Origin of the sequence: Bradyrhizobium sp. LTSP857, from assembly GCF_000938285.1 — a bacterium.
Taxonomy (GTDB): domain Bacteria; phylum Pseudomonadota; class Alphaproteobacteria; order Rhizobiales; family Xanthobacteraceae; genus Bradyrhizobium.
In genome coordinates this window covers 1-115,343 of sequence record NZ_JYMS01000050.1, presented here as the reverse complement: position 1 = coordinate 115,343, position 115,343 = coordinate 1, and the positions used below count along the sequence as shown (strand labels likewise).

Annotated in this window: 91 protein-coding genes, 2 tRNA genes and 8 pseudogenes (1 of these 101 running past the window's edge); 40 read left to right on the top strand and 61 right to left on the bottom strand. The window is 62.8% G+C overall.

What is annotated here, in order from left to right:
• The 5 genes in view from UP06_RS38605 to UP06_RS38585 are tightly spaced (at most 46 nt apart) and all read right to left on the bottom strand, a layout consistent with a single transcriptional unit that may run on beyond the window.
• Window positions 1-79 carry the beginning of a bifunctional cytochrome P450/NADPH--P450 reductase gene (locus UP06_RS38605; protein WP_045008956.1) on the bottom strand. 3,158 nt of this gene lie to the left of the window's left edge, so the window shows 79 of its 3,237 coding nt (coding positions 1-79); the start codon lies at window positions 77-79; the stop codon falls past the left edge of the window.
• 34 nt (window positions 80-113) lie between these two features.
• Window positions 114-1,109 carry an alpha/beta fold hydrolase gene (locus UP06_RS38600; protein ID WP_045009076.1) on the bottom strand — a complete coding sequence of 332 codons (996 nt, stop codon included), beginning with the start codon at window positions 1,107-1,109 and terminating at the stop codon, window positions 114-116.
• A gap of 10 nt (window positions 1,110-1,119) precedes the next feature.
• Window positions 1,120-2,670: a wax ester/triacylglycerol synthase family O-acyltransferase gene (locus UP06_RS38595; RefSeq protein ID WP_045008955.1), complete on the bottom strand. Its 1,551-nt coding sequence runs from the start codon at window positions 2,668-2,670 to the stop codon at window positions 1,120-1,122.
• 46 nt (window positions 2,671-2,716) lie between these two features.
• Window positions 2,717-3,517, bottom strand: coding sequence for a lipase family protein (locus tag UP06_RS38590; RefSeq protein ID WP_045008954.1), 801 nt, complete (start codon window positions 3,515-3,517; stop codon window positions 2,717-2,719).
• Window positions 3,517-3,774 carry a DUF6489 family protein gene (locus UP06_RS38585; RefSeq protein ID WP_045008953.1) on the bottom strand — a complete coding sequence of 86 codons (258 nt, stop codon included), beginning with the start codon at window positions 3,772-3,774 and terminating at the stop codon, window positions 3,517-3,519. Before UP06_RS38585 ends, UP06_RS38590 begins: the two co-directional genes overlap by 1 nt.
• Window positions 3,775-4,159: 385 nt before the next feature.
• Between UP06_RS38585 and UP06_RS38580 the strand changes: the two genes are divergently transcribed.
• The 12 genes from UP06_RS38580 to UP06_RS38525 all read left to right on the top strand — a co-directional run bounded on the left by UP06_RS38580 (window position 4,160) and on the right by UP06_RS38525 (window position 17,926).
• Window positions 4,160-5,761, top strand: a complete 1,602-nt coding sequence (locus tag UP06_RS38580; RefSeq protein WP_045008952.1) for an ABC transporter substrate-binding protein — start codon at window positions 4,160-4,162, stop codon at window positions 5,759-5,761.
• 116 nt (window positions 5,762-5,877) lie between these two features.
• Window positions 5,878-6,858, top strand: coding sequence for an ABC transporter permease (locus tag UP06_RS38575; protein WP_045008951.1), 981 nt, complete (start codon window positions 5,878-5,880; stop codon window positions 6,856-6,858).
• 1 nt (window position 6,859) lies between these two features.
• Complete coding sequence (locus tag UP06_RS38570) at window positions 6,860-7,828, top strand: ABC transporter permease (RefSeq protein ID WP_045008950.1); 969 nt, start codon at window positions 6,860-6,862, stop codon at window positions 7,826-7,828.
• A 13-nt stretch (window positions 7,829-7,841) separates the two neighbouring features.
• Complete coding sequence (locus tag UP06_RS38565; RefSeq protein WP_045008949.1) at window positions 7,842-8,828, top strand: ABC transporter ATP-binding protein; 987 nt, start codon at window positions 7,842-7,844, stop codon at window positions 8,826-8,828.
• Window positions 8,825-9,814 carry an ABC transporter ATP-binding protein gene (locus UP06_RS38560; protein ID WP_045008948.1) on the top strand — a complete coding sequence of 330 codons (990 nt, stop codon included), beginning with the start codon at window positions 8,825-8,827 and terminating at the stop codon, window positions 9,812-9,814. The genes UP06_RS38565 and UP06_RS38560 overlap by 4 nt, the downstream gene beginning before the upstream one ends.
• A gap of 87 nt (window positions 9,815-9,901) precedes the next feature.
• A complete protein-coding gene (locus UP06_RS38555) occupies window positions 9,902-11,707 on the top strand; it encodes a gamma-glutamyltransferase family protein (RefSeq protein ID WP_045008947.1) in 1,806 nt (601 codons plus the stop codon).
• 10 nt (window positions 11,708-11,717) lie between these two features.
• Complete coding sequence (locus UP06_RS38550) at window positions 11,718-12,428, top strand: DUF1028 domain-containing protein (RefSeq protein ID WP_045008946.1); 711 nt, start codon at window positions 11,718-11,720, stop codon at window positions 12,426-12,428.
• On the top strand, window positions 12,425-13,414 hold the full coding sequence (locus UP06_RS38545; RefSeq protein ID WP_045008945.1) for an ABC transporter ATP-binding protein: 990 nt from the start codon (window positions 12,425-12,427) through the stop codon (window positions 13,412-13,414). Before UP06_RS38550 ends, UP06_RS38545 begins: the two co-directional genes overlap by 4 nt.
• Complete coding sequence (locus tag UP06_RS38540; RefSeq protein WP_045008944.1) at window positions 13,414-14,514, top strand: ABC transporter ATP-binding protein; 1,101 nt, start codon at window positions 13,414-13,416, stop codon at window positions 14,512-14,514. Before UP06_RS38545 ends, UP06_RS38540 begins: the two co-directional genes overlap by 1 nt.
• A gap of 23 nt (window positions 14,515-14,537) precedes the next feature.
• Window positions 14,538-16,061, top strand: coding sequence for an ABC transporter substrate-binding protein (locus UP06_RS38535; RefSeq protein ID WP_045008943.1), 1,524 nt, complete (start codon window positions 14,538-14,540; stop codon window positions 16,059-16,061).
• Between the two features lie 31 nt (window positions 16,062-16,092).
• On the top strand, window positions 16,093-17,034 hold the full coding sequence (locus UP06_RS38530) for an ABC transporter permease (protein WP_045008942.1): 942 nt from the start codon (window positions 16,093-16,095) through the stop codon (window positions 17,032-17,034).
• A 4-nt stretch (window positions 17,035-17,038) separates the two neighbouring features.
• The gene (locus UP06_RS38525; protein ID WP_045008941.1) at window positions 17,039-17,926 is read left to right on the top strand and encodes an ABC transporter permease; all 888 of its coding nucleotides are present in this window, start codon (window positions 17,039-17,041) and stop codon (window positions 17,924-17,926) included.
• 80 nt (window positions 17,927-18,006) lie between these two features.
• Here UP06_RS38525 and cnbZ read toward each other — a convergent pair whose 3' ends face one another.
• The 10 genes from cnbZ to UP06_RS38475 form a co-directional block, all read right to left on the bottom strand.
• Window positions 18,007-18,753: a 2-amino-5-chloromuconate deaminase CnbZ gene (gene cnbZ / locus UP06_RS38520; RefSeq protein WP_045008940.1), complete on the bottom strand. Its 747-nt coding sequence runs from the start codon at window positions 18,751-18,753 to the stop codon at window positions 18,007-18,009.
• Between the two features lie 9 nt (window positions 18,754-18,762).
• A complete protein-coding gene (locus UP06_RS38515) occupies window positions 18,763-20,016 on the bottom strand; it encodes an adenylate/guanylate cyclase domain-containing protein (RefSeq protein WP_045008939.1) in 1,254 nt (417 codons plus the stop codon).
• The gene (locus UP06_RS38510; RefSeq protein WP_045008938.1) at window positions 20,013-20,402 is read right to left on the bottom strand and encodes a response regulator; all 390 of its coding nucleotides are present in this window, start codon (window positions 20,400-20,402) and stop codon (window positions 20,013-20,015) included. The genes UP06_RS38515 and UP06_RS38510 overlap by 4 nt, the downstream gene beginning before the upstream one ends.
• Window positions 20,399-22,993 carry an ATP-binding protein gene (locus UP06_RS38505; protein ID WP_045008937.1) on the bottom strand — a complete coding sequence of 865 codons (2,595 nt, stop codon included), beginning with the start codon at window positions 22,991-22,993 and terminating at the stop codon, window positions 20,399-20,401. Before UP06_RS38505 ends, UP06_RS38510 begins: the two co-directional genes overlap by 4 nt.
• A 54-nt stretch (window positions 22,994-23,047) precedes the next feature.
• On the bottom strand, window positions 23,048-24,031 hold the full coding sequence (locus UP06_RS38500; protein ID WP_045008936.1) for an ABC transporter substrate-binding protein: 984 nt from the start codon (window positions 24,029-24,031) through the stop codon (window positions 23,048-23,050).
• Between the two features lie 125 nt (window positions 24,032-24,156).
• Window positions 24,157-27,252 (bottom strand): MexW/MexI family multidrug efflux RND transporter permease subunit, encoded by a 3,096-nt coding sequence (locus tag UP06_RS38495; protein ID WP_045008935.1) that lies wholly within the window; start codon window positions 27,250-27,252, stop codon window positions 24,157-24,159.
• A gap of 79 nt (window positions 27,253-27,331) precedes the next feature.
• Window positions 27,332-28,525 (bottom strand): efflux RND transporter periplasmic adaptor subunit, encoded by a 1,194-nt coding sequence (locus tag UP06_RS38490; RefSeq protein WP_045008934.1) that lies wholly within the window; start codon window positions 28,523-28,525, stop codon window positions 27,332-27,334.
• A 1-nt stretch (window position 28,526) separates the two neighbouring features.
• A complete protein-coding gene (locus UP06_RS38485) occupies window positions 28,527-29,228 on the bottom strand; it encodes a TetR/AcrR family transcriptional regulator (RefSeq protein ID WP_082081902.1) in 702 nt (233 codons plus the stop codon).
• Between the two features lie 99 nt (window positions 29,229-29,327).
• Complete coding sequence (locus UP06_RS38480; protein WP_045008932.1) at window positions 29,328-29,918, bottom strand: thiamine pyrophosphate-dependent enzyme; 591 nt, start codon at window positions 29,916-29,918, stop codon at window positions 29,328-29,330.
• Window positions 29,915-30,457, bottom strand: a complete 543-nt coding sequence (locus tag UP06_RS38475; protein WP_045008931.1) for a phosphonopyruvate decarboxylase — start codon at window positions 30,455-30,457, stop codon at window positions 29,915-29,917. The genes UP06_RS38480 and UP06_RS38475 overlap by 4 nt, the downstream gene beginning before the upstream one ends.
• A 108-nt stretch (window positions 30,458-30,565) precedes the next feature.
• Here UP06_RS38475 and UP06_RS38470 point away from each other — a divergent pair, with 108 nt between their 5' ends.
• The 3 genes from UP06_RS38470 to rocD are packed head-to-tail and all read left to right on the top strand — an operon-like array spanning window position 30,566 to window position 33,836.
• On the top strand, window positions 30,566-31,789 hold the full coding sequence (locus UP06_RS38470) for a cytochrome P450 (protein WP_045009075.1): 1,224 nt from the start codon (window positions 30,566-30,568) through the stop codon (window positions 31,787-31,789).
• Window positions 31,790-31,796: 7 nt separating this feature from the next.
• Complete coding sequence (locus tag UP06_RS38465) at window positions 31,797-32,615, top strand: potassium channel family protein (RefSeq protein WP_082081900.1); 819 nt, start codon at window positions 31,797-31,799, stop codon at window positions 32,613-32,615.
• 6 nt (window positions 32,616-32,621) lie between these two features.
• Window positions 32,622-33,836: an ornithine--oxo-acid transaminase gene (gene rocD, locus UP06_RS38460; RefSeq protein ID WP_045008930.1), complete on the top strand. Its 1,215-nt coding sequence runs from the start codon at window positions 32,622-32,624 to the stop codon at window positions 33,834-33,836.
• A 152-nt stretch (window positions 33,837-33,988) separates the two neighbouring features.
• Here rocD and UP06_RS40495 read toward each other — a convergent pair whose 3' ends face one another.
• Genes UP06_RS40495 through UP06_RS38445 form a run of 3 tightly spaced genes read right to left on the bottom strand, consistent with a single transcriptional unit; the run spans window position 33,989 to window position 38,408 of the window.
• Window positions 33,989-35,641 (bottom strand): patatin-like phospholipase family protein, encoded by a 1,653-nt coding sequence (locus UP06_RS40495; protein WP_050032660.1) that lies wholly within the window; start codon window positions 35,639-35,641, stop codon window positions 33,989-33,991.
• The gene (locus UP06_RS38450) at window positions 35,642-37,231 is read right to left on the bottom strand and encodes an ATP-binding protein (protein ID WP_045008929.1); all 1,590 of its coding nucleotides are present in this window, start codon (window positions 37,229-37,231) and stop codon (window positions 35,642-35,644) included.
• Complete coding sequence (locus UP06_RS38445) at window positions 37,224-38,408, bottom strand: lipase family protein (RefSeq protein WP_156163496.1); 1,185 nt, start codon at window positions 38,406-38,408, stop codon at window positions 37,224-37,226. Before UP06_RS38445 ends, UP06_RS38450 begins: the two co-directional genes overlap by 8 nt.
• 66 nt (window positions 38,409-38,474) lie before the next feature.
• Here UP06_RS38445 and UP06_RS38440 point away from each other — a divergent pair.
• Window positions 38,475-38,657: pseudogene (locus UP06_RS38440) on the top strand (aminotransferase class III-fold pyridoxal phosphate-dependent enzyme); the annotation flags it as partial.
• 237 nt (window positions 38,658-38,894) lie between these two features.
• Here UP06_RS38440 and UP06_RS40490 read toward each other — a convergent pair.
• Entirely contained in the window at window positions 38,895-39,890 is a 996-nt protein-coding gene (locus UP06_RS40490) for a formylglycine-generating enzyme family protein (protein WP_245305657.1), read from the bottom strand.
• A 353-nt stretch (window positions 39,891-40,243) separates the two neighbouring features.
• Here UP06_RS40490 and UP06_RS38435 point away from each other — a divergent pair, with 353 nt between their 5' ends.
• A complete protein-coding gene (locus UP06_RS38435) occupies window positions 40,244-40,999 on the top strand; it encodes a hypothetical protein (RefSeq protein ID WP_045009072.1) in 756 nt (251 codons plus the stop codon).
• Window positions 41,000-41,272: 273 nt separating this feature from the next.
• Here the strand turns inward: UP06_RS38435 and UP06_RS38430 are convergent, their stop codons facing one another.
• Both UP06_RS38430 and UP06_RS41310 read right to left on the bottom strand, forming a co-directional pair.
• On the bottom strand, window positions 41,273-42,430 hold the full coding sequence (locus UP06_RS38430; protein WP_045008926.1) for a diphosphate--fructose-6-phosphate 1-phosphotransferase: 1,158 nt from the start codon (window positions 42,428-42,430) through the stop codon (window positions 41,273-41,275).
• A 305-nt stretch (window positions 42,431-42,735) separates the two neighbouring features.
• Window positions 42,736-42,870, bottom strand: a pseudogene (locus UP06_RS41310) (sugar phosphate isomerase/epimerase); the annotation flags it as partial.
• 174 nt (window positions 42,871-43,044) lie between these two features.
• Here UP06_RS41310 and UP06_RS38425 point away from each other — a divergent pair.
• Window positions 43,045-44,628, top strand: a complete 1,584-nt coding sequence (locus UP06_RS38425; RefSeq protein ID WP_082081896.1) for an MAC/perforin domain-containing protein — start codon at window positions 43,045-43,047, stop codon at window positions 44,626-44,628.
• A 26-nt stretch (window positions 44,629-44,654) separates the two neighbouring features.
• On the top strand, window positions 44,655-44,942 hold the full coding sequence (locus UP06_RS41305; RefSeq protein ID WP_156163495.1) for a hypothetical protein: 288 nt from the start codon (window positions 44,655-44,657) through the stop codon (window positions 44,940-44,942).
• A 212-nt stretch (window positions 44,943-45,154) separates the two neighbouring features.
• On the opposite strand, the gene UP06_RS38420 is transcribed toward UP06_RS41305, so the two are convergent.
• The 9 genes from UP06_RS38420 to UP06_RS38380 all read right to left on the bottom strand — a co-directional run bounded on the left by UP06_RS38420 (window position 45,155) and on the right by UP06_RS38380 (window position 54,552).
• Window positions 45,155-46,018: a sugar phosphate isomerase/epimerase family protein gene (locus UP06_RS38420; RefSeq protein ID WP_045008924.1), complete on the bottom strand. Its 864-nt coding sequence runs from the start codon at window positions 46,016-46,018 to the stop codon at window positions 45,155-45,157.
• Window positions 46,018-47,208 carry a dihydrodipicolinate synthase family protein gene (locus UP06_RS38415; protein WP_045008923.1) on the bottom strand — a complete coding sequence of 397 codons (1,191 nt, stop codon included), beginning with the start codon at window positions 47,206-47,208 and terminating at the stop codon, window positions 46,018-46,020. Before UP06_RS38415 ends, UP06_RS38420 begins: the two co-directional genes overlap by 1 nt.
• Before the next feature lie 10 nt (window positions 47,209-47,218).
• Window positions 47,219-48,370 (bottom strand): Gfo/Idh/MocA family protein, encoded by a 1,152-nt coding sequence (locus tag UP06_RS38410; protein WP_045008922.1) that lies wholly within the window; start codon window positions 48,368-48,370, stop codon window positions 47,219-47,221.
• On the bottom strand, window positions 48,367-49,764 hold the full coding sequence (locus UP06_RS38405; RefSeq protein ID WP_045008921.1) for an enolase-like domain-containing protein: 1,398 nt from the start codon (window positions 49,762-49,764) through the stop codon (window positions 48,367-48,369). The genes UP06_RS38410 and UP06_RS38405 overlap by 4 nt, the downstream gene beginning before the upstream one ends.
• Window positions 49,765-49,769: 5 nt before the next feature.
• The gene (locus tag UP06_RS38400) at window positions 49,770-50,618 is read right to left on the bottom strand and encodes an ABC transporter ATP-binding protein (protein ID WP_045008920.1); all 849 of its coding nucleotides are present in this window, start codon (window positions 50,616-50,618) and stop codon (window positions 49,770-49,772) included.
• Window positions 50,615-51,607, bottom strand: a complete 993-nt coding sequence (locus UP06_RS38395) for an ABC transporter substrate-binding protein (RefSeq protein ID WP_045008919.1) — start codon at window positions 51,605-51,607, stop codon at window positions 50,615-50,617. The genes UP06_RS38400 and UP06_RS38395 overlap by 4 nt, the downstream gene beginning before the upstream one ends.
• A gap of 51 nt (window positions 51,608-51,658) precedes the next feature.
• The gene (locus UP06_RS38390; RefSeq protein WP_045008918.1) at window positions 51,659-52,468 is read right to left on the bottom strand and encodes an ABC transporter permease; all 810 of its coding nucleotides are present in this window, start codon (window positions 52,466-52,468) and stop codon (window positions 51,659-51,661) included.
• Between the two features lie 318 nt (window positions 52,469-52,786).
• Window positions 52,787-53,494, bottom strand: coding sequence for a TetR/AcrR family transcriptional regulator (locus tag UP06_RS38385; protein ID WP_197087477.1), 708 nt, complete (start codon window positions 53,492-53,494; stop codon window positions 52,787-52,789).
• Between the two features lie 209 nt (window positions 53,495-53,703).
• Complete coding sequence (locus UP06_RS38380) at window positions 53,704-54,552, bottom strand: VOC family protein (RefSeq protein ID WP_045008916.1); 849 nt, start codon at window positions 54,550-54,552, stop codon at window positions 53,704-53,706.
• A gap of 211 nt (window positions 54,553-54,763) precedes the next feature.
• Between UP06_RS38380 and UP06_RS38375 the strand changes: the two genes are divergently transcribed.
• A complete protein-coding gene (locus UP06_RS38375; protein WP_045008915.1) occupies window positions 54,764-55,657 on the top strand; it encodes a sugar kinase in 894 nt (297 codons plus the stop codon).
• An 18-nt stretch (window positions 55,658-55,675) separates the two neighbouring features.
• The gene (gene rbsK, locus UP06_RS38370; RefSeq protein ID WP_045008914.1) at window positions 55,676-56,593 is read left to right on the top strand and encodes a ribokinase; all 918 of its coding nucleotides are present in this window, start codon (window positions 55,676-55,678) and stop codon (window positions 56,591-56,593) included.
• A gap of 148 nt (window positions 56,594-56,741) precedes the next feature.
• Here rbsK and UP06_RS38365 read toward each other — a convergent pair whose 3' ends face one another.
• Complete coding sequence (locus UP06_RS38365) at window positions 56,742-57,962, bottom strand: NAD(P)/FAD-dependent oxidoreductase (protein WP_045008913.1); 1,221 nt, start codon at window positions 57,960-57,962, stop codon at window positions 56,742-56,744.
• A 262-nt stretch (window positions 57,963-58,224) separates the two neighbouring features.
• Here UP06_RS38365 and UP06_RS38360 point away from each other — a divergent pair, with 262 nt between their 5' ends.
• Window positions 58,225-59,019 (top strand): enoyl-CoA hydratase/isomerase family protein, encoded by a 795-nt coding sequence (locus UP06_RS38360; protein ID WP_045008912.1) that lies wholly within the window; start codon window positions 58,225-58,227, stop codon window positions 59,017-59,019.
• A complete protein-coding gene (locus UP06_RS38355; protein WP_045008911.1) occupies window positions 59,016-59,597 on the top strand; it encodes a histidine phosphatase family protein in 582 nt (193 codons plus the stop codon). Before UP06_RS38360 ends, UP06_RS38355 begins: the two co-directional genes overlap by 4 nt.
• Here UP06_RS38355 and UP06_RS38350 read toward each other — a convergent pair.
• From UP06_RS38350 to UP06_RS38335, 5 genes and pseudogenes are all read right to left on the bottom strand, one after another.
• Window positions 59,590-60,930 carry a TRAP transporter large permease gene (locus UP06_RS38350; protein ID WP_045008910.1) on the bottom strand — a complete coding sequence of 447 codons (1,341 nt, stop codon included), beginning with the start codon at window positions 60,928-60,930 and terminating at the stop codon, window positions 59,590-59,592. The two genes, UP06_RS38355 and UP06_RS38350, sit on opposite strands and share 8 nt — an antisense overlap.
• A pseudogene (locus UP06_RS38345) lies at window positions 60,927-61,435 on the bottom strand (TRAP transporter small permease); the annotation flags it as partial. The pseudogene UP06_RS38345 and the gene UP06_RS38350, both read right to left, overlap by 4 nt.
• A 1-nt stretch (window position 61,436) precedes the next feature.
• A pseudogene (locus UP06_RS42365) lies at window positions 61,437-61,505 on the bottom strand (TRAP transporter small permease); the annotation flags it as partial.
• Window positions 61,506-61,651: 146 nt separating this feature from the next.
• Window positions 61,652-62,647, bottom strand: a complete 996-nt coding sequence (locus UP06_RS38340; RefSeq protein ID WP_045008908.1) for a TRAP transporter substrate-binding protein — start codon at window positions 62,645-62,647, stop codon at window positions 61,652-61,654.
• 60 nt (window positions 62,648-62,707) lie between these two features.
• Window positions 62,708-64,426 (bottom strand): IlvD/Edd family dehydratase, encoded by a 1,719-nt coding sequence (locus UP06_RS38335; RefSeq protein ID WP_045009071.1) that lies wholly within the window; start codon window positions 64,424-64,426, stop codon window positions 62,708-62,710.
• Window positions 64,427-64,600: 174 nt separating this feature from the next.
• Between UP06_RS38335 and UP06_RS38330 the strand changes: the two genes are divergently transcribed.
• Window positions 64,601-65,302 carry a GntR family transcriptional regulator gene (locus UP06_RS38330; protein ID WP_045008907.1) on the top strand — a complete coding sequence of 234 codons (702 nt, stop codon included), beginning with the start codon at window positions 64,601-64,603 and terminating at the stop codon, window positions 65,300-65,302.
• 48 nt (window positions 65,303-65,350) lie between these two features.
• Here UP06_RS38330 and UP06_RS38325 read toward each other — a convergent pair.
• The 3 genes from UP06_RS38325 to UP06_RS38315 all read right to left on the bottom strand — a co-directional run bounded on the left by UP06_RS38325 (window position 65,351) and on the right by UP06_RS38315 (window position 66,687).
• A tRNA-Phe gene (locus UP06_RS38325) sits at window positions 65,351-65,426 on the bottom strand.
• Between the two features lie 16 nt (window positions 65,427-65,442).
• A tRNA-Tyr gene (locus UP06_RS38320) sits at window positions 65,443-65,528 on the bottom strand.
• Window positions 65,529-65,862: 334 nt separating this feature from the next.
• Window positions 65,863-66,687, bottom strand: coding sequence for an NAD-dependent epimerase/dehydratase family protein (locus tag UP06_RS38315; protein ID WP_045008906.1), 825 nt, complete (start codon window positions 66,685-66,687; stop codon window positions 65,863-65,865).
• Window positions 66,688-66,778: 91 nt separating this feature from the next.
• Here UP06_RS38315 and UP06_RS38310 point away from each other — a divergent pair, with 91 nt between their 5' ends.
• Window positions 66,779-67,747 (top strand): SMP-30/gluconolactonase/LRE family protein, encoded by a 969-nt coding sequence (locus UP06_RS38310; protein ID WP_045008905.1) that lies wholly within the window; start codon window positions 66,779-66,781, stop codon window positions 67,745-67,747.
• Window positions 67,748-67,934: 187 nt separating this feature from the next.
• Here the strand turns inward: UP06_RS38310 and UP06_RS38305 are convergent, their stop codons facing one another.
• Together UP06_RS38305 and UP06_RS38300 are read right to left on the bottom strand one after the other, a co-directional pair.
• Complete coding sequence (locus tag UP06_RS38305; protein ID WP_045008904.1) at window positions 67,935-69,365, bottom strand: aldehyde dehydrogenase family protein; 1,431 nt, start codon at window positions 69,363-69,365, stop codon at window positions 67,935-67,937.
• A 283-nt stretch (window positions 69,366-69,648) separates the two neighbouring features.
• Window positions 69,649-72,012 carry a thiamine pyrophosphate-binding protein gene (locus UP06_RS38300; RefSeq protein WP_045009070.1) on the bottom strand — a complete coding sequence of 788 codons (2,364 nt, stop codon included), beginning with the start codon at window positions 72,010-72,012 and terminating at the stop codon, window positions 69,649-69,651.
• A 131-nt stretch (window positions 72,013-72,143) separates the two neighbouring features.
• Here UP06_RS38300 and UP06_RS38295 point away from each other — a divergent pair, with 131 nt between their 5' ends.
• The 3 genes from UP06_RS38295 (at window position 72,144) to UP06_RS38285 (ending at window position 75,113) form a co-directional block, all read left to right on the top strand.
• Complete coding sequence (locus UP06_RS38295) at window positions 72,144-72,605, top strand: Lrp/AsnC family transcriptional regulator (protein WP_045008903.1); 462 nt, start codon at window positions 72,144-72,146, stop codon at window positions 72,603-72,605.
• A gap of 108 nt (window positions 72,606-72,713) precedes the next feature.
• The gene (gene ppk2 / locus UP06_RS38290) at window positions 72,714-73,634 is read left to right on the top strand and encodes a polyphosphate kinase 2 (protein ID WP_045008902.1); all 921 of its coding nucleotides are present in this window, start codon (window positions 72,714-72,716) and stop codon (window positions 73,632-73,634) included.
• 51 nt (window positions 73,635-73,685) lie between these two features.
• On the top strand, window positions 73,686-75,113 hold the full coding sequence (locus tag UP06_RS38285) for a TAXI family TRAP transporter solute-binding subunit (protein WP_045008901.1): 1,428 nt from the start codon (window positions 73,686-73,688) through the stop codon (window positions 75,111-75,113).
• Here UP06_RS38285 and UP06_RS38280 read toward each other — a convergent pair.
• The 11 genes from UP06_RS38280 to UP06_RS38230 form a co-directional block, all read right to left on the bottom strand.
• Window positions 75,091-76,170 carry a zinc-binding dehydrogenase gene (locus UP06_RS38280; RefSeq protein ID WP_045008900.1) on the bottom strand — a complete coding sequence of 360 codons (1,080 nt, stop codon included), beginning with the start codon at window positions 76,168-76,170 and terminating at the stop codon, window positions 75,091-75,093. The genes UP06_RS38285 and UP06_RS38280 overlap by 23 nt on opposite strands.
• 59 nt (window positions 76,171-76,229) lie before the next feature.
• Window positions 76,230-77,171, bottom strand: a complete 942-nt coding sequence (locus UP06_RS38275; protein ID WP_197087479.1) for a DMT family transporter — start codon at window positions 77,169-77,171, stop codon at window positions 76,230-76,232.
• 196 nt (window positions 77,172-77,367) lie between these two features.
• On the bottom strand, window positions 77,368-78,207 hold the full coding sequence (locus UP06_RS38270; RefSeq protein ID WP_045008899.1) for an aldo/keto reductase: 840 nt from the start codon (window positions 78,205-78,207) through the stop codon (window positions 77,368-77,370).
• Between the two features lie 235 nt (window positions 78,208-78,442).
• Window positions 78,443-81,148 (bottom strand): nitrate reductase, encoded by a 2,706-nt coding sequence (locus UP06_RS38265; RefSeq protein WP_045008898.1) that lies wholly within the window; start codon window positions 81,146-81,148, stop codon window positions 78,443-78,445.
• Between the two features lies 1 nt (window position 81,149).
• Window positions 81,150-82,367 (bottom strand): NAD(P)/FAD-dependent oxidoreductase, encoded by a 1,218-nt coding sequence (locus UP06_RS38260; RefSeq protein WP_050032655.1) that lies wholly within the window; start codon window positions 82,365-82,367, stop codon window positions 81,150-81,152.
• A gap of 10 nt (window positions 82,368-82,377) precedes the next feature.
• Window positions 82,378-82,806: a globin family protein gene (locus tag UP06_RS38255; RefSeq protein WP_045009067.1), complete on the bottom strand. Its 429-nt coding sequence runs from the start codon at window positions 82,804-82,806 to the stop codon at window positions 82,378-82,380.
• Between the two features lie 123 nt (window positions 82,807-82,929).
• On the bottom strand, window positions 82,930-84,309 hold the full coding sequence (locus UP06_RS38250; RefSeq protein WP_045008897.1) for an MFS transporter: 1,380 nt from the start codon (window positions 84,307-84,309) through the stop codon (window positions 82,930-82,932).
• 335 nt (window positions 84,310-84,644) lie between these two features.
• The gene (locus UP06_RS38245; protein ID WP_045008896.1) at window positions 84,645-85,439 is read right to left on the bottom strand and encodes an ABC transporter ATP-binding protein; all 795 of its coding nucleotides are present in this window, start codon (window positions 85,437-85,439) and stop codon (window positions 84,645-84,647) included.
• A gap of 11 nt (window positions 85,440-85,450) precedes the next feature.
• On the bottom strand, window positions 85,451-86,347 hold the full coding sequence (gene ntrB, locus UP06_RS38240) for a nitrate ABC transporter permease (protein WP_045008895.1): 897 nt from the start codon (window positions 86,345-86,347) through the stop codon (window positions 85,451-85,453).
• A 59-nt stretch (window positions 86,348-86,406) separates the two neighbouring features.
• Window positions 86,407-87,717, bottom strand: a complete 1,311-nt coding sequence (locus UP06_RS38235; protein WP_045008894.1) for a CmpA/NrtA family ABC transporter substrate-binding protein — start codon at window positions 87,715-87,717, stop codon at window positions 86,407-86,409.
• A 347-nt stretch (window positions 87,718-88,064) separates the two neighbouring features.
• Window positions 88,065-88,982 carry an intradiol ring-cleavage dioxygenase gene (locus UP06_RS38230; RefSeq protein WP_045008893.1) on the bottom strand — a complete coding sequence of 306 codons (918 nt, stop codon included), beginning with the start codon at window positions 88,980-88,982 and terminating at the stop codon, window positions 88,065-88,067.
• A 185-nt stretch (window positions 88,983-89,167) separates the two neighbouring features.
• Between UP06_RS38230 and UP06_RS38225 the strand changes: the two genes are divergently transcribed.
• The 3 genes and pseudogenes from UP06_RS38225 to UP06_RS38215 all read left to right on the top strand — a co-directional run bounded on the left by UP06_RS38225 (window position 89,168) and on the right by UP06_RS38215 (window position 93,448).
• On the top strand, window positions 89,168-90,442 hold the full coding sequence (locus tag UP06_RS38225) for a serine hydrolase domain-containing protein (protein ID WP_045008892.1): 1,275 nt from the start codon (window positions 89,168-89,170) through the stop codon (window positions 90,440-90,442).
• A 137-nt stretch (window positions 90,443-90,579) separates the two neighbouring features.
• A pseudogene (locus UP06_RS38220) lies at window positions 90,580-91,938 on the top strand (sensor histidine kinase); the annotation flags it as partial.
• A 415-nt stretch (window positions 91,939-92,353) separates the two neighbouring features.
• Window positions 92,354-93,448 (top strand): amidohydrolase family protein, encoded by a 1,095-nt coding sequence (locus tag UP06_RS38215; protein WP_045008891.1) that lies wholly within the window; start codon window positions 92,354-92,356, stop codon window positions 93,446-93,448.
• An 11-nt stretch (window positions 93,449-93,459) separates the two neighbouring features.
• On the opposite strand, the gene UP06_RS38210 is transcribed toward UP06_RS38215, so the two are convergent.
• Together UP06_RS38210 and UP06_RS38205 are read right to left on the bottom strand one after the other, a co-directional pair.
• Window positions 93,460-94,191 (bottom strand): cytochrome c biogenesis CcdA family protein, encoded by a 732-nt coding sequence (locus tag UP06_RS38210; RefSeq protein WP_082078406.1) that lies wholly within the window; start codon window positions 94,189-94,191, stop codon window positions 93,460-93,462.
• A gap of 209 nt (window positions 94,192-94,400) precedes the next feature.
• Window positions 94,401-94,667, bottom strand: a complete 267-nt coding sequence (locus tag UP06_RS38205; RefSeq protein WP_045009065.1) for a hypothetical protein — start codon at window positions 94,665-94,667, stop codon at window positions 94,401-94,403.
• A 495-nt stretch (window positions 94,668-95,162) separates the two neighbouring features.
• Between UP06_RS38205 and UP06_RS38200 the strand changes: the two genes are divergently transcribed.
• The 4 genes and pseudogenes from UP06_RS38200 to UP06_RS38185 all read left to right on the top strand — a co-directional run bounded on the left by UP06_RS38200 (window position 95,163) and on the right by UP06_RS38185 (window position 99,226).
• Complete coding sequence (locus UP06_RS38200) at window positions 95,163-96,212, top strand: LysR family transcriptional regulator (protein ID WP_045008889.1); 1,050 nt, start codon at window positions 95,163-95,165, stop codon at window positions 96,210-96,212.
• Window positions 96,213-96,241: 29 nt separating this feature from the next.
• On the top strand, window positions 96,242-96,613 hold the full coding sequence (locus tag UP06_RS38195) for a helix-turn-helix domain-containing protein (protein ID WP_045008888.1): 372 nt from the start codon (window positions 96,242-96,244) through the stop codon (window positions 96,611-96,613).
• 360 nt (window positions 96,614-96,973) lie between these two features.
• Window positions 96,974-98,302: a L,D-transpeptidase family protein gene (locus UP06_RS38190; protein ID WP_245305656.1), complete on the top strand. Its 1,329-nt coding sequence runs from the start codon at window positions 96,974-96,976 to the stop codon at window positions 98,300-98,302.
• A 119-nt stretch (window positions 98,303-98,421) separates the two neighbouring features.
• Window positions 98,422-99,226 (top strand): annotated as a pseudogene (locus UP06_RS38185) (enoyl-CoA hydratase).
• Window positions 99,227-99,469: 243 nt separating this feature from the next.
• On the opposite strand, the gene UP06_RS38180 reads toward UP06_RS38185, so the two are convergent.
• The gene (locus UP06_RS38180; protein ID WP_197087476.1) at window positions 99,470-101,113 is read right to left on the bottom strand and encodes a cytochrome P450 family protein; all 1,644 of its coding nucleotides are present in this window, start codon (window positions 101,111-101,113) and stop codon (window positions 99,470-99,472) included.
• Between the two features lie 219 nt (window positions 101,114-101,332).
• Window positions 101,333-102,211, bottom strand: coding sequence for a LysR family transcriptional regulator (locus tag UP06_RS38175; RefSeq protein ID WP_045009063.1), 879 nt, complete (start codon window positions 102,209-102,211; stop codon window positions 101,333-101,335).
• A gap of 155 nt (window positions 102,212-102,366) precedes the next feature.
• On the opposite strand from UP06_RS38175, the gene UP06_RS38170 reads away from it, so the two are divergent.
• A complete protein-coding gene (locus tag UP06_RS38170; RefSeq protein ID WP_045008886.1) occupies window positions 102,367-102,684 on the top strand; it encodes an antibiotic biosynthesis monooxygenase family protein in 318 nt (105 codons plus the stop codon).
• 232 nt (window positions 102,685-102,916) lie between these two features.
• Window positions 102,917-104,692 carry a B12-binding domain-containing radical SAM protein gene (locus UP06_RS38165; RefSeq protein ID WP_045008885.1) on the top strand — a complete coding sequence of 592 codons (1,776 nt, stop codon included), beginning with the start codon at window positions 102,917-102,919 and terminating at the stop codon, window positions 104,690-104,692.
• A 44-nt stretch (window positions 104,693-104,736) separates the two neighbouring features.
• Here the strand turns inward: UP06_RS38165 and UP06_RS40485 are convergent.
• A pseudogene (locus UP06_RS40485) lies at window positions 104,737-105,182 on the bottom strand (isocitrate/isopropylmalate family dehydrogenase); the annotation flags it as partial.
• On the opposite strand from UP06_RS40485, the pseudogene fusA reads away from it, so the two are divergent.
• Both fusA and UP06_RS38150 read left to right on the top strand, forming a co-directional pair.
• Window positions 105,152-105,490, top strand: a pseudogene (fusA, locus tag UP06_RS38155) (elongation factor G); the annotation flags it as partial. The pseudogenes UP06_RS40485 and fusA sit on opposite strands and share 31 nt — an antisense overlap.
• A gap of 101 nt (window positions 105,491-105,591) precedes the next feature.
• Complete coding sequence (locus UP06_RS38150; protein ID WP_082078405.1) at window positions 105,592-108,465, top strand: glycoside hydrolase family 25 protein; 2,874 nt, start codon at window positions 105,592-105,594, stop codon at window positions 108,463-108,465.
• Between the two features lie 33 nt (window positions 108,466-108,498).
• On the opposite strand, the gene UP06_RS38145 is transcribed toward UP06_RS38150, so the two are convergent.
• From UP06_RS38145 to UP06_RS38135, 3 genes are all read right to left on the bottom strand, one after another.
• On the bottom strand, window positions 108,499-109,629 hold the full coding sequence (locus UP06_RS38145) for an isocitrate/isopropylmalate dehydrogenase family protein (RefSeq protein ID WP_045008882.1): 1,131 nt from the start codon (window positions 109,627-109,629) through the stop codon (window positions 108,499-108,501).
• 133 nt (window positions 109,630-109,762) lie between these two features.
• Window positions 109,763-110,830 (bottom strand): alcohol dehydrogenase, encoded by a 1,068-nt coding sequence (locus UP06_RS38140; protein WP_045009062.1) that lies wholly within the window; start codon window positions 110,828-110,830, stop codon window positions 109,763-109,765.
• 142 nt (window positions 110,831-110,972) lie between these two features.
• Window positions 110,973-112,169, bottom strand: a complete 1,197-nt coding sequence (locus UP06_RS38135) for a CaiB/BaiF CoA transferase family protein (protein ID WP_045008881.1) — start codon at window positions 112,167-112,169, stop codon at window positions 110,973-110,975.
• A 204-nt stretch (window positions 112,170-112,373) separates the two neighbouring features.
• Here UP06_RS38135 and glgA point away from each other — a divergent pair, with 204 nt between their 5' ends.
• Entirely contained in the window at window positions 112,374-113,789 is a 1,416-nt protein-coding gene (gene glgA / locus UP06_RS38130; protein ID WP_045008880.1) for a glycogen synthase GlgA, read from the top strand.
• Between the two features lie 126 nt (window positions 113,790-113,915).
• Here glgA and UP06_RS38125 read toward each other — a convergent pair whose 3' ends face one another.
• Complete coding sequence (locus tag UP06_RS38125) at window positions 113,916-115,244, bottom strand: IS1182-like element ISBrsp9 family transposase (RefSeq protein ID WP_044999801.1); 1,329 nt, start codon at window positions 115,242-115,244, stop codon at window positions 113,916-113,918.
• Between the last annotated feature and the right edge of the window lie 99 nt (window positions 115,245-115,343).

The window sequence follows — 115,343 nt, the reverse complement described above, 5'->3', positions numbered from 1 at the left end:
AATCCAGCGACAGCATATTGCCGACCACCGGCTTGGTCGGCGGCTGCGGAATCGGGTCCAGTCGGTTCTTGGATGACATTTAAAAGCGCTTCCCCCTGCCTTGGTCGTCAACGCTAGCCAAACCGCCTTCTACGCCATTCGATCAGCCTGGCGCTGACGTCTTCCGGCTTCTCCTGCTGCGTCCAATGGCCGCTGTCCTTCACCAGGTACTTCTCCAGATCGGCTATGAGCTTCTCCATGCCGTCGGCCGCCGACGGCGGCAGCACCGCGTCGTTCTCGGCCATGATCATCAGCGACGGCACGTGGATGTGGTGGTCCAGCCCCTCCGACCGTTCCCAGTTGCGGGTGAAGTTGCGATACCAGTTGATGCCGCCGGTGAAGCCGGTTGTCGTAAAGGCATCGACAAAGACCTTCTTCTCGTCGGCCGACAGGATCGGTGTGCGCGGATCGTGTCTTGCATCATAGGCGGCGACCATCTGTGGAAAAGCCAGGTTCGTCTTCGACGACGCGCCGACGCCAGCAACCGGCGGCTCAGTGGGCTTCGCCTCCGGTCGGGCGAGCGGCTTGCGCATGAACGCATCGAAGGTCTGCTCGACGCGGCTTCCAAAAATTCTGTCGGGTTCGCGCGCGGGATCCTGAAACTGGACGATGTACATCTGGTCGCCGAAGCGCTGGCGGAACAGCGCGATCGGATCCATCGGCGCGCGGTCCCAATGCGGTGTGTTGACCCCGACCACGCCGGCAACGCGCGTGGGATGGCGCAGCGGCATCTGCCAGACGACGAATCCGCCCCAGTCGTGGCCGACGAAGATCGCCTTGTCGATCCCGAGATGATCGAGCAGACCGACGAGATCGCCGGTCAAATGTTCCATGTCATAGGCCTCGACCGGCTCGGGCCGGTCGGTCGCGCCATAGCCGCGCTGGTCCGGCGCGATCACGCGGATGCCGGCTTCGCTCAGAGCCTTGATCTGGTAGCGCCAGGAGAAGGCCAGTTCGGGCCAGCCGTGACACAGCACGATCGGCGGCTTGTCGGTGACCGGGCCCGCCTCGTAATAGCCCATGCGGATTCCGTTCGTCTGCGCGAACTTGAGCGGCGGCATTTCAATCATCATAAAATTCCTACTCGGCGGCGCCCTTGATGTCGGCCGCCGGTGGCGTATAGGCCGCCTCCAACGCGGCAAACTCCGCCGGCAGCATGTCGCACATCACCTGCACATGCGGAATGACGTTGGCACCGACGATGAAGCCGAAATCGAGCTGGTCGCGATAGCTCTGCACGGTGATATTGAGCGCCTGCCCATGCGTCGCGATCGACACCGGGAAGATGTGCAGCAGCTCGGCGCCGGCGGCGTAGAGCGTCTGCCGCGGCCCCGGCACGTTCGACACCGTGATGTTCGCAGCCGGCGGCAGCACGTCCGACAGGTCGGAGCGGCTGTAGAGCAGCGCCAGGATCTGGACGATGATCGGCGTGCCCAGCATCGAGATGTTGGAAACCTGCGGCATCAGCGCCCGCAGCGGATGCGACATCTCCTTGGACTTGGTCGATTGCGCGATGATGGCTTCGAGCCGCGCCTTGGGGTCCTCGATGTTGGTCGCGATCGAGCAGATCATCCCGAACACCTGGTTGTTGGCCTCGGTGTTGCCCTCCTCGCGCAGCGAGATCGGCACGGCAGCGGTCAGCGATTTTGCCGGCAGCGTACTGTATTGCTTGAGATAGCGCCGGACCACACCGGAGGCGAGCGCCAGCACCACGTCGTTGAGCTTGCCGCCGGCCTGCTTGGCCAGCGCCTTGGATCGCGACAGCGAGATCGACACGCCGGCAAAGCTGCGCTCCGAGGAAATCGACTTGTTGAGCATGGTCGGCGGCGACATCATGCTGGCGAGGCTCTCGCGCGACTTCGGATCGGAAATCTTGCCGAGCACGTCGGAGACGCTTTTGACCATCGTCGGGATATTGCCGGCAAAGCGGACCGCGCTCTCGATCTGGTACATCGCATTGTCGAACAGAATCGAGCCGATGTCGCTCTTGCCGGTTCGCGGCAGTTGCAGGTTCTTGGCGGCGGCCGACGCATCGAGCGGCTGGGTAAAAAGCTGCTGATAGGAATCGAGCAGGGTCGCGGCGATATCGCGCGGCTCCTGTCCGGGCTTCACGCCGCCCGTCGGCGGATCGACCTTCCGCGGGACCGGCGAGATGTCGTAGATCATGTTGGTCAAGGCAGCACCGGCGCCGCCGTCAATGGCGGCATGGTGCATCTTGGAATAGAGACCGACCTCGTTGTCCTTCATGCCTTCGAACACGTAGAACTCCCAGAGCGGGCGGGCGCGGTTCAGAAGCTTGGCGTGCATCCAGCCGACGATGCGCTCGAGCGTAGCGCGGTCGCGCGGTGCCGGCAGGCTGGCGCGGAAGATGTGGCGGTCAATGTCGAATTGGTCGTCTTCGACCCAGGAGGGATGGTCGATGTCGAGCGGCGCTTTCTCCAGGCGTGCTTTGAGGATCGGCGCGATATGCAGGCGCGAGACGATCATCGCCTTGAAGTCTTCGAAGAAGTCACCCTTGTAGTCGTCGGGCAGGCGGAAGATCGCCATGCTCCCGACATGCATCGGCATTTCCGGCGTTTCCAGATAGAGAAATGATGCGTCCAGCGACGACAGCTTCTTACCGTCAGCCATAGTTCCCTCCCGAATATTTGACGGGCGCCTTGGTTGGCGCTTCTCGTCAGGTCGATATTGCCCGTTCCGGCGGGGCATATGCAATGGCAAACGGCCCTGCCCGGTCAAATGGCCAGAACTCCCCCTCCGGTTGTGCCAGGCGATCCGCCACGGCCCACAACGCAGCCGGGTTCACCCCGAGCCCGATATGGCTCGCCAGGTGCACCTCGATGTTCTCGGCACGATCCGAGGGGCGCAGCAGGCAGGTCCGCCAGTTCACGACGCCGTCGGTGCGCGAATAGATCGACGTCGCCGGCACTGGAAGATCGCCGGCGATCGCTTCACGCGCTTCCGCAAAATCCTCGACGCGCTCGCCGGACAACATCTCGTAGAGCGCGGTCGCATTGGTTGCCCGCACATCGTTGGCGAAGGGGCTGCCGAGCGTAACGACATTGCGGACCATGTCGGGCGCCTGAAGCGCGAGATCGCGCGCATAGACACCGCCGAGGCTCCATCCGACCAGACTGACCTTGCGTCCGCTCGCGGCATGGATTTCCGTGAGACGGGCGCGCAGGGCTTCCCGCATCCGGCCCAGCCCACCGAGATTGCGGCCCATCCGCCAGGCTTGCGCCTCATAGCCGAGTGCGCCGAGATAGCGTCGCATCGGCGCCATCGAGAGGTCGCTGGCGAGAAAGCCCGGCAGCGCCAGCACCGGATGGCCGTCGCCTTTGGGCGCGCGCATCAGGACAGGCGATAGCAAAAGGCTGGCGTTGAACTCGAACACGCTGCGCGCTTCCGCAAGCAGCAGACCGAGGCCCGGCGGACGTAGCCGGCCTGACGCCTGCGACCCGTCCGGCTCGGACGGCATTATTTCTTCTTGTCGGCGCCGCGCGGGCTGCCGAGCCCCGCCATGGTGACGAACATGTCCTGAAACCGCTCGGCGAGCTTTGGATCGAAGGTGAACCAGCTCTGGATCAGCGATTCCGGCGAGACCTTGTCGATGTTGCTCAACACCTGCTGCTGTAGCTTGTCCATCACCGCCGTCTGCATCGGAGCCAGGTCGGGCAATCCGATGAACTGGCGGGCCTCAAGGGGGGTGCAGTCGATTTCGATGTTAACTTTCATGTCCCCTCCAGATGAGATTCGAGCGGCGCGGCACAGTATCGCCGCGACATGGTATGCGACGCAAGCGACCTGAGACGGACGGCCGGACAATGGCTCCTGCAATCGCCGGATATGGTCAATCAAATCGCGCCCACGAACACGCTCGCCTGGCGGCCGGCGAGGCAATTTCCGCTCCTGTTCCGGGATCTCGCAGGTCGAAAGTCGAATGGCGCCCGCGCGCCTCTCGTCCCACAAATTGTTGGTCAGCATTGCTGCACAGCGGTGCAACTTGGCGCGTTCCTTGCTGGAATGGCGCTTGCACGGGTCGAGAACTCTGGGCAACATGGATCGATCGGCCCCGCCGAACAATAAAAATGACGGCGCGGGCGAGTGAAGAGGGTCAAGAATGTCAGTCGGACGAAGTCTGTTTGCGGCGACGCTCGCCGGTGTGCTTGCGATGGCGGTCTCGCCGGCGTCGAGCCAGACGCTGCGCTACGCCAACCAGGGTGAGCTGAAGTCGCTCGACCCCTACACACTGAACGAGTCGACCACCAGTGCGCATCTCGGTCATGTCTATGAGGGCTTGGTCGCCCGCGACAAGGACCTGAAGATCATCCCGGGGCTTGCCGAGAGCTGGGAGACACCGGAGCCGACACGTTGGCGCTTTCACCTGCGCAAGGACGTGAAATTCCACAATGGCGACCCCTTCACCGCTGACGACGTCGTGTTCTCGGCCGAGCGCGTGCGGGCGAAAGGCTCGAATTTCCAGAGCCGCGTTCCCGCCGACGCCAAGGCGGTCAAGATCGACGATTACACCGTCGATTTCGTCCTGACCTCGCCCAATCCCATCCTGACGGCGCTCTGGGCGACCTGGTACATCATGGACAAGAAATGGGCAGAGGCGAACGATGCGGTGGCGCCGACACCGGCCGCCGCCACGACCCCGAGCTACGCCTCGCTCCATGAAAACGGCACCGGTCCCTTCATGATCGAGAGCCATCAGCCGGGCGTGAAGACCGTCTTCAAGGCCAATCCGAACTGGTGGCGCAAGCCGGAACATAATCTGAAGGAGATCATCTTCACGCCGATCGCATCCCCGGCCACGCGTGTCGCGGCCCTGCTGTCGGGCGAGGTCGACGTGATCGAGCCGGTTCCGGTCCAGGATATTCAACGTGTCAATTCGAGCCCCAATGCCACCGTGCTGACGGGACCCGAACTCCGCACCATCTTCGTCGGCATGGATCAGCAGCGCGACGAGCTGTTGTACTCCAACGTCAAGGGCAAGAACCCGTTCAAGGACGTTCGCGTCCGCGAGGCCGTCTACCGGGCGATCGACATCGAGCTGATCAAGAACCGCGTCATGCGCGGCCTCTCGACACCGTCCGCGCTGATGGTTGCGCCGGAGCTCTATTCGCTGTCGAAGGACTTCACCCGGCCGAAGTTCGACCCCGACGCCGCCAAGAAGCTCCTGGCGGACGCCGGCTATCCCGAGGGTTTCGAAGTCACGATGGACTGCCCGAACGATCGCTACGTCAATGACGCCGCGATCTGTCAGGCCGTCGTCGGAATGCTCGCCCGTATCGGCATCAAAGTGGAGCTGCTGGCGCAACCCAAGGCGCTGTATTTCGCCAAGGTGCTAAAGCCCGGCGGCTACAAAACTTCGCTGTTCATGCTCGGCTGGACCCCGGATACACTCGACGCCCATAACGTGCTGCACGACATCATGGGCTGCCGGGACGATCCCAAGGATCCGAACCGCGGCGAGGCCAATCTCGCCGGCTATTGCAACAAGCAGTTCGACGAGATCGCCGACAAGGTCCTCGTGGAATCCGATCCGGCCAAGCGCGATCAGCTGATCAAGCAGGCCTGGGACATCTCGATCAAGGACTGGGCCTATGTCCCGCTGCATCAGCAAGCGCTCGCTTGGGGCGTGTCGAAGAAGGTGAAACTGACTCAGCGCGCGGACAACCAGGTCCTGCTCTATTGGGCGACCAAGCAGGACGAGTAGGTGTCGACGAGTTGTGAAGTCCCGGAAGCCTCAGCTTCCGGGACTTGCTGTTTAAGGATTTGCCGTTTCGGGCGAACGCGATGATGCGCGCCCCTGAAGATATGTGAAAGGAACAGATGCTCGCTTTCACACTGCGCCGGGCCATCCAGGCCATCGGTGTCATGATCGCCGTCGGAATCATCTCGTTCTCGATGTTCCGCTTCGCCGGCGATCCCGTGAACCAGATGGTCGGGATGGATACGTCGGGCGCCGAACGCGCCGCAATCCGCAAGTCGCTCGGCCTCGACGATCCCGTGATCGTGCAGTTCGGCCACTACCTCGGCAACGCCGCGCAGTTCAAGTTCGGCATCTCCTACCAGTTCCGTCTGCCCGTCAGCAATCTCCTGATGGAGCGGATGCCGGCAACGCTGGAGCTCGCCATCTGCGCCACCATCTTCGCGATGGTCAGCGGCATCCTGATGGGGGTCTATTCGGCGCTTCGCCGTGACAGCTGGCTCGCGCATGTATTCCAGGCCGTCTCGCTGATCGGCATCTCGCTGCCGACCTTCCTGATCGGGATCCTCATGATCTACCTGTTCTCGGTGACACTGGGCTGGCTGCCCTCGTTCGGGCGGGGCGACGTGGTGCATATCGGCTGGTGGACGACTGGGCTCCTGACTTGGTCAGGGTTGAAAGCGCTGATCATGCCCTCGATCACCCTCGGCCTGTTCCAGATGACTCTGATCATGCGGCTCGTCCGCGCGGAGATGCTCGAGGTCATGCGGACCGACTATATCCGCTTCGCCCGCGCCCGCGGGCTCACCACACGGGCGATCCATTTCGGCCACGCGCTGCGCAACACGCTGGTTCCCGTGATTACTGTGGCGGGCCTGCAATTTGGCTCGGTCATTGCTTTCGCAATCATCACCGAGACCGTATTCCAGTGGCCGGGCATGGGGCTGCTGTTCGTGCAGGCCGTTCAGAACGTCGATATCCCGATCATGGCGGCCTATCTGATGATGGTGTCCCTGATCTTCGTCACCATCAATCTCGTGGTTGATATCCTCTACACCATCGTCGATCCGCGGCTGCGCTCGACGGTCAGCGGGGCGCACTGAGATGAGCGAAGCCGTCGTCCCGCACAAGGTCGAAGACCGCGGCTCGCGCGCCGCTCCACCGGGCTGGTTCAAACGCGCGCTCGACAGCGACCTGTTCTATTCCTTCCGCCGCTCCAAAATCACCATGATCGCGGCTGCGGTGACGCTGCTGTTCTTCCTGATCGCGATCTTCGCCTCGGTGTTGTCGGTACAAAATCCGTTCGATCCGGCGCAGCTCCAGCTGATGAATTCGCGCATCTCCCCGCTCTGGACCGCCGACGGCCAGAGCCCGTTTCTGCTCGGCACCGACGAGCAGGGCCGCGACGTGCTGTCGGCCATCCTCTACGGCCTGCGCATCTCGCTGCTTGTCGGCGTCCTCGGCGTCGTCTTGTCTGGCGCGCTCGGCATCATGCTTGGGTTGACGGCCGGCTATTTCGGCGGCGCCGTCGACGGGCTGATCATGCGTATCGCCGACGTGCAGCTTTCCTTTCCAGCCATCCTGATTGCGCTCTTGATCAACGGCATCGCCAAATCGGTCTTCGGCAACAAGCTCGACGAGATGAGCATGTTGGCGGTCCTGGTCTTCGCCATCGGGCTGAGTTTTTGGGTGCAGTACGCGCGCACGGTGCGTGGTTCGGTGCTGGTCGAGAAGAACAAGGATTACGTCGCAGCCGCGCAATTGATCGGCCTGCCCGCCCCCGTGATCATGCTGCGCCACGTGCTGCCGAACACGATGGGGCCGATCCTCGTGATCGCTACCATCAACCTCGCGCTCGCCATCATCACCGAGGCGACGCTATCCTTCCTCGGCTCGGGCATGCCCGAGACCATGCCCTCGCTCGGCACGCTGATCCGCATCGGCAACGGCTATCTGTTCGCAGGCGAATGGTGGATCGTCGCATTCCCCGGAATCGCGCTCGCGGCCCTGATCCTGTCGATCAACCTGCTTGGCGATTGGCTGCGCGACGCGCTCAACCCGAAACTCCGATGAGTATCCAGCGTTCATGACCGAACCCGTTCTCTCCGTCCGCAATCTTCAGGTCGAGTTCGCCTCGCGCCGCGGCACACTGCGCGCCATCGACGGCGTCTCCTTCGACATCGCCAAGGGCGAGGTGCTCGGCGTGGTCGGTGAATCCGGCGCCGGCAAATCCGTCACCGGGCTCGCGGTGATCGGCCTGATCGATCCGCCCGGCCGCATCTCCGGCGGCGAGATCCGCCTGTCGGGTCTGCGCATCGACAATCTGCCGCCGGAGGAGATGCGCCGCGTCCGCGGCAAGCGCATCGGCATGATCTTCCAGGATCCCCTCACCTCGCTCAATCCGCTGTACAAGATCGGTGACCAGATCGTGGAGACGATCAGAACCCACCTGAACCTCTCCGAAACCGCCGCGCGCCGCCGCGCCATCGACCTTCTTGCCGAAGTCGGCATCCCCGCGCCCGAAAAGCGCATCGACGGCTATCCCCACGAATTCTCCGGCGGCATGCGCCAGCGCGTGGTGATTGCGCTGGCGATCTGCGCCGAGCCCGAGCTGATCATCGCGGACGAGCCGACCACCGCGCTCGACGTCTCCGTGCAGGCGCAGATCATCACGCTGATCAAGCGGCTCGGCCGCGACCACGGCACCGCAGTGATGCTGGTGACCCACGACATGGGCGTGATCGCCGAGACCTCCGACCGCGTCGCGGTGATGTATGCCGGCCGCGTCGCCGAGATCGGACCGGTGCAGGACGTCGTCAAGAACCCGCTGCATCCCTATGCGAAGGGATTAATGGGCGCCATCCCAACGCTTGCAGGTGAGGACAAGCGGCTGGTGCAAATCCCGGGCTCCATGCCGCGCCTGTCGGCAATCCCGCGCGGCTGCTCGTTCAATCCGCGCTGTGCCTCCGCGTTCGATCGTTGCCGTGTCGACCGGCCCGAGCCGCAGCCGCGCGGCGCGCAATCGGTCGCCTGCCATCTCTATGACGGCGTGCCGGCGGAGAGCGCGGCATGAGCGCCCCCTTCGTCGAGGCCAAGAACCTGCGCCGTGTCTTCGACGTCTCGAAGCCATGGCTCAACCGCGTGCTCGAAGGCGGGCAGCTCGAATACCTCAAGGCGGTCGACAGCGTCACCTTCGACATTAGGAAGGGCGAGACTTTTGCACTGGTCGGCGAATCCGGTTCGGGCAAGACCACAGTGGCGCGGATGGTCGTCGGCCTACTGCCGCCAAGCTCCGGCAGCGTATTGATTGACGGCGTTTCGATGACCGACCCGCGGCAGGCCCAAGCGCGCCGAAAACTACGCCGCCGCATCCAGATGATCTTCCAGGATCCCTATGCGAGCCTGAACCCGCACTTCCGCGTCGACGCCATCATCTCCGAGCCGATCCGTGCCTTCGACCTGATCCAGGGCGAGCGCGACATCCGGGCCCGCGTCGGCGAACTGCTCAGCCTCGTCGGCCTGCATCCCGACGACCGGTTGAAGTTTCCGCATGAATTCTCCGGCGGCCAGCGCCAGCGCATTGCGATTGCGCGGGCGCTTGCCTCCGACGCCGAATTCATCGTCTGCGACGAGCCGACCTCGGCGCTCGACGTCTCCGTGCAGGCGCAGATCCTCAATCTGATGCGCGACCTCCAGGACAAGTTCGGCCTGACCTACATGTTCATCAGCCACAACCTCGCCGTGGTCCGCCACATGGCGAGCCGTGTCGGCGTGATGTATCTCGGCCGCATTGTCGAGATCGCGGAAGGACGCGAGCTGTTCTCCCATCCGCATATGCCCTACACCAAGATGCTGCTAGGCGCCGTGCCAGATCTGGCCATGAGTGGCCGCCAGCGCATTCCGGTCAAGGGCGAGATTCCGAACCCGATCAACCCACCGCCCGGCTGCGCCTTCAATCCGCGTTGCCCGCTGGCATTCGATCTCTGCCGCAAGGAGGCTCCGGAACTGATTGACGGCGTCGCCTGCCACGCGGTTAACACCGCGCCGGTCCCGGCGTGACGCGCGCGTGCCATGCGGCCCACGCATTGGCGGCCAGGCATTGCCTGTGATCAATTGCGCGCGCGACAAATAAGGTAGCGAATTTCCATGGCCAGCAAAGTCAATCCCGATCCCTTCACGACGCGCCCCGAAATCGAAGGCACGTTCGGCGTGGTCGCCACCACGCACTGGATCGCGACCGCCGTCGGCATGGCCACGCTGGAAAAAGGCGGCAATGCATTCGATGCCGGCATCGCCACCGCTTTCACGCTCCAGGTGGTCGAGCCGCACCTCAACGGCCCCGGCGGCGACGTTCCCATCATCGTCCATGACGTCAAGCGCGGTCGCACCGAAGTGATCTGCGGCCAAGGGCCTGCGCCGGCGCGTGCCACCATCGCCCACTACAGGAGCGAGGGCCTCGACATGGTGCCCGGCACCGGCCTGCTCGCGGCCTGCGTTCCCGGCACCTTCGAATCCTGGATGATGCTGCTCCGCGACTACGGCACGCTGCGCCTGCGCGACGTGCTGGAGCCCGCGATTTCCTATGCGCGCGACGGCCATCCGCTGGTCGAGCGTGCCTGCGCCACGATCCAGACCGTCGAGCAACTGTTCCGCAAGCACTGGCCGACCTCGGCCGCAGTCTACCTGCCGAATGGCGAAGTGCCGCGGCCCGGCACGCTCTTCACCAACAAGACGCTGGCGGCGACCTACGCTCGTATCCTGAGCGAGGCCGAGAGCGGCGGCGGCGGCCGCGATGCCGAGATCGAGCGCGCGCGGAAGGCCTGGTCGCACGGTTTCGTCGCCGAAGCGATCGACAAATTCTGCCGCACTCAGGAGGTGATGGACGTCAGCGGCTCGCCGCATCGCGGCGTGCTCTCGGCCGACGACATGGCGCGCTGGCAACCGACCATCGAAGCGCCGCTCACCTACGATTATGGCCGCTACACCGTCTGCAAGGCGGGCGTCTGGAGCCAGGGCCCGGTGATGTTGCAGCAGCTCGCTTTGCTGAAGGGCTTTGCGCTCGACGGGCTCGACCCGACCGGGCCTGAGTTCATCCATCTCCAGATCGAATGCGCCAAGCTCGCCTTCGCCGATCGCGAGAAGTTCTACGGCGATCCCAAATTCAGCGAGATCCCGATCGGAACGCTGCTGTCGGATGCTTACAACGACGAACGCCGCAAGCTCGTCACCGACAAGGCCTCGCTCGATCTCCGGCCCGGCGCGATCGAGGGCTTTGGCGGCGTGGTCAAGCTGCGCCGCGCCGAAGGCCAGCGCGAGGCCGTTGGCGCGCTCGGCGCCGGTGAACCAACGGTCGGGCGCTTCGGCGAGGTGCGCGGCGACACTGTGCATTTCGACATCATCGACAAGGCCGGCAACATGGTCTCGTCGACACCGTCCGGTGGCTGGTTGCAATCCTCGCCTGTCATTCCCGAGCTCGGCTTCTGCCTCGGCAGCCGCGCGCAGATGTTCGATCTGGATGAGAACCAACCGAGCTCGCTCGCGCCCGGCAAGCGGCCGCGCACCACGCTGTCGCCGACCATGGCTCTGCGCGATGGCGAACCCTACCTCGCCTGGGGTTCGCCCGGCGGCGACCAGCAGGATCAGTGGATCACGCAATTCTTCCTGCGCCACGTCCACTGCAACCTCAATCTCCAGGAGGCGATCGACGCGCCGGCCTGGCATTCCGAGCATTTCCCGATCTCGTTCTGGCCGCGCACCTCGCGCCCCGGCGTGCTCGTGATCGAGAACCGCGTGCCGGAGGCGACGATCGAGAACCTTCGCGAGCGCGGGCATATCGTCGAGGTCGGACCGGACTGGTCCGAAGGCCGCCTCACCGCGGCCTCGCGTGTCGGCGTGCGCCGCCGTGCCGCCGCCAATCCGCGCGGCATGCAGGGCTACGCCGCGGGGCGCTGATGGACAACATATGACCTGGTCGATCATCGCCCGCGATCCTGCCACCGGCCAGTTCGGCATCGCCGTTGCGACCCGCTTCTTCGCCGTCGGGGCACGCGTGCCTTACATCGCCGCTGGCCTCGGCGCGATCGCCACGCAAGCCTTCGTCAATCCCTATTACGGCATCGACGGCGTCAAGCTGTTGCGCGAGGGCCTCAACGCGCACGACGTGCTCGCCACACTGCTCGCGACCGACGACGGGCGCGAAAACCGGCAGATCCACATCATGGATGCAAATGGCGCGATCGCAGCGCATACGGGCCGCGATTGCGTCGACTGGTGCGGGCACATCGCAGGCAGCGGCTTCTCGATCGCCGGCAATATGCTCGCAGGCTCGGACGTCCTCGACGAGACGGCAAAGACCTACCTCGCCAATGACAGTCTGCCCTTCCCGCGCCGCCTGCTCGCGGCCATGCGCGCCGGCGAAGCCGCCGGCGGCGACAAGCGCGGCAAGCAGTCGGCGGCGCTCCTGATCCACGGCGAGGAGGAGTGGCCCGCGCTGGACGTTCGCGCCGATGATCATCCCGATCCGCTCGGCGAACTCGAGCGGCTCGAGCGGGTCAGTCACGAGCTCTGGGTGCACTTCCGCGGCTCGCTTCCGACGCGGCGCAATCCCGCCGGCAATACCGATCGCGGCGTCATCGACGCCAGCATCGCCGCGGCGCGCGCAAGGCAGTCATGAGCGCTAGCCCCCTCATCGAGATCAGGGATCTCCGCATTCGCTTCCACGGCGATGACGGCCGCATCACGCATGCGGTCGACAGCGTCGATCTCAGCGTCGCCAATGGCGCAACGCTCGGCCTCGTCGGCGAGTCCGGTTGCGGCAAGAGCGTGACGTCACTCGCGATCATGGGATTGCTCCCGAAGCAAAGCGCGGAGATATCCGGCGCAATTCGCTTCGACGGTTTCGACCTGTTGAAGACCTCGGACCAGACGCTGCGCGACTTGCGCGGCAACCGCCTGGCAATGATCTTCCAGGAACCGATGACGTCGCTCAATCCGAGCCTCACCATCGGCGACCAGATCACCGAGACGATCCTGCGTCACCGCGGCGGCTCCCGGCGCAGCGCGCGGGACCGTGCGATCGACCTGCTGCGCCGCGTCCACATTCCCTCGCCCGAGCGCCGGATCGACGAATATCCGCACAAGCTCTCCGGCGGCATGCGGCAGCGCGTGATGATCGCGATGGCGCTCGCCTGCGACCCTCGCCTCCTGATCGCCGACGAACCGACCACCGCGCTCGACGTCACCTTGCAGGCGCAGATCCTGGAGCTGATGCGGGAATTGAAGGCGGCGAGCGGTGCCGCCATCATCCTGATCACCCACGATCTCGGCGTGGTCGCCGAGGTCTGCGACGAAGTCGCTGTGATGTACGCGGGCGAAATCGTCGAGCGTGCGCCCGTGGATGAATTGTTCTCCATGCCGCAGCATCCCTATACGGTCGGCCTGCTCGGCTCGATCCCACGACTCGACCACCGCGCCGAGCAACTCGCGACGATCGAGGGCATGGTCCCGAACATGATGCAGCCGCCCGCCGGCTGCCGCTTCGCCGCGCGCTGCCCGTTCGCGCTGGACGCCTGCACCAAGGCGCCGCCGCCTCTCGTGGAAGTCAGCCCCGGCCACCTCTCGCGCTGCATCCGCGCGCCGCTCGAACTCCTGGTGTCGTGATGGCGCTGCTCGAGGTCGAAGGCCTGGTCAAGCATTTCGTCGCCGAGCGCTCGATCTTCGGTCGCGCGCTCGCACATGTCAAAGCAGTCGATGGCGTCAGCTTCTCGCTCGACGCCGGAAAGACGCTGGCGCTGGTCGGCGAATCCGGCTGCGGCAAATCCACCGTCAGCCGCCTGGTGCTGCGGTTGATCGAGCCGGATGCAGGCGCAATCCGCTTCGAAGGCCGCGACCTTCTCGCTCTCGACGCCGCCGCGCTGCGCGCCTTCCGCCGCGAGGCGCAGATTATCTTCCAGGATCCCTACGCTTCGCTCAATCCGCGCATGACGGTCGGCCAGATCCTGACCGAGCCGCTGGCGCTGCACAATCTCGTGCCGCCTGCCCGGCGACGCGAGCGCGTCGAGGAGATATTGCGGCTGGTTGGCCTGGAGCCGCGGCTGGCGCGGCGCTACCCGCATGAATTCTCCGGCGGCCAGCGCCAGCGCATCGCGATTGCCCGCGCGCTCGCGGTCGAGCCGAAGCTGATTATCTGCGACGAGCCCGTCTCCGCGCTAGACGTCTCGATCCGCTCGCAGATCCTCAACCTCCTGCGCGAGCTTCAGGACCGGCTCGGCCTCGCCTACATTTTCGTCTCGCATGATCTGGCCGTGGTCAAGCACATCGCCGACCACGTCGCGGTGATGAATCTCGGCCAGATCGTCGAGACGGCGGAAGCGGATGCGCTGTTCGCCGCCCCGCGCCACCCCTATAGCCGCGCGCTGCTGTCCGCGATCCCCGTGCCTAAACCACGGGCAAAGCGCAGCCGGATTGTGCTCCAGGGCGAGATCCCCAGCGCGCTGAACCCGCCGCCGGGATGCCGCTTCCACACCCGCTGCCCCTACGTCGTCGACCGCTGCCGCAGCGAAATGCCACAGCTCGTGCCGGATGGCATCGGACATGCAACGGCCTGCCACCGAACATCGGAACTGCCGTCGTCCGAGGCGATCGTCCCAATGGACGGCGGCTTCTCGCCGGTCCTTGAAAAATTGGTCGCCGCCTTCAGCGGCAGCCTGGAAGCAGCGAGCGGCGGCGGGGTTAGTTCATTGAGGCCTGACCCGGTCTAGCCGTCAAACAGAGGTTGAGAACGATGAGTTTTGTGCGTTTGGCATTTCTGGCGTCGGCATTGCTGACGTCGCTCGCGGGCACAGCCCAAGCCCAGACCCAAGCCCAGACCACGCTACGCATCGGCATCGCCGAGGACCCAGACATCCTCGATCCCAGCATCGGCCGCACCTATGTCGGCCGCATCGTGTTCTCCGCCTTCTGCGACAAGCTGTTCGACATCGACGAGAAGCTCAACGTCGTGCCGCAGCTCGCGCTGTCCTACCAGACCTCGACCGACGGCAAGGAGATGACGATCAAGCTGCGGCCGAACGTCAAATTCCATGACGGCGAACCACTGGATGCGGAGGCCGCAAAATTCTCGATCGAGCGTCACATGACGCTGCCGACCTCGTTCCGGAAGTCGGAGCTCGCCAGCGTCGATCATGTCGAAGTTGTCGATCCCCTGACCATCAAGCTCGTGCTCAAAACTCCCTACTCGCCGCTGATCGCCCAGCTCACCGACCGCTCCGGCATGATGGTATCGCCGAAGGCTGCCAAGGAAGCCGGCGACAAGTTCGGCCTCCATCCGGTCTGCGCCGGCCCGTATAAATTCGTCGAGCGTATCCAGCAGGACCGCATGGTCTTCGAGAAATTCGCCGACTACTGGAACAAGGACAACGTCCATATCGACCGCGTCGTGTTCCTGCCGATCGTCGACGCGACGGTGCGGCTGGCGAATCTCAAGTCCGGCGGCCTCGACCTGATCGAGCGCGTGCTCGCCACCGACATCAAGGACGTCCGCGCAGATCCCAAGCTGGTGCTGTCGACGGCCCCCGAGCTCGGCTATCTCGGCCTGACCATCAACATCGGCAACGACAAGGCCAAGGGGCCGCTGAGCCAGTCGGCGAAGGTGCGCCAGGCGCTGGACCTCTCGATCGATCGCGAAGCCATCAACCAGGTCGTGTTCAACGGCGAGTTCACCGCCGGCAATCAGTGGGTCAGCCCGACGCATCCCTATTATCAGAAGTCATTCCCCGTTCAGGGCCGCGACATCGCCAAGGCCAAGGCGCTGTTGAAGGAAGCCGGCGTCAGCCTTCCCGTGACCGTCGACTACATGGTCCCAAAGGGAACGGAGTACGAGGCCGTCGCCCAGGTCGTGCAGTCCATGGCCGCGGAGGCCGGCTTCGACATCAAGATTCGCGCCGTCGAATTCGCGACCACCTTCAAGCAGTCCCAGGCCGGCGAGTTCCAGGTGTTCCAGATCAACTGGAGCGGCCGCATCGATCCCGACGGCAATTCCTACATCTTCATGCGCAGCAAGGCGCCGCAGAACGATGGCGGCTACGCGAACCCGGAAGCCGACAAGCTGATGGAAGAAGCGAGGGCGGTCGCGGGCTTTGATGAGCGCAAGGCGATCTACGAAAAGCTGACCAAGATCCTGCTCGCCGACCTGCCGATCATCTACATCTATCACCGCACGCTCCTGATCGCGCACACGACCAAGCTGGAGGGCTACAAGCAGATGCCCGACGGGCTGGTGCGCGTGGTCGGGTTGAAGTTCAAGTGATCGCGGCTGCGCCCAGGACGCGAGCTGCGCCATGCTGAACTTCCTCGCTCGCCGCATCGCGCAGATCATACCGACGCTGTTCTTCGTGTCGGTGCTGATCTTTTCGCTCCAGCAATTGCTGCCGGGAGATCCCGCGCTGGTCATGGCCGGAGAGGAACGCGATCCCGCCGTGATCGAACAGATCCGTCAGCAGTACAAGCTCGATCAGCCGATCCCCGTGCAATACGTCTATTGGCTCAAGGGGGTCCTGACCGGCAATTTCGGGGAGTCACTGCGCAGCAAGATGCCGGTGCGCGAGCTGATCGCACAGAAGCTGCCGGTGACGCTCCAGCTCGGCTCGATGGCGATCCTGATCGCCTTCCTGATCGGCATTCCCGCCGGCATCGTTTCCGCGGTGAAGAGGGGCACGGTCTGGGACTATGGCGCTAATCTGTTCGCGCTATGGGGCATCTCGACGCCGAACTTCTGGCTCGGGATCCTGATGATCTTCCTGTTCTCGATCGAGCTCGGCTGGCTGCCGGCCTCAGGCTATGTGCCGCTCAGCGAGAACTGGCGCGCGAGCCTGGCTGCCACCATCATGCCGGCCTTCGTGCTCGGCAACGCGATTTCCGCGATCCTGATGCGGCATACCCGCAGCGCCATGCTGCAAGTGTTGGAGAGCGATTACGTCCGCACGGCGCGCGCCAAGGGCCTCTCCGAGCGTTCCGTGATCCTCAAGCATGCCATGCGCAATGCGCTGACGCCCATCATCACGCTCGGCGCGCTCGAGCTCGGCACGCTGCTGTCGGGCGCGGTGCTGACCGAGCAGATCTTCTCCATTCCCGGCTTCGGCAAGCTGATCGTGGACGCCGTCTTCAACCGCGACTACGCGGTCGTGCAAGGCGTCGTGCTGGTGACCGCCACCGTCTACATCACGCTGAATCTCGTTGCAGACGTCGCCTATATCCTCGTCAATCCGCGACTGCGGGGGTAGCGCCATGACCGACGCCGCGCTACCCGTAAGCCCCGTCACGCAAGCCTACGAGCTCGACAGCCCGGCACGCCGCGCGCGGCGGCGGTTGTTCAAGCGCAAGGCTGCTGTGTTCGGCCTTGTCGCAATCACGACGTTCATCGCTCTTGCGCTGCTGGCCCCGCTCATCGTGCCCTACGACCCCATTGCGACGAGCTGGAGCCTGGTGCGCAAGCCGCCAACCATGGCGCACTGGTTCGGCACCGACGAGCTCGGCCGCGACATCCTCAGCCGCGTCATCTACGGCGCTCGGGCCTCGCTGCTTGCGGGCCTGATCTCGGTCGCGATCGCGCTCGGCATCGGCGTGCCGCTCGGCCTGCTCGCCGGCTATCGCGGCGGATTCACCGACGCGCTGATCAGCCGGATCACCGATGCGATGCTGGCCTGCCCGTTCCTGATCCTGGCGATTGCACTGGCGGCGTTCCTCGGCCCGAGCCTTACCAACGCGATGATCGCGATCGGCATCTCGGCCACGCCGATCTTCATTCGCCTGACCCGCGGCCAGGTGCTGAACGTCAAGTCCGAAGACTATGTCGAGGCCGCGCGCGCGCTTGGCAACCCCGGCTGGCGGATCGCGTTTTCGCACATCCTGCCGAACATCATGCCCGCGCTGCTGGTGCAGGCCACGCTGTCGATTGCGGCCGCCATCATCGCCGAAGCCGCGCTGTCGTTCCTCGGCCTCGGCCAGCAGCCGCCGGCGCCGTCCTGGGGCAGCATGCTCAACGCGGCGCAACGCTTCCTGACCCAGGCGCCGTGGATGGCGATCTGGCCGGGGCTCGCGATCTTCCTCGTCGTGCTCTCGTTGAACCTGCTCGGCGACGGCCTGCGCGACGCCCTCGACCCGCGCCAGCGCTAGAGCCGCGTTCCGGGGCTCTAGATTCCTTTTTTGACGCGTTTTCTTGACGCGAACCGGTACCCACTTCGCTTGAAAACGCTTTAGATCACCGTCTCGCGCATCACGCGGCGGCAATCCATCTCATATTCGAGATCGACCACCGGCGGCCGCGCAAAGTGCCAGGTCAGGCCGGAGCGTAGCGCGCCGTGACGAACCAGCTCTTCGACAAGCGCATGGTGGAAATCGTGCACGGAATAGGCCTGCACGCCCGTGGTATCCTTCCAGCCGAAGCCGAAAGCGGTCATCCGGTTCTCCATCTGGGACGTCGTCGTGAAGCGCACCTTCTCGCGCAAGCCCTCCGGACTGAGGTCGCGGTAGCGCACGGTGCGCTCGACATAGGTGCCGCTGCCCTCGCGCGCCTCGGCACCGCCCGCGATCACGAAGCTTGGCGTCTTCGATCCCGTCGGGCGCGTGAAGGAGAAGGCGTAGAACGACGGCTCGGACGGCGGATCGATCTCGGGACAGACATTGCTGCGCGCCACCGGATTGGTGGTGCCGTCGAAGATGCCCCATTCCGACAGCGTCTTGACATAGTGCAGGTTGAAGGCGCGAAAGCCTTCTTCGCTGAAGGCCGCCGGTGAGCGCAGCTCGCAAGCGCAGAACGCCGTCAGCGGGCGCCCGGCCTCCTTGATGTACTTCGCCGCGAGCGCAAAGCCTTCGGCGAGCGGCACGAGTCGGTCGAACCGGACGCGCTCGATCTCATAGCCGGCATCTGCCGCTGCACCGGCCGAATACTGGAACACGGACGGAATGAAACGATAATTTCCGGCGGCGAATTCACGCGTCATGTCAAACTCCTATTCCAGTTGCATGCGGATGCCCTTGGCACCGTTGAGCAGGCGCTTCAGGTGAAAGCCGGCCAGGGGATCGTCGGCATGCATGCCGATCAGCGCGGCGAAGGCCGGCATGGCGGCGACGTCGCCGGTTTCCATCTTGGCGAAAGCCTCGGAATATTGCGCCGTCTCCGGCGCTTCGAATCTGACCTGCGGCAGCGGCTCGTACGCGCGCAGGGGCTCACTGCGTCCACGCAGCATCAGCTCACCCACAGGGCGGCCCTGAAAATTCTCGGCGCCCCCCGCGATGCTGGCACTGACGCAGATGCGCGTGCCGAGATGCTTGTTGGCCGCCTCCAACCGCGCCGCGATGTTGATGCTGTCGCCATAGGCGGTGTAGTCGAAGAAGCGATTGCCGCCGAAATTGCCGACCAGTGCCGGCCCGGCATGGGCGCCGATGCGGGTGGCGCCGAAGCTCACACCCCTCGCCTTCCAGCGCGCGCAAAAATCCTGCGCCCAGGCGTCGAGATCGTGGACGCAAGCGACCGCACGCGTCGCATAGTCCGGCTGGTCGCCGGGCGCGTTGAAGAGCACCTGGATCGCGTCGCCGATGATCTTGGCAACGGTACCTTCATGCTCGAAGACGATCTCGGTCATGCCGCCGACATATTCGTTGAGGAGCTCGCCGAGCGTCTCCGGCGCCGCGCTCTCCACCAAGGACGTAAAGCCGGTGATATCCGTGAAGATGGTGGCGACGTTCCGCCACTGCACCTCCATGCCGTTGCCCTCGGCATCCACCGCCAAGCGCCTCGCGATCTCCGGCGAAAAATAGCGCGACAGCGAGGCATGGGCCCGCTCGGCCTCTAGCTGGCGACGCCGCACCTCGCGCAGCATCTCGATGTGACGGATGGTCTTCTGGATGGTGGTTTCCAGGTCGACGAAGTCGATCGGCTTGGTCAGAAAGTCGAACGCGCCGCGGTTCATGGCGGTTCGGATGTTGCTCATATCGCCATAGGCCGAGACGATGATGGTCGACTTCTTGTCCTCGGCCTCCTGGAGCTTCGCCAGCAGCGACAGCCCGTCCATCCGCGGCATGTTGATATCAGCGACGACAAGGTCGACGTGCGGATGCCGCTCGATCGATTCCAGCGCGTCGAGGCCGTCGCGCGCGAACATGATGTTCACCAGCCCGTCGCGGATCTGCTTGCGGAACTTCTGCAAGATCAGCGCTTCCAGATCCGGCTCGTCGTCGACGAAGAGGATGGTCGGGGTCGTCATGCCGCCTGCTCGAGCCTGGTATCGATCTCCTGGCGCAATTGCGCAAAGTCGATCGGCTTGGTGAGGAGCCCTGTCGCGCCGCGCTCGATCGCGGTCCTGCGCGTCTCGGCGTCACCATAGGCCGTGATCATGATGACGGGAACGTGCGGGTAATCAGCGCGCACCTTGGGCAGCATGTCGAGCCCGCTCATGCCGGGCATGTTGATGTCTGACAGAATCATCATCAGCGAGGGATCGCGAACCTCCGCCGCGCGCCTGAGCGCGTCAGGCGCGGAGGGCGCAAACTCCATCTGGAAGCGGCCGGCACGCAGGTCGCGCCGGAACTGCTGCCGGAACAGCGCCTCGACGTCGGGCTCGTCATCGACGACCAGGATGTAAACGCTCAAGTCCTGCCTCCGGATGTACCCCCCGCTGCCATCGTGCGCGGCAGCGTGATGATGAATTCGGTGAATACACCGGGCTCGGTGTTCACGTCGATCGTGCCGCCATGCTGTTTCACGACGATGTCATGGCTCATGGACAGGCCAAGCCCGGTCCCCTCGCCGGCCGGCTTGGTGGTGAAGAAGGGATTGAACATCTTCTCCTTCACGTCCGGCGGAATCCCGGTGCCATTGTCGCGGATCCGGATTTCGACCCTGCTGCCCAGACTCTTCGTCGCTGCGCTCAGGGTCGGCTCGAAACCATCAGCCGCACTTTCCTTGCGCTTGGCAGCCGCGTAGAAGCCGTTCGAAATCAAATTGAGGAAGACGCGCGCAATCTCCTGCGGATAGATGTCGGCCATTCCGGCGGCTGGATCGAGGTCGCGCTCAAGCGTGACATTGAATCCGGGCCGCTCGGCGCGCGCGCCGTGATAGGCCAGATTGAGGCCTTCCTCCACGATCGCGTTGATATCGGCAGCGCGATGCTCGCCGGAGCCTTCACGCGAGTGCAGCAGCATGTTCCTGACAATGGAATCGGCGCGCTTGCCGTGCTGTACCACCTTATCGAGATTTCCCCTGAGCATGCCGGTCAGCTCGTCGACCTCTTCCCTCGTCTTGTCGCCGAGCGAAGCCGATTTCAGGACATCGTTGAGCTCGTCGATCAGCTCCGTCGACACCGACGAGAAATTATTGATGAAGTTGAGCGGGTTCTTGATCTCATGGGCGATGCCCGCCGTGAGCTGGCCAAGCGAGGCGAGCTTCTCGGTCTGGACCAGGCGATCCTGCGCAGTGCGCAATTCGTCAAGCGACTGCGAGAGCTCCATCGTACGCTTGCGCAACTCATTCAGCAGCCGCGTGTTCTCGATGGCGATGACGGCTTGCTTGGTGAAATTCTCGACCACCGCAATCTGCTTGTCGGTGAACGGCCGGACTTCCTTGCGATAGACTGCGATCGTGCCGATCAGATCGCCTTCCCTCAGCATCGGCACGATGACGATCGTGCGGGCGCCGGCGACGTCGGAGATTCCTCGAATGGATGAACCTCCAGCAAGATAGGCAGGCGTGTTTTGCACATCGTGAACGTGAACAACCTGACGTGTCCCGACGACGGCGGCGAGCGCACTCTCCGGATGAGGACGGATCGCCACATCTCTACGTGAAGCGGCGAACGCAGGCGGTACGTTGTAGTCAGCCGCAATGGTGAAGCCTTCACCGTCCCACAGATTCATGATTCCGAAACTCGCGCCACAGACTCGCGTGGCATTCTCGAGCATCTTGTGGAACACGGGCGTGAGTTCGCCCGGAGACGAACTAATGACCTGCAGCACCTCCGAAGTCGCTGTCTGCTGCTCCAGCGACTCGCTCAATTCAGCCGTTCGCACCTCGACCTTCTTTTCCAAATCCGCGTAGGATTCCTGCAACCGCGCGCCCATGTCGTTGAACTGGTCGGCGAGCCCTTCGAGCTCGTCGCCGGTCCTGATCGAGATGCGCTGGGAGAAATCGCCGCCGCCGATGCGCTCGGCGCCGCTGCGCAGCGCCTGGATCGGACCGACCATCCGTCGCGCCAGGAAGATTCCCGCAAGCACCGCGAAGATCGACGCGGCGAGCAGTACGATTGCGAGCCGCTGTAGCGACGCATAGAGCGCGGCATAAGCCTCCTCCACTGGCAGCTCCACGAACATGGTCCAGCCGAGCGGCGCGATCGGTGCCGATGCTGTCAGGACCTTCTGTCCCTGGATATTGGTCGCCTCCTGCAATGCATCGGGCATCGTTCCGCCGCTGGCTTGCACGGCCTTCACCTGCGCCAACCCCGACATGTCGGTGTTGCGCAGCACCAGGCTGATGTCGGGATGCGCGATCAGGCGCCCCTGCTGACCGACCACATAGGCGTGTCCATGCTCGCCGACCTTGATCTGGGAGACCACGTCCCAGATCAGCTTGAGGTTCACCTCAGCTATGCTGACGCCGGCATCCTTGCGTGTGCCGGCCAGCGCCAGCGTCATGTAGGGCTCGGATTCCCGGCGGAAATAGACCGGCCCATAATAGACCTTGTGCGCGACGGCTTCGGTGAATTTCGGATCGCTCGACAGGTCGATGCCGCTGTCTATCGCGTCCATGGCCAGCCGCGAGACGCGCAAGCGCTCCTTGCCGGTCGAATCCACCTGGGCGAGCTCGGTGATCGCCGGCACCTGACGCAGCAGCCGCAACGCGTCAAACCGGCGCTGCTCGATTGAGCCCGCCGCCCATGGCAGTTGCGTGGTCCAGCCGAGCTGGCTCTCGATCTCTTTGACGAACTGGCTGATCTTGGCGGCCGCTGCCTCGGCCTGCTCATGCTGGACCCGGATCAGCGAGGCCTTATGTTCGCGATAATAGAAGAAGACCTCGAATAGGCCGTTGGCCAGCAGTGCTACGGCGACGACGGCGACGAACAGCGCGACATATTTGGTGAACAGCCGGGTCCTGATCCCGCGCCCCGCCTCGCCGGACGCGACGCCATCCCCGGTCGCACGCGGCAGGGTCCTGGTTTGCGGGGTGTCGGGATGGACGGAAATGCTCATTCGCCCAAACCTAGCAAGAAGGCCGGGGGTTGTCTCTCACCGCAGCGCACAGGGTTACTCGATGACCTCATCGGCAAGTGCCAGCAGGGTGGGCGGAATTTCAAGTCCGGTTGCCTTGGCCGTCTTGAGATTGATCACCAGGGGATAGCGGGTCGGCAGCTCGAACGGCAGATCACCGGGGTTTGCCCCGTTGAAGATGCGGGCGACCAATGCGGCTGCCCGCTCGAAGGATTCCGAGGAGTCGGCGCCATAAGACATCAGACCGCCGTCGCGGGCGAATTGGTCAAATTCGTAGATCGCCGGCAGCTTCCGGGTGGCGGCGAACTCGAAGACGCGCTCGCGGTTGAGAATGGTGAGCGCGTCCGCCACCATCAGGATGCCGTCGGGCAAATCGTCATTCATTGCCGAAAAAGCTTCGTTGAAATCGTCGGGTTCGCGGACGCCCAACGCCTGCACGGTCAGTCCAAGCGCCTGGGCAGCCTTCGCCGACGCCTGATAGCGCGTCGTCATGCCGAGGTCGTCCTTGTTCCAGAGCATCGCGACCTTGGTCAGTTTCGGCGACATCTCCTTGAGCAGCGACAGCCGCTTGGCGCTGAGGGTCGCTGCGACGTCCGAAATCCCGGTGATCTTGCCGCCCGGATGCGCCAGGCTCTCGATCAACCTGGTTTCGACGGGATCACCGATGCCGCTGGCCGCGACGGTGGCAATGCCGGCCGCTTTGGCGGCCATTGCCGTCGGGTAGCCAATGATCACGATGGCATCGACGTTCTTGGCCTTCAGCTCCGCGATCAGCGCGGGAAGCATCGTAACATCGCCCAGCGCGCCCCGCGCTTCAAAGGTCAAGTTCTGACCAAGCTTGAAACCACGCTCGTCGAGCACCTTGCTCAGGATCTTGCCGCCTCGACTCTCCGCCGTAATCGGCGCGATCGGCGTCAGCGTGCCCAGATGATAGACCTTGCCGCTCTGAGCCACGGCAGAGCACGGCACCAACAACGAAGCACAGCCGAGCCCGCCCAGGAATTCGCGCCGCCTCATCATACTTTCCCTGCCCTGATACTTTCCCTGCCTTGGCGCAACGCACGCCGAGCAAGTCTAACACGGGACAAGAAAAAAGCGGCAATGGCGATGGCCATTGCCGCTTTGCACTCTTCGATCGAACGGCCTCAGGTCGGCCGCAGCGCTTTGGAATCGAGGTCGAGCTCGTTGACCTGCTTGTTCCGCTCGGAATCGGCTGCCGCGCGATGGTCGGTCGCCAGCACGACATAAACCGCCGGCAGGACAAACAGCGTGAACAGCGTGCCGATCGACATGCCGGCCACGACCACGAGGCCAATCGAGAAGCGGCTGGCCGCGCCCGCACCGGTCGCGGTCAGGAGCGGGATCAGGCCGGTGACCATCGCGGCCGTGGTCATCAGGATCGGTCGCAGGCGGATACGGGCCGACATCTCGATGGCCGAGCGGCGGTCGAGCCGTTCGTTGACCTGAAGCTCGTTGGCGAACTCCACCATCAGGATGCCGTGCTTGGTGATCAGCCCGACCAGCGTCAGCAGACCGACCTGGGTGTAGATGTTCATCGTGGCAAGGCCGAAGAACAGCGGGATCAGCGCGCCGACGATCGCCATCGGCACCGAGATCATGATGACAAACGGGTCACGCAAGCTCTCGAACTGGGCTGCCAGCACCAGGAAGATGATGACCAGCGCGAAGCCGAACGTGATCGCGAGCTGGTTGCCTTCCTGCACATACTGCCGGGAGTCCGCGAGATAGTCGTGGCTGAAGCCCTGCGGCAGATTCTTGGCCTCGCCTTCGAGGAAGTCGACCGCCGCACCGACGGTCACGCCGGGCATCGGCACGGCCGAGAACGTCGCCGAATTGAGCTGATTGTAGTGGGTTAGCGAATTCGGGTCGGTCCTGGTCTGGATCGACACTACCGTCGACAGCGGAAGCTGCTGACCGGAGTTGGTCGTAACGTAGTAGCTGCCGAGCGATTCCGGCGAGAGCCGCTGGCTGCGCGGCACCTGCGGAATCACCTGGTAGGACCGGCCCTCGAGATTGAAGCGGTTGATGTAGTTTCCGCCTAGTAGTACCGCGAGCGAACTGCCGAGATTCTGCATGTTGACGCCGAGATCCTGCGCCTTGCTGCGATCAATCTTCACCGTCACCGTCGGCTGGTTATAAGCAAGATCGCTGTCGGAGACGATGAACATGCCACTCTTGCGCGCAGCGGCCTTCAACTTCTCCATCTGCTCATAGACAGCCTGGAAGCCCGCGGTCGAGTTGATCACCATCTGCACCGGCAGGCCGCCCGGCCCGCCCGGCAGCGGCGGCAGGTTGAATGCAAAGGCCTGCACGCCCTCGATCTTGGAGAGCTCGGCCTGGACCAGCGGCTTCAGAGCGATCGACGAGCGCTTGCGCTCATCCCACGACTTCAGCAGCATGCCGGCGATGCCGCCCTGCGGGCCGTTGATGCCGTTCAGGACGAAACGCAGATCAGTCTCGGGGAATTTCTGGAATTCCTTGTCGAGCTTGTCACCATAGAAATCGACATAGTCGATGTTGGCGTATTTTGGCGCCTTGGTCACCGCGAAGACGATGCCCTGGTCTTCTTCCGGCGCCAGTTCCTTCGACGTGTGCATGTAGAGGAAGCCGACGAGCCCGAGGATCGTCACCGCGAACAGGCCGGTGATGGCCTTGTAGTCAAGCGAGCGGTCGAGCCTGCGGCCGTACCAGCGCGTCAAGGCGCCAAACACCCCGTTCACCAGCTTTGCAAACCGGCCCTCCTCGGTGTTCTTCAGCAACACCGAGCACATCATCGGCGACAGCGTCAGCGCGATCACGCCGGACACGATCACTGAGCCCGCGAGCGTGAAGGCGAATTCGCGAAATAGTGAGCCGGTGAGGCCGCCGAGGAAGCCGATCGGGGCGTACACGGCGGCGAGCGTAATCGTCATCGAGACGACGGGACCGACGATTTCCCGCGCGCCCTCCAATGAGGCCTGTACCGGTGTCTTCCCTTCTTCCAGATGCCGATGGATGTTCTCCACCACCACGATAGCGTCGTCGACCACGAGGCCGATTGCGAGCACCATCGCGAGCAGTGTCAGCAGGTTAAAGCTGAAGCCCAACATCAGCATCAGCGTGCAGACGCCGATCATCGACAGCGGAATGGTGACAACCGGAATGATGACGGAGCGGAACGAGGCCAGGAACAGGAAGATCACCACGATGACGATCACGATGGCTTCGCCCAGCGTCTTCTCGACCTCGTCGATCGACGACTGAATGAACTTGGTCGAATCGTAGGCGACCTTCATCTTCATCGACGGTGGCAAATTACGCTCGAGCTCAGGGAACAGCGCACGCACGCCTTTCACCAGCGTCAGCGGGTTGCCCTGCGGTGTCGCGTTCACGCCGATGAAGATCGCGTGCTCGCCGTTGAAGGCGACGCTCGCATCCGTGCTCTGCGCGGCAAGCTCGACGCTCGCGATGTCCTCCATCCGCACGAAGCCGCCGTCCTTGGCCTTGACGATCATCTTCTTGAACTGTTCGACGTTACCGAGGTCGGTATTCGTCGAGATATTCGAGACGATCAAATAACCCTTGGTCTGGCCCGCCGCGGACTGGAAGTTGTTGGCGGCGATCGCTGAGGCGACGTCGGCCGGCGAGATGTTGCGGCCGGCCATTTTCACGGGATCAAGCCACAGCCGCATCGCAAAGTTCTGGGCACCGAGGATGTCGGCGGATGCGACGCCATCGACGGTCGACAGCACCGGCTGCACCACGCGCGTGAGATAGTCCGAGATCGCCGAACCCGACAACTCCTCGGACGAGAATCCGAGATACATTACGGCCGTGGTCTGGCCAGTCGTCTTGGTGACGATCGGGTCGTTGGATTCCTTCGGAATCAGATATTTGACCGAGTTCGTCTTGGCCAACACTTCGGTGAGCGCCTGGTTCGGATCGAAGTTCAGCTTGATGTAGACCTGGATCGTCGAGGTGCCGAGCACCGAGGACGAGGTCATGTAGTCGACGCCTTCGGCGGAAGCGACCGCCTGCTCGATCGGCGTGGTGATGAAGCCCTGGATCAGTTCCGCGGACGCGCCGGGATAGACGGTCGTGATGTTGATGACCGTGTTCGACAGTTTTGGATATTGCCGGATCGGCAGTGTCGTCGCCGCGCGAAGGCCGATCAAAAGGATCAGCAGGCTGACGACGACCGACAGGACCGGGCGTTTGATGAAAATATCGGTAAAGCGCATCGCGGCGATCTCGATTCGATCTCGATTTCTTGGGCTTATGAAGCATGATCCGGCATTGCCGGATCATGCGAGCGCATTGTCAGTAGCGTGGCGGCTGCGCCGGAATTGTCGGAGCCGGGTCCGTTGAAATCGACACGGCAGAGCCCGATTGCAGCTTGAGCTGGCCGACGGCAACAACCTTGTCGCCCGGCTTCAAGCCCTTGATGATTTCAGCACGGCCATCGACCCGGTTGCCGGTCTGCACGAATGTGCGCACCGCGCTCAGGCTGGTCTTGCCGTCCTCTTCCTTCTTCTCGGTGATCACGAACACAGAGTCGCCGTACAGCGTGTAGTCGACCGAGGTCTCTGGCACGGTGACCACCGCCGGCTTGTCCGGCAGCACCACCGTGGTGGTCACGAACATGCCGGGCTTCAGGATCTTTTCCGGGTTGGAGACGGTTGCCTGCACGCGGATATTGCGGGTGTCAGTCGCGATCTGCGGCTCGATCGTGGTGACCTTGGCGTCGAAGGTGCGGCCCGGATAGGCGTCGACCTTCAGCCGGACCGACTGGCCAACTTTGAGGTTGCCCGAGTCCTTTTCCGTTACCGTGAAGTTTGCCCACAGCTCCGACAGATCGGTCAGCGAGACTATGGCGGTGCCGGCAGTGAGATACTGGCCGACCTCGACCTTGCGGACGCCGAGATCGCCGGAGAACGGCGCGCGGACCAGCTTCTGCGAGATCAGCGCTTCGGTCTTGGCGATGCCGGCCAGCGCCTGGTCGTAGGCCGCCTGCGCGGAATCGACGGTCGACTGCGGACCGAACTGGCGCGACGCCAGCTGCTTGGCGCGGTCGAGCGAAAGCTGCCCGACGGTTGCCTGCGCCTTGAAGCTCGCGAGGTCGCCCTGCTCCGGCGCGTCGAACAGTTGCACCAGCGGCATACCGGCTTCGACATGCGCGCCGGGTTCGAACTTGATCTCGGTGACGCGGCCGTTGACGTCGGCGGTGACGTCGACCTGGTGCACGGCGGCGAGGCCGCCGACCGCGGTCAGCAGGTTCGGGACCACCTCGGACTTCGCCTCGGCCGCACTGACCGCGGTCGGCGGCGGCTTGTTGTTGGCGAAGAACTGCTTGATCATCTGGCCGCGGAAATAATTGAACCAGACCAGGCCACCGACGAGCGCGCCCAGCAGCGTGCCGACGATGATGAACCAGAGCACCGGCCGGACCGGTCGCTTGGGAGCCTTGCTGTCGATCGGTTCGCCCGAAATCTTGTGTTCGGTTACGATGTTCATGTCATGCGCTTTCTGCAATCGCCGTCTTGCCGGCATCCGCGGCCTGATCGCGGCCCAAATGCGAAGCAATTGCGGCGTCGTTAAGTCCGATACCCCTCAGAAGAAACTCACACAGCTGCCGTTCCAGATCGATCGCCTTGCCGTAAGCGAGGCAGGGCACGGCCGGCAGCCTGGTCAGCGCAGCGGTCATCACCGTGTGATGCGCAAACCAGAACAGGTTGAGCGGCTCGCTGCTGCTCGGCCGCGCATCGCCGGCGGCGACCGCGCGTTCGAGCGAGGCGACGAAGACTGCTCCGATCAGCTTCTCGATCTTGGCATATAGCAGACGGGCGAATTCGCCATCATCCAAATGGCTCGTGGCCATCAGTCGCAGGCGCTGCGCCTCCTCCTGATCGGGGCCGTCGGCGATCTGGAGGAAGTGCTGGACCATGCCACGCATCAATTCGACCAGGGTCGCCGTCGACGGCTCTCGCTCCAGAAGATCCATCAGCGCCGGATCGGCTTCGCATTCGTCGCTGAGAATTTCAGCGTAGAGCGCCGCCTTGGAGGGGAAATGCTTGAACAGCAGCGCCTCGGAAATGGCAGCGGCGGCCGCCACGCTCTTGGTCGTGGTGCCGGTATAGCCGTGCCGGGCAAAGCAGCGTTTCGCGGCTCCGAGGATCAATTGACGCCTCAGGTCGCTCGTCATACGCAATGAGCTCATGGCTAGTGAGTAAGCACTCACCCACGCAAAAGTCAAGCCAAATGGTGCGCCGCAACCTAAATGGGTACAGATTCAGGGCAATTTTGCCACATATCAGGGTCAGATCGGCTGGAACCCGAGATCACCGCGGATCCGGTTGACGATGTAAGTTCCGTCCCGGCTCGGCAAGATCCGCTCCACGTTGGCGCTGTCGATCTTCACATTGGCAAATCGCGGGCCTGCCGAGACGTCGTGGACGGCTTTGGCGAAGGCCTCGACCTCGGCCATGGTCGAGATCGCGCAGGCGTCCCCGATGCCGCAGGCCCTGGCGACGCCGACGAGGTCCGCGGTGGCCGAGGTGTGGCTGGTCTGGCCGCCGGTCTCGCCATAGGCCTCGTTGTCGAGCACGACGATCGAGAGGTTGGACGGTTTTTGCAGGCCGATGGTGGCGAGGCTGCCCAAGCCCATCAGCATCTCGCCGTCGCCGGTGATGACCAGGACCGGCAACTTTGGCTGCGCCAGCGCCAAGCCCAGCCCGATCATCGCCGCACCGCCCATGCCGCCCCAGAGATAGAAATTGCGGGCGTGGTCGCCGGCGGCGGTGATGTCGTTGGTGGAGGCGCCGAGGCCGCCGATCGCAACCACGTCCTTGCGGTTCGCAAGCAACGCGGAGACCACCTGGCGGCGGTCGAGGAGATTGGCCTTGCTCATTTGGTGAAAACCTTGGCGCCGATCAGGCGCTGCGACAACAGGACGGCGGTGGGCGTCAGCGCGTTGTAGGCCTGCCCGGCAGCCGCTTCGAGCACAGCCGGCACCTCGGCTGCGTTCGAGGCGCGCAGCACCTTGATGCCGGAAAGCTCGAACACGCCCTGCGTGGTCGATCCCATCGGCACCTGCCACGGATTGAACTCGCCCCACTCGCCGCGCATGGTCACGAGCGTGAGGAACGGAAAACGCAGGATCGGGATCAGCGACAGCATGTTGATACAATTGCCGACCCCGCTCGACTGCATCAGAAGCACGCCGCGCTGCCCACCGGTCCAGGCGCCGGCGAGCAGCGCCACGCCCTCCTCCTCCGTCGTGAGCGGAATGCCGCGCATCGTGGATGAGCCCAGCACGTGCTGGATCAGCCTCGAATGACCGGCGTCAGGCACGTAGGGCACCTGCCGGACGTCGAAGCGTTGCAATGTCGCGAAAATATCGTCGGGCCAATTCGGGGCCGTGTCGGCAGCATCAGCGCGGGCGTGCATTTTCCTGTCCGGTCGGCTAGCTAATCACGGCACGACTGTAGACGGTGATCCGCATCGCTCGATAGAGCGAAAACGGCATATCGGTCTCAACCGGCGAGTATGGCGGCAATGAACGCAGATGCGAAAGAACTGGCGGCCAAGTTCGATCTGGAGAAGCTGACGGGCGAATTCTACGCCGATCCCTATCCGACTTATCGTGCACTGCGGGAGAACGAACCTGTCAAGCGCCTGCCGAACGGCACCGTGTTCCTGACCCGCTACGACGACCTCGTCACCACCTACAAGAACACAAAATCGTTCAGCTCCGACAAGAAGCGCGAGTTCGCGCCGAAATACGGCGACACCCCGCTCTACGAGCACCACACCACGAGCCTCGTGTTCAACGATCCGCCGGCGCATACCCGCGTGCGGCGGCTGATCATGGGCGCGCTGTCGCCGCGCGCGATCGCCGGCATGGAGGGCGACCTCATCAAGCTGATCGACGGCCTGCTCGACGCCATCGCCGCCAAAGGCGATTGCGAACTGATCGAAGATTTCGCCGCCTCCATTCCCATCGAGGTGATCGGCAATTTGCTCGACGTTCCCCATGACGAGCGTGGGCCATTGCGCGACTGGTCGCTGGCGATCCTCGGTGCACTCGAGCCCGTGGTATCGACTGAAGTCGCTGCGCGCGGCAACAAAGCGGTGACGGACTTTCTCGCCTATCTCTCGACGCTGGTAGCGCGCCGGCGCCAAAAGCCCGGCAATCCCGAGCGCGACGTGCTGACGCGCTTGATCCAGGGCGAGGAGAGCGGCGAACGGCTGACCGAGAAGGAGCTGCTGCACAATTGCATCTTCCTGCTCAACGCCGGCCACGAGACCACCACCAATCTGATCGGCAACGGTCTCGTCACGCTCGACCGGAATCCAGACCAGAAGCAGCGGCTGATCGACAACCCGGACCTGATCAAGACCGCCGTCGAGGAGATGCTGCGCTACGAGAGCTCGAACCAGCTCGGCAACCGCATGACCACGGAAAAGGTCGAGCTCGGCGGAATCATGCTCGATGCCGGCACGTCGATCACGCTGTGCATCGGTGCTGCGAACCGCGATCCCGCGCAGTTTCCCGATCCGGAAGCCTTCGACGTCGCGCGCACGCCGAACCGGCATCTCGCCTTCGCCACCGGCGCGCATCAATGCGCCGGCATGGCGCTGGCGCGGCTGGAAGGTGCCATCGCGATCTCGCGCTTCCTGGCGCGCTTCCCGAACTACGCCGTGAGCGGCGAGCCGGTGCTCGGCGGCCGGGTGCGCTTCCGCGGCTTCCTGAGCGTGCCCTGCTCCATCGGCCGATGAGGATTTCATGAACATCAACGAGATCCGCGAGCGCTGGGCCGATCCGCTCCTGACCGGGCTAACCGCCTTGCTCATGATCATGATGTTCGTGGTCTCCCCGCTCCAGGCGCTGGGGATCTTTGCCTTTCAGGCCTCAGAGCTGGTGCTGGCGCTGCTGCTCGTCGTCGGCATCTTCGTGATCTCGGGCAGCCCGGTCGCGGTCGTGGCGATGCTGATCGCGCTCGCCATGATCACGGTCGGCGCGATCCTGCGGATCAGGTCGCCCTCCATCCTCGATCTCAATCTCTTTGCCGGCTCCTGGTTCATCGTCGGCACCACAATGGCCTGGGCGGTGGCCCGCGCGACCTTCGCGCCGGGGCGCGTGACCTATCATCGCGTGATCGGTGCGGTGCTGCTGTATATGACGATCGCGGTGATCTTCTCGGCGCTCTACACCTTCATGGGCTCACTGGTGCCGACCGCGTTCGTCGGCATGAAGGTCGAGGACAGTCCGGCGCTGGCGAGCCAGGTGATCTATTTCAGCTTCGCGACGCTGACGACGACCGGTTATGGCGATGTCGCGCCGGTGCATCCGATCGTGCGCAGCCTGTGCAACATCGAGGCGGTGTTTGGCCAGCTTTATCCTGCGACGCTGCTGGCACGCCTGGTCACGCTCGAGATCGCGACTCCTGAATCACGCACCGGCCCAAACAAAAATGTCGAAAACAACCCCATGCACAGTAGCGGACAGCCCGGCGGAAAATGCCCGGTGGATGCGCAGAACCATTTGACACGCCGGAGTAAATCGGCAGCATCGCGCACGTCCCAGGCTGCCCAATGGGAGTGACGAAAAATGAGCGCGTCGGTCATTGATCTCCTCGCAACGGAAGCGCGCTTTGGCGCCAACAATTACGCGCCGATCGGCGTCGTGCTGTCGCGCGGCGAAGGTGTCTGGGTCTGGGATACCGAAGGCAACCGTTACCTCGATTGCCTCTCCGCCTATTCCGCGGTCAGCCAGGGCCACTGCCACCCCAAGATCCTGGCGGCGATGGTGGAACAGGCGCACCGGCTGACGCTCACCTCGCGCGCCTTCCACAACGACCAGCTCGCCTTGTTCTACGAAGAGATCGCGGCGCTGACCGGCTCCCACAAGGTGCTGCCGATGAACAGCGGCGCCGAGGCGGTCGAAAGCGCGATCAAGTCGGTGCGCAAATGGGGCTATGAGGTGAAAGGCGTGCCGGACGGCGAAGCCGAGATCATCGTCTGCGCCGACAATTTCCATGGACGCACGCTGGGCGTCGTCGGGTTTTCAACGGACGCCGAGACACGCGGACACTTCGGGCCGTTCGCGCCGGGCTTCAAGATCATCCCGTTCGGCGACGCGACGGCGCTGGAACAGGCGATCACGCCAAACACCGTCGCCTTTCTGGTCGAGCCGATCCAGGGCGAAGCCGGTGTCATCATTCCTCCAGCCGGCTATTTCACAGAGGTCCGCGAGCTCTGCACCGCCAACAACGTGATGCTGGTGCTCGACGAGATTCAGACCGGGCTCGGCCGCACCGGCAAATTGCTCGCCGAACAGCACGAGGGCATCGAGGCGGACGTGACGCTGCTTGGCAAGGCCTTGTCCGGCGGCTTCTATCCGGTGTCGGCCGTGCTCTCGAACAACGACGTGCTCGGGACATTGCGACCCGGGCAGCATGGCTCGACCTTCGGCGGCAACCCGCTTGCCTGCGCGGTGGCGCGCGCGGCGATGCGCGTGCTGGTCGAGGAAGGCATGATCGAGAACGCGGCCACGCAAGGCGCGCGCTTTCTGCAAGGCTTGAAGGACATCCGCGCCAACACGATCCGCGAGGTCCGCGGGCGTGGCCTGATGCTGGCGGTCGAGCTGCATCCCGAGGCCGGCCGCGCCCGCCGCTACTGTGAGGCGCTCCAGGGCAAGGGCATCCTCGCCAAGGACACCCATGAGCACACGATCCGCATCGCCCCGCCGCTGGTGATCACCAGCGACCAGGTCGACTGGGCACTGGAGCAGTTCGCGACGGTCCTGACGCAGGATTTCTCTTGAGGAGGCCTGCGTCGGACAATCGCAATGCCGGCCGTTGCCAACGGCGACCTCTTCCGCTACCTGGCAGCTATCGCGCATGGCGTCATTGGCGGTGGTGAGGCATCTACGATCGGTGGCTGCCGCAGACAAGCTATTCTGGAAACTAAACCGGTCTAGGATGAATCCTCTTCGCCCGGATAGACCATCACTCCCGCACCCGACGCAAGTTGCTCCGGGTCAAGAGAGCGAAGGACATTTGTCGTGTTCGAATATCCCCGCTCCCAACGGTCGTACATCAAGCGCCTATCGAAATCATGGGCCTCGTCAGTAGAATGTCCACGGTCGCTTAAATTAACAACGGCGATGAGCGGCTCTTCGGCAAGACTATCTCTTAGTCTGACCTCTTCTTCGCTCAGATCGGCCTCCGGTATTTTTTGCAATGCTCGCCGCAGCATCCGATTCACCTTTTCAATGTTGCGGTAATAGCTGCGGACCAATTGACCTCGGCTGGCATATTGGATCGCATTGATGCGCGTCGTGACTTGCTGCATGTCGTTTACTGGGTGCGCGCCAATCTGCTTCAATTCGACCTGGAAGACCAACAGCGGCTCGTGAGTTGCTAATCCCAGCAGATATTGGATGGGTGTTTTTGCCACCAACGTGGCGTCCCAGTACTTTCGTCCGTCTATCTGGACGCTTGGAAACCCGGGCGGCAAAGCGCAACTGGCCATGATGTGAGCGGGCGTAATTTTGGTAGTGAGATTGTCGAAATAGACAACCTCACCGCTAGCTTCATCGACAGCGCTGATGACGAAACGGATCTTTCGATCATTAATGCGATCGAAATCGACGAGACGCTCCAGCGTCTGCCGAAGCGGCGACATGTCGTAGAAGCTTGTTGCCGACATAAGTCCGGATAGTCCTCTCGGAACAAAAAATCCTGGCACGCCGCTTGCGACGGTCCAATAACTGCGTGGGACAAACGGGTTCCAAGCCGCCCACGGTGGCAGTAAGGCGCTTTCCGTCACCGTCTCCCAAAAATCTTTCAAGCGACTAATAGCGGAGTCAGGTGGATTCCCTGCGATAATGGCGGCGGTGATCGCGCCAACGGATTCGGCAACGATGATTTCCGGCACAAGGTTTTCACTCAACAGGGCTTGATAGACGCCGGCCTGGTATGCGCAAGATGCTCCGCCGCCCTCGAGCGTGAGTGCAAGTCGAAAGCGCTTGTCATCGCGAACTATCATGGTTGTCCAAACCTTGAGCCAGTCGAGATTGCGGTCCCGGATACGTCCTGCGCTATCATGCTCTCGGGCTGCGGCCGCGATCGACTCCAATGCCCCGGGGCTAAAGTTCACCTGGCCATACCGGCTTGCCCATGTATTGCGGACATAGCCAGGGACGGACCCCTCATCAACGATGAAGCGGTGATAGATCGACTCGAGATACCATGAGGGGTCATCATGGTCGGGCCGCTCACAATACGTCATGGCGCGCCCGCTCACCGCGCGGAACTGAGCTTGATCACGTTCCCAGAATGTGGAAAGCACCATCAAACGAGCAGAGTCATCCAGCTTGTAGGTGGAGTTAAGCAGATCTTCTACTATCGGCAGCTGAGCGAGGCGGTCGATCGCGATCACGGCCGAATTTTGTGGGCAATCCAGCAAGGCACCAAGGAATTCTGGGTCGAACCAATGTGGAATTGCCGCGGCAAACAATGCGCGCTGAAGTGCGCTGTCCATTGCGTCCAGCAGATTGTCGAGCAGGATCGCATCCCTAAGTTCGGCGGGAGCCGTCTCTAGGCTATATGCAAGTGCCTCGACCACCTAGCCGTTTTCCTCGGGTAAGCCCTGGATCCATGCCATGATCTTGTTCGGCTGCCCCTCCAATAGATGGCAGATGCCTCCGAGGTAGGACTCGGGATCTCTCGCACTGATGCGGCGTCCAAGGGCGGTAACCACCGGTATCCAGTCGGAAGGGTTCGGAACGCCGGCTAGCTTGCAGATCGGCGCGCAGGAGTTACCCCACTCGATATGATTTCGATCCGGAATGTCTCGGCCTGATACGATGACACGTACGGTTGGTGTCTGGGCTACACATCGAAGGAAGTGGTCTTCAATCAACTCACGCAGTTGCGTCGACGACGCTTCAAATCCATCCAAAATGAAGAGCAGCGGTTCTGATAGGGCTAAACAATCTTCGAACAGACACTCGACAAGAGGCACGATGTGGTCGACGCTGTCGCCGATCGACGCTCGGTTGATAGTGTCTTGCCAACCAAAGGGAAGTTCTGTGCTGACCTGTATTTGAAGTGGTCCGCCTAGCGCCCTTACGCCAGCTACGAACCGCGGCAGGTGTTGGACGCCGAGTTTGGCGACAGTTCGCGATAGTAATTCAGTGATGTTGTATCGTTTGGTGAGCTTGGCGCCAATATAGCGTACGTTGTCTGGAAACGCCCGCGCTCGCTCGAGCACGAGCAAGCTTTTGCCAAATCCCGCGTCCCCCTGAACCAGCAGAATTCGCTGCTCGCCGGTTGGCGCAACAAAGTCATCGAGTGTGCTGCAAACGTCGGCGTAATTGGCAATGATTGGCAAGGCCGAACGCGCTTTGGACGCCTTGCCGGCGTCGCGGTTGCCTGCGTAAGTTTCGTTGAGGCGGTCGTGGCGCGCAAATCCCGAGATGATGAATGGCTCGGTGTTGAGCGCGAAGGCCCGCTGCTTGGCGGACTCGTAGTAGCGCCTGAGATCCGGCCAACCGCCAAAGGGGCGAAGCGCGGCAATGAGAAGGTCGGTGAAGGTCTGACCGTCAATATAGTTGTAGGCACCCTCTTGAGTCGCGAAGAAGCCGATCTGTTCGGTATCAAGGTGTCGCCGGCCGTTTCCAACTGCGTCGGCCTCGAATTGCAGCTTGGTCGATTTGGCGCACACGTCCATCAGAAGAATTTGCTGGGCCAGATCGGAGAACTCGCTGGAGTGCAGCCATTCAAATCGGAGCGTCGCATTGAAGACACGATTTGCGAAGCCGTCCGAACGAAAGTCAGGGCACACAAGAATGCGGTGGCCAGCATTGTCAGCGTATCCGTGGCCTGACCAGTGAAGGAGCAGCCTGCCCCTGCGCTCGCGCAGCTTCCGGAAAGCGGTATCTATGGTGTCGCGCGTGAAGTTGTGATCGTGAACAGCGACGCCGCGAGCTTTTAATTGATCGAGGGCGTCCTGTTTGGATTGGGCTTCGAGACTGCTGTCGGTCGTCGCAATGTTGGCGAAGAGCTGGATCTCGGCTCTCTGTTCGAAGGCACCGAGGAGGTATTCGGCCATCCGGATCGCGTTGCGACACGGTCCCGGCACATCCCAACCGGGCTGATCGTAGCGTTCGATGCCAACGATAAAGGCGACCAAGTCGCTCGAGAGTTCAGACATGGCGCTGAACGAAATCCCGGATTGCAGTCCACACAGCCTCGCTGGTGAAGTAGGCGCCGTGCGAGTCTGGAAATGGCTGCCCGGATGAGAATGGGAGATCGGTTGCGTTCGGAAACAATCGTTGAGCCGCGAAACTCAGGAAATCGTTTCGGTCATAAATATTGAGCCATGGTGGAAAGGACTGGGGTAGCGGCCGCGGCCGTTTCAGGGATTGGAGGGCTCCGATCTCATAGAGCAGCGGCGCCTGAGAACCGGCCGTAACGAGGCAACTGACGACCGGAGGATCGGGAGATGCCAAAAGCTCAAAGCACGCTATTCCGCCAAGGCTATGTGAAATCAGCGTCACCGGCGGCGTGGCAGCTTGGATCTTCCGTCGGATGAAGTCGCGGATGGTTTCACCGTGCGCCTGGTAGAGAAGAACGTCGCCGATCGGAAAGGCCGAAGCCACGTTGAGTTGTCGGCGCTTGTCTCGCACCAGGCGGGTGCCCGCGCGCTTGACCAGATCAAAGAAGAAGTCACTGAGACCAAGAACCGTTTGTTTCCAGTCTGCAACCAATCGCGCGACCAATTGGTTGCGCAGGCTTGCGCTTGGTCCAGCAAGGCCTTCATCGGTGGATAGTCCGTGTAGCGCGGCAACAAGCGCACGTGCCAGCGCCCGGCAGACTACTGGAATTTCGTGAGCCGAGGCTTCGAAGGCGTCGCGGGTGACCGGTGCCGTAACAATCTTGGTCCACGCGGAAGGCCAAAATGACAGCAGAGTGCCACGCTCAAGCAATGTGGTGAGTTCATCAGACGGGCGGTATACCCGAACGCGATCCAACACGACCTCCCATTCCGGCATTCGGTCGGGGCGCGTCGTAGCCTCGGCTTCTTGGGCTAGGGCGGCATCTCGGATAGTAAGTGTCGAAAGCTCGAACAGCGGATCATCAAATAGCCAATCCCACTGGGCAAGCTCCTCTTCATCCCGCCGTAGGTCTTCTTTGGAGGGCGGGTCGGGAAGCGAGAGCCCCTCAAACTCCACGCCTAGGGGATCACCCCATGCGCAGGGTACGAAGTTAGGGGTATAGCTGCATTTCTGTGCCTGCTGCACGGCGAGCGCATAAGTTCTCTCGAAGCCCGCAAGCCGGACCCCAGTACCGTGCACGAAGATTGCGGTTCCACCAGACAATCTCTGCAACCTCTACTCAGGAATGTACGCCAGCATAACGCAGGTAGCTGCACCTATCAACAGATGCATCGTTGTGATGTTGCACCCGAGGCCGGCCGCGCCCGCCGCTACTGCGAAGCGCTCCAGCGCAAGGGCATTCTCGCCAAGGAGACCCATGAGCACACGATCCGCATCGCCCCGCCGCTGGTGATCACCGGCGACCAGGTCGACTGGGCGCTGGAGCAGTTCGCCACGATCCTGACGCAGGATTTCTCTTGAGGTTGCCTGCACCGGAAGATCGCAATGCCGGCCGCGACCAATGGCGGACCATTCGGCCATCTGTGCGTTGAAAGTTGTGGGCGATTACGATAGGCGCGAACTCATAAATCCAGCCTGATTGGTGTAGGCTTGCCCAATGTCCGTTGCACCTTTGTGGCGATCAAATTCAGCACCGCGTCGAACCGACGTGATGGGCCAGGAGCGGAAGTCGTCGAACCGTGTTACCGGCAACAGTTCCTATCGAGCTCCGGTTCTCGCGACGCGAACGCTCATATAGGTCATTCGGTTGGGGCTGCCGGACCATAGCCGCGCGGCAGATCGGAGGGTTTCAGGGCGTCGGCTAAATGCGCCACCGCGCAGCATATGCACCTCGCAATTTCCTGTCATCTGGGCCGCTCCGTTTGACGGCGCATCAATGTAGCTTTCGCTTCCGCAATCCTCGACCCAGTCGTAGACGTTACCGTGGACTTGAAAGAACCCCCACGGGTTCGGGACAAATGAATCGACCAAAGCTGTTCTAGCTGCCATCGGCTCCGGTTGATCGGTCGGATAGGCACTGTTGGCCTGAAGGGCTCTGAAATCATCGCCCCACCAATATGCAGTCGATGTTCCCGCCCGCGTCACATATTCGCGCTCTGCTTCGCTCAATAATCGATAAGGTCGCCCTGTCTTGCGCGATAGCCACTCCACGTATTCTTTGGCGTCATCCCAACGAATATTTATGACTGGTTGTTTTCCGCGCCCCCAATTTTGATCGGAGGGTCGATAGCTGCAACCCTTTGCAGCTGTGCAAGCGTCCCATTCATCGAATGTCACCGCGAAGCGACCTACGGCGAAAGTTTTTGCGAAGATGACCAGATGCTGTGGTCTTTCATCTGGTGTGCTCCCGACCTCGTTCTCGCTGGCTCCCATCCTGAACTGTCCCAAGGGAACGACGATCATCTCCGGACAGGATTCGCATTCCTTGAAATGGTCCATTGGTCTCAGAGAATTATTTTCGTTGTGCGACAGCGGTTGCGGAAAACGTGCCTTCAGCAACAGGCTGTCCCTCGTACCTGGAGCTGGTGGCAACGATGGTTGAGCACTCGGGCCACTCTGGCCATTTTCGGCAAGCGCAACTTGAACAAGCGACAAGACAGCTATCGTCCCAATCGCCGAAATCGCTCCAAACCTGACCATCCGGAAACGATGCGCGCCATAAGCTGCAAAGCACAGCGACTTGATGTCGCACATGGGTCAATCTCGTCGCTTTGTCATTCAGCCGGTGACTTCCAGTTCGCGCCGAAATCCGGACATGTCGCTGCGCCAACTGACACGATGGGCCACAACCCGACTCTCTCCCCGTATAGTAGAGGCTACTGAAACGGCCCCGGGAAAGTAGCGCGGCGCCGCAGACTTGCGCAAGAAAGGCACCCACGCTGACCTATGTTGAGTTCGTCATCCGACGTCACCCTCGCTGAACCTTTGCGGGATTTCCGGGACCAACCTCTATAGGCTGCGAGAATGACGGCTTTTTGCCGTGAACCGGCCCGAATATATTGAAGTCTGATTTTATTGGCGCTGCATTTGCGCAAGAGGGGTCCGTTATGGGCCGCACAGCTGGCAAGAAAGTCAGTTGCCATGCCATCCAGCGTCATTCGCCAGGATGGCGCCACTGTCGCGTTCTCGTTGTTGCGATGCTCTGTACCACATGCGCTCTCCTGTTTGCGAGCGAAGCCAGAGCTCAATGCACGGCGCGAAATGTCCTGCAGAACCAGCTAAGGCTCAAGAAAGGTCCGTCAGTTGACAGGCCGCAAATTCTGATCAAATCCGCCGTCGATGTTCCCGTGTGGAAGACGATCACAATCGGGACCTTTGCAAATTTCTTTGCCCTCAGTAACGCATTGGATGCGGCAGGTTGCGGCATTGGAAACTCGGCTGGCGAGATTCTCGCACGGCCGATCTTTACCCTTCGCGACACGAAAACAGACATAGAGCTATTCACGGTGTCGGCGGCCGAACTCGGCTTTCAGACCGATACTGCGTTGCTGGCGGACATTTATGCGCGCGCCAAACAGCTGGGTTTCGGACTTGCGGCGGCAGAAGTCGGGCCACAGCTGAGGCTTCAATATTTTGACCAGCCGATCGGTGAATTTCTTATCGTCGGAATGGAGCCAATCAGGACGTGGAAGGGCGCCCCCGTCATCCTGAATGTAGCTAATGGCGGAGCGGGACTAATTCTCATCGGCCAAGATGGCGGCGCCGACACACAGATCTCCGTGGCATCCCGTTTTGTATTTGTGCGGACCAACGAAGCCGCGCCTGCCGAAGCGCCGGAGGCCGTAGCACTTGTCGGCCGCTGAATTTCCAAGTGTACGCGGCGGCACAGCCAGGATCGTGCGTTGTTCCTCGACGGCAGATCGAAATCGACCGCTCAGAGTCATTCGCGGCCGGGGCGAGCCAGCAGCTCGTAGGATGGGTTGAGCTCCTGCGAAACCCATCAAATTTCATCCTTGCAGGTGGTCGAACAAGACGGACTAGACACTGCGTTGGTTGTTTGCGCGATGGGTTTCGCAAGAGCTCAACCAATCCTGCGGGCTGAGAGCCTCATGTTGAGAATGCTCTCTCCGACAATTTCACACGAACGGCGCGAAGATATCGTGCCGCTTGGGTAGAAGCCGCCGAAAATAGCGCCGTCCTTCTTCCGAAACGGTATTGCTGCCGACAAGGAAATCGTCGGGCATATGGCGTGTTTTGCTAGCCACGCGATCGAGCGGCACAAGCCGAGATTCGATACGCTCGCCGTCATAATGCAGCACCACCGAGCCGCTGCCGGTCAAGGCGCTTTGCGCGGCAAACGCGCCGGCGTCGAAAGCCTCCTTGCGGTCGGTTTCGTCGATCACGCCGATATATCCGCGCGGCAGATAGCCCAGTGTGTCGACACGCGCCCTGGCCTTGGGAAAACGCGATTTCAGCGCTTTCTGGATCTCGATGCCGAGATCACCGCCGGTCAATTGCAGATTGCCATGGGCGTCGCGCTCGATCGCCTCGCCCGCCAGCGCCTCGGCGAGAGGCCGGCCGGCTTCGTCCTGCACGCCCTCGGACATCGAGACGATGCAGCGGCCGAGCCGCGTGTAAACCGCATCGACGTCGTCGAGGAACTGGACAACCGAGAACGGCTTTTCCGGCGTGTAGATCAGATGCGGAGCATCGTCGGGCGATTGCTGCCAGCCCGCGGCCGCGGCGGAGAGAAAACCGGCATGGCGGCCCATGACGATGGCCACATAGATGCCGGGCATGGCGCGAAAATCGAGATCTATGCTGACAAGGGCATTGGCGACGAAGGCGGCTGCCGAGATGAAGCCGGGGACGTGGTCGTTCTCCATCAGGTCGTTATCGATGGTCTTGGGGGCATGCACGAAATGGCAGGGACCACTCGACTGTTGCCGCAGCAGTTCGAGCGTTCCGGCGGTGTCGTTGCCGCCAATATAGACAAAGGCGCGGGCGCCGAGCCGGTCCAGAGCCGCGAGGATATCAGAGCATGCGCCAGCATCCGGTTTGTCGCGGGTCGAGCCGAGCGCGGAATTGGGCGTGTTGCCGAGGCGGCGGAGTTCGGCCTCGGGCATGGTGGTCAGGTCGACGACGTTCCCCGCCGTGAGGCCGCGCACGCCATAGCGCGCGCCCAGAATGCGCGCGGACGGATCATGCCTGCGCGCGGCAAGGATGGCGCCACACAAGGTCTGGTTGATCACGGCGGTGGGGCCGCCGCCCTGGGCGATGACGATTGATGCCATGGATCCTCTATGACTTTGTTTCCGGCTATGCCGCCCGTGGACTGTGAGAGACGATTGAAGCGAAGATTGGCCAATGCTGCAACGGGCGGCCTGCCTGCAGTATCGTATCGTGACGCGGAAAAGCTACAGGCCTAAGCATCATTAATAGCTTAGCTTCCTACGGGGCCGAGATTTGCCCCAAGCAATTCGAAACGGTTGTAGGGAACAATCAACCCGAGTCATTTTCCACGCTGGGCAACGAGCCGAAGGCGCGTTTCAACATGTCGCAACAGCCCGCAAGCCCGTGAAGACGACACCCGCCGGGCCTACACCACCGTCCGATGCCGCGCGATGCAGGTGCGCAGCACCTCGTCCATCGGCTTGCCCCACCAGTCGTTGGAGAAGATCTCGATCTCGGAATAGCCGGCATAGCCCTGCGCCTCCACGGCGGCGCGCGCCGCGCTGCCTGTCATCATCACGCAATCGTTTGAGGCGAAGTTGCAATAAACAGCAAATGAACCCTTGCGTAGTGTTCGCGGCTTTTGCCAACATTCAACGTCAGGCGTTGCTTGTTTGTCCATACACGGTCCAGGGAAGTCCTGAGGTTTTCATCGTTACCTGAAAGAGGCCCCGACATGGTGGGTTCCAAAGAGCAATCCGTGACCCCTTCTGCGGCCGACGCTACGAGACCTGGATCGATGCAGCCGAGCTACGCGGCCATCCCAGGACTTGATTTGTTGGGATCGGGCTTCAATCCCTTCGATGCCAATGCTTCCGAGTTTGCCCCATCGTCGTTGCGCGGTTCGCTGGTGACGTTTATGGGGGCCGGAGGGACGGACTTCATGACGTCCGCGGTGCCCTATCAGGATGACGTCGGTGGCATATGGCCTATCCCGCCTGGGAGCGGCGATCCGTTAGTGGGAACCGCATACCAGGTCCCCGCCGATGTGCATGTCGGCGGAGTATTCAGCGCGACAAGTTCCGCGCAGACGTTTTCCACCTATCAGCAGATCGCGGACTATTACAGCGTTCAAGCCGGCCTCGAAGGTGGAGATGGGCTCTTCTGGGGGTCCGCAAATTCCGCTTTCTCGTCACAAAACTGCGAAAGCAGCTCGTACTTCTATGGTATCCACGAGACGCTCGCGGAAAGATGGAGTCTCACGCTCGACAACGCACTGCTGTATGCGCAGTCGCAGACTAACGGATCTTCATGGGACGCGGTTTTTTCCCAGGAGGCCAAGAGTCTTCCGGCAACGTTCGATCCGACGGATGAGTCGTGCGTCGATCGATATAAGGTTTTTTTTACCAAGTACGGCACCCATGTCGTGGCATCGGTGTTCGCCGGCGCGCGCAGCAGCCTAAGCGTTGCCATCGAACGATCGTCGAATATCAGTGAGACCGATGCGTCTCTCGACATCTCGGCCGAATACGACCTGGTCACCGGCTCGCTCGGCATGAAGAGTTCCTATGAGAATAAGAACTACGAGAGCAGCCGAACGAGCAAATTCCTGGCGATCGGTGGTAACGAGACGTTGGCATCCCTCGCGTCAAACGCGCCGTCCGCACAATCCAACACGGATGCGAAGCTCACAAACTATGAAGCCTGGATCGCTAGCACTGGCGCAAACCCGGTGACAATTGCGATCACTCTTGTCGGCATGTGGGAACTGTGCGTGTTTCCGGGGGCCGTCAAGACGGCACTAAAGGAGGCTTACACCTATTTCTCGCTACCTAACAGCGTCCTTCCGTTTTACTGCTATATCGGAAGCAACAGCGCTGATTATCTGTACACCACGCTAGAAAATCCGGAGGGCGATCCAACCGGGATAAGATTTTCAAGCTACAAACTGGTTGGCACTCCATTTTACGTATTGCCGCAGACAACAAGTTGCCAAACGGCAGTGACCCTGCATCGCTATTACAATAAATCCGTCCACTTCTTCACGACAGATACCGCCAGCGATGCAGCTGTTATAGCAGAAGGACATTACACCGAGGACCTAAGCTATTTCAGCAAAGTGCTGCCCTTGCAGCCGCAGGGCCTGCAATCCAGCGCACTCGCCACTGTTTACCGCTGGGCCCTCCGGGATGAAGGCCATTGTTTCGGCCTGGACCCGGACGCCCCGCCGGTGCCAGCCAATGAAATAGAGGCTGCGGAGGGCGAGAAATGGACGGCCTTCGCAAATGGGCCTTCTGATCCCTTCAGTCTGTCCGATTAGAGCTCCAACCCAAGGGATGATCCAACATGCAGGTCATATACTCTAACGCAGCCTTTGCCCAAGCGAATGCTGGCTGTCCGCCTCAAAATCGTGACGCACTATTTTCGCAAATCGCCCAACAGGCGCAGGGCCTTGGATATGTGCGGAACGACCCGGAAAGGTACGCCAATGAAACGCACACTTTTGCGATCCCTATTAACGACCCACGTTGGCAACTGCTCGTCGCCAATGCGTATGTGAGTGCTATGGAAAAGGAAGGATTTTTCAGAAGAAGATATGTGGGCACGCAAGTGATGGTTGTTAGCTTCCAGTAGTTTCGGTGCCGGCGTTGCGAAGACAATGCACCTATGTGCAGCACCTTCCACTTGTTGTCTCCCTCCAAGGGATCCGCACCAGCCCCCCGCGACATCGGTGTCAGTTGAGGCATCGAACATCTCGGAATTTCGCCCTCGCTCATCTTACGAATTTTGCATAGGCGGACGGGCCCCGCTAAAGACAAACGATCTGACCACGGCCGCCGGAATAGCTACACCACCGTCCGGTGCCGCGTGATGCAGGTGCGCAGCACCTCGTCCATCGGCTTGCCCCACCAGTCGTTGGAGAAGATCTCGATCTCCGAATAGCCGGCAAAACCCTCCGCTTCGACCGCTTTGCGCACGGATTTGATATCGATCACGCCGTCGCCCATCATGCCGCGGTCGTTGAGAATGTCTTTGGTCGGCACCAGCCAGTCGCAGACATGGAAGGCGAGCAGGCGGTCCTTGCCGGCGCGCGCGATCTGGTCCTTCAGCTCCGGGTCCCACCAGATGTGATAGACATCGAGCGCGACGCCGAGCATGCCGGTGCGGCTGGGGTCGAGCCGGTCGCAGATGTCGAGTGCCTGTTTCGTCGTGTTCACGCAGGCGCGGTCGGCCGCATAGGCCGGATGCAGCGGCTCGATGGCCAGCGGCAGGTTTGCCTGTCTGGCGTAGTCGAGCATCTCGGCCAGCGCGTGCTCGACCTGCGTCCGCGCGCCGGCAATGTCCTTCGATGCTTCACTGCCCGGCCGCGAATATTGCGGCAGGCCGCCGACGACCAGCACGATGCAGGGCGCGCCGAGCGCCTTGGCTTCGTCCACGCAGCGCCGGTTGTCGTCACGGACCTCGCCTCGGCGCGACGCATCGGACGTGAACATGCCGCCGCGGCAATAGCCGGAGAGATCAAGGCCGGCGTCGCGCACGGCGCGCACAGCGCGGTCGAGACCGACCGCGGCGATCTGGTCACGCCAGGGATCGATGGCGCGGATGCCGTGCCTGGCGCAGGCCTCAATGATCTCGACAAGGTCACCCTGCTTGCGGACCGTCGCCGTGTTCAGCGACAGCCAGCGATGATCGGACGAAAAATCACGCATCAGGAGTCGATCCCGTGCGAGGCCAGCACGGTCTTCATCCGCCGCGTCGCCAACTCCGGATTGGCGAGCAGTCCGGCCTGATCGGCCAGGCGGAACAGCTCGGCCAGATGCAGCATCGAGCGTGTGCTCTCCTGGCCGCCCACCATGGTGAAATGATCCTGGTGGCCGTTGAGGTAAGCCATGAACACCACGCCGGTCTTGTAGAAGCGCGTCGGCGCCTTGAAGATGTGGCGCGACAGCGGCACGGTCGGACCGAGCACGTCTTGGAAGCCGGCCTCATCGCCGGCAGCTAACCGCGACAGTGCGTAGGATGCGGCCGGCGCGATCGCATCGAAGATGCCGAGCAATGCGTGCGAAAAGCCTTGTTCGTCGCCGGCGATCAGCTCGGCATAATTGAAGTCATCGCCGGTGTACATCTTGATGCGCTTGTCCAGACGACGGCGCATGTCGATCTCGCGCTGCTTGTCGAGCAGCGAGACCTTTACGCCGTCGACCTTGCCGGTGTTGCCGTTGATGATGCCAACGGCCGTATCCATCGCCTTGTCGAGATCGTTGGTGCCCCAATATCCCGTCAGCGCGGGATCGAACATGTCGCCGAGCCAATGGATGATCACGGGCTCTCGGACTTGCGACAGCACGCGGTCATAAACCTTGGCGTAGTCATCGGCGTTGCGGCCAAGCTTGGCCAGCGCACGCGACGCCATCAGGATGATGCGGCCACCAACCTTCTCGACCGCCGAGACCTGCTCCTCATAGGCGCGGATCACGTCGTCGAGACTCTTGGCATCCTCCACGGCGAGATGGTCGGTGCCAGCCCCTGAGAACACCAGCGCATTGCGCCGTTTGGCGGCAGCGACCGAGCGCGTGATCAATTCCAGCGAGGTCGGCCAGTCCAGCCCCATGCCGCGTTGCGCCGTGTCCATGGCTTCGGCAACGCCGAGCCCGAGGTCCCAGACGTGTTCGCGGAAGGCGATGGTCTTGTCCCAGTCGACGGCGGCGGAGAGCCAGGGATCGTTGTCGGCGAAGGGATCGACGACGGTGTGCACGGCCGAGAACGCGATGCGGCTGAGCGTGCCTTCAAGTTTGGCCGGAAAAATTCGCGACGCCGCGAGCCGGTAGGTCTCGATCAAGCGATCGGCCTTCGGCAGTTTTAGCGACAATGACGACATCTGCAGGACGGGCTTGTTCATGTGTCCCTCCTCAGACCTTGATCGGGGCGACGTCGATCCAGCGCCGCTCCTTCCAGCTCTTCAGCGCGCATTCGGCGAGCTGCACGCCCTTGACGCCTTCGAGCAGCGTGAACTTGTAGGGTGCATCCTCGTAGACGTGACGGATGAACATCTCCCATTGCTCCCTAAAGCCGTTGTCGTAGGTGACGTTATCCGGCAGTTTCTGCCAGTCGCCGTAGAAATCGTGCAGCCGCTTCTCGTCGGGATTCCACACCGGCCGGGGCGTCGCCTGCCGGGCCTGGATCATGCAGTCGGACAGGCCGGCGACCGCCGAGCCGAGCGTGCCGTCGACCTGGAAGGTGACGAGATCGTCGCGATAGACGCGCGTCACCCAGGACATGTTGATGTGCGCGATGGCGCCGCCCTTGAGCTGGAACGTCGCGTAAGCCGAGTCATCGGCGGTCGCTTTGTACTTCTTGCCCTGCTCGTCGTAGCGCTCGGGAATGTCGGTGTTGCCGATGCAGACCACGCTCTCGACTTCGCCGAAGAGATTGTCGAGCACGTAGCGCCAGTGGCAGACCATGTCGAGAATGATGCCGCCGCCGTCCTCGTCGCGATAATTCCAGGACGGCCGCTGCGCCTCCTGCCAGCCACCTTCGAACACCCAATAGCCGAACTCACCGCGCACCGAGAGGATGCGGCCGAAGAAGCCGGAATCGCGCAGGAAGGCGATCTTCTTCAGGCCGGGCAGGAACAGCTTGTCCTGCACCGTGCCGTGCTTGACGCCCTTGGCATTCGCAAGCTTGACGACCTCCAGCGCTTCTTCAAAATTCGTCGCAATCGGCTTCTCGCAATAGACGTGCTTGCCGGCCTTGATGGCCTGGGTCAGCAGGCCGGGCCGGGCCTGCGTGGTCGCGGCGTCGAAGAACATCGTGTCGTTCTTGTCGGCGAGCGCGGCGTCGAGATCGGTGGTCCAGCGCGTGATGTTGTACTGTTTCGCAAGCCCCTCCACCTTCTCGGCGCTGCGGCCCACCAGAATCGGATCGGGCATCACGCGGTCGCCGTTCTTCAAGCGAACGCCGCCCTGGTCGCGGATCGCGACGATCGAGCGGATCAGATGCTGGTTGAGCCCCATGCGGCCGGTGACGCCGTTCATGATGAGGCCGAGGCGTTGGGTGGTCATGCCAATTGCTCCTGAAGTGGTTTTGGCTGTTCGAGCGGGGCCAGCGCCGACCAGTCCGGATGGACCGACGTCGCAAAGCCCGTTGCGTTGAGCGATCCCGTCAGGAGATCGCCGTTGTGGATTTTGAGCCGAATGCCATGGCCGGCATCGGCGTAGAGATCGGGATGCGCCGCCGCGAAGGCTTGCGCTTCAGCGGCGGGCGTCTCGCCAAAACCATCGACATAGTGATGGCCGTTGCGCTCGGCATGGGTGATACCGATGAAGGCGCCGAGCGCGAGATCCTGCTGCACGGCAAGGCCAGCCTGGCACGTCAGATCCTCGCCCGTCACAAAGAACCTCGCTCCGCCTGCGCTCCATTTCGCAGCGCGCGTCGCGTTGACGATGGACTTGTAGAGCCCCTTGCATGATTTCGACGAAATGCCGCAATAGCCGAGCGCTCGCGCCGACGGGAACGCATCGTAGGAATCATCGGCTTCATCGATGATGAAGCCATGTGCGGCCAGGGAGCCGAGCGGAGATTGCCGGGTGATGTCGCGCGGCATCGGTTGCTCGACATAGAGCAGGCGCGACGAGATCGGTCTCAAAGCGGAGTCATGATCGAGCCGATCCATCAGCGCACGCAGCACGGCAAGATCGGCGTACTGCTCGTTCGCATCGAGCGTGACCTTGTAGTCCCGTCCGAGCGTATCGAGCTCCTTGCCGATGCGCGCCAGCCGCGCCGCATCCGCCGTGGAGTCGCCGGACAGCTTCAGCTTGAAATAGCGTGCGCTGGCATTCTCGCTGATATCGGCAACGCCGCCTTCGCCTTCAACCGTGTCGTCAAGACCAACGGTATGCCTGATCGCGACGCGCGGCAGCGGCTTTCGGCTTGCGAGAAATTGCGCGATGTCAGTGGCTTTCAGATCGGGCGAAAGCCGCGCATCGATGCCGGCGATGTTGCCGGCCATCCCGTCGAAGAAATTGGTCTCGACGGCACGCAGCACCGCATCGAGCACCGCCTTGTCGATCTCCGCCGGGCCGTAGGCCGCAGCCAGCGCCGGCATGTTCTTTTTCGCGCAGGTTGCGACCTGGGCACCGATGCACGACGCGTGCAGATCGAACGCCGTCAGGAATTCAGTCCGCGCCAAATAGAGCCCGCGCGCGATTACGAGCGAGCGGCGCAACTCGTCGACCGTCTGCGCCGGCGACAGCTCCGCCCGCTTGTCGAACCATTTTGGCACCAGCAGCTCGGCGCTGGCACCGACGGCGGTTCCCCTGCCCTCGAGCTCGATCTCGACCCGCACGAACAGCTGCGGCGTCGCTTTGATCGTGATCGCGCCAAAGCGGAACGGCCGCGCGAACTGCACGGGACGTTCGAAGAACGCGATGTCTCGCAGTTTCAGGCGCGGTGCCATGGTCGTTAGTCCAGTGAACCCTGCGAGAAGAAATGCTTGCGGATGCGCTGCACGAGCTCGGTGAAGACCGGATCGGCCATCACGTCGAGCGAGCGCGGGCGCGGCAGCGGCACGTCGTAGATCGCGGCGATCGCACCGGGACGCTCGGTCATGACCAGCACGCGGTCAGCGAGGAACACGGCCTCCGGAATCGAATGCGTGATCAGGAGCACGGTCTTCCTGGTCTCGCGCTGGATCCGCATCAGCTCGACATTCATGCGCTCGCGCGTCAGCGCATCGAGCGCACCGAACGGCTCGTCCATCAGCATGATCTTGGGATCATGCACCAGCGCGCGGCAGATCGAGGCGCGCTGCTGCATGCCGCCGGAGAGCTGCCAGGGCAGCTTCCTCTCAAAACCCTCCAGCCCGACCATCTTCAACAGCGCCTTGGCGCGTTCGAGATATTTTTGCCGCGGCAGCCGCTTCATGTCGATCGGCAGCATCACGTTGGAGAGGATGTTGCGCCAGGGCAGCAGCAGTGCGTTCTGAAAGACGATGCCGACATTGCCGTGCGGCGTCGTCACCTTCTCGCCCTCGACCAGGATCTCGCCGGATGTCGGCGGCAGCAATCCCGAGATCAGCTTGAGCAGCGTGGACTTGCCGCAGCCGCTTGGCCCGACCACGACGAAGAACTCACCGTCGTTGATGTGGAAATCCAGCGGCCGCAGCGACGGCACATCGCCGTCGCGCGTCCGGTAGGTCTTCGACACGCCGGCCAGCTTGATGCCCGACGCATCGTTGCCGGCCCGGTCGCTCACCAGTCTCAGATGCGCGGCCGGTTGCACGGCGTTGTCAGGTCTTGCAGGTTGGTTCACGAGTCGCCCTTCGGCAGATAGTCGTTGGTGTAGAACGCCTTCGGGTTGTCCTTGGCCTTGGCATCGAGCCCGCCATATTCGACCATCAGATTGACGCTGTCGGTCATGTTCTGGTCGGTGACCTGGAACGGCCGCTTGCTCTTGGTCTCGGGCGTCCGGTAGAGCGGAATGGTCAGCTCAAAGCCTTGCGTCAACGTATCGATCTTGCCGCCCTTCGGGTTGGCATCGAGGATCGACTGTGCCGCCGCCTTCGGCTCCTTCTCGGCGGCTTCGACCGCCTTGGTCGTCGCAGCCATGAAGCGGCGAACGAGATCGGCATTGGCCTTCACATAGTCGGAGTTGGCGATGATGCCGGATGAGACCATGTTGATGCCGTAGTCGGCGAACTTGATCGGATAGACGTCCTTGCCGGTGGCGTCCTTGATCTTCATCGACTGGTCCATGACGTAGCCGAGCAGGAGATCCGCCTGGCCGTTGATGACGGCGTTGAGCTTGGTCTGGCCGTCGCCGGCAACGGTGGTGAAGTCACTCTCCTTCAGGCCGGTCTTCTTCAGGAACAGCGGCCAGATCTGGGTCATGGAATCGGCCGGCGTGATCGCGACCGTCTTGCCTTTGATATCTTCGGGCTTCTTGATGTTCTTGTCGGCAAAACCCATGGCGGACATCGGGCTGGTCTGGAGCAGCACACCGGTCGCGATGACAGGCGCGCCCTTGATCGCGGCGCGCATCATGGTGGGCACGTCGACATAGCCGAAATCGGCGGTCTTGGCCGCAACGGCCTGCGTGGTCGCAGCCGAGCCGCGGCCTTCCTGGATCTCGAGATCGATGCCCTCGGCCGCGTAGATGCCCTTGGCCTTGCCGTAATAGAACGGCGCATGCTCACCATAGACGTACCAGTTCAGCATCAGCACGACCTTGTCGGCCGCCTGCGCCGGTGCGACCGCGAACATCATCAGCGCCGTCGAGACAGCCCCTATCCACCGCTTCATTGTCACTCTCCCTTGTCGTTATGTTTCGGCCGTTTATGGCCGTTGCTTAAATTAAGAGGCGAAAATCACGTCCTCGCGCTGGCTGACATGCCAGGGAATGACCAGCTTCTCGATCCGGTCGACGATCCAGAACAGGATCACGCCGAGCAGCGCCAGGATCACCAGCGCCGCGAACATCGTCGGCAAATCGAATGTGCCGATCGAGCGCTGCATCACATAGCCGATGCCGGAATTGGAGCCGACGAACTCGCCGACCACGGCGCCGACCACGGCGAGCGTCACGGAGACCTTGAGGCCGGAGAAGATCGCGGGCAGCGCATGCGGCAGGTTCACCGCACAAAACACCTGGAAGCGGCTGCCCTGCATGGCGCGGGCGAGATCGACCATATCAGGGTCGACCGATTTGAAACCCTGCACGGCGGAGACCACCACCGGGAAAAATCCGAGCAGGAAGGCCGAGATCACTTTCGGAATAATGCCGAAGCCGAACCACACCACGAACAGCGGTGCGATCGCGATCTTCGGCACGGATTGGGAAAACACAAGCAACGGATAGACGTAGCTCTCCACCGTCTTCGAGCCCGCGATCAGCATGGCGACGGGAATGCCGAACAGCGCGGACAGCGCGAAGCCGCAGACGGTCGCATAGGTGGTGGGCCAGGACTGGCGCAGCAGTTCCGGCCAGTCGGTCCAGAGGACCGCGACGACATCGGCCGGCGACGGAATCTGGTAGGCGGGAATCCTGAACAGCCGGATCGCGAGATCCCAGGCCACGACGATGAAGACCAGGAACAAGAACGGCCGGATCCAGGCCGCATTCAGCATCTTGGACACCGCACTCTGCGGCTTCAACTCAGCCACGTCTCACTCCCGGAAGTCTTGTTCGTTCGGGGGAGAAATTAACCCGTTGGATAAATACTGTCCAGTGGTTTCCCTGTGACGTTTTGCGCGCGGTTCCGACGCTCGTGGGGGTCGTGCACCTCTTAAGCGACCAGCCAATCGCGCGGCACCCTCGGTGTCATTCCCCGCGAAAGCGGGGAATCCAGTACGCCGCGGCTTCTCCGGATCCCCTCACCGCCACTGGAATACTGGATCGCCCGCTTTCGCGGGCGATGACAGCTGAGGTTGAGGAAACAGCAGACGATACGTCCGCCATCCACGAGTACGCGGGCTTCGCCGCTACACCGTCTGGGCCACGGCCGCGCGTTTTTTCGGCGCCTTGACGATCTCCAGCAGCTCCGCCGACTGCCCGGTCAGCGCCGCCAGCACCAGGCCGGCCATATGTGCGAGCCGTTCATCCTTGGCTTTCTTGTCCAGCAGATCGCGGCCGAAGATCACACTCAGCGTCGCCGAGTTCGACAGATAGAAGAAGCTGAGCGCCGCGATCGAGATGTAGAGCTGCACCGGATCGACCGCGACCTGGAAATCACCGCTCTCGACGCCGCGCCGCACCACGGTGCGGATCATCTCGACGAAGGGCGAGTGCATCGACTTGACCTTGGCCGAGCGCTTTAAATGTTTTGCGCGCGCGAGGTTCTCGGTCTGGAGCAGCGACAGGAATTCGGGATTGCGCAGAAAATAATTCCAGGTGAACTCGATCAGCCGCCTGATGGCCTGGGGCGGATCGAGATGTTCGAGATCGAGCCCGCGCTCCTCGCTGCGGATCTTGTCATAGGCGCCTTCCAATACCGCGAGATAGAGCTCGTCCTTGTTTCCGACGTGGTAGTAGAGCATGCGCTTGTTGGCGCCGGCCTTGGCCGCGATGCGATCGACGCGCGCGCCGGCGAGCCCGTGGGTCGAAAACTCCTGCTTGGCGGCTTCGAGAATCCGCAGCCGCATCCCTTCGGGGTCGCGCTGCCATCTCAGAGTTTGCTTTGCCTTCGCCAAACCGGTGCTCGCTGGGTGCTCTCGGTATGCCATGTACCACGCGCCCAGCCCGCCGCATAGTTTCGCAACAGTGAAAGCCAAGCAAGCCGGTTTCGTACGGTGGGCAAAGGCGCCCTTGCGCCGTGCCCACGTCTTCGCATCAATTGGGCAAAGACGTGGGTACGCTTCGCTTTGCCCACCCTTGAGTCTTCGAAAAGAGAGAGCCGACCTCAATCCACCGGCTTCGGCGAGCGCTCCAGCAGCACCGTCTGGATGCCGCAGGTGCCGTTCCGCACCGTCATGATCCGCGTGCCCGGCTTGCGGCCGTTGCGCACTTCGGTGACGTCGAGGCCGGCGGCGAGCAGGCGGGCGCGCGTGGCGTCGATGTCGGCGACCCGCCAGCTCAGGCCCCAGAGACGGTCATGCGCGGAATCGCCGCCCGCCACGGGACGGCGCACCACCTCGACGATGAGGTCGCCGCAGCGGAAGAACATCAGCTGGCCCCAATCCTGGTGCGAGCGATCCAGCGCCAGGTCGAGCCCGAGCCGCGCGCCATAGAGCGCCGCGGCGCGGTCGGAATCCTCGGTGGTGATCACGACGTGGTCGAGTGCGTCGATCGGCGCGATGTCGATCGCAGCCGACAGTGGGCGCTCCTCGGCAAGTTCGAGGAAGAACATGCGCACGCCGCGGGTGAGTTCGGTCGCGGCCCGCGTACGCTTCCAGTGCAGGACCGCGCTCGTCGCGACGTCGCCGCTTTCGACCTCGGCGACCGGATCCGGCTTGAGCGCCACGCGGTCGAGCCGCCGGTGCATCTTGCCCATGTCTGCGACACGAAAGCACAGGCTGGCGAGCACGCCCTCGCGGTCGTCGAGCAGTGCGCGCATCCGGTCGGCGGTCAAGCTGAACCCGCTCGGCGCCATCAGCTCGATGGTCATGTTCGCAAGCGTGAACAGCACCCGGTCGGCGCCCTCGCCGGAATTCTGCCAGGCCGGCGCCCGCCCCAACAGCGTCTGATAGGCCGCCTTTGCCGCACCGATATCCTGGACCAGAGCGACGACGTGATCGAGGCCGGTGATCATATTCCCCCCTTTTTTATGGACCGGGAACAACCGGCCGAGACACGGCATTTGTCCGGGCTTGGCATGGCCCTGTCATGGTCGTATTCCGGCCCCGTGCCGACCTCAAGCGCCTATGGCCATGGCATTGCGAATAATTTTGGCGTTTCTCCCGCGGAAGCGGTGCTAAGGTAAGCAGGCCGGCCGGGACCACCCAGCGCATCACGGACAACCAATGCAGGCTCTCTTTATCGGACAGACCTATATCGACGTCGTCTTCATCACCGACCACATGCCGACCGGCGACGAGAAGCACGTGGCGACGGACTACGCGGTCTCTTTCGGCGGCAATGCGGTCACGGCGGCGTTCTGCTGCGCCAAGCTCGGCATCGTGCCCGATCTCATCGCCACCGCGGCCAATGACTGGCTCGGCCGCATGTTCATGGACATGTGCGCGAAGTACGGAATCTCGCTGCATGGGCGGAAGGTGAATCAGTCCTCGCTGTCCTTCATCATGCCGAAGGACGGCAAGCGCGCCATCGTCCGCTGCCGCGACGACGATCACATCCACCCCTTCCCGATGCTCAACCTCGGCGGCTGCCGCGTGCTGCATGTCGACGGCCATCAACCGGATGCCGCGCTGCACTACGCCAAGGTCTGCCGCGAGGCCGGCATCCTGACCTCGCTCGACGGCGGCGGCCTGCGCACCAACACGCATGAGCTCCTGGAATTCATCGACGTCGCGATCGTGGCCGAGCGCCTGTGCGAGCAGATGGACCTGACGCCGGAGAAAATGCTCGACTATCTGAAGGGCCGCGGCTGCAAGATCGGCGGCATCACCATGGGTGAGAAGGGACTGCTCTGGTACAACGAGACCGGCGCGGTCGAGACCATGCCGGCGATGCCGATCCCGCGCGAGCGGGTGATCGACACCAACGGCGCCGGCGACGTCTTCCACGGCGCCTATGTCTATTCTTATCTGGCCCATCCCGGCAAAAGCTGGCGCGAGCATTTTGATTTTGCCCGGGCCGCCTCGACCTACAAGATCCAGCGTCTCGGCAACGAGGCGGGACTTCCAACCCTTGTCGACATCGCCAAAGTCAGGCACGAGTTCGAGGTCAGGGTTTAGGCTTCGAAAGGGTTGTTTATGGGACGCGTCTTCGTCGCCGGCAGCATCAACATGGATGTGGTGGCGACTGCCGATCGCCACCCAAAGATCGGCGAGACCGTTGCCGGCAAGCAGGTGCTGTATTTTCCAGGCGGCAAGGGTGCGAACCAGGCGGTCGCGGCGTCGCGGCTTGGCGTGCGGACTACGCTGATCGGCCGGTTGGGCAAGGATTCATTCGGGGCTGAGCTGAACGCTTTTCTCGGCGCGCAGGGCATCGATCTCGGCTCGCTCAGGGAGACGGCGGAGGCACACACCGGCACCGCCATCATCACGGTCGCGGCCTCCGACAACACCATCGTCGTCATTCCCGGCACCAATGCGCTGGTCAGCGCTGACGACGTCGCGGCCGTTCCGCTGGCGAGGGGTGACGTCGCCGTCAGTCAGTTCGAAATCCCGCTGCCGACCATTGCCGCATTCTTTCAACGCGCTCGCGCAGCTGGCGCCACGACGCTGCTCAACCCGGCACCGGCGCAGAAGATGTCGCGCGAGATGCTCGCGCTGGTCGACATCCTCGTGCTGAACGAGACCGAGCTCGGCTTCCTCGCCGGTACTGAGCTGACAGACAACGACGAGGCCGCAAAGATCATCGACGTCGCACGAAAGCTTCAGGCGCGCGAAGACCAGACCATCTGCGTCACGCTCGGCAAGCGCGGCGTGCTCGCGCTTGCCGGTCGCGAGGAGTTTTCAGTGCAGGGACGCGTGGTGAAGGCCGTCGACACCACGGGCGCCGGCGATTGCTTTGTGGGCGCGCTCGCGGCGCAGCTGGCCGAGGGCGTAGCGTTGCGCTCAGCGCTCGCCTTCGCCAATGCCGCAGCGTCGATCAGCGTGCAGCGCATGGGCGCGGGGCCATCGATGCCGACGGCCGCGGAGGTTGCCGCAGTTCTCAACGCCGGCTGATGCCGTTCTTACCTCGCCCCGCTTGTGGGGAGAGGTCGGATTGCGAAGCAATCCGGGTGAGGGGTACAGGTCTCGCGATCATCTCATCTGTGGAGAGAGGCCCCTCACCCCAACCCTCTCCCCGTAAGAACGGGGAGAGGGAGAAGACTCAAGCCAGCGCGCCCTTCAGATCAAAGCTTTCATCCGCGGCTTGCTCCGGCGTGATCGAGCGGTCCATGCCGAACAGGCGACGACCGAACATGTGATCGCCGGCGCGGTTGATCGACTCGATGCCAAGCAGCTTGTTGCCTTTGTAGCAGAACGCCGAGAACGCCTTCCTGGCGGGGTCGCCGCGCAGCACGACCCGGTCGTAGCCCGTGGTCAGGCCTGCGATCTGGAGCTTGTCGTCGCCCTGGTCGCTCCAGAACCAGGGATGGCTGTCATAGACCTTGCTGTCGCCGGTCAGCCGCGCCGCGAGACAACGGGCGTGGTCGGTGGCGTTCTGCACCGACTCCACCCGCAACGATCCGCCAAAGCGCGGGCTTGCGAACAGCGCGCAATCGCCAATGGCCGAAATGTAGGGATCAGCCGTCGAGAGATATTCGTCGACGATGATGCCGGCGGCGACCGGCAGCCCTGCCTCCGCCGCGAGCTCGATATTCGGCAGCACGCCGACGCCGACCACGACGAGATCGGCGGGCAGATGCCGGCCGTCGCTGAGGCTGACGCCGGTGACCTTGCTGCCCTCGGCCTCGATGGAAGTGGCCTGCACACCGAGATCAATGCGGATGCCGGCCTCGCGATGCCGCGCCTGAAAATACTCCGAGACCTCCGCAGTCACCGCGCGCGCCATCACGCGCGGGGCAAGCTCGAGCACGTCGACTTCCAGCCCCTTGATCCGCGCGGTCGCCGCGAACTCAAGGCCAATGAACCCGGCGCCGATGATCACGGCGCGCTTCTTCGAGGGAATAATCGCGCGCAGCGCTTCGCTCTCGTCGAGGATGCGCAGATATTTCACGTCAGGCAGATTCGCGTTGGGCAGATCGAGCAGCCGGTTGCGCGCGCCCGTCGCCAGCACGAGGTGGCCGTAGGCAAGCATCTCGCCGGATGCGAGCAGGACCTTGCGCCCGGCGCGATCGATCGACACGACGCGGCCCGCGATCAGCTCGATGGTCTGGTCCGTGTAAAATTTCTCCGGCCGGAACATCAGGCTGTCCGGCCCGGCGGAACCCTTGATGTAGGCTTTTGACAAAGGCGGCCGCTGATACGGCAGATGCGCCTCGTCATTGATCAGGCAGATGCGCTCCGAAAAGCCCGCCTGACGCAGGGATGCCGCGACCTGGTAGCCGCCATGGCCGGCACCGACAATGATCACCGGACCATCCATCATTGGAACAGCCCGACTTTCTGGACACCGACCTTCTGGACACAGGTATACCCCACGTCGTCCCCTCTCTTGCTGATTTGGCTTGTCAGCCTCGTCGATTGAGGAGCCGGCGCTCGTGTCCGTCCCTAAACGATGGCAGGCCCATTTGAGCCTATCGTTCCGGCTTTCGCAAGGGTGGTCCACGGGGCACTGGCGGCCGGGGATTGTCACCCCTCGCCTTCTGCGATTTAGTTGCAGCAACCACCTCCTGCCGGGGATTTCTCAGATGCCAGCTCCCGTCTCCCAACCCGATGATCCCGCGCTGCTGCGGATCGACGGCCCGATCGCGACCATCACGCTGAACCGCCCCACCGCGTTCAACTCGATCAACCTCGCAATCGCGCAAAAGCTCGAACAGCTCGCGGCCACTATCGAAGGCGACGACACCATCAGGGTTTTGGTGATCGAGGGCGAAGGCCGCGCCTTCTCGGCCGGCGGCGATTTGCAGACGATTGGCGCTGCGGCTGAAGCCAACACCGTGACGCCGGTCGTAGGCCAACTGCTGAAGCACTATCACGCCTTCATCGAGATCACCCGGCGCATGCCGAAGATCTCGCTGTCGAGCGTCCACGGGTCGGCCGCCGGCGCCGGCATGGGCCTCGCCTTCGTCACCGATCTCTGCATCGCAGCCGAGGACGCCAAATTCACGCCCGCCTATGCCAAGATCGGCGTGTCGCCGGACGGCGGCAGCACGGTCGGCATTGTCGGCACGGTCGGCTCCCGCCGCGCGCTTCAGATCTTCCTGTCCGAGGACAATTTTACCGCGCAGCAGGCCCACGAATGGGGCCTGGTCGCCAAGATCGTTCCTGCGACCGAGCTGAAGGCGGCCACGCGGCAGCTTGCCGAGCGGCTCGCGCAAAATCCGCCCGCAGCGATCGCCGGCACCAAGGCGCTGGTCTACCAGGCTACCACCACGCCGGTGAAGCAGCAGCTCGATGCCGAGGAGCACAAGATCATCATGGCGATGAACACGGAAGATTTTCGCGTCGCCGTGAAGAAGTTCACGAGCAAGGGCAAGTGAGCGGGCCTACACCATCACGTTCGTTCTGCGGCCTGCGGCACGGCGCGACCGATTGGAATCGGCAGGGGCTTTTTCAGGGACGAACTGACAATCCGCTGAACGAGGATGGTCTGCGGCAAGCGCACGAGGCCGCCGATTTGTTGCGCGGTGTCGGCGTCAGCCGCATCGTCGCAAGCCCGCTGGTGCGCGCGGCGAAAACCGCCGAGATCATCGCCGACGCGATCGCGGTGCCGCTCACGATCGATGACGGCATCATCGAATTCGATTTCGGAAGTTTTGAGGGCCTCCCCGTCCGCGACCTCATGATCAAGCATGGCGTCAACTCGGCGACGGGCCTCGTCTCGATCCTGCCCGCCGACGGCGAGAACTGGGACGCCATGACCGAACGCGCGCTGGCTTGCGTCTCCGCGTGGCTCGACAATTATCCCGGCGACCATCTGCTGTTCGTCTGCCATGACGCGGTGATGCAGGGCATGGCAAAATCGCTCTCGGGCAATTACTTCAAGAACAGCCACGGCACGCCGTTCCGCTATGCCCGCGACGATTCCGGCTGGCGCATCGAGCAGATCGTCATTTAGGACAGATATAGCCCGTCCCTGCCGGCGACTTGAAGCAGCCGACCGATTCCGGCAGCACGTGCTGCGGCAACCACAGCACCACGCTCGGGAAGTAGATCACGAACGCAATGGTGGCGAAGAACACGACATAGATCGGCAGCGCCGCGCGCAACGCTTTTGCAAAACTGACGCCAACGAATTTTGAAGCCATCAACAGCACCAGCCCATAAGGCGGCGTGATCAGGCCGAAGGCGAGCGTGGCAATCAGTACCACGCCCATGTGGACGCCGTTGATGTCGCCCGCCTCGGTGAGCGTGTTCACCAGCGGCATGAAGATGATGATGGTCGGGACCGGCTCGATGAAGTCGCCGACCACGGTGAACAGCAGCACCATCAGCAGCATGATCAAATGCGGATCGTTGCCGGCGATCGAGGTGATCATGTCGGCGATGTAGCTCGCGCCGCGCAAGTAAGCGAGCATCCAGCCGAAAGCGTTGGCGGCACCGATCGTGATCAGCGGCAGCGAGAAGATCAAGCCGGCGAGACAGAAATCGTAAGGGATCTTCCTGATATGCCCGCGGTTGAGTGCGGGGATCACGACCAGGATGATCCAGACCACGGCGACGACACCCGCTTCCGTCGGCGTGAACCAACCGGTCAAAATGCCGCCGAGCAGGATGACCGGAATCATCAGCGGCAACGCCGCATCGCCCGCCGCGAACATCACCTGCCGCAGCGGCGCGCGCGGCTTGCGCAGGCCGGAGGGGCCGAAAAAATAGCAGTAGATCATCAGCCCGAAACCGATCATCAAGCCGGGCACCACGCCCGCCATGAACAGGCCGGCGATCGAGACGTTGCCGACCGCGCCATAGACCACCGCCGTGATGCTCGGCGGTACCAGCGCTGCAATGGTCGAGGCGGATGCGATGATCGCGGCGATGAAGGCGGGCTCGTAGCCCTCGCGTTTCATCGGGCCGCCCAGCGCGCGGCTCATCACCGCGACGTCGGCGGTGGTCGAGCCCGACATTTCCGAGAAGAACATGCTGAAGACGACCACGACCTGCGACAGCCCGCCCCTGATATGCCCGACCAGCGACACCGAGAGATTTGCTATTCGCACCACCACGTTGGCCGAGCTCATGAGCTCGCCGACCAGCAGGAAGAACGGGATAGCCAGCAGCGCCTCGGAATCCATCCCGTCAAAGATCTTCTGGATGATGGCCGCGAGCGAGACATCCGACAGGATCGCGCCGATGAAGACGCCCGCCATCAGCGAGAACGGCACGGGCACGCCGAGATAGCCGAAGGACAGGAAGCAGATCGACATCAACGCCAGGACAACAGGTGCGCTCACAGTTGCGCCCTCGTCGGTGCGTCGGTGACGACGGGCGCAACATCCTCGTCCGGCGGCTCGGGATGGTCAAAACCGTTGCGCAGGCCGTTGACGAGCTGCTCGATGGTGAACAGTCCGATCAGGACGCCCGACAATGGGATGATCGCATAGAGCGAGGCGATCGGGGTGCCTGACGGCAGGCGGAAACTCCCGAAGCCGCGGAGATAGTTCTGGTAGCCGTACCAGATCAGGCAGAAGGCGACGCCGAGCACGACGAGGCGGATGATGATCTCGACGATGATCCGCGGCACGCCATGCATCGCTTCGGAGATCGCGGTGAGATAGAGGTGGTCGTTGCGCCGGGTCGCGGCCGCGGCCCCAACGAAGATCGCATAGATGAACAGCGTCGAGGTGACCTCCTGCAACCACAGCCAGGGATGGCCGATGGTGCGGGTGACGATGTCGGCGGTGACCGACAGCGAGAAGCCGAAGCACAGCAGCCCGCAGAGGATCATCAGCGCGAGCTNGAGCCAGTCGAGCCAGCGCCACTTCAGGTGACGCTGGCGTGTCAGGACGAGTTTGTCGGCGATGGCCATTACTGTTCCCGGCGAAGGCCGGGACCCATAGCCCCAGGCCGTTGTGATGAAAGCAAGCTGACAGCCACCGTGCCCCAAGCACCGCTGCGGAGTATGGGTCCCGGCCTTCGCCGGGACGACTCGCGGAGGTGACGGAAATCGCGGCCTTAATTGATCGACCGGATCAGGTCCTTGATCTTCACGGCGTGCGGGCCGAGCTCGTTGGCGAGCTTGTCGAGATAGGGGTCGGCGATCGCCGCAAAACTCTTCTTGTCGACGTTGTCGACGACCTTGACGCCCAGCTTCTTCAGCTTCTCGGCCGCGCTGCGCTCGAGATCGAACGCCTTGGCCGGCTCCTTCGAGCTGACCTCGTTGGCCGCGGTCTGCACCCACTGCTTCTGCTCGGCCGAGAGGCTCTGCCAGAGCTTGTCGGACACGAACACCAGCGCGTTGTTGGCTTCGTGCTCGGTGATGTTCAACACCGGCGCGACCTCGTAATGCTTGTTGACGAGGTAGACGTTGATGCTGTTCTCGGCGACGTCGACGACGCCGGTTTGCAAGCTTGTGTAGACGCTGCCGAACGGCATGTGCACGGTCTGGGCGCCGTAGGCCGGGAACATGGTGTCCTCGGTTGCAGTCGCCTGCACGCGGATCTTCAGGCCCTTGATGTCGCCGACGTTGTGGATCTCCCTCTTGGAGTACATGTGGCGGACGCCCTGCGAGCCCGTCGCGATCACATGCAGGCCCTGCGTGGTCTCGTCGATCATGGTCTTGAGAGCTTCGAATACGCGGGGATCGGCGAGCCCCTTGACCACGTGGTTCTCGTCACGGAACAAATAATGCAGCGACATCACGCCCGCCTGCGGCGAGATCGTCGCGGTGTTAGCCGAGGAGATGATCGCGAACTCGATGTCACCGGCCTTGACGAGCTGGAGAACCTGCGGTTCCTGGCCGAGCTGCGCACCGGGATACTGATCGATGATCATGGTGCCCTTGCTCAATTCCTTGAGCTTGTCGGCAAAGAGGTCGCCCGCAATCGAATAGCCGGTGTTGCGTGGCTGGTCATAGGCGAAGCGATAATGCTTCACCTCCTGCGCCCCGGCTCCAGTGATGAACAGCATGGCGGCCGCGGCCACAAACCCAAGCATGGATCGTGCAATCATCGTCTCCCCCTGTTTTATCGCCCGCCGCTTGTGCGGTCTGAGCGCTCGTTCGAGTGGTTGTCAGCCCTTTTCAGTCTTTGGTCCAGTCCTCTGCATGAAATCGAAGTCGCAGCCTTCGTCGGCCTGCATGATAGTCTCGTTGAACAGCCAGGCGTAACCGCGCCGCGCCTCGTCCGGCGCAGCTGCCGGCTTCAAGGCGGCGCGCCGGCGCTCCAGCTCGGCCGCATCCACCAGCAGCGCGATGCTGCGTTTTGCAACATCCAGCTGGATCATATCGCCATTCCTCACCAGCGCCAGCGGGCCGCCGACGGCGGATTCCGGCGTGATATGCAGCACGATGGTGCCGAACGCGGTGCCGCTCATGCGCGCGTCTGAAATGCGCACCATGTCCTTGGTACCATTGCGCGCAAGCTTCTTCGGGATCGGGAGGTAACCCGCCTCGGGCATGCCGGGCGCGCCCTTGGGGCCGGCATTGCGCAGCACCAGCACGTCGTCGGCGGTCACGTCGAGATCGGGATCATCGACCCGCAGGGTCATGTCCTCGACGGATTCGAACACCACCGCACGCCCGGTGTGCTGCAACAGTTTTGGGCTGGCAGCCGATTGCTTGATGACCGCGCCGCGTGGCGCGAGATTGCCGTGCAGGACGGCGAGGCCGCCTTCCTTCTTGATCGGATTGCTGCGCGGACGGATCGCGTCCTGGCCGGGCACATCTTCCGCATTCGCGACGACATCGCGCAACGTCTGGCCCGAGATCGTCTTGGCATCGAGATCGACGAGATCGCCGAGCTGCGCCAGCAATTTCGGTACGCCGCCGGCGTGATGGAAATGCTCCATGTAATGCTCACCGGACGGCTTGAGATCGACCAGCACCGGCACCTCGCGGCCGATCTGGTCGAACACTTCGAGATCGAGCCGGTACGGCGAGCGATGCGCCATCGCCGTCAGATGGATCAGGCCATTGGTCGAACCGCCGATCGCTTGCAGCACGACCTGCGCGTTCCTGAAGGAGGCGGGCGTCAGAAATTCACTCGGCTTCGGCCCCTTGGTCTTGGCCATCTCGGCCGCAACGCGACCGCTGGCTTCCGCAAGACGAAAGCGCTCGGCATGCGGCGCCGGGATCGTCGCGCTCATCGGCAGCGAAAGACCCATCGCTTCAATCATGCAGGCCATGGTCGAGGCCGTGCCCATCACCATGCAGGTGCCGACCGACGGCGCGAGGCGGCCGTTCACCGCCTCGATCTCGACATCGTCGATCTCGCCGGCGCGATACTTGCCCCACAGCCGGCGGCAGTCGGTGCAGGCGCCAAGCACCTCGCCCTTGTGATGGCCGACAACCATCGGCCCCACCGGAATGACCACGGTCGGCAGGTCGGCGCTGATCGCGGCCATGACCTGCGCCGGCAGCGTCTTGTCGCAGCCGCCGATCACGATCACCGAATCCATCGGCTGGGCCCGGATCATCTCCTCGGTGTCCATCGCCATCAGGTTGCGCAGATACATCGAGGTCGGATGCGCGAAGCTCTCGGCGATCGAGATGGTGGGGAACACGAACGGCATCGCGCCCGACAGCATCACGCCGCGCTTCACGGCCTCGATGATCTGCGGGACGTTGCCGTGGCAGGGATTGTAATCGCTATAGGTGTTGGTGATACCGACGATCGGGCGCTCCAGCGCGTCGTCGGAATAGCCCATGGCCTTGATGAACGCCTTGCGCAGGAACAGCGAGAAGCCGGCATCGCCATAGCTCGTCAGACCCTTGCGCAAACCACTCGTCATCATGCCACTCCAATCACCTTGCCATTGTGGTACAGCCTGCCTCCTGATTGTCAATAACCTAGTGTTCGCAGCGACCGTTTCTGGCTCCCGGCACGGCTTACTGACACAAATTATTGACAATCCGAGCCGTCCCTGCTCCACAGGACGGACCGGCCGGAGCCTGAGGCTGAGGGGATGTCCGACATTCACACCGCAGACGCCATCACGGTCCGGCGCGACGATCCGGACGACGTCGTCGCGCGGCTGGAGGAGGACATCATCTTCGGCCGCCTCGCGCCGGGCTCCCGCCTGACCGAAGACGCGCTGATGTCGGCTTACGGCACCTCGCGGCACTTCGTGCGCCAGGCGCTGGTGGATGCGGAGCGCCGCGGCATCGTCCGCCGCGAGAAGAATGTCGGCGCCACCGTGCGGTTCTATTCGGCCGAGGAGGTCCGGCAGATCTATGAGGTCCGGGAAATGCTGACGCGGCAGGCCGCGCTGATGATCCCCCTGCCCGCACCGCAGGCCCTGATCGACGAGTTGACCGCATTGCAAAGGCAGTATTGCGCGAAGGCGGATGTGCGGGACCTGCGCGGCATCCACGAAGCCAACGACGCCTTCCACGTCGCGCTGTTCGCAGCCTGCGGCAATCCCTATCTGGTGCGCTCGCTCCAGGACTATATGAACCTGACCTTGCCGATGCGCGCCAAGAACCTCGCCGACCGCGAGGGGCTGGCGCAATCACGGCGCCAGCACGAGCTGATGATCGAGCTATTGAAAGGCCGCGACAGCTGGGCGCTGGCTCAGCTGTGCGTGGATCACATGCAGTTCAGCAAGTCGGATTATCTGGCAAGGATTGCGGGGGACGAAGCTGAACGCCAGGGCGCGCAGTCATAGATGTGCGGCGGCTGTTGGCCTGCGTTAGCTGGCCTGCCCAAATGAAATTGGTGCCGAGGGACGGACTCGAACCGCCGACGCCTGCGCCTTCAACGCAGCGCTCTACCAACTGAGCTACCTCGGCTGAGGTAGTCGAGAGTTGGTGCGTCAGGATGGATTTGAACCACCGAAGGACTAAGCCACCCGATTTACAGTCGGGCCCTTTTAACCACTCAGGCACTGACGCGTCTCTCGCATGCGGACACACTCCAATCGTCAATACGATTGGGCGTATCCGGTGCTAAAGCTCGTCAGATAGTGGCGCATAGTTCCGCGAGGTCCTGAAGAGTGGCGGCGCAGACGGCAAGCACGCCGCGCAGCGAACGGCCGCTCCTCTAGCATTCTGGCTTCGCTAACGCAAGGCTAAGGTTGCAATCGCTAACCGTTGCATGTTGGCACCTCGCCCGAACTACCAAACTTGTGGTTTGGCCCTTGGTCGCCCCGCGACGGCGATCTGTCCTTGTCCGCTCCCGAAAGCGGATAGGACGTGCCATCGCGGGCCTGATCCGATTTGTAAATGCCTACCGCTTATTCCAATCGATGATCCGGCTCGCATCACCATCGAACTCGTTGCTGCAGAACGCGCCGCCCTGAAAATGGTCGCCGATCGGATCGGGCTTCAGCTTGGCCTGCTCCGCCATTGCGTGCGCCACGTGATCTTCCGAGCGGCCGGTGGGGCGATAGCCGAATTCGTAGGCGCGGTGGTTGTCCCACCAGGTGCGCTCGTTCAGGGAGACGCCGTAGAACACCTCGAAATGGATGTCGGGATGATCGAGCCCGATCTGGCAGAGCTGCACCAGGTCTTCCGGCTTCAGCCACATCGCGATCCGGCGATGATCGAGCGGCCGCTCGTCGCAATTGCCGATCCGGATGCAGGTGACCTTCAGCCCGTGCTTGTCGGCATAGAGTGAGCCCACCGCTTCGCCGAACACCTTGCTGACGCCGTAGCGCCCGTCGGGGCGCACGGTGACGTCGGTGCCGATCTTGTGGTGGCGCGGATAGAAGCCGACCGTGTGGTTGGACGAAGCGAACACCACGCGCTTGACGCCCTTCCGGTACGCCGCCTCGAACAGATTGTAGCCGCCGATGATGTTGGCCTGGAGGATATCGTCCCAGGGGCCTTCGACCGAGTAGCCGCCGAAATGGATGATGCCGTCGACGCCCTCGCAGATCGCCTCGACCTGCGCCATGTCGGACAGGTCCGCCGCCTTGAACTGCTCGTTTGCTCCGAGGTCGGCCGGCGGACGGATGTCGGAGAGCAGCAGGTCCGGATAGATCGGCGGCAACAGTTTCCGCAGGCGCTTTCCGATCCCGCCCGAAGCTCCCGTCATCAAGATGCGCGGCATGTCTTCCCTCGTATTTGGCGACCGATTTGCGGTCATAGGTCTCTAATGATAGCAGACTTGGTGAGAGGGAACGCAACAACGAGAATTGCACATGAACGATGCATCGTCCCAATACCAAGCCTGGCGGCCGGCGACTTATTACCCTGATCCGGCGATAAAGGCACTGGACCCCCGCTTCGAAAAATACTGGCTGAAGCTCTCGGCCGTTGAGCGGCTGGCGACCGGCCTGCGCTGGGCCGAGGGGCCAGTCTGGTTCGGCGACGGGCGGTATCTGTTGTGCAGCGACATTCCGAACCAGCGCATCATCAAATGGGAGGAAGAGACCGGCGCGGTCTCGATTTTCCGAAAACCCTCCAATTTCGCCAATGGCAACACCCGCGACCGCCAGGGCCGGCTCGTCACCTGCGAGCATGGCGGCCGTCGCGTCACCCGCACCGAATATGATGGCACCATCACCGTGCTGATGGATTCCTTCGGCGGCAAGAAGCTCAACTCGCCGAACGACGTCGTGGTGAAATCCGACGGCGCGGTCTGGTTCACCGATCCGACCTTCGGCCTGCTCGGCAATTACGAGGGCTACAAGGCCGAGCCCGAAATCGATCCGAACGTCTACCGGCTCGATCCGGTGACCGGCAAGGCGACCATCGTCGCCGAGGGCGTGCTCGGTCCGAACGGGCTGTGCTTCTCGCCGGACGAGAAGATCCTCTACGTGGTGGAATCGCGCGGCGTGCCGAACCGCAAGATCCTCGCCTATGACGTCTCGGCCGACGGCACCACGATCTCCAACAAGCGCGTCTTCATCGATGCAGGTCCCGGCACGCCGGACGGCATGCGCTGCGACATCGACGGCAATCTCTGGTGCGGCTGGGGCATGGGCGATCCCGAGCTCGACGGCGTCGTGGTGTTCGCGCCCGACGGCGTCATGATCGGCCGCATCGCACTGCCCGAGCGCTGCGCCAATCTTTGCTTCGGCGGCGTCAAGCGCAACCGCCTGTTCATGGCGGCGAGCCAGTCGATCTACGCACTGTATGTGAACACGCAGGGCGCGGTCGGGGGCTAACGCTGCGCTCGTAGGGTGGGCAAAGCGAAGCGTGCCCACCATCTCTCGTTCGTCGTGGAAGGGTGGGCACGTCGCTACGCGCCTTTGCCCACCCTACGGCGCCTCGCATTGCCGAGACGCTTCAGCAGAACGAAAAACGCCGGAGCGGTTTCCCGCTCCGGCGTCGTATTGGTTCAGGCGCTAACGCTTACGCCGCGTTGAAGCCGGCGACGGCCTTCACTTCGAGGAAGTCCTCGAGGCCGTACTTGCCCCACTCGCGGCCGTTGCCCGACTGCTTGTAGCCGCCGAACGGCGCGGTGCGGTCGTTGGGCACGCCCTGGAGGTTGACGTTGCCGGCGCGGATCTGGCGACCGACGCGCTTGGCGTTCTCGACCGTGTCGGCCGTGACGTAACCGGCAAGCCCATAGGGCGTGTCGTTGGCGATGTGCACGGCCTCGGCTTCGTCCTTGGCACCGATGATGGTCAGCACCGGTCCGAAGATTTCTTCGCGGGCGATCGTCATGTCAGGGGTGACGTCGGCGAAGATGGTCGGGCGGACATAGAAGCCCTTGTTGACGCCTTCGGGCAGGCCCGGGCCGCCGGAGACGAGCGTTGCGCCCTCGTCGATGCCCTTCTTGATCAGGCCCTGTATCTTGTCCCACTGGCCACGGTTGACGACCGGGCCGATGGTGGTGCCTTCGGCGCGGGGATCACCGGCCTTGGTCTTGTCGGCGACAGCCTTCGCGATCGCGGCGACTTCCTTCATCTTCGACAGCGGCACGATCATGCGCGAGGGCGCGTTGCAGGACTGGCCGGAGTTGTTGAACATGTGCATCACGCCGCCGGTCACCGCCTTCTGGAGGTCGGCACCTTCGAGGATAACGTTTGGCGACTTGCCGCCGAGCTCCTGGCTGACGCGCTTCACGGTCGGCGCCGCGCGCTTGGCCACGTCGATGCCGGCGCGGGTCGAGCCGGTGAACGAGATCATGTCGATGTCGGGATGCTCGCTCATGGCAGCGCCGACCTCGGGGCCGAGACCGTTGACGAGGTTGAACACGCCCTTCGGCACGCCCGCTTCATGAAGGATTTCCGCGAAGATCAGCGCCGAGGTCGGGGTGAACTCCGACGGCTTCAGGATCATGGTGCAGCCAGCGGCGAGCGCAGGCGCGACCTTGCAGGCGATCTGGTTCAGCGGCCAGTTCCAGGGCGTGATCATGCCGACCACACCGACCGGCTCGCGCAGCACCATGGCGGTGCCGATCGGCTCTTCGAAATGATAGTTCTTGAGCACGTCGAGCGTGGTCATGAGATGGCCAAGGCCGGCGCCGGCCTGGAGCTTCTCCGCCATCGGGAGGGGCGCGCCCATCTCGTCGGAGACGGAGGCACCGATCTCCTTGAGACGGCCCTTGTAGACCTCGATGACTTTCGTGAGCAGCGCGACGCGCTCATCGCGGCTGGTCTGGGAGAAAGTTGCAAAGGCGCGCTTGGCGGCGGCGACGGCCTTATCCACGTCAGCCTTGGAGCCCAGCGCAACCTCGTACATCGCCTCTTCCGTCGCCGGATTGACGACCGGGGTGGACTTCTTGACGGCGGGATCGACCCAGGCGCCGTCGATGTAGAATTGCATGCGATTGACCATCGTTAACCTCTTTTTGGGGCTTGGAGGGGGCGTTTCGGCAGGCATCCTTGCACGAAAGCGCCGGCAATTGAACCCGCCATATGCGGGGCCAGCGTTGCGGCAGACGGGGAGTATATGAGCGGACAGCAGTGGGGTGGCAAGGTCTCAATTGCCGTCGTCCTGGCGAAGGCCAGGACCCATTACCACCGGGTTCAGTTGGTTTGCTCAGGCATCTACCGTCTGTCTCCTACAACAACCGCCGCGGAGTATGGGTCCTGGCTTTCGCCAGGACGACGACGGAGATTTACACCGCCATCTTGCGATGGAGCACCGGGGCGCCGGTGGTGAGGCTTTCGGCCGCATCGATGATGGCGTTGGCATCAAGGCCGTAGTGGCGATAGAGGTCGGCGAGCGTGCCGGTCTGACCGAACTGCTCGACGCCGAGCGCCTCGACGCGATGGCCGCGCACGCTGCCGAGCCAGCCGAGCGCGGCCGGATGGCCGTCGATCACGGTCACGATGCCGCAGTCGCGCGGCAGCGGCGCCAACAGTTTTTCGATGTGGCTGAGATGCTGGACGCCGCGGCGATCACGGCGCAATTTCCGTGCAGCGGTCCAACCGGCATGGAGACGGTCCGCCGAGGTGATCGCGAGCAGGCCGATGTCGCGGCGGCTCTCGCCGATCAGACCGGTTGCTTCGATGGCTTCGGGCGCGATCGCGCCGGTATAGGCGATCACGACTTCGGCATTGGGCCCTGGCTTGCGCAGCCAATAGGCGCCGTCGGTGATGCCCTTCTCCAGTTCCGGCGTCATGATCCGCTGCGCCTGCTCGATGCTGCGCGTCGAAAGCCTTAAGTACACGGAACCGCCCTCACCGGGATCGCGCTGCATGTGGTCAAAACCCCAGCCCATGATCACAGCGAGCTCGTCGACGAACGCGGGCTCGAACGAGGCGAGCCCGTCCTGCGCCATGCCGATCAGCGGCGTCGCGATCGACTGATGCGCGCCGCCTTCAGGCGCGAGCGTGATGCCGGACGGCGTCGCCGCCACCATGAAGCGCGCATCCTGGTAGCAGGCATAGTTCAGCGCATCGAGCCCACGCTCGATGAAGGGATCATAGAGCGTGCCGACCGGCAGCAGCCGCTCGCCGTTGATCTGGTGCGACAGGCCGAGCGCCGAGAGCATGATGAACAGGTTCATCTCGGCGATGCCGAGCTCGAGGTGCTGGCCCTTGGGCGAGGCGTCCCAGTTGAATGTGGATGGAATTTTCTCGCTGCGGAATAAGTCCGCCTTCTCGGCGTTCGCAAACAGGCCGCGCCGGTTGACCCACGGACCGAGATTGGTCGAGACGGTGACATCTGGCGACGTCGTCACGATGCGTTTTGCAAGCTCGCTGTCGCTGCGCGCGATCTCGTTCAGCACGAGGCCAAAGCCCTGCTGGGTCGACATTTGCGGCGATGGCTTGAACGCGAGCGGCTGGGGCACCTCGACCACGGGCGCTGTCAGCCGGCGGCCGTCCTGGTTGAACGGCACGCGCGCGAGGAAGGCGTCGAGCTCGGCAGCGTCCTGCGCGAGGCCTTCGTACTTGTCCCACTCGTGCCCGGGCCGGATGTTCTGGCTCTCGCGATATTTCTCCATCTGCGCGACCGTCATCAGGCCGGCGTGATTGTCCTTGTGGCCCTGGAACGGCAGGCCGACGCCCTTGATGGTGTAGGCGATGAAGCAGACCGGACGATCGTGATCGATGGATTCGAAGGCGTCCAGCATGCTCGCCATGTCGTGGCCGCCGAGATTCGACATCAGCGCCAGCAACTCGTCGTCGCTGCGGCGGTCGATCAGTTTCGTAATCGGCCCCTGGTCGCCGATCTCGTCGTGCAAATGCTTGCGGAAGGCCGCGCCGCCCTGGAAGCACAGCGCCGCATAGAGCGCGTTCGGGCAATTGTCGATCCAGCGCTTTAACGCCTCGCCGCCGGGCTCGGCAAAAGCCTCGCGCATCAGGCGGCCGTATTTCACGATCACCACGTCCCAGCCGAAATTGCGGAACACGGTCTCGAACTTTTCCCACAACCCTTCGCGCACGACGGCGTCGAGCGACTGGCGGTTGTAGTCGACCACCCACCAGGTGTTGCGCAGGCCGTGCTTCCAGCCTTCTGCCAAGGCTTCGAAGATGTTGCCCTCGTCCATCTCGGCATCGCCGACCAGCGCGATCATCCGCCCTTCGCGGCGATCCTTCATCCAGCCATGGGCCTTGACGTAATCCTGCACCAGCGAGGCGAACAGCGTCTGCGCCACGCCGAGGCCGACCGAGCCGGTGGAGAAGTCGACGTCGTCGACATCCTTGGTGCGCGAAGGATAGGACTGCGCACCCTTGAAGCCGCGGAAGTTCTCCAGCTTCTCGCGGCTCTGCCGGCCGAACAGATACTGGATGGCATGGAAGACCGGGCTCGCATGCGGCTTCACCGCGACGCGATCCTCAGGCCGCAGCACCGAGAAATACAGCGCCGACATGATGGTCGCGAGCGAGGCGGACGAGGCCTGATGGCCGCCGACCTTCAGGCCGTCCGTGCTGGATCGGATATGGTTGGCGTGATGGATGGTCCATGACGACAGCCACAGCGCCTTGCGGGCCAGTGCGGTCAGGGTTTCGAGGCGCGCGGAATCAGCGGGCATGGCGATGCTCCGGGAAATAATGCCGATCATACCCCTGCCGGCCCCGCCAGATTTCTCAATTTTTCGCGTCATATCCATCAATATTGGGATACAATACCAACAACTGGCCATAAAATGCAGGTTTCATCCCAATGACCGAGCTCGACGCCATTGACCGAAAAATCCTCAGCTCTCTCCAGAACGACAGCCGGCTGACCATGCAGGAGCTCGCCGACAAGGTCGGGCTCTCGGTCTCGCCCTGCCATCGCCGGGTCAAGCTCTTGGAAGAGCGCGGCGTCATCTCGCGCTACATCGCGACCGTCGACCAGAAGGCGCTGGGGCTGCATGTCAGCGTGTTCATCTCGATCAAGCTGGCGCGGCAGAAGGAGGAGGACCTCAATCGCTTTGCCCGGGCAATCTCGAAATGGGACGAGGTGCTGGAATGCTATCTGATGACCGGCAATCGCGACTATCTGCTCCGCGTGGTCGCGGCCGACCTCGCCTCCTACGAGACCTTCCTGAAGACCAAGCTGACCCGGCTCGACGGCATCGCCTCGATCGAGTCGAGCTTCGCGCTGAGCCAGGTGAAATATTCGATCGCGCTGCCGGTGTGACGGCTTCGGCAAGCCATTTCGGAACCGCCGGGGCGCCGGTGTCACATGGGCGCAATAAACCCCGTCGATGGTCGGGAACGACAGGCATCCCCGCCGAGTGAGAGACCCATGACCGCATCCGACCGCACTCCTGAAATGGCCAAGCGCGAACGCATCATCCGGGAAATGACCGACGATCTCGACGAGGAGCTGGAACTCGAGCTCGACGACTCCAGGCTCGACGAGCTCCTGGACGAGACTGGCACGCTGCACACGGCAGTGGATCGCAGGCTCTATTTCAGGGAACTGCTCCGGCTCCAGGGCGAGTTGGTCAAGCTCCAGGACTGGGTGCAGAGCGAGCGGAAGAAGGTCGTCGTGCTGTTCGAGGGCCGCGACTCCGCCGGCAAGGGCGGCGTCATCAAGCGCATCACCCAGCGCCTCAATCCCCGCATCTGCCGGGTCGCCGCGTTGCCGGCGCCGAGCGAGCGCGAGCGTACCCAATGGTATTTCCAGCGCTACGTGTCGCATCTGCCCGCCGGCGGCGAGATGGTGCTGTTCGACCGCAGCTGGTACAATCGCGCCGGCGTCGAGCGCGTGATGGGCTTCTGCACCGACGAGCAATACCAGGAGTTCTTCCAGTCGGTGCCGGAATTCGAGCGGATGCTGATCCGCTCGGGAACCATTCTGATCAAGTACTGGTTCTCCATCACCGACGATGAACAGCAGTTCCGCTTCACTATGCGCATCAAGGATCCGTTGAAGCAGTGGAAGCTGAGCCCGATGGATGTCGAGGCCCGCAGCCGCTGGGAGGCGTACACCAAGGCCAAGGAGACCATGCTGGAGCACACCCATCTGCCGGACTCGCCATGGTGGATCGTCGACGCCGTCGACAAGAAGCGCGCGCGGCTGAACTGCATCGCGCATCTCCTGAGCCAGATGCCGTACCAGGAGGTCGCGCACGCCCCTGTCGTGCTGCCGCCGCGCGTTCGCAACCCCGACTATCACCGCGGCCCGATTCCGCCGGAGATGTACGTGCCGGCGAAATACTGACGGCGCCCCCCGCGTCTTCCGGCGGGCCAGCTTGCCGATGAGGAAAGCGAGATGCCCGTACCGAGCGATCTCAGCGTGACCAGGGACACAGCGTCTCGCCGCCGCTACCGCTTCGGCCCGTGGCTCGCGCTGGCAAGCCTGCTCTCGATGCTGACGGTCGCGCTGGCGCTCGCCCATTGGTTCTGGCAGCCGGCGACGCTGCGCATCGCCGTCGGGCCGGGTGGAAGCGACGACCAGACGCTCGTGCTGGCGATCGCGAAGGCGTTCGATACCAAGGGCGGCGCGGTGCGGCTCGTGCCGGTCGAGAGCGACGGCACGCTACAAAGCCTCAATCTGCTCGGCGCCGGCAACGCCGACCTCGCGGTCGCGCGCGGCGACCTCGCTATGCCGCCCGACGCGAATTCGGTCGCGATCTTGCGCCGGAATTTCGTGGTGCTGTGGGCGCCGACGGGCCGCAAGGGCGCGCCCAAATCGAAGGTGACGGACATCGCGTCGCTCAGCGGGCGCCGGATTGGCATCGTCGGCCTCGGCGATGCCAATCCCAATCTGCTGCGCGTCGTCCTCGGCGAGTCAGGCGTCAATCCGCAGAAGGTGACGATCACCCAGTTCGGCATCGACCACATCGCCGAGATGACCCAGGACACCACGCTCGACGCCTTCATGATGGTGGGCGCACTCGACGACAAGGTCATCGCGGAGACGATTGCCACGACCACGCGCCTGCGCGGCGATCCGAAGTTCCTGCCCGTCGATGTCTCCGAGGCCATCGCCGAGCGGCACCCGCTGTACGAATCCGAGGAAATTCTGGCCGGCGCATTTGCCGCCACGCCGCAGCGGCCCGACGACAAGATCGAGACCATCGCCGTCAATCATTTGATCATCGCGCCCAGCTCGCTGTCCGAGGACGCGGTTGCGGCCTTCACGCGCGAGTTGTTCGCGGTCCGGCCATCGCTGGTGAAGGATTTACCCGGCGCCAGCCACATCCAGAAACCCGATACCGACAAGGATGCCGCGCTGCCGGCCCATCCCGGTGCTGCCGCCTATATCGACGGCAACGAGCGCAGCTTCATGGACAAGTACAGCGACTACATCTGGGGCGTGGTGCTGCTGCTCTCCGGCCTCGGCTCGGTCGCCGCGTGGTTGCGGCACTATCTGCGCCGCGAGGAGCGTAGCCAGAATGCGCTGCATCGCGATCGCCTGCTCACCGCGATTACCAGCGTGCGCGAAGCGACGTCGCTCGACGATCTCGCTTCCATGCAGAGCGCGGCGGACGACATTTTGCGCGAGACGCTCGCCTGCCACGAAGACGGTGCTATCGAGGACGGCGACCTCGCCGCCTTCGGCCTGGTGCTGGCCCAATTCCACCAGGCGATCGTCGACCGCCGGGCGGTGATGGCCCAGACGGTTGAGGCCGACGCGTCCGCGAAGCCGAACGGTGCGGCCCTTCAACCCGTCGCTATCTCCACGGCTGCACGATGATCTTGGTATGCGCCTCGGGATTGGCGAGATCGGCGAAGGCTTTTGCAACGCCGTCGATGCCGACTTCCGCCGTGACCATCGCGGCGGCATCCACCTGCCCTTCCGCGATCAGGCGCAGTGACGCCGCGAACTCGTCCGGCGTGTAGCCGAGCACATATTGAACGTTGAGCTCCTTCATGATGCCGAGCATGGGCTCGCTTTTGTCGGTCTCCATGCAGACGCCGACCACGACGATCCGCGCATCGCGCGGCGCGCCCTCAAACACCTGCTGTAACAGGCCGGGCACGCCGACGCATTCGAAGATGATCGCGGGCTTCAGTGCCGGCAGCATCGCCTGCAACGGCGGCCGCGCCGCCTTCTCGGCCTCCGACATCTGTGCGTGCTCGGCCCAGGTCGCATAGGGTTGCGACACCTTCGGATCGACCACGATGTCGGCGCCGAGTTTTGCTGCGAGCGCACGCCGCGTCGGTGAATAATCCGCTGCGACGATCGGATGCAGGCCCTTGATCTTCAGCGCGGCAATGACCGCGAGCCCGACCGGGCCGCAGCCGATCACGAGCGGCACCTCGCCGCCACGAATATTGGCCTTGGCCACGGCGTGAACGCCGACAGCGAGCGGCTCGGTCAGCGCGGCGTGTTCGGGCGCGAGACCATTCGGCACCTCGAGCAGCAGCGGCTCGCTCAGCAGCATCGCTTCCGCATAGCCGCCGATATTCTCGTTGGAATAACCGATCCCCTCGATGCCTTGCGGCGTCAGCAACGCCGGCAGCGAGCAGACATGCGTACCTGGCTTAAGCTTGCGCGCAGTGCCGGGACCGTAGCCGACAATCTCGCAGCAGAATTCGTGGCCGAACACGACATCGCGAGTGAGGTCCATCGGCTTGCGTCCGACCTTCCGCGACATCTCCACCATGCGGTGGGCATGCTGGCGTGCGTGCAGGTCGGAGCCGCAAATGCCGCAGGCGAGCGTCTTGACCAGGACCTGGCCGGGGCCCGGCTTCGGCTCGAGCATCCGGTCGACGACAATCTCACCATTCCTGAAAATCGCAGCGCGCATCCGGCTCCTCCCATATTGTTGGAGCCATAGATAGCACGACGCGGGACGCGAATATTGCGTCAGGGGTTCGGGGAACGCTCTGCCTGCACCAGAAGCTGGGCGCGGCGGACACGCTCGCGATGGGCGATGTAGAGACCGCTGGCGACGATGAAGGCCGCGCCGACGATGGTCCACAGATCCGGCAGCTCGCCGAACAGGAAGAAGCCCAAAATGCTGACCCACAGCAATTGCGTGTAGGAGAACGGCGCCAACACCGAGGCATCGCCATAGCGATAGGCCAGCACGACGATCCATTGGCCGACGGTGGAGGCAACGCCGATCACGATGCCAAGCCCGATCGCGGTCCAGCTCGGCGTCACCCAGACGAACGGCACCATCACCGTGAGGATCACAAGACCGGTGAGCGCAGAATAGGCCATCGTCGTGACGACCGCTTCCCGCCCGCTGATCATGCGGGTCAGGATCAGCGCAGCGGCCCAGCAGAACGCCGAGACGATCGGGAAAAATGCGGCGACATGAAACGCGCTCGAGCCCGGCCGCAGGATGATCATCACGCCCACCAAGCCGATCGCGGTCGCGATCCAGCGGCGCATGCCGACCTTCTCGCTCAGGAAGATGATCGACAATGCGGTGACGAACAGCGGCGAGACGAAGCCGGTGGCGGAGGCTTCCGCAATCGGCAGAAAGCGCAGGCTGGTGATGAAGAACAGCGACGAGCCGAGCAGCGCAGCGCCGCGCATCAGTTGCAAACCGAGGCGCTCGGTGCGCATCGCATAAAGCGGCGAGACCGGCAGCATCACCGGCGTGAACATCAGCGCGAAGGTGACGAAGCGGATCCAGGTGATCTCGATCGAGGGCAGGCTCGTCGACAGATATTTCGCGGTGACGTCGGAGCAGCCGAGAAACACCGTCGACAGCAGCACCAGTGCAATGCCCTTGAAGGGATGATCGACGCGCGCAGGCGCGCGGCGCGCCTGCTGCTTCTTTTCCGGCATGTGCATGGGAATACTGTCGAGCCTTGCGGCTGCGGCGGGCGGCGGAGTCACGGCTGAAACCTGGAAAAAATACGATTCGGGATGACTCTAAAAACGACAAATGCGCCGCTTTCACAACTTCCGAAAACAGGATGCCGATATGCGCTGAGGTCCGCGCGCGTCAATGCTTCATTAAGAATGCGAACAAAGCGCGTTTGCTGCACTACAGCATAGGAAGACCGCGCGGCTTCCGACCGCGTGGAAACGCCGCATCCAGCGCCGAAATCTCGTCCTTCGTCAGCATGAGATCGCCTGCTGCCGCATTTTCGCCGGCATGTTCCGCGGACGACGCCTTCGGGATCGCGAATACCGTAGTCGCACGGGTGAGGAAGCTCAGTGCGACCTGACGCGGTGTCGCGCGACGCGCCTCTGCGATGCGCGCAAGCACGGCACCGCCCTTGCTGTTGCTTGTGGGAAAATCGTCGTGGCCGAACGGCGAGTAAGCGACGACAGCGACGCCGTGCTGCTCGCACCAGGGGATCACCGCATGCTCGATCGCGCGCTCTTTGAGATGATAGAGAACCTGATTGCAGGCGATCCTGCCTTCACCTGCGACGTCGAGAATCTCGTCGAGATCGTCGGTGTCAAAATTAGAAACGCCCCAGGATTTGATCTTGCCGGCCTTCACCAGCTCTTCGAATGCAGCGACGGTGTCTCCCAGCGGATAGGAGCCGCGCCAGTGCAGCAGATAGCAATCGAGACGATCGGTCTTCAGCCGCTTCAGCGAGCGCTCGCAGGCCGTGATGGTGCCGCGGCGCGACGCGTTGCTCGGCAGCACCTTTGAGACCAGGAACACCTCATCGCGCCGACCTGCGATCGCATCCGCAATGACAAGCTCAGCGTCGCCATACATCTCCGCGGTGTCGACATGAGTCATGCCGACATCGAGCCCGCGCTGAAGAGCGGCAATCGCACGTTTGCGATCGCCATGATCGAGATACCAGGTGCCCTGCCCGATGACGGAGACCTTTGCGCCGGTCTGGCCGAAGAGGTTTTTATTCATGTCGTGCTCCGATGTCGTCCTGGCGAAAGCCAGGACCCATTACCACAGGGAGATGTTGTTGCAGTAGATGGTGGACGCGGTGCAATTCGACAACACTGACCGGGGTCATGCGCTCGCAATGATGATGGAGAGAACCCGTAGCCCGGATGGAGCGAAGTGAAATCCGGGGTTCGTGCTAAGCGGCGCGGACGTCCCGGATTTCGCTTCGCTCCATCCGGGCTACAAGAGAGCCGACCTACCCCGCTGCGCCCGCGAGCTTCGCTGGCTTCGCCGGGGCCACCTCGGTCGTCGCAATCAGGCGCTTGAGCTCGGGGATGCAGGAGCCGCAATTGGTGCCGGCCTTGAGTTTTGCACCGATCTCGGCCGTCGTGCGCGCGCCCGCGACGATGGTGTCGCAGATGGTGCCGCGGCCGACGCCGAAGCAGGCGCAGACGATGGGGCCGGTCGCGGCGGCGCCTTCGCTGGACTTGCCGGACAGGAGCATCCGGCGCTGATCGTCGCTGACGTGATCGGCAGCGAACACGCTCTTCACCACTTCCCAATCACCGGCATCATGCGCGGGGCCGACGAACAGGCAGGCCTCGATGCGATCGCCGGCGAACGAGGCCGCGCGATAGACGCCGCCGCCAAAATCGCGGTACTCGGCGACATCCTCGCCAGCGAGGCCGTCGAGCCAGGCCGGCCAGCGTGCGAGGTCGGCATTGTCGGCGAAGAGATAACCGAAGCCGCCGGCGACGGTCGCGCGGGTCCACAACAGGTTTGACGGCAGATCGAGCTGCTTGCGCGACAGCACAAAGCCGCGAAAGACGTATTCATACGGCGCGATCGCGGCCGGCGTGGCCTTCATCTCCGGCTGTCCCGAGAACGGATCGGTGAACGGTGCGGACAGTGCGCCGACGCGACCGTGCGAAGCATTCATCGCACTCCAGTGGATCGGCGCGAACAGCATCCCGCGCTGCTGCCGATCGCTGACGACGACCTTCAGGATGCACTGGCCGTAATTGGTGGTGAGGCGGGCGAAGCCGTCATGGGCGATGCTGTATTTGTTGGCGTCGTCGGGATGGATCTCGACGAACGGCTCGGGCAGATGCGCACCCAGCCGCTTGCTGAGGCCCGTGCGCGTCATGGTGTGCCACTGGTCGCGGATGCGCCCGGTGTTGAGCCGCAGCGGTCGCGACGGACCGGTCTCGCCGCGCAGCGCCGGCACCTCCGGCGCGACGAAGCGGCCCTTGCCATCATTGGTGAAGAAACCGCCTTCCGCGAAGAAACGCTCGCCCGGCGCCTCGCCCTCACGCGCTGGCCACTGCACGGGCTTCAAGGCATCGAAGGCTTCGTCGGACAGCGAAGTGAGCGCGCCAATATCGAAATCGCGGCTGCCATTGTTCTCGAAGGCCGAGAGCGCGGCATGCTCGCGGAAAATATCGGCGGCGGATTTGTAATTGAAGCTGGCACCGAAGCCCAGACGCTTGGCGGTCTCGCTCAGGATCCACCAGTCCGGCCGCGCCTCTCCGGGCGCCGGCAGGAACGAGCGCTGACGCGAGATGCGGCGTTCGGAATTGGTCACCGTGCCCGACTTCTCGCCCCAGGCCAGCGCCGGCAACAGCACATGCGGGCCGGCATCGACGGTGTCGTTGGACAGCACGTTCTCGGAAACGACAAACAGCTCGAGCTTCTTCAGCGCCTCGCGCACGAAGTCGGCATCGGGCAGCGACACCGCCGGGTTAGTGCCCATCACCCACAGCGCCTTGACCTCGCCGCGGTTGATCGCCTCGAACAGCTGCACCGCTTTCAACCCTTCATGGGTCGCGATGCGCGGCGCCTTCCAGAACCGCCGCACGCGGTCGATGTCGGGCGGCGTGAAGTTCATATGCGCGGCGAGCTGATTGGCGAGGCCGCCGACCTCGCGGCCGCCCATCGCGTTGGGCTGGCCGGTGAGCGAGAACGGCGAAGCGCCCGGCTTGCCGATGCGCCCCGTGGCGAGATGGCAGTTCAGGATGGCGTTGACCTTGTCGGTGCCCTGCGCCGACTGGTTCACGCCTTGCGAATAGAGCGTGACGACCCGCTCGGTGTCGCGGAACATCTTGAAGAAGGTCGCAACGTCCTGCTCGGAGAGGCCCGTGGCGAGCGCTGTCGCAATGACGCTGCCGGCGATGTTGCGCGCGCGAGCCAGCGCGTCGTCGAAACCCGACGTGTTCTGCGCGATATAGTCCTGGTCCAGCGCACCGCTGTCGACGAGATGGACGAACAGGCCCGAGAACAATGCGGTGTCGGTGCCGGGCTTGAGGCCGAGGAACAGATCGACGTCGCTCGCGGTGTCGGTGCGGCGCGGATCGATCACGATCATGCGCGCACCGCGCTCCTGCCGGTTCTTCACCATGCGCTGGAACAGCACGGGGTGGCACCAGGCCGCATTCGAGCCGACGAAGACCAGCAGATCGGCCTGGTCGAGATCCTCGTAACAGCCGGGCACGGTGTCGGCGCCGAAGGCGCGGCGGTGGCCGGCGACCGAGGACGACATGCAGAGCCGAGAATTGGTGTCGACATTGGCGGTGCCGACAAAGCCCTTCATCAGCTTGTTGGCGACGTAATAATCCTCGGTCAAAAGCTGGCCGGAGAGATAGAACGCTACTGCGTCGGCGCCGTCGCGCGCGACGATGTGCTGCATGCGGTGGGCGACGTGGTCGAGCGCATCGCTCCAGGCGACGCGTTCCAGCACGCCCTTGCAGCGGATCATCGGGTAGAGCAGCCGGCTCTCGAGCCCGACGGTTTCGCCAAGCGCGGAGCCCTTCGAGCACAGCCGGCCGAAATTGGCGGGATGATCCGGGTCGCCGGCGATCGCGGCGCCACCCTGGCCGTCGGGCGTCGCGAGCACGCCGCAGCCGACGCCGCAATAGGGGCAGGTCGTCTTGGTGGCGCGGAGGGTGGGATCGATCGCCGTCATCTCAAGCCGCCTTTGGCGGTAGCGCGAGCGTGCGGCCGAACATCATGTCGGTGCGGAACGCCGTGATCTTCTCGCGGGTGCGGATCAGCTCGAAATACCAGAGTGCGTCGGCGGTATCGCCGATCAACACCGCGCCGGTCAGGCATCCGTCGGCGATCACGAGCTTCTTGTAGGTGCCGCGCCTGCGGTCGCTGAGCACCAGGCTCTCGCTGCCCTCCCCGCCCATGAAGTCGCCGGCGGAGAACACGCTGACGCCGGATACCTTCAGATTGGTCGAGACCACGCTGCCCGGATAGGACGCAGGCTTGCCGCCGAGATGCCGCGCCAAGACGCGCGCCTGCTCATAGGCCGGCTCGACCAGGCCATAGCAGGTGCCGCGATGCTCGGCGCATTCGCCGAGCGCGTAGATGTCGGACGACGCCGTTTGCATCACGTCGTTGACGACCACGCCGCGATTGACCGCGATACCGGCGTCCTTGGCCAGCGCGATGTTGGGCCTGATGCCGGCCGCGAAGATCACGGCGTCGGCCTCGATGCGGCTGCCGTCGGCGAGCTCGATGGCTTCGACCTGGCTCTCGCCGTGGATACACTTCGTGCTGGCGTTGAGCAGGATACGGATGCCCTTGCGCTCGACCAGTGTCTTGAGCAGGTCGGCCGCGGGCGCATCGAGCTGGCGCTCCATCAGCCGGTCCATCAGATGCAGCAGCGTCACCGGCGCGCCGGCCTTGGCGAGACCGTAAGCGGCCTCGAGGCCGAGCAAGCCGCCGCCGACCACGACGACGCGCTTCTTGGCCGCAGCGAGCGTCAGCAGCAAATCGACGTCGCGGGTGTCGCGAAAGGTGTGCACGCCGGCGAGGTCAGCACCGGGCACGTTGAGCCGCAGCGGCGTCGAGCCGGTGGCGAGCACGAGTTTTGAATATTCCATGCTCTCTTCGCCGGCGATCTTGAGCTCGCGGCGGCCGGTGTCGATCCCAGTGACGCGGTAGCCGTAGCGCACCGTGACGCCGCGATGGCGCCACCAGTCGGCAGGCTTCAGCTCGATCTCGTGCGAGCCGGTTTCGCCGGCGAGCACCGAGGAGAGCAGCACGCGGTTGTAAGCGAGCCGCGGTTCATCGCCGACAACGGCAACCGCGTAGCGGCCGAGCGCAGTCTCGGCGAGTTCATCGACCAGACGCGCGGCCGCCATACCGTTACCGACGATGACGAGCGGTTCACTCACAAGGCATCTCCTATTCAGCGGCCTGCGACTGTGCGCCGTAGGCCTCGGAAATCATGAAGCCGGACAGCACGCCATAGGCGTCGGTCCAGGCCGCGGCGAGTTCGGGTGTCCAGGCCTCGCCGAGACCCTTCTCCAGCGTCCACAGCAAGGTCGCACCGACCACGGGGTAGTGCTCGGCCTTGGCGCCGTAGGCGACGTGGCGCTTGGCGAGCGCAGAGGCCGCGGGAAGAATCGTCTCCAGGTTCGACAGGCCGCCGACGACGGCAGCGAGCATGCCCATCAGCTTCTTGCGCTGTTCGGTCATATCCTCGGGAAACATCGCGCGCACCGACGGCGCCACCTCGAACAAGCGGTCGTAGAACAGCCCAGAGGCTGCTTCTGAAATCGGCGCGACCTTGGAAAAGCTCTGCTGGACGAGGGTGATCTGCTCGGGCGTCATGATGTTCTCCTGCCTGTTTCGGTTTGCCTTGGTCCGCGCCGTTGCGAACAAGGTTCATGGGTCAAACGTCATCAGCGAGACCTCTCCCCGCGTACGGGGAGAAGCGACATTTATGCCAAGTGATCACACCCGTGCTTCGGCGAGGCTTGGCGCGCCTTCGCCCTGCGGGCTGCGACGCAGATAGAACCACCAGGTCAGCGCGAGGCAGGAGGCGTAGAAGCCGAGATAGATCGCCAGCGCGAGCTGCGGACCACCAGTCATGGCGATCGACTTGCCGAAACCACTCGGGATCAGATAGCCGCCGACGGCACCGACCGCGCCGATGAAGCCAACCGCCGCACCGCTTTCGATGCTCGCCGTCTTCAGCGCGACCGTGCGCGCCGCGTCGCCCTTGCCGCGCACCTTGAACAGGTTCTGCTCGCGGAAGATCGAGGGGATCATGCGGTAGGTCGAGCCGTTGCCGATACCCGTCGTGACGAACAGGATCAGAAACATCGACAGGAAGCCGATGAAATCCTTCTGCCCGACGAAGTAGAGCACCCCGACCGTCGCCGCCGCCATCGCCATGAAATTCCAGAAGGTGAGGATAGAGCCGCCGATCTTGTCGGCGAGCAAGCCGCCGAGCGGCCGCGACAGCGAGCCGACCAGAGGCCCGAGGAAGGCGATCGCGATCGTCACCGTCGGAAACTGCGTCTTGATCAGCAGCGGGAATGCCGCCGAGTAGCCGATGAAGGAGCCGAACGTGCCGATATAGAGATACGCCATGATCCAGGTGTGCTTGCGCTTGACCACCGCGAGCTGGTTCTTGATCGACGACTTGGCCGTGGTGAGGTTGTTCATGAAGAACACCGCACCGAACACCGCGATCGCGATCGGCAGCACCCACATCAAGCCGGCGTTTTGCAGGAACACGCCGCCGACGGGGCTTGCCTGGAACAGGTTGATCACGCCGAGCGTCATGAGGATCGGCGTCAGCAACTGCACGCTGGAGACACCGATATTGCCGCCGGCGGCATTCAGGCCGAGCGCCCAACCCTTCATCCGGTCCGGGAAGAAGAAGGAGATGTTGGTCATGCTGGAGGCAAAATTGCCGCCGCCGAGACCTGCAGTCGAGGCGATCAGCAGCATCAGCCAGAACGGCGTGTCGGGCTGGCTAACGAAATAAGCCAGCGACAGCGTCGGAATGAACAGGATCGCCGCACTGAAGATGGTCCAGTTGCGGCCGCCGAAGGTCGTGACCGCGAACGTATAGGGGAAGCGCATCAACGCGCCGATCAACCCGGGAACGGCCACGAGCTGGAACAGCTCGTCGGTCGTGTAATGGAAGCCCGCCTGCGGCAGCTTGGTGGTGACGATGCTCCAGATCAGCCACACCGAGAAGCCGATATGCTCGGCGACGATCGACCAGATCAGGTTACGCCGGGCGATCGTTTTACCGCCCGCATTCCAGAACGCCTCGTCTTCGGGGCGCCAGTCAGAAATCCACGTAGGATCCTTGGTCATTGAATATCCCTTCCAGGCTCACCGCTGCGTCGTTGCAGGCTCAGCCTCCGGCCACGGAGGCGCTCCGAGGCCAAGCCCCGGTGGCGAGATCACGATGCTGATTGATGATGTTGAGGGACGTCGTCGTTGGCGTCGGATTTAGTATTTCAATTTCCGTGCCAATTGCGCGCAGTCGGGAAATATAGGGAATTCAGGGGCTTGTTCGAATTGCCCGAAATTTTTGCAAGGTCATTTCGCACGCAAATTTTGCGATTCGCTCAATCCTTGTGCGGCGCATAAGGATTGAGCGCGGTGACTCCAAAATAGGCGCGCAGCGCAGCGCGCTAACGCCGCGTTTACGCGGCTTCGACGAAGCGGTGACGCTCGTAGAGGAATTCGAGCACGCGCTGCCGGCACTTCAGATAGGTGGCATTGGTCGCAAGCTCGAGCCGCTTGCGCGGACGCACGAGCGGCACCTCCAGCACCTCGCCGATGCGCGCGGACGGCCCGTTGGTCATCATCACGATGCGGTCGGACAACAGCACGGCCTCGTCGACGTCGTGGGTGATCATCAAAATGGTGTTGCCGAGCTTCTGATGCAGCGCCATCACCGAGTCCTGGAGATGTGCACGCGTCAGCGCATCGAGCGCACCGAAGGGTTCGTCGAGCAGCAGCACCTTCGGCTCCATCGCCAGCGCCCGCGCAATGCCGACGCGCTGCTTCATGCCGCCGGAGATTTCGGCAGGCCGCTTGTCCCTGGCATGCGCCATCTGCACCAGGTTGAGATTGTGCATCACCCAGGCGTCGCGCTCGGCACGGGACTTGGTCCTGGCAAACACCTTGTCGACGCCGAGCTTGACGTTCTCGTAGACCGTGAGCCACGGTAGCAGGCTGTGGTTCTGGAACACCACGGCGCGATCGGGCCCCGGCGAATTGACCTCGCGGTTTTCCAGCAGCACGCCGCCGGTGGTGGCGTTGGTGAGGCCTGCGATGATGTTGAGCAGGGTCGACTTGCCGCAGCCGGAATGGCCGATGATCGAGACGTATTCGCCCTTCTCGATCGTCAGATTGATGTCCTTCAGCACCTCCGTGCTGGCCGCGCCGCGGGTGAAGATCTTGTCGATGTGGTCGAGCTTCAGATAGGCGGTCATGTGTTTGCTCCTCAGCCCTGCGCAGTGCCGCGGGTGACGATCTTGCCGAGGCCCGCGATCAGGCGATCGAGCACGAAGCCGATGATGCCGACATAGAACAGCGCCAGGATGATCTCGCTGATATGCGAGGAGTTCCATGCGTCCCAGATGAAGAAGCCGATGCCGACACCGCCAATCAGCATCTCCGCCGCGACGATCGCGAGCCAGGACAAGCCGATGCCGATGCGCAGGCCGGTGAAAATGTAGGGCGCGGCGGCCGGGATCATGATCTTGGCGAAGAACTCGAGCGGATTGAGCTGCACCACGGCTGCGACGTTGCGATAGTCCTGCGGGATGTTGCGGATGCCGACCGCGGTATTGATGATGATCGGCCAGATCGAGGTGATGAAGATGACGAAGATCGCAGACGGCTGGCCGTCGCGGAACGCTGCGAGCGAGAGCGGCAGCCAGGCCAGCGGCGGAATGGTGCGCAACACCTGGAACAGCGGATCGAGCCCGCGCATCGCCCAGACCGACTGTCCGACCAGCACGCCAAGCGCGATGCCGGCGATCGCGGAGAGCGAGTAGCCGAGTGCGACGCGCTGGAGACTGGCGGAAAGATGCCAGAACAGGCCCTTGTCGATGCCGCCATGGTCGAAGAACGGATCAAGAATAAGCTCCTTGGTATCCCTAAACACTTTTGACGGCGGCGGCAGCGCCGAGCCGGCGCGGCGACAGACGAGCTCCCACACCAGCGCCAACAGCGCGACCACGACGAGCGGCGGGACGACGCGCACCGCGGTCTCCCGCGCCATTCGCGCGTAGGTCTCGCTGCGCGGCGGCCGCTTCGGTGTCAGCGCGACGACCGGCGCGGCAGCACCCGCGAGCGTTGCGGTCTCAACATCCATCTTCGTGGCAGGCATGTTCATCGCAGTATCTCTCCGGCTCCCAAGACGATGCGGCCGCCCTGGGGCGGCCGCTGGCTGCATCAGACTTCGACGCGCTTGATCGCAAGCGACTTCAGATAGGCAGCCGGATTTTCGGGATCGAACACCTTGCCGTCGAAGAAGGTCTCCTTGCCGCGCGAGGTTGAGGTCGGGATGTCGGAACTGGCGACGCCGAGCGTCTTGGCCGCGTCCTTCCAGAGGTCCTCGCGGTTGACCTTGGCGATCAGCGCCTTGGTGTCGAAGCCGGCTTCGTATTTGCCCCAGCGAATGTCCTCGGTGAGGAACCAGAGGTCGTGGCTTTGGAACGGATAGGACGCCTGGTCCTTCCAGAAGCGCATCTGCTGCGGCGAGTTCTCGACCACGCGGCCGGTGCCATAGTCGAACTTGCCCTTCATGCGGTCGGTGATGTCCTCGACCGGGCAGTTGATCCACTGCCGCTTGGCGCAGATCGCGGCGGCGTCCTCGCGGTTCTCGACCTTCTCGGACCATTGCTGGGCTTCCATCACCGCCATCAGCAGCGCCTTCGCGGCCTTCGGATATTTGTCGACCCAGGCCGCGCGCATGCCGAATGATTTTTCGGGATGCTTGTCCCAGAGCTCACCGGTGGTGATTGCGGTGTAGCCGATCTCCTGGTGGATGAGCTGGAGATTCCAGGGCTCGCAGACGCAGAAGCAGTCCATGGTGCCAACCTTCATGTTGGCGACCATCTGCGGCGGCGGCACCACGATGGTTTCAATGTCCTTGTCCGGATCGATGCCGCCGGCGGCGAGCCAGTAGCGTATCCAGAGATCATGCGTGCCGCCGGGGAAGGTCATCGCGGCCTTCACGGACTTGCCGCCAGCCTTCTTCTTGTCCAGCGCCGCTTTAAACGGCGCGGTGTCGATTCCGACCTTGAGATCGGCATATTCCTTGGCGACCGATATGCACTGACCGTTCAGGTTCAGGCGCGCCAGAATATACATCGGCGTCGGCTGATTGTTCTGCGTCACCTTGCCGGCCGAGATCAGATACGGCATCGGGGTCAGGATGTGCGCACCGTCGATGCCGTTACCCTCGGAGCCGAGCACGAGGTTGTCGCGCGTGGTGCCCCACGAGGCCTGCTTCTGCACCTCGACATCGGGCATGCCGTATTTGGCGAAGATGCCCTTTTCCTTCGCGACGAACAGCGGGGTCGCGTCGGTGAGCGCGATGAAGCCGAGCTTGGCGCCCTTGACCTCGGGACCTGCGTCCTGCGCGAATGCGCCGGCGGGGAAATTCAGCTTGGCGGCGGCGAGAAGGGCGGCGGTGCCGCCTGCGGCCTTCAACAATTGACGGCGGCTGAGGCCCGAGGGCCGGCGGATGCGCTTGGTCATGTCTGGTGTCGTCCTTTGCGTCGTTGCGAATGATTGCGTCAGTGCGCACGAGCGGCCCGTCCGTCCGGGGGCGCCTGGAAACAGACGCAAGCGAACGCGCGACGGGGAGACCCCCGTCTGGATGGCGTCAGCAATTCGGATGAGAAGTCTCGCGGGACGGCATCAATGGCGTCGGCTTGAATGATTCAAGCTTCATGCCAATCCAGAGAACCAGAAAATCCTTTTAAAATTAATTAGTTAGACCTACCGCGCCGGGTTGTCGCAGCTCCCGGCGCGCACGCCAAACTTGCGATTCGCTCAAATCTTGTGCGGCGCACATGAAGTAGGCAGACGTGATTCACACCATACTAGGCCGGCTCCGCGGCCTTCGTTCCCAGCGGCTTCGGCGCCATGCCGCCGCCCGGCTTGAGGTGGAATTCGTAGGTCATCAGATGCCACTGCCCGCCGGCCTTGCTGCCGTCGGGCATCGCCGAATCGTTGCGCGGCTCGACCTTGGCGATGAGGTCGTCCTTGACGCCGAACACCACGTCGGAATCGAGATATTTGTCGCCGTCCATGAAGACGTGCGTGATCAGCGGCTCATAGCCCTTGGCATTGACCAAGAAGTGCACATGCGCGGGGCGCATCGGATGGCGCTTGGTCTGCACGATCATCTCGCCGACCGGACCGTCGGTCGGGATCGGGTAGCTGCACGGCAGGATGGTGCGGAAGAAGAATTTGCCGTCGCTATCGGTCACAAAGCGCGCACGTGCGGACGCGCCGACCTCGTCATAGTTCGGCTTCTGTGAATCGTAGAAGCCGTCATCATCGGCATGCCAGACGTCGACGGGCACATTCGCGAGCGGCTTGCCCTGAAGATCAGTGACGCGGCTCTGCACGAACATCCGTTCGCCAGTGAGATTGTTCGGCGAGATGTCGGTGCCGTGGGCCGTGACCTTGTGCTCACCGACGTAGAACGGGCCGAGCACCGTGGTCTGGGTGGCGCCGTCGCGGTCGCGGTGATTGACGGCATCGACCAGCATGGAGACGCCGAGCACGTCGGACAGCAGGATGAATTCCTGGCGCGTGTCGGTACATTTCTGGCCGGTGCGGGTCAGGAAGTCGATGGCGTATTCCCACTCCTCGAAGGTCAGACCGGTCTTGCTCACGTAATCGTGCAGCGACTTCACCAATTCCTGGAGCAGGAACTTTGCACGCGGGTTTGGTGTCTGGTCGAAGCTCCGGACGACGGCTTCGGTGAGTTCGGTCTCGTTGAACTGGGTCATGATGCGCTGCCTTGAGTTTTTCTCGTTGGCCCCGTTAGAGGTCCTTAGGGGAGTCCTTGGGGCTCCCTGGAGGCGTTCCAGACTGGAGCCTACACCAGTCGGCGGCCTCGCGTTAAGCGCGTCCCGCTTGGAATAAGGTCGTCATTTCGGCTATCACCTTCCCGAGAAACTGCCCGGAGGAACTGATGCTCGCCCCTACCCCCGCCTCGCCCGAATCCGTCGGCATGTCCAGGGCCGCGCTCGACCGCGTCGATGCGCATCTGAAGAACCGCTATATCGATGCCGGCCGCTTCCCGGGCACGCATCTGCTGGTCTACCGCCGCGGCAAGGTCGCCCACAGCTCCATGCAGGGCTTTGCCGATGTCGAGCGCAAGGCGCCGGTCAAGGACGACACCATCTACCGCATCTATTCCATGACCAAGCCGCTCACCAGCGTCGCGTTCATGATGCTGGTCGAGCAAGGCCTGGTCGCGATCGACGAGCCCGTCGCCAAATACATCCCGGAATGGAAGGACCTCGGTGTGTTCGTCGCCGGCACCTCGCCGGCGTTCCTGACCCGGCCGCCGACCCGGCCAATGCTGATCGTCGACCTGTTGCGCCACACCTCCGGGCTGACTTACGGCTTCCAGCAGCGCTCCAATGTCGATGCCGCCTACCGCGCCGAGAAAATCGGCGAGGTCGAGAAATCCGGCACGCTCCAGACCATGGTCGAGAGCCTGGCAAAAATTCCGCTGGAGTTCTCGCCGGGAGAGGCCTGGAACTATTCAGTCGCGACCGATGTGCTCGGTTATCTCATCGGCAAGATTTCCGGGATCCCGTTCGAGCAGTTCCTGAAACAACGCATCCTCGATCCGCTCGGCATGACCGACACCGATTTCCACGTGCCGGCCTCCAAGGCCCATCGTTTCGCCGCCTGCTACTCGGCGGACCCGGGTGGCGGCATGACCTTCCATGCCGGCCAGCGCCGCGAGGGCCTGACGCTCCAGGACGACCCGACCAAGAGCTCGTTCCTGTCGCCGCCGTCCCTCATTTCCGGCGGCGGCGGCCTGTGCTCGACGGTCGCCGACTATCTCACCTTCTGCCGCGCGCTGCTCAATGGCGGCGAGCTCGGCGGCGTCAGGCTGATCGGGCCGAAGACACTGGCGCTGATGACGACCAACCACATTCCGGGTGGCCGCTTCCTTCCCGAGGTATCGCGCTCGCTGTTCTCCGAGGCCAGCTATAACGGCATTGGTTTCGGCCTCGGCTTCGCCGTGACCATGCGGCCGGCGGAGACGCTGATCGCCGGCAGCCCCGGTGAGTATAATTGGGGCGGCGCGGCCACGACCTCGTTCTGGATCGATCCAGCCGAGGAGTTGATCACGATCTTCATGACACAGGTGCTGCCGTCGAGCGCCTATCCGATCCGGCGCGAGCTGCGCAGCATGGTGTATGCCGCGATCACGGAGAGCAATCTGTAAGCGGCTTTTGCACTGCAACTTGCGCGCCGTGCAGAAGCCGGCGCGCAAGCCCTCCGAAAAGCGCAGTGGCGCAATACCGGCGCGGCATTATGCTTCGCCTGTCCGGTGCCGTCGCGCTGGAACCAGGATATCCGCGTTTGCCAAAGCTCACCCTGCCGGTCCGGCTCGCTCTCCTGGTGGCGGGAACGACGCTGCCAATGATCGTGTTTGCGGTCGGCATCGCCTTCTACAATTACAAGCAGGACCGCAGCGACGCGACCCGTCGCGTGCTGGAGAACGTGCGCAGCATGCGCCTGGTGCTGGATTCCGAGGTGCAGCGGATGACCGGCAGCCTGCAGGTGCTCGCGCTGACGAATTCGCTGCGAAACGACGACTTCCCGAATTTTCGCCGCATCGCGCTCGGCTTCCTCGACCAATACGGCAAGGGCGGCCTGGTGCTGATCTCCGACCGCAAGGGTCGGATCCTGTTCTCCTCCGCGACGGAAGACATCGCGAGCCTGCCGCCGCGCGGCAATCTCGAGATCGTCGAGAGGATGTTTGCGGCCAAGGCGCCGCAATATTCCGACCTGTTCACCGGCGCGCTCAATCGGCGACAGGTTCTCACCGTCGAAGTTCCCGTCTTCCGCGACGGCGAAGTGATCTACGACCTCTGCTTCGGTCCGCCGATCAGCATCTTTCAGGACCTGGTGGAGAAGCAGCGGCCCGACCGGCAGTGGACGGTATCCCTGCTCGACGCTAAGGGCACCGTGTTCGCGCGCGTGCCGAACCCGAGTGAAACATTCGGCAAGCGCGCTTCGCCCTCGCTCTATGAGGAAATGTTCCGCGCGCCCGAGGCGTCGCTCTCGTCGATCTCGCTCGACGGCATTGCGCTCGCGTCGGCCTATACGAGATCGCACCTGACCGGGTGGACGGTCGCCGCAGGCGTCCCGGAAAGCTCGTTGATCGCGCCGCTCTGGCACAACATCGCGATCACCAGCCTGATCGGCGGCGTGCTGCTGCTGATCGGCTTGACCTTTGCCGTCAGAATGGCGACCACGATCGCGCGCGGCGAGATGCTGCACAATCTGCTGATCGACGAGCTCAACCACCGCGTCAAGAACACGCTGGCGCTGATGCAGGCGATCGCGGTGCAGACCTTCCGCAGCGCAAGCCGCGACGAGCGGGCCAAGTTCGAGGGCCGTCTCGGCGCGCTCGCTGAAGCGCATAATCTCCTGAGCCAGGAGAAGTGGCAGGGCTCGGAGCTGAAGGACGTGGTGACGCGCGTGCTCCAGCCCTTTCTGCTCTCCGGTCCCGAACGCATCCGCATGACCGGCCCTGCGGTGCCGCTGTCACCGCGGCTTGCCGTGGTGCTGTCGATGATCGTGCACGAGATCGCCACCAACGCCGCCAAATACGGCGCGCTGTCCAACGAGACCGGCCGGGTGACACTGGAGTGGGAAGTCATCGCCGACACGCCGAAGCCGCGGCTGCGGCTGATCTGGAGCGAGATCGGCGGGNCGCCGGTGACGGCGCCGGTGCAGCGCGGTTTCGGCTCGCGCCTGATCGAGCGCAGCGCGCGCGACCAGCTCGGCGGCGAGGCAACCGTCGACTTCCTGCCGCGCGGCGTGGTCTGCACGGTCATTTGCGCGCTGGACGAGACGCGCTGAACGGTCCGAAAGGGAAAATGGCGATGAAGATCACCAATGTCCGCGCGCACGTTCTGGACGCGAAGCACGTGTTCACACAAAATTGCTGGCGTGACGCGATGAGCTCAGAGCACACATAGCTCAACGACGAAAAAACGGCGCAATCCAATCCCCAACAATCGCGATCCATCCCGTAGTCACACCGAGGACTGCAGATGGACGAGACCGTTTGGCCCGTGCAAGCATCACGGATCCAGTTTTGCAATTCGTCGCGGGAGAAGCAGAGATGAACACGAGGGATAGGACATTGCGAGAGCATCACGCGTGCTCTGCTTGCTGCGACCACACGTGGTCGCGCCGCGGCTTGCTCGCGGGAATCGGCGCACTTGGCCTTGCCTCGACCATCCCGTCCGTTGCGACATTCGGGCAAACCAGGCCAACGTTGATCGATACCCATCTTCATTTCTATCCGCCCGAATATCAGAAGCTCTGGCTTGGCTACGAAGACGCGCGCAAGCAGCCGCACTTCCCCGGTCAGGTCGCATGGACCCGCGAGAAGATGGTGGAAGACATGGACCGCAATGGGGTCCGTACCGGCATCCTGTCAGTCGCCTCCACGCCTGGCGTGTGGTTCGATCTTGGGCCGGTGGAGGCCTGCCGGCTCGCGCGGAGCTGCAACGACTACGCGGCGGAGATGATGCGCGACCACCCGGGCCGCTTCGGCCTGTTCGCGACCCGGTCGATGCTCGACATCGATGCCACCCTCAAGGAGATCGAATACGCACTCGACACGCTGAAGGCGGACGGGATTGGATTGCAGACCAGCTACGGCGACAAATGGCTCGGCAATGTCGCCTACAGGCCCGTGCTCGATGAGCTCAACCGCCGCAAGGCGGTCGTCTATGTGCATCCGCTGGTCGCGAACTGTTGCAGTGCCCTCAGCGTCGGCACGTTTCCGGCGGTGATCGAAGTCCCGCACGACACGACGCGCACGGTAACGAGCCTGCTGCTCAGCGGCTCATTCGCCCGCTATCGCGACATCAAATGGCTGTTCTCGCACGCCGGCGGCACGATCCCGATGATGGCTGGGCGGATCAATTCGTTCTATGGAGCGCGGCCCGATCTGAAGGAATTTGCGCCGGAGGGAATCGAAGGCGAGCTGCGCCGGCTTCATTACGACACCGCCAACGCGACGTTCGCGCCGTCCATGGCGGCGCTGCTCAAGCTCGTGCCGGCCTCGCAGATTATCTACGGCACCGACTATCCCTATTTTGGCTTTGGCCAGTTCACACAATTGCAGAAGCTTGACCTGTCGGCGGAGGATCTCGATGCCATTGGCCATGAGAACGCGACGCGCCTGATTCCGAGGTTGCGGGCCTAGTCGCGGACGCTCTACCCGATCGTCTGCAACGCCGGAAACGTCTCGAGCAGCCAGATGCTCACATTCGAGACCGCGCCGGTGAGGAAGCCGATTCCGGTGATCACCATCAGCACACCCATGGCACGCTCGACGTTGACGAGCTGACCTTTCATGCGCGCGAACAGTCTTGAGAACTGCTTGATCATCAACGCCGCGATCAGGAAGGGAATGCCGAGGCCCGCCGAATAGACCGCGAGCAGGCCCGCGCCCTTGGTCACCGTCGCCTCGGCCGCCGCGATCGAGAGGATCGCGGCGAGGATCGGGCCGATGCAGGGGGTCCAGCCGAAGGCGAAGGCGAGCCCCATGATGTAGGCGCCCCAGAGTCCGACGGGTTTGGGCGCAGTCAAGCGCCCCTCCCGCATCAACAGGCCGATCCGCGTCAGCCCGAGGAAGTGCAAGCCCATGATGATGATGACGATGCCAGCGAGGATCGACAGCTCGGCCGACCAGGCGCGGATCAGCCCGCCGATCAGCGAGGCGCTTGCGCCGAGCGCCACGAACACGGTGGAGAAGCCGAGCACGAACAGCAGCGCCGCCATCATGATCGCGCGCTTGGAGGCGGCAGCCGGCTCGTCGCTCTCGACATGCTCGATCGTGGCGCCGGTGAGATAGATCAGATAGGGCGGAACCAGGGGCAGGACGCAAGGCGAGAGGAAGCTGACGAGGCCAGCAATCAGCGCCGCGGGAATCGAAACATTTTGCATGATGCAGTCGGAGCCATCCCCGGCTCTCGGCCAGCGCGCCGGGAATGCGTGCCGGGGCCGGAGCCGAACCGGCTCAGGTGTAGCCGATGCCGGAGAATGCGCAACAGAGGCGCGATCAAACCAGGGCTCCTCCCGATGCCGCCTGCGATCACAGATGCGGCATCGGGACGCGCACGAATCTCGCCAAAAAGCGAGATTCGGCGGCGCGGCTACTTCACCACGCGGAGCAGCGGACGCCGGGGCTGGTCCTGCGTCTGCTTGGAGGGGGGCTGCGGTTCGCTACCAGCGCTCCGCAGCATTTCGTCGCACAATGCCTTGAGATCGGCACTGTCAATTCCTTTGAGTTTCATCCGCACGTCGAGGATGACGATCGAGAGCAGCTCGGCCGACTCACGGCTGTTGCTTTCGTTGAGAACCCTGCGGCACTCCTCAAGCGTCTCGAGCACCGACTGCAACTGTTCGTCTGAATGCGACACGGCGTTTCTTTCCGTTAATTCGGCCTGCGAGACGTGCTTGCAACGATCCCCTCGGCCCCTCTGCGGAGCAAAGGATAGCACGAGGACTCCGTGCTCTTGAATACGATTTCAGTGTGTTTCTGCGTGGAAACCGCAGATCCAATCGACATCGCCCCGCGGCGCGAACAGCGAAAATCGAAGTGGTCATAAGTGAAACGCTTAAAGATGAAACGTCTGGCGGGGCGCGATTGATCCATTCTGCGAAGCCGCGCGATATCTCGCGCTCCGCCCTCCGGTCCAGACAGACCCGGCAATCCCGCAGCCATTTCAAGGCTCGCAACGGAACGCACGCGCACCCCTCTTCCGGGCGATAATTCACCCGATTCCAGCCCCCAAGCACACTCCAATACCAATTGTAGCACGGTAAGGATGGCGCTCAAAACCTGCCGTTCCTCAACCCGCCGAGGTTGTGGTTTGCGCCAGAGTCTGCCACTTTAGCGGCTCGAAGGGACTTGTATGCACTCCTTGGCGGAAAGGGGCGTTCCACTGGAGGAACGCCCAAAAACAAATCTCAGCGGCCTCTCGGATTGGGATGCGGCTCGGATATTCCTGGAAGTGGTCCGCTGCGGCAGTTTCCGTTCGGCGGCCGAACGCCTGTCGCTGTCGATCAACGCCGTCCGCCGGCGAATTGATGATTTCGAGCGTCAGACCGGCACCACCCTGTTCACCCGCGATGTCCACGGCACTCACCTGACCGATGAAGGCGCGCTGGTGGTCTCCGCCGTCGAGCGGATGGAAGCGGCTGCCTACGACGTGCTGCGCACCAGCGATTCGACGGCCAACGTCCTGTCCGGCGAGGTCCGCGTCGCCGTGACCGAGGGTCTCGGGACATTCTGGCTCGCCCCGCGGCTGGTCGAATTCCAGCAGGCCTATCCGAAGATCCTTGTCGATTTACATTGCGCGATGCGCTCGGCCGACGTCTCCCGCCACGAGGCCGACGTCGCCATTCATCTGTCGCGCCCCTCCGCGCTCGACGTCAAGCTGGTGCGGCTCGGCCGCATGCACCTGATGTTCTGGGCTTCCAAACAATATATCGAGAAACATGGCGCACCACGATCCGCGTTGGAATTGATCAAGCACCGCCTGGTGCTGCAATTCGCCGACCAGATCGCCGCCAAGGAAACATTCGAGAGCTTCTTCCCGGGCGTTCCGGAACGTGACCTTCTGGTCATGAAGACCAACGTCTCAAGCGCCAACTACTGGGCTGTCGCGAATGGCGCCGGAATCGGCGTATTCCCGAGCTACGCCATCGCGCTTGGCGGGAAGTTGATTCCACTGGAGGTCGAGCTGAACAGACCGCTGGATATCTGGTTGTCCTACCATCCCGGTAGCGGCCGGATCCCGAGAGTGCGGCACATGATTGACTGGCTGATCGAAGCTTTCAATCCGGCGCGATTCCCGTGGTTTAAGGAAGAGTTCGTGCACCCGCATGAATTCAAGGACTCGTATATGGGCGAACCCCTGACCCAGCTCTTCGGGGGATTTTCAACCGAAGAACAACGGTGAGAACTAGTATGAAAACAGCGGCGAAAAGAATGAAGCAGCGCAGTGCCGGCAAGCCGGACATTGAGCTGGGCAAACGGATCCGTCTGCGGCGCGTCGAGATGAAGATCTCGCAGGCTGAGCTCGGCGACAAGCTCGGCGTCAGCTTCCAGCAGGTCCAGAAATACGAGAAGGGCGTCAATCGCGTCGGCGCGGCTCGTCTTCAGCAGATCGCCACCGCCCTCGATGTGCCCGTGACCTTCTTCTATGACGGCGACAACAAGGCCCGCGAAGTCGAGAGCCTGCTCTTCCTCGACAGCGCCTTCAGCCTCCGGCTGCTGCGCGCCTACAGCAAGATCAAGGACCAGACGGTGCAGCGTCAGCTCGTCTCGCTGATGGAATCGATCGCGGCGAACGAAGCCTGATCGATCGACGGTCTGGCCTCTCAGATCGATGTTCAATCCGCCGCGTCGGGGGGCGCGGCCGGATTGGGCGAGACCGACTGGATCGGGACCTGGTGGATCAGAGTTGGGCCCGCGCGCTATCGGCGCGCGGCGCAAGGTTCTCGGGGCGGCCTCGCCGCCCCTTTTTCTTGGCTCTTGTTGCCATTCGTCGCGGTTTTTCGCGAACCCGTCTTGACCTCGTTGCGACCTAATCGAGAGCCTCCGCGTTGGATGCGCGAGGGCCTCGATGCGCCGTGCTTAATGGGACCGCAACCCTGATGCCCTAGCTTCCCGCCGATTTTGCGAATCGGCGCACGCAGCACGGCGGCCGGGAATTGCCTGATGGGGAAGACAAGACACATGCTGAAGCGCCATGCCATGATCATTGCCATGGGCCTGTTTGCGAGCGCCTCGGCGCTCGCGCAAACCGAGACCACGGGCCAGGCCGGCCCCAAGCCGGTCACTCCGGCCGCGCCAAAAGCAGCCATCGCGACACCGGCTTCAACGGCGGAGAGCCGCATGGCAGCGGCGCTGGCGCTGACGCACGAGCCGACCTATGACGAGGGCACCGCCCAGCGCATCAAGGACGCGGCGCTCAGCTATTCCGATCTCGCGGTGCGCGGCGGCTGGCCGGCGATCCCTGCGGACGCCAAATTCACGCTCGGCGTCCAGGGCGCCAATGACGACATCCTTCGCAAACGCCTGATCCTCACCAGTGACCTTGCCGCGGACAAGGCGAGCGGCGCTTTCGACCAGGATCTCGCAGACGCCGTGAAGCGCTTCCAGGCGCGCCACAGCCTTGCGCCGACCGGCATGATGACGCCGCGCACGCTCGCGGCGATGAACGTGACGGTGCAGAAGCGCATCCGTCAGCTCGAGGCCTCGCTCGAGCGGCTCGAGAACACCAATTTCAGCTTCGGCCAGCGCTATGTCGTGGTCAACATCCCAGCCGCCTTTGCCGAAGCGGTCGAGAACGACGTTGTGGTGCGGCGCTATCGCGTCATCGTCGGCAAGACCGAAAAGCCGTCGCCGACGCTGACGGCGCAGATCACCGGTGTCGTCCTCAATCCGACCTGGACGGTGCCGTCCTCGATCGCCAAGACCGAAATCTCCGCGCATATGCGCAAGGATCCGACCTATTTGTCGCGCATGCACATGGAGGTGCTCGACGGCCACGACAATCCGATCGATCCGCATTCGGTCGACTGGTCGGGCACGCACACGCCGAACTTTACCGTGCGCCAGCAGAACGGCACATTCAATGCGCTCGGCGCGGTGAAGATCGACATGCCGAATTCCTATTCGGTCTACATGCACGACACCAACCAGCGCAATCTGTTCAGCGACGACTACCGTTTCGATTCCCACGGCTGCTCGCGCGTCGACAATGTGCGAGATCTCGCCGCCTGGCTGCTCAAGGACCAGCCGAAATGGACCCGCGCTGCGATAGACACGGAGATTGCCACCGGGCAGCATCTGGAGGTCGCCATGGCCAAGAAGGTGCCGGTGGCCTGGATCTATCTCACGGCCTGGATGACCAAGGACCAGACCATCCAGTTCCGCAACGACGTCTATAATCAGGACGAGCAATTGCTGGAGGCCACCGCCGAGGAGGCTGCGTTCTTCAGCAATGCCGGCAACCATCCGCTGACCGCGCATATGGCGCAGTAGGCGCGAGCGCGCCATGCAATCGCGGCACAGGCGGGTGCGGACCCCCTCGCCTCGCCGCGGTTGACCCCGGCCGCGCCAAAGTCGCACATTACGCCTCGCCAAATATGAGCGAGCGCGCGATGCCTGACCTCTCCCATGAAACTTCCTACGCCGACGGCAAGATCATCACACACACCGCCGACGGCGTTGGCGTGATCACCTTCAACAATCCCGACAAGCGCAATGCGATGTCGCTGGAGATGTGGGAGGGATTTGGCGAGGCGCTGACCAGCCTGCGCGACGACGACGCGGTGCGCGTCGTGATCCTGCGTGGCGCCGGCGGCAAGGCGTTCGTCTCGGGCGCCGACATCAGCCAGTTCGAGAAAACCCGCCGCGTCAGAAGAATATGGCAGGCGCAGCGCCGCCCAGCGCGCCCTGCTCGCCGACTACCCCAAGCCAACGATCGCCTGCATCCAGGGTTTTTGTCTTGGCGGTGGCATGCAGGTCGCGATGCTCGCAGATATCCGCATCGCCGCGCAGAGCAGCCAGTTCGGCATTCCCGCGGCCAGGCTCGGCATCGCCTATGGCTTTGACGGATTGCGGCACCTGGTGTCGCTGGTCGGACCGTCCTGGGCGCGGCTGTTGATGTACACGGGCATGCGCATCGACGCGGCGGAGGCACTGCGCATCGGCCTGATCGAGCGGATGGTCCCGGACGATCAGCTCTGGGGCGAGACGATGCTGATTGCGGAGACGATCTCTACCAATGCGCCGCTCGCGATCAAGGCCGCCAAGATCACCATCGCACAGGTGCTGAAGGACGAAAGCGGGCGCGACATGGACGCGATCAAGGCGATCGGCATCGCCTGCATGGACTCGGCGGATTTCCGCGAGGGCCGGCAGGCCTTCATGGAGAAGCGCAAGCCGCAGTTTTCAGGGAAATAACCTCGGCGTCCGGCCGCGCCAGCAAAAAACTCGAAAACAACCCCATGCAAAGTAGAAATTGCTCAACAATTTCGCCCGGCATGACTTGAGCGGTTGCGACAACGAAGTTTGACTCGTCGGGCAAAACACGGGCAGAATTCGATGATGGCGCCGACCGCGCGAAGGTCGAGTTGATAGCCGATCTCAAGTCGAGCCTCTCGCAACGTGCCGACGCATTGCGGGCGCGCGTTTCGGAGAGACGCGCTAGGCAGATCTCGAGAACCCGATGTCATCGTCGATCACCGCGCCGGGCCCAACCGGAACCTTTCCAGGTCTTGACTGATTGAGATTGTGGAAGACGATCTTGTCGCGCCATACCTTGCGGAGAAAATCTCCGAACACGTCGATTGTCAGCTGCTCGCCGGGACAACGTCGATAACCGAAGCCGAACGGGGCGAATCCAGCATAATCGCAAACTGGTGCCGGCTTTCCTTCCGACACGGCAAACACTGTGCCGAAGCCGCTGTTGGTGATGCCGGTTTTCCGCCCGTCACTTACCGGAAGCGTCGTAATGTCGAAGGGGCAACGCGGCAGACCGATCTGCTTGCATTTTGCCTCATCGATCTGGGCGCTGGTCGGCACGCCCAGGTACCGCTGAGGGTCGAACCGCTCAGGCTCCTTCCACAGACGCGGGTCGAAGCTCGTCTCGGTATGGGGCGTATTCATGTATGAGTGCCGCTCGTAGGGCACACCGAACTGGGCGAATGGAGAGCCGCCGTAGAAGGACGAGGCGCGCGTGTCCGTGACCGCCGAAATACTGCCGCCGTTCGGCGAGATAGTGCGGAAGAACTCCATCACCAGAAGCTCGAGGGGCGTATAAGGCGCTCCGCTCGCATTGTCGAAGTTCCCGCTCATCGTCTTTTGGAAGGCCGCTCGCACCGCTTGATCCCCTCCGTTCTGGTTCAGGCGCGTCATGATGCCGAAGATGGAGTTTCCCCATTGGCTCAGCGCTACGAAATTGTGGAAGCATTCAAAGACAACGTCTTTCTTGGCAAAATGCTTTCCGTCGCCCGCATTCCTGAGCCAGTAATAGGCGATGGTCTTGTCGGGATTGGAAACCCTTTCGTTCGCGATGTCGTCCAGCCTCGCATCAATCCATTTTGCAAGGAACGGCCGAAGCGCCCTCACGGTCATATAGTTTTCGTATACGATCTCCTGCAATGGATTGCGAAAGGCGAGCACCGTGTTGAAGGCTTCTCCGATCGCGCGGACTTGAGGCGGTACGGCCTCGCCCTTCACGCCGAGGTGCAGATCCCAATAGATATCCCAAAAATGGTCGAGGTAGTGGCGCATGAAAGGCTTGTCGGCATACTTGGGGTCAAGAAGCGTGTCGAAAAACGCGACGACCTTGGCCTGATACTTCGGAACATAAAGGTCGGGAGTGACGCCGGTGAAATAGATACGCTTGCGCAGGTTGTTGGCGCCGCGATTCTCGAGCCCCTCGAGGAAAACTGTCACGCCGTCCGAAGGGGTCGGCTTCCAATCTTGGTAGAGCATTCCCCAAAAGTCCCAAGGGATCGCGTCCTGTTTGGTGAGAGGAAGGTCGATCATGGGAAGGATCGGTCGCTCGCCGGCGAAGATGCTGCCGAGAAAGAACGGGACCACTGCGTTGTCGACGTAGTCGCGGTCGAAGTGACTTGGGATCGTAGCGCGGAATTTCGCCAAGGCCGCGGAGAGGTCAGGAGCCTGAGGCGCAGCAGACGCCTGAGTGGAGAGCCCGCCTGCAGCAAGAGCCGCGGTGCCCATGAGGAGCATTCGTCTTTCTATGGAGAGAGGAGAAAGATGATCCGCCGAGCCTTCCAAGGACTTTGAGCTTGCAGAGGCGCCATCTTCGAACGGCTGGGGCATAGGCCTAAACTCCCTGGTGGCAACTCCTCGCCCGGGTATGACGGTTCTTTACAGACTTGCTCGCCCGGAACGAGGCGCGCATGAAGATGCCGATTCAATCGAACTTCGGAAGGTGCGGACATCAGCAAAAACCCTGGGCTGCTTGCGATGAAGCACCTCTGAGATTCTGAATGACGCGGTCAAAACCCAAGTCTGAGCGCGCGTCTGCCGTGGCTGTCTTTACTGCCCTCTGACTGCCAACCGGGAGCCCTGCAAGATCTCCTTCAAGGCCTGAACGTTCGCCGAGCCCGCTCCCCTGCGCCAGATGAGCACTGTCCACGCCCGGTTCTCCGTTCGTCCCAAGGGGTGGACGCTCAAAAGCCTTCTGTCTGGAAAAGTGGTGAGAACGCTTTTGGGAATCAGGGCGACGCCCATGCCCGCAACGACGCAGCCCAGCATGGCGTGATACGACGCCAGTTCGATCATGCGTTCCGGCATTTCGTTGCGCCTTGCGTACCAGTCTTCAAGACGCTTGCGATGCGGGCATCCGTGTTCGAAGACGATGATGGTACGTGGCAGGTTGCTGCCCTTCTTACCGATCGGCGGATGATTGGCGGCCGCAATAATCACCAACTCCTCCTCGAAGGCGAGCACCTTCTCAAATGGCTCATCGGCGATGGGTTCGGCAACAAGCGCTGCATCGAGATCGCCGGCGAGAATGGCGCTCGCGAGAAACTGTGGATTGCCGGTGCGAAGCTCCAGAACGACGCCTGGATGCCGTTGGTGGTATTCGCTGAGCAGTCCCGGCAGCCTGACAGCCGCCGTGCTTTCCATCGCGCCGAGGCGGAACGTGCCGCGTGGTTTTGCGTCTTGCAGGGCATCGCGTGTTTCGTCCGCAAGCGCGAGCAGGCGATTGGCGTAGCCAAACAGCACCTGCCCCTGGGGGGCCAGATGAAAACGCTTACCCTCTCGAATGAAGAGGGCTACGCCGAGATCCTCTTCCAGCTGCCGGATACGGGTTGTCACATTGGACTGAACGCGATGCAGCCGTTCAGCCGCGCGGGTCACACCGCCTTCGCGCACAACAGCGACGAATATCCGCAGATCCGACAGATCCATATATCTCTCAACGTGATCAACTAGATCATAATTATTCATTATATGTGATGATACGCCTCACGTAAAGATCGCGGCACGGACGATGGCGCTGCCGACCAGGCGATGACTGCCGCAAAGGCGGTGAACAAAGTTCGTCACACACAGGAGCTTGTCTGATGATCGTCACTGTCTTTCGCACGCGGCTGAATCCCGGCGTGCAGGATGAATATGCGCCGATGGCAAAGCGCATGAGTGAACTGGCGCAAGCAATACCTGGCTACATCTCGCACAAGGGCTTTGTTGCGGACGATGGAGAGCGAGTGACGATCGTCGAATTCGAGACCGAGGAAGCGCTTCATCAATGGCGGATCGATCCCGAGCACGCCAAGGCAAAGCGGCGCGGGGTCGAGGCCTTTTTCAACGAATTCAAGTTCCAGATTTGCAGCGTCATTCGGGAGCGAGTGTGGACTGCAAAGGCAACCCGCGGCGTTTGAATTGACCATCGGTCGAAAGGCAGCCAAGTCGCTCGGCCTGACATTGCCCCTGTCACTGCTCGGCCATGCCGACCAGATCATCGAATAGGACTGCGGCTTGGATGAGTCTGCTCGTGGGCCCGTAATGGAGGTCGCCACCACTTTGACGGATCTCGGCTTTTGGCCCAAAGCTGAGCAACACTCGCTGCCGGGATGTGCTAGGCTGCAAAAGTCTCAAAAAGGGAAGCGATTGATGTCGGCTTCGGTTCTTCAGCCAAAACGCCGCTTCCAGCTGGTGATGATCAAACCGTCACATTACGGCGAAGACGGATATGTGATCCGATGGTGGCGGGCGACTATTCCCTCCAATTCGCTTGCCAGCATCTATGGAATTGCGCAGGAAAGCGACGCACGTCGCGTGCTGGGGCCCGATGTTGAGATCGATATCGAGGCGATCGACGAATTCAGCGCCCGCGTTGACATTTCAAAGCTGGTGGCGCGTTTTTCGCGGCACGACAATTTCGGCGTGGTCATGCTCGTCGGCGTGCAGTCGAACCAGTATCCTCGCGCTCTCGATATCGCCCGTCCGCTGCGCGAAGCCGATATTCAGGTCGTCATCGGCGGCTTTCACGTCTCGGGTTGCCTGTCGATGCTCGACGGCAGCGCGGTCGATTTGGACGCCTGCCGCGCAATGAAGGTTTCTGTGTTCGCTGGCGAAGCGGAAGGTCGCCTCGATATCGTCCTGCAGGATGCCGCTGCCCAACGGCTGGAGCCCACTTACAATTTTCTCAAAGACTTGCCCGGCATTGAAGGTACGCCTGCGCCCTTCCTGCCGATCGAGAACGTGAGACGAACTTTAGGTCTGAGTACCAGCTTCGATGCCGGACGCGGGTGCCCCTACCAATGCTCCTTCTGCACGATCATCAACGTGCAGGGACGCAAGTCGCGCTTCCGGACACCGGACGATGTCGAGGCGCTGGTCCGCAGCAACTGGAAGCAAGGTGTCTCCAAATATTTCATCACCGACGATAACTTTGCGCGCAACAAGCACTGGGAAGAAATCCTTGATCGCTTGATCTGGCTGCGGGAATCCCAAGGCATCCCCCTTGGGCTTCTGATCCAGGTGGACACACTTTGTCACAAAATTCCAAATTTTATCGAGAAAGCAAAACGCGCGGGCGTGACTCGCGTATTCATCGGGCTCGAGAACATCAATCCTGACAATCTCCTGGCGGCGAAGAAGCGACAAAACAAGATCACCGAGTATCGCAAGATGCTGCTGGCCTGGAAAGATCAGGGCATTCTCACACTTGCCGGGTACATCCTGGGTTTTCCGGCCGACACACCTGAATCGATCCGCAATGATATTGCAATTATCAAGCGCGAGCTGCCGATCGACATACTCGAGTTCTTTTGTCTGACCCCGTTGCCGGGTTCCGAGGATCACAAGAACCTCTGGACCGCCCAAGTTCCGATGGATCCCGATCTTAACAATTACGACCTCGAGCATGTCTGCGCCGCACATTCCCGCATGTCGGAAGACGAGTGGAAAGCGATCTATTGGGAGGCCTGGGCACTATATTATACGCCAGAGCACATGAAGACGCTGCTGCTCCGGGGCGCGGCGACCGGCGTCAATTTAAGTAGCCTGGTGAAGCTGCTCGCTACGTTCTCGTTGAGCCAGAGGCTTGAGAATGTCCATCCGCTGCAATGGGGGATCATTCGCTTGCGCCATCCCACCGAGCGACGTCCAGGTCTTTCAGCCGAGAGCGCTCTCTGGTTTTGGCCAAAGCTGACAATTGAGATCGCATACAAGACGGCAATTGCAATTGCTGCACTGTCACGTCTTGCTGTCCAGGGTCTTAAAATCTCCCGTGATCCAAATCGTCTGAAATACACGGATCAAGCCTTGTCGCGCGCCAGCGACGAGGACGATGAATCGCTCGAGTTGCTGACGCAAACTTCAAGCGCAAAGCAATCCGCAGCTCATCAGAAGAAGGTCTTCAATCTCACGCATGGCGCGGGGTAATTTCATCCGCCAGGACATCGGCGCGCCCTGCATGGGCACACCTTCTACAGCGCGGCAAGCACCGCCTTGGCAATATCCGCGGTGCCGTTGCTGCCGCCGAATTCCATCGGCTTGAGGCCGCCGGCATAGACCTGATCCACCGCGCGCTCGATTTGCTCGCCGGCCTCAGTCGCGCTCTCGACGCCATGTTCTCCATCACCATCACGTCGAAATCCCAGGGCCGCTTCACCAGCATCGCCGATCAGGCATCGACATAGAGCCGATCGGTCTTCACTTCGGGATGATTTTTCGCGATCTCGTCGAAGATGCCGCGGAAGAACGCAAAGGCCTTGAACACGTTCGCCTTGTCGACGCAGGCAAGGTTGCCCTGCTTCTCGCGCGCTTTGCGCCGCTCGGCGAGGCGGAACGAGAACTCGAACAAGCGTTCGGAGGTCCTGCGCGTGATCACCAGCGTCTCGCGCGCATCGTGCGGCGTTCCGAGAGGCGCGCCAGAAGGCAGGGGCGATACTGCTTGAGCCGATCATGAAGATGGAGATGATGATCCCCGACGACTGTGTCGGACCTGTCATCACGGATCTGAATTTGCGGCGCGGACAGGTGCAGGGTCAAGACGCGCGCGGCGACGTCACCGTCATCAATGCGATGGTGCTGCTCATGAACATGTTCGGTTACGTAAGTGACCTGCGCTCGATGAGCCAAGCTCGCGCAACCTTCACAATGGAATTCGATCACTATGCCTCGGCAGCCTCGCTCGAGAATGATCCACCATCTCGGCCTGCGATCGGGATGCGTGCTTGAACGACGCCCCGCGGACTAGGATAGCAACGACGTCGCTCCTGTGAACACTGCTCACGGTGTTGCGCTGCGATAGCAGGCAATTGATCTGCCGGAGCAGAAACATGGCGAGCGCGACCTCTTTCCCACATCTATCGTCATCGGGCACCTTGACAACCTTTGCGGGCGTGACGCCAGATATCTACTTTAATTTGTTTATTTGGGGGGCGATTGTGAGGAAGCTAGCTTTGTTTCTGGTGGCCATTGTGAGCTGCGGGCTGATTGCAAGTGAAGTCGATGCCAAGCCGAAACAGCAGAAACGCCCCGTTGCGGTAACGACGCCCAAACCACCGGCTCCCGCGCAGCCAAAAACGGCTCAGCAGCTCTTTACAGATCCTATCGTCATCCTTGACTCGGACGCCGGCAACAGCAGCGGCGTGAGCATCAAGACGGCGCCGTGGTCTCTCGCCGACAATGACAAGACGCCGAAGCACGTCGACGCGACTTACTACGCCTTCGCGCAGGCACATAAGGAGCCCTTGAACCGCTACGATTTCTACTATCGGCTGGAGATCGTCCCGCAGTTCCGGCAAGGGTTCAGGAACTGCACAAAGGATGCCGACATCGCCGGCTTCTTTCAAAAGTTATTCAAGACCGAAACCGGGGCTCTGGTGACGGTCAAAGCCAATATCCAACACAGATGGTCGAGCAGCAGTGCGACCGACCTTTTCAAGGGTGACGCAGCTCTCGTCCTCGCTGCCAAAGGCGGTGGCATCGATGGCAAACCGGGAGCAGGCTGCTTCTTTGATTTCACGACGCGACCGAGTTTCCCGTGGATCACCTGGAATGGTGGCCGCGCCGATCGCATTCAGGACATGTTCGACGACTTCCAGATCAAGTTCACCGTGGCGGGAGGCAAGACAAAGGATATCGGCGCCGTCAACGCGGTCGTCACCCTATTCTCCAGCTTCAGCGCGGCCGCCAGATGGTTTTCGGTGGCCGATCCGCTCGCGTCGCCCGTTTCCACCGGTACCCAGGCGTTCGCCAACTCGCTCCAAGACGCATTCAAGGGAGCGGGAACAGTCCAGAACCAGGTAACGGTGAGCCACTTCCTGAACGCCTATTTCCCAGATCGAGATGCACAGCATGGGAAAATCCTGGTCGAGATTCCGGACCTGTTTCAGGACGAAAACGGCGGAAGCCGACAGAGCCCGGGAAACCTGGCGATCTATGTCAGGCGCCAGGCTTCGATTGCCTTGCAGGGTAGCGGCAACATCACCCCTGACACGATCTTCGATACGCCCGAGCTGGCCTACCGTCAGTGCGCTATCGGCAAGATAGCTTCAGGCACTTGCGAGGCCGACAACGTCTCGATTCGCAGCGCGATGACGACGGCGTTGAAGTCCGTCGACGGCAATCTTGACCCCAAGAATCCCGCGGCTGCGCTGTTTGATCTCCGGAGCCCGGAGACAAAGCCCAAAGCTATGAAAGCGACCAAGCCGGGCAATGGTGAGAAAGACAAGCAACCCGACGGAGCGACCGATGACCCGCCTGCCGACCGTCGCAAGCTCGTCTACGATATGTGCAAGGGTATGAGAGAAGTATCGCTGCTTCAGCTTCATCTTAGCACGCTCGACGAGATAGCGGTCCGGTGGGCTTTCACCAAGGAGGGTGGCGTTCAGGATGCGCTGGCCGAGGTCAAGAAGGACAAACAAAAAGAGGCGACGTTTCTGGCCGACTTCGGCCGTCCTTGGCAGGAGATCGAGGCTCAATGCTGGAATGAAGGCGACCAACTCTTGTTGGCCGACACAGCCAAGGCGCTCGGAAGGCCTCTCGACGGAAGCATCGAGAATAAGCAGGAGGTGGCGCGAAAGGGTCTCGATCTCATGACTTTGGCCGAGAAGGACAAGGTCTTGACCCAGCAACCAATCGCACCTGCGGCACCCGAAACCGCTTATGTTTTCGACGCTGCGCAACGGGCGAAGTTCGCCAACGGTACATTCGGCTTTGACCTTTCGCATTACGAGATCGATGTGGACGGCAGCCCTCCCGAATGCCGCACCGACCGGCAGCTCTATAACAGCAGCAGCAAGTGTTCCTGCACGGTCGATTGGCAAAAACTGGCGCAACAGGGACTGCGCTACGTCTATTACGAGCACACGGTGGGCGGTAAGCCGGCGGATTTTTCGGCGGGCAAGGTCTGGGCAGAGCTCGAGAGCCTCCATCGCTCAAGGAAGCTATTCCGCGGCGCCTACCATTTTCTGATGCCAAATCCGCCTGGGGTGCCCGCCGGCGATGCGACGGTTCAGGCGGAATATTTTCTCCAGAGCGTTGGCGCGATCGACGGTCACAAACCGGAGCAGCTTTCGCCCGTGTTGGACATGGAGGGGACGCACACGGCCGTGAAGGTCGACAGTGACGAGTTCAAGCAATGCCCGGAAGGCTATCTGCGCAAGTCTGATGACAATCCACCGAAATACACTTGCGATATGTGGTACAAGGTGAAGCGCGAAGACATTGCCGCGCTGGCGCGCGACTGGATCAGCCGGGTCGAGAAAGCGACCGGGAAGAAGGTGATCATCTACACCAACACGGATGATTGGTGGGATTTGGTCATGACCCCGACGAAGGCGGGTGAGGATCTGATCAAGAACCATCCCATCTGGATCGCCCGCTATACGAAGACAGGTCCGGAGCACAATTCGTCATGGGGCGGCTCGGGAGTCAAATGGGGCATGCCGCCACTGCCGGCAGACGCGACCTATCCCGACAAGGCTTACGATATTGCGCACTTCTGGCAATTCACAGAAAGCGGCAAGCTTCGCTTTGAGGACGGAAGCACTGGGAATGGCATCACCTGCAACCGTAATACGTCTTCCAAGACGATCGATTTTAGTTACGTACCTGTCGCGGGCGACGCGTTCGAGAAATTATTCGGCGTAGCCGAACAACCCAGAGAGGTCTCCGCAAACATCGCGGCTTCACCCGGAAAGCGCTAGCCCATTCGGCGCGAAGCGGTGCTCCTCTGACCACTACAGCGCCGCAATCACCGCTTTCGTAATATCCGCGGTGCCGTTGCTGCCGCCGAATTCCATCGGCTTGAGGCCGCCGGCATAGACCTGATCCACCGCACGCTCGATTTGCTCGCCGGCCTCAGTCGCGCTCTCGACGCCATGCTTGTCGGCGAGCCAGTCCAGCATCATCGCGGCCGACAGGATCATGCCGGTGGGGTTGGCCTTGCCCTGCCCCATGATATCGGGCGCGGTGCCGTGACAGGGCTGGAATACGGCGTACTTGTCACCGATGTCGGCCGACGGAGCCATGCCGAGGCCGCCGATCAGGCTCGCGGTGATGTCGGAGACGATGTCGCCGAACATGTTCTCCATCACCATCACGTCGAAATCCCAGGGCCGCTTCACCAGCATCGCCGCGCAGGCGTCGACATAGAGCCGATCGGTCTTCACCTCCGGATGATTTTTCGCGATCTCATCGAAGATGCCGCGGAAGAACGCAAAGGCCTTGAACACGTTCGCCTTGTCGACGCAGGCAAGGCTGCCCTGCTTGCCGCGCGCCTTGCGCCGCTCGGCAAGGCGGAACGAGAACTCGAACAGGCGCTCGGAGGTCCTGCGCGTGATCACCAGCGTCTCGCGCGCGTCCTCGTGGGTGACGATGCCCTTGCCCATCGAGGCGAACAGGCCTTCGGTGGATTCGCGGATCACCACGAGATCGATGCCACGCTGATCGGCGCCGACGATCGGGCTCGGCACGCCCGGGATCAGCCGCGCCGGCCGCACGCCGGCATAGAGATCGAAGATGAAGCGCAGCTCGATCTGCGGCGCGATCTCGGTGTTGTCGGGGTAGCGGACCGACGGCAGGCCGCAGGCCCCTAACAGGATCGCGTCGGCCTCCTCGCAGAGCTTGATGGTGCTGTCCGGCATCGACTTGCCGGTGGCGAGATAATTGTTGGCGCCGGCAGGCGCCTCGGTGAAGCGCTTGCCGGTGGCGAGATAATTGTTGGCGCCGGCAGGCGCCTCGGTGAAGCGGAAACGCAAGTCCGACTTCGCCTCGATCTTGCGCAGTACCTCGAGCGCGGGCGCCATGACTTCGGGACCGATGCCGTCACCGGCGAGCACGGCGATGTGGAAGGCGTTGTTTGCGGACATTTCAAGGGCCTCGGGAAGGAGCTAGCCAAGTCGTCATTGCGAGCGAAGCGAAGCAATCCAGAACTGCATCCGCGGAGACAATCTGGATTGCTTCGTCGCTTCGCTCCTCGCAATGACGAGGAGAGAGTGTGGGTTACGGCGTCAGCACCGTGCGTCCGACTACCGCGCCCTGCTGCAATTGCACCAGCGCATCGTTGGCCTTGTTGAGCGGTGCCGTCGTCACCGGGATCGGCGGCACCTTCTTGCTACGGACGAGCTCAAGCAACTCCTGCGTCTCGCGCAGATTTCCGACATAGCTGCCCTGGATCGTCACCGCCTTGATCGGAATCAGCGGCAGTGCCCAGGTCGCTCCGCCGCCGAACAGGCCGACGATGACGAGCTTGCCGCCCTTGGTCAGGCAGTCGAAGCCAAGCTGCGTGGTAGCAGCGTTGCCGACGAGGTCGATTACGGCGCGGATCGGTCCGCCCGCCTTCTTCGCCAGTTGCTCCAGCGCATCCGGTGCCTTGGGATCGACGGTCGCGAGCGCGCCGGCCTTCTCCGCCGCCTCGCGCTTCCTGGCATCGATATCGAGCATGATCGCGCCCTTGCCGCCCATGGCTTTCAAGAGCGACAGGGCCATCAGACCGAGCCCGCCGGCGCCGAACATCACGATCGGCGTATCGAAATGTTGCTCGACCTTCTTCAATGCGCTGTAGGTGGTGACGCCCGAGCAGGCATAGGGCGCGGCCGATGCGGGATCGAGCCCCCTGAGATTGAGAAGATAGCGCGGATGCGGCACCAGCATGTGGTCGGAATAGCCGCCGTCGCAATAGACGCCGAGCGAGCGCGGCGTCAGGCACATGTTCTCGTCGCCGCCAAGACAGGTGGCGCATTTGCCGCAGCCGATCCAGGGATAGACGAGGCCGACATCGCCGAGCTTGATATCACCCTGATCCGATGGCTTGACATCGGGGCCGAACGCCAGGACCTCGCCGACCGTCTCATGGCCCATGGTCAGCGGCAGGTTGATGCCGCGCTCCTTCAGCGACAGCGGCTTGCGGCCGTGGCCGAGATCATAGCCGCCTTCCCAGATATGGAGGTCGCTATGGCAGACGCCGGCCGCCTTCACCTTGATCAGCACCTGCGTACCCGATGGCTGCGGCGTGGCCTCGTCGAACTCTTTCAGCGGCGCCTTGAAATCGGCGACCTTGAAACTCTTCATCGGCGTCCTCCCGGCATATTTCTTGTTGTCGCGCCACCATGCCACGGGCGGCGGGACGAGACAAACCTGTCTAGTTGATCGGCGGATGGTGGCAAGCCGGCCACGCGCAACGCCGCATTGCTGGCCTGCACGAAGCCGCTCGTCAGCCCTGCACGGATGTTTTGCCTGACGGAATTGGCGCGTCGTCGGCGAGGCCAACCTCGTTGCGCAGTTCGCGCGTGTGCTCGCCGAGCGCGGCCATCCTCTCGCCCGGCGTCGTGTCGGCACCGGTCATCCGGAACGGCAGGTTCAGAACCCTGAACGAGCCGCCCTCGTCCTGGACAGCCGACAGCGCCTGCCGGTGCGCGAGCTGCGGATCGGCCAAGGCCTCGGTGATGGTGCGATACGCCGAGGCCGGCACGCCAGCGGCGCTCAAACCGACAAGACATTCATCGGTCGACAGCTGCCGCGACCATGCCTCCACACCGTCCATCATGTCGGCCCAGTTCTCGCGGCGCGCGGCGTAGGTGGCAAAGCGCGGGTCGGCGATCCATTCGGGGCGGCCTATCACGCCCATCAATCCCTGAAACGTCTTCTCGCTCGCGACAGTGATCATGACGTAGCCGTTGGCCGTCTCGGTCGGGCCGAACATCGGACGCGGCGGCGGCTTTACCGCGAATTGCGAGCTCTGCAACTCGATCACCGTCAGCGTCAGCATCGACTCCAGCATGGAGACGTCGATGTGCTGGCCGAGCGCGGTTACCGTGCGCTGGTAGAGCGCGGACGCAATCGCGCCAAAGCCATAGGTGCCGGTGACGACGTCGGCATGATAGATGCCGCAATAGTCGGGACGGCTGCGGCCGGGCTGGTAGGCGAGATGCGCCATGTCGTAGCCGGAAGCCGCGTGGATCACCGGCGCATAGGCCGGCAGCTCGGCCGAGGGACCGGTCTGGCCGTAGCCGGAGATCGAGCAGTAGATCAGCTTCGGATTGACCGGGCGCAGGCTGTCGTAGTCGAGCCGCAGCCGGCGCATCACGCCGGGACGGAAGTTCTCGACGAGGATGTCTGATGTCGCGACCAGCCGGCGGACCGCCTCCCTGCCGTCCTCCGATTTGAGGTCGAGCACGACGCTTTTCTTGCCGACATTGAGCTGGCCGAACACGGTGCTGCATCCCTTGCGCAGCGGCGGCCGGGTTCGCATCGTCTCGCCGCCGTCGGTCTCGATCTTGATGACCTCGGCGCCCATGTCGGCAAGCATCCGCGCGCAATGGGGACCGGCAATGGTGGTCGAAAAATCCAGGACCCTGAGGCCGGCAAAGGCCTTTGTCGTCGTCCCCTCATGCTTATCTGATAGCTGCATGCGTGCCGCGTCCCTGCCTGTGTCCTCGGGTCCCCTAGGAACAATCGATGTTCTCTATCGTTGGTGCGCAGACCCTAGAGGGCGGCGGCTAAGTAGGAAAGTCTTTACCGAACCGACGCGACTCGCGGGCAGGCTTTGGAATCCTGGGGCAACTGGACCCTTTCTTGCATAGCAGCAAACTAGATCGGCAAGGGGCAATCGTTCTTGAGGGTCTTATTTGTTACGACAGAGATGGACGACTTCGTCCGCGTCGGCGGACTTGGTGCCGTTTCTGCTGCCCTTCCCAGAGCCCTTCGTCCGTTCGCAGATATCCGGATCATGCTGCCCGGCTATCGCGACATCATCGAGCAACTCACGCATATACAGATCGTTGGACGCTGCCCGGCATTCGCGGAGATGCCGGCTTGCTCGCTCGGCCGGGCCGCAACCAAGGACGGCCTGCCGGTCTATGTGCTGTTGTGCTCACAACTCTACGACCGACCCGGCAATCCCTATGGCGACGAGTCCGGGCGCGATTGGCCGGACAACGACATCCGCTTCGCGCGCTTTGCCTCGGCCGCCGCTGAGCTTGCCATGGGCAAGCTGGACAAGAATTGGGCAGCAGACCTGGTGCATGCCAACGACTGGCAGGCCTCGCTCGTGCCGGCTTACCTCGCCTGGCGCGGAAGCAAGCTGCCGTCGATCCTGACCATTCATAACCTCGCCTATCAGGGCCTCTTCCCGAAGGACTCGTTGCGACGGATCGGCGTGCCCGAGAGCTCCTTCCACATCGACGGCGTCGAATTCTACGACCAGCTCTCCTTCCTCAAGGCGGGGCTGGTCTATGCCTCGCACCTCACCACCGTCAGCGGCACTTACGCGCGGGAGATCACCACGTCCGAATACGGCTGCGGCATGGAGGGCCTGTTGCGCCTGCGCTCCGATGCGGCCGAGCTCACCGGCATTCTCAACGGCATCGACGAGAGCTGGGACCCGCGCTCCTGCGCCCAGCTCGCGCAACAATTCGGCGCCGGCGACTGGGTCGGCAAGAAGGCCAATGCGGATTATGTGCGCAAGCAGTTTGGGCTGGCGGTGTCGCGCGGCCCGATGTTCGGCATCGTCGCGCGCCTCGTGCACCAGAAGGGCATCGACCTCGTGCTGGCGGCGGCCGACGAGATCGTCGACGCCGGCGGGCAGATCGTGGTCACCGGCTCCGGCGAGCCGGCGCTGGAGCAGGCCCTGATCGATGCACACCGCCGTCGTCCCGACGCGATCGGCGTTACGATCGGCTTCAACGATGCCCAGGCCCGCCGCATCTTCGCCGGCAGCGATTTCACCCTGATGCCGTCGCGCTTCGAGCCGTGCGGATTGAGCCAGATGTACGCCCAGCGCTTCGGCTCGCTGCCGATCGGCCACCAGACCGGCGGGCTCGCTGAAACCATCAGCGACGGCGAGACCGGCTTTTTGTTCTCAAAACCCTCGCACGAGTCTTTCCTCGGCGGCGTCCGCCGGGCCTTCGAGGCTTTCATGGCCCAGGACCAGCTCGACTCCATGCGCCGCAGCGCCATGGGACGCTCGTTCTCCTGGAGCATCTCGGCCGGCAGCTACAACGCGCTGTACCGGAAGCTCGCGGCGGTGTGAGAGAGCACCATACGCCACTCTATCCCCCGTCACCCTGAGAGCTTGTGACGCTTTTACTTGTTCGGAACGGAGTGGAGTTTCCTGTCGCGGTAAATGGCGGGTCTGAGTTCGTCGATGAGCTCTCGTTTATGCGCTGCGGAGGCGGTTGCCTTGCAGGATGTTGTTGGTGAGGGCGTACCAGAGCACGACGGCGCGGACCTTTTCGATCCCGCGCACGGTCAATTGCCGTAGGTTCCAGTTGCGCCAGCGGGCATGGATGCACTCGCATATCGAACGGGGCTTGTACCGGGCCTTGCCCTCTTTGCTCGCCATCCGCGCACGCCAAGCCAGTACCCCCGCGCCGTCGCCGCGTCGCGGCAGGTAGGGGTCGGTGCCGTGCTTGGATTGAGTGGGCGGGCAAAAAACCTCTATGCCCTCGGCATGCGCCCACTCGATGTCTTCCGCGCTGCCAAAGCCGCCATCGACGAGATGGTCTTTGGGCAGGCCGCCAGGGCGCGTGCGCTGCCGCTCCAGCATGGGCCGCATCAGCCCGCGGTCGGACCCCGTGTTGCATACCTTAACGTCAGTGACGAACTGCTCGCCGGCCGCACTCGTCACCTGCACGTTGTAGGCTGGGCGGAAGCCGCCATCCGCCATCTTCATGACCCGTGCATCGGCGTCCGTCGTCGACGCGCGCGGCTCCTTCGGCGTCTTGCCATTGCCTTGCTTGCTCTCGCGTTCCTTGCGCTGCTGCTTGATCTCGGCAAGCGCCGCCTGCGCCGCTTTCACGCGCGCGCTGCGTTCCTGCGCGGCTCGCTCCTTGGCTGCCCGGGCGCGCTGATTGCTGGCGTCAGAGCGCACGTCGACTTCGCGCTTGAGGTCTTCCACCACCGTCCCAGCCAGGGCCAGATGCCGCTCGAGTGTCGCCTCGCGCCGGAACGAGGCGGCTCCCGCGCTGGCCCGGACCCGCACCCCGTCCTGCGCCAGTGTCGCCAGATTGACGAGACCAGCCTTCGCCAGCGCCGCCAGATGCTCGCTGAGCAGCCGGTCCAGCAGGTCGGCGCAACCGACCCGGAAGTCCGCCAGCATGTGATAGTTCACCGACACCCCGCCGCACAGCCAACGATAGGCATCGTGGCTCTCGCACAGTCGCTCCAATGCTCGCGCGCTGCCGACGCCCTCGCTGGTGGCTGAGAGCCACAGCGCCAGCAAAAGCCGCGGCGAGGTCGCGGGGTGACCGGGGCGGTCGCCCCTGGCCTTGATCCGGTTCTCCAGCTCACTCAGATCAAGCTCTTCGACATAAGACCAGATCAGGCGCACCGGATGGTCTTCCCCGATCAGGCTCTCGATATCCACCGCTCGCAACGCGATCTGGTCGCGCTGTGGCTCACGCAGCCGTGGCGCGCCGAGCGGCGCCGCGTCGGCTTCAGGCTTCGACTGCGCCGGCAGATCACCGAACAATTCATCGGCAGCCATCTTCGCCTCCCGCCAATCCATCATCGCCAGAGAATCACATGCCACCGGCATTCGGACAGATTTACCTGGCACGCTGCCAAAAAATCACACGCTCTGAGG

What these genes read in the sequence shown, in the direction of transcription:
- UP06_RS38395 (WP_045008919.1), bottom strand. Translation starts at nt 51,607, where the DNA reads ATGAAGCGGTGGATAGGGGCTGTCTCGACGGCGCTGATGATGTTCGCG.
- UP06_RS38540 (WP_045008944.1), top strand. Translation starts at nt 13,414, where the DNA reads ATGGCGCTGCTCGAGGTCGAAGGCCTGGTCAAGCATTTCGTCGCCGAG.
- UP06_RS38415 (WP_045008923.1), bottom strand. Translation starts at nt 47,208, where the DNA reads ATGAACAAGCCCGTCCTGCAGATGTCGTCATTGTCGCTAAAACTGCCG.
- UP06_RS38450 (WP_045008929.1), bottom strand. Translation starts at nt 37,231, where the DNA reads ATGTCTGAACTCTCGAGCGACTTGGTCGCCTTTATCGTTGGCATCGAA.
- UP06_RS38245 (WP_045008896.1), bottom strand. Translation starts at nt 85,439, where the DNA reads ATGACCGCCTATCTGAAGCTCGACCACATCGACAAGATCTTCACCCGC.
- rocD (WP_045008930.1), top strand. Translation starts at nt 32,622, where the DNA reads ATGAGCGCGTCGGTCATTGATCTCCTCGCAACGGAAGCGCGCTTTGGC.
- UP06_RS38195 (WP_045008888.1), top strand. Translation starts at nt 96,242, where the DNA reads ATGAAGCAGCGCAGTGCCGGCAAGCCGGACATTGAGCTGGGCAAACGG.
- UP06_RS38545 (WP_045008945.1), top strand. Translation starts at nt 12,425, where the DNA reads ATGAGCGCTAGCCCCCTCATCGAGATCAGGGATCTCCGCATTCGCTTC.
- UP06_RS38125 (WP_044999801.1), bottom strand. Translation starts at nt 115,244, where the DNA reads ATGGCTGCCGATGAATTGTTCGGTGATCTGCCGGCGCAGTCGAAGCCT.
- UP06_RS38165 (WP_045008885.1), top strand. Translation starts at nt 102,917, where the DNA reads ATGTCGGCTTCGGTTCTTCAGCCAAAACGCCGCTTCCAGCTGGTGATG.
- UP06_RS38585 (WP_045008953.1), bottom strand. Translation starts at nt 3,774, where the DNA reads ATGAAAGTTAACATCGAAATCGACTGCACCCCCCTTGAGGCCCGCCAG.
- UP06_RS40490 (WP_245305657.1), bottom strand. Translation starts at nt 39,890, where the DNA reads ATGTGCGACATCAAGTCGCTGTGCTTTGCAGCTTATGGCGCGCATCGT.
- UP06_RS38515 (WP_045008939.1), bottom strand. Translation starts at nt 20,016, where the DNA reads ATGACGACCCCGACCATCCTCTTCGTCGACGACGAGCCGGATCTGGAA.
- UP06_RS38340 (WP_045008908.1), bottom strand. Translation starts at nt 62,647, where the DNA reads ATGATTGCACGATCCATGCTTGGGTTTGTGGCCGCGGCCGCCATGCTG.
- UP06_RS38535 (WP_045008943.1), top strand. Translation starts at nt 14,538, where the DNA reads ATGAGTTTTGTGCGTTTGGCATTTCTGGCGTCGGCATTGCTGACGTCG.
- UP06_RS38530 (WP_045008942.1), top strand. Translation starts at nt 16,093, where the DNA reads ATGCTGAACTTCCTCGCTCGCCGCATCGCGCAGATCATACCGACGCTG.
- UP06_RS38145 (WP_045008882.1), bottom strand. Translation starts at nt 109,629, where the DNA reads ATGTCCGCAAACAACGCCTTCCACATCGCCGTGCTCGCCGGTGACGGC.
- UP06_RS38230 (WP_045008893.1), bottom strand. Translation starts at nt 88,982, where the DNA reads ATGACCCAGTTCAACGAGACCGAACTCACCGAAGCCGTCGTCCGGAGC.
- UP06_RS38465 (WP_082081900.1), top strand. Translation starts at nt 31,797, where the DNA reads ATGAACATCAACGAGATCCGCGAGCGCTGGGCCGATCCGCTCCTGACC.
- UP06_RS38150 (WP_082078405.1), top strand. Translation starts at nt 105,592, where the DNA reads ATGGCGAGCGCGACCTCTTTCCCACATCTATCGTCATCGGGCACCTTG.
- UP06_RS38550 (WP_045008946.1), top strand. Translation starts at nt 11,718, where the DNA reads ATGACCTGGTCGATCATCGCCCGCGATCCTGCCACCGGCCAGTTCGGC.
- UP06_RS38275 (WP_197087479.1), bottom strand. Translation starts at nt 77,171, where the DNA reads ATGCACATGCCGGAAAAGAAGCAGCAGGCGCGCCGCGCGCCTGCGCGC.
- UP06_RS38315 (WP_045008906.1), bottom strand. Translation starts at nt 66,687, where the DNA reads ATGCCGCGCATCTTGATGACGGGAGCTTCGGGCGGGATCGGAAAGCGC.
- UP06_RS38485 (WP_082081902.1), bottom strand. Translation starts at nt 29,228, where the DNA reads ATGAGCTCATTGCGTATGACGAGCGACCTGAGGCGTCAATTGATCCTC.
- UP06_RS38425 (WP_082081896.1), top strand. Translation starts at nt 43,045, where the DNA reads ATGGTGGGTTCCAAAGAGCAATCCGTGACCCCTTCTGCGGCCGACGCT.
- cnbZ (WP_045008940.1), bottom strand. Translation starts at nt 18,753, where the DNA reads ATGACGCGTGAATTCGCCGCCGGAAATTATCGTTTCATTCCGTCCGTG.
- UP06_RS38180 (WP_197087476.1), bottom strand. Translation starts at nt 101,113, where the DNA reads ATGCCCCAGCCGTTCGAAGATGGCGCCTCTGCAAGCTCAAAGTCCTTG.
- UP06_RS38305 (WP_045008904.1), bottom strand. Translation starts at nt 69,365, where the DNA reads ATGGTCAATCGCATGCAATTCTACATCGACGGCGCCTGGGTCGATCCC.
- UP06_RS38335 (WP_045009071.1), bottom strand. Translation starts at nt 64,426, where the DNA reads ATGACGAGTGGTTTGCGCAAGGGTCTGACGAGCTATGGCGATGCCGGC.
- UP06_RS38365 (WP_045008913.1), bottom strand. Translation starts at nt 57,962, where the DNA reads ATGATGGATGGTCCGGTGATCATTGTCGGTGCCGGCCATGGCGGCTAC.
- UP06_RS38255 (WP_045009067.1), bottom strand. Translation starts at nt 82,806, where the DNA reads ATGACGCCCGAGCAGATCACCCTCGTCCAGCAGAGCTTTTCCAAGGTC.
- UP06_RS38265 (WP_045008898.1), bottom strand. Translation starts at nt 81,148, where the DNA reads ATGACGGCGATCGATCCCACCCTCCGCGCCACCAAGACGACCTGCCCC.
- UP06_RS38410 (WP_045008922.1), bottom strand. Translation starts at nt 48,370, where the DNA reads ATGACCACCCAACGCCTCGGCCTCATCATGAACGGCGTCACCGGCCGC.
- ntrB (WP_045008895.1), bottom strand. Translation starts at nt 86,347, where the DNA reads ATGAACATGCCTGCCACGAAGATGGATGTTGAGACCGCAACGCTCGCG.
- UP06_RS38210 (WP_082078406.1), bottom strand. Translation starts at nt 94,191, where the DNA reads ATGCAAAATGTTTCGATTCCCGCGGCGCTGATTGCTGGCCTCGTCAGC.
- UP06_RS38430 (WP_045008926.1), bottom strand. Translation starts at nt 42,430, where the DNA reads ATGGCATCAATCGTCATCGCCCAGGGCGGCGGCCCCACCGCCGTGATC.
- UP06_RS38405 (WP_045008921.1), bottom strand. Translation starts at nt 49,764, where the DNA reads ATGGCACCGCGCCTGAAACTGCGAGACATCGCGTTCTTCGAACGTCCC.
- UP06_RS38215 (WP_045008891.1), top strand. Translation starts at nt 92,354, where the DNA reads ATGAACACGAGGGATAGGACATTGCGAGAGCATCACGCGTGCTCTGCT.
- UP06_RS38140 (WP_045009062.1), bottom strand. Translation starts at nt 110,830, where the DNA reads ATGAAGAGTTTCAAGGTCGCCGATTTCAAGGCGCCGCTGAAAGAGTTC.
- UP06_RS38560 (WP_045008948.1), top strand. Translation starts at nt 8,825, where the DNA reads ATGAGCGCCCCCTTCGTCGAGGCCAAGAACCTGCGCCGTGTCTTCGAC.
- UP06_RS38295 (WP_045008903.1), top strand. Translation starts at nt 72,144, where the DNA reads ATGACCGAGCTCGACGCCATTGACCGAAAAATCCTCAGCTCTCTCCAG.
- UP06_RS38575 (WP_045008951.1), top strand. Translation starts at nt 5,878, where the DNA reads ATGCTCGCTTTCACACTGCGCCGGGCCATCCAGGCCATCGGTGTCATG.
- UP06_RS38375 (WP_045008915.1), top strand. Translation starts at nt 54,764, where the DNA reads ATGCAGGCTCTCTTTATCGGACAGACCTATATCGACGTCGTCTTCATC.
- UP06_RS38200 (WP_045008889.1), top strand. Translation starts at nt 95,163, where the DNA reads ATGCACTCCTTGGCGGAAAGGGGCGTTCCACTGGAGGAACGCCCAAAA.
- UP06_RS41305 (WP_156163495.1), top strand. Translation starts at nt 44,655, where the DNA reads ATGCAGGTCATATACTCTAACGCAGCCTTTGCCCAAGCGAATGCTGGC.
- UP06_RS38190 (WP_245305656.1), top strand. Translation starts at nt 96,974, where the DNA reads ATGGGGAAGACAAGACACATGCTGAAGCGCCATGCCATGATCATTGCC.
- UP06_RS38175 (WP_045009063.1), bottom strand. Translation starts at nt 102,211, where the DNA reads ATGGATCTGTCGGATCTGCGGATATTCGTCGCTGTTGTGCGCGAAGGC.
- UP06_RS38555 (WP_045008947.1), top strand. Translation starts at nt 9,902, where the DNA reads ATGGCCAGCAAAGTCAATCCCGATCCCTTCACGACGCGCCCCGAAATC.
- UP06_RS38170 (WP_045008886.1), top strand. Translation starts at nt 102,367, where the DNA reads ATGATCGTCACTGTCTTTCGCACGCGGCTGAATCCCGGCGTGCAGGAT.
- UP06_RS38600 (WP_045009076.1), bottom strand. Translation starts at nt 1,109, where the DNA reads ATGATTGAAATGCCGCCGCTCAAGTTCGCGCAGACGAACGGAATCCGC.
- ppk2 (WP_045008902.1), top strand. Translation starts at nt 72,714, where the DNA reads ATGACCGCATCCGACCGCACTCCTGAAATGGCCAAGCGCGAACGCATC.
- UP06_RS38480 (WP_045008932.1), bottom strand. Translation starts at nt 29,918, where the DNA reads ATGAGCAAGGCCAATCTCCTCGACCGCCGCCAGGTGGTCTCCGCGTTG.
- UP06_RS38475 (WP_045008931.1), bottom strand. Translation starts at nt 30,457, where the DNA reads ATGCACGCCCGCGCTGATGCTGCCGACACGGCCCCGAATTGGCCCGAC.
- UP06_RS38570 (WP_045008950.1), top strand. Translation starts at nt 6,860, where the DNA reads ATGAGCGAAGCCGTCGTCCCGCACAAGGTCGAAGACCGCGGCTCGCGC.
- UP06_RS38250 (WP_045008897.1), bottom strand. Translation starts at nt 84,309, where the DNA reads ATGACCAAGGATCCTACGTGGATTTCTGACTGGCGCCCCGAAGACGAG.
- UP06_RS38500 (WP_045008936.1), bottom strand. Translation starts at nt 24,031, where the DNA reads ATGATGAGGCGGCGCGAATTCCTGGGCGGGCTCGGCTGTGCTTCGTTG.
- UP06_RS38580 (WP_045008952.1), top strand. Translation starts at nt 4,160, where the DNA reads ATGTCAGTCGGACGAAGTCTGTTTGCGGCGACGCTCGCCGGTGTGCTT.
- UP06_RS38435 (WP_045009072.1), top strand. Translation starts at nt 40,244, where the DNA reads ATGGGCCGCACAGCTGGCAAGAAAGTCAGTTGCCATGCCATCCAGCGT.
- UP06_RS38270 (WP_045008899.1), bottom strand. Translation starts at nt 78,207, where the DNA reads ATGAATAAAAACCTCTTCGGCCAGACCGGCGCAAAGGTCTCCGTCATC.
- UP06_RS38565 (WP_045008949.1), top strand. Translation starts at nt 7,842, where the DNA reads ATGACCGAACCCGTTCTCTCCGTCCGCAATCTTCAGGTCGAGTTCGCC.
- UP06_RS38595 (WP_045008955.1), bottom strand. Translation starts at nt 2,670, where the DNA reads ATGGCTGACGGTAAGAAGCTGTCGTCGCTGGACGCATCATTTCTCTAT.
- UP06_RS38590 (WP_045008954.1), bottom strand. Translation starts at nt 3,517, where the DNA reads ATGCCGTCCGAGCCGGACGGGTCGCAGGCGTCAGGCCGGCTACGTCCG.
- UP06_RS38330 (WP_045008907.1), top strand. Translation starts at nt 64,601, where the DNA reads ATGTCCGACATTCACACCGCAGACGCCATCACGGTCCGGCGCGACGAT.
- UP06_RS38360 (WP_045008912.1), top strand. Translation starts at nt 58,225, where the DNA reads ATGCCAGCTCCCGTCTCCCAACCCGATGATCCCGCGCTGCTGCGGATC.
- UP06_RS38495 (WP_045008935.1), bottom strand. Translation starts at nt 27,252, where the DNA reads ATGCGCTTTACCGATATTTTCATCAAACGCCCGGTCCTGTCGGTCGTC.
- UP06_RS38300 (WP_045009070.1), bottom strand. Translation starts at nt 72,012, where the DNA reads ATGCCCGCTGATTCCGCGCGCCTCGAAACCCTGACCGCACTGGCCCGC.
- UP06_RS38310 (WP_045008905.1), top strand. Translation starts at nt 66,779, where the DNA reads ATGAACGATGCATCGTCCCAATACCAAGCCTGGCGGCCGGCGACTTAT.
- UP06_RS38470 (WP_045009075.1), top strand. Translation starts at nt 30,566, where the DNA reads ATGAACGCAGATGCGAAAGAACTGGCGGCCAAGTTCGATCTGGAGAAG.
- UP06_RS38505 (WP_045008937.1), bottom strand. Translation starts at nt 22,993, where the DNA reads ATGAGCATTTCCGTCCATCCCGACACCCCGCAAACCAGGACCCTGCCG.
- UP06_RS38420 (WP_045008924.1), bottom strand. Translation starts at nt 46,018, where the DNA reads ATGCGTGATTTTTCGTCCGATCATCGCTGGCTGTCGCTGAACACGGCG.
- UP06_RS38280 (WP_045008900.1), bottom strand. Translation starts at nt 76,170, where the DNA reads ATGCGCGCTGCGATTTTCAGGAATGGTGAGATTGTCGTCGACCGGATG.
- UP06_RS38235 (WP_045008894.1), bottom strand. Translation starts at nt 87,717, where the DNA reads ATGACCAAGCGCATCCGCCGGCCCTCGGGCCTCAGCCGCCGTCAATTG.
- UP06_RS38380 (WP_045008916.1), bottom strand. Translation starts at nt 54,552, where the DNA reads ATGATCACCGGCCTCGATCACGTCGTCGCTCTGGTCCAGGATATCGGT.
- UP06_RS38135 (WP_045008881.1), bottom strand. Translation starts at nt 112,169, where the DNA reads ATGCAGCTATCAGATAAGCATGAGGGGACGACGACAAAGGCCTTTGCC.
- UP06_RS38490 (WP_045008934.1), bottom strand. Translation starts at nt 28,525, where the DNA reads ATGAACATCGTAACCGAACACAAGATTTCGGGCGAACCGATCGACAGC.
- UP06_RS38225 (WP_045008892.1), top strand. Translation starts at nt 89,168, where the DNA reads ATGCTCGCCCCTACCCCCGCCTCGCCCGAATCCGTCGGCATGTCCAGG.
- rbsK (WP_045008914.1), top strand. Translation starts at nt 55,676, where the DNA reads ATGGGACGCGTCTTCGTCGCCGGCAGCATCAACATGGATGTGGTGGCG.
- UP06_RS38525 (WP_045008941.1), top strand. Translation starts at nt 17,039, where the DNA reads ATGACCGACGCCGCGCTACCCGTAAGCCCCGTCACGCAAGCCTACGAG.
- UP06_RS38285 (WP_045008901.1), top strand. Translation starts at nt 73,686, where the DNA reads ATGCCCGTACCGAGCGATCTCAGCGTGACCAGGGACACAGCGTCTCGC.